This is a genomic window from Catenovulum agarivorans DS-2 (assembly GCF_000568405.1).
In the GTDB taxonomy this organism is placed as follows: Bacteria; Pseudomonadota; Gammaproteobacteria; order Enterobacterales; family Alteromonadaceae; genus Catenovulum; species Catenovulum agarivorans_A.
Window position 1 is genome coordinate 1 of sequence record NZ_ARZY01000022.1, and the last position, 86,225, is coordinate 86,225.

The window sequence follows — 86,225 nt, forward strand, 5'->3', positions numbered from 1 at the left end:
CAATACGATCAAGAGCAAAAATTCAATCGCCACGAGTACATAACCAACAAAGCACAATGTTTAACCAGAACAAGTGTAAGGGATATAATTTAGAGCAAAACCTCTTTTTCATGGAAGAAAAAGCGGAGCGTACGCGGATGTATTCACAGCGTTTTTTGCGAAAATCATACCCTTGGACTTGTTCGACAACTCCCATCGCGATAATCATGTTCTAGTGCTTATCCAACAGCACCAAGCCAAAAATCGATAACAACTCAATAGCTCAGAGTTGAATCACACTAGATTCCAACAATAAAAATTGTTTTTAGGTTAGTTGATATTCAAATAAGATGCTAGCAAACTAATTCACAAATTTGCCAACTAAGTCAAAATAATTTTCCATAACTAAGCTACACTTAAGTAACAATAACATCAAACAACAACTGAAAAACGTAGTTTCTACCGTCACGGAGACAATAGAATGTTTAACAAAGGTCTAAGGACACGGTTCGCCATAGCTCTGGTTGCTTTTGCTCATCTGCCTTCCCCAGTCTACGCAGGTTCGCTAGAACAAGCACAATACATACACAACCGTCTCGCAGGCGTTCCAGCCTCAGCCGAAACTCTGCTGAAAATGCAAAGTTTAATCGAACAAGATGACGTGCAAGGGGCTGCATACTTAGCGGTAGAACACCCAGATTTTTATCGAGTTACACTTAAATTATTTGCATCCCCTTGGACCAATATCGACCAAGACGTATATGAACCATTAAACGACTACAGTGCAACTGTCATCGGCATGGTAAGAGACGATGTCGATTTTCGCCAAGTACTCCAGGCCGACCTAGTATATACGGCAGATACAACTAAAGTTTCCGTGCCCGCTTATCAAGTCAATAACAACAACCACTACCAAACACTTGATGAACAAGCCATTGACCTAAAAGCAAACCTAGTTGCCCGTACCCAGTCAGAATTAACCGACTTACCCAGCGAAGCAACTGCAGGCATATTAACCTCGCGTGCAGCCGCTAAAGCCTATTTTTACTTGGGTACAAACCGAGCTATGTTGCGCTTTACCCTAATGAATCATTTATGTACTGATTTAGAAGCGTTAAAAGACAATACTCGCCCTGCCGACAGAATTCGCCAAGATGTTAGCCGCAGCCCTGGTGGTGACAGCCGCTTATTTTTAAACAACTGCTTAGCTTGTCATTCAGGAATGGATCCACTTGCACAAGCCTTTGCCCGCTACGATTATCAATTTAATAGCGACACAGATCCTGAAGGCGAAAACGGCCAAATAATTTATAGCGACACAGTAGTTAGCAAATACCATATCAACGCCACCACATTCCCATACGGCTACCGCACAGAAAACGACAACTGGGATAATTTTTGGCGCCAAGGCATTAATCAAAAACTTGGCTGGTCACCTGCGCTGTCTGGCTCTGGCCAAGGTGCAAAATCGTTAGGTGAAGAGTTATCAAATAGCCGCGCATTTGCAACTTGCCAAGTAAAAAAAGTATTTAATTCTGTATGCTTGCGTCCACCAGCGACCGAAACAGACAATAGCCAAGTAACTAGCTTAACCGACAGTTTTATTAATAACGGATACAAACTCAAACAAACCTTTGTTGAAGTAGCCGAATATTGTTCCAAGGAGAGTGAATAATGTTGTCTCGGGATTATAAAAATGTGCTCTGCGCGGCCAGCTTAGTCTTGTTGGCCGCTTGTGGTGGCGGAGAAGTAGAAGAAAATCCACCACCAATTAAACAGCCAGACACTACAACCTACCAAGGTCCTGCTCCAATAAATCAAGAAGTGCAAAACTTTAAGATTGCTGTTTGGGATAATATCTCCAGCGAAAACCGCTGCGGTGGTTGCCATACCCCAGAAACGCAGCAGCCTTATTTTGCAAGCCGTGAAGATATCAATCAAGCATTTACCCAAGCAAGTTTATTGGTAGATTTAGCCAAACCAGAAGATTCACGACTGGTCGCCAAAGTATCGAACGGTCACCATTGTTGGTTAAGTTCAGATCAAGCTTGTGGCGAAACTATGACCCAATGGATTAAACTGTGGTCGGACGATAGAGTTGAACAAAACAACCAGCTAGACTTAACCGCACCAGCTGAAAAACTTCCAGGTAGCAGCCTAGCGTTCCCTGACGATGAAACCCTATTTGTTGAACATATTTACCCACTCACCAGCCAATTTTGTTCAAACTGCCATAGTCCAAGCGCACAATTTCCAGTTTCACCATTTTTTGCCAGTAGTGATGAAACTCAAGCGTATCAAGCAGCACAAAAAGTCATTAATTTAGACCAAATAAATCAATCTCGTTTAGTTGTGCGTTTAAGCCAAGAATTCCACAACTGTTGGAGCAACTGTGGTGATAATGCCAATCAAATGCGCAGTGCAATTGAACAATTTGTTGCCGAACTAGACAGCAATGAAATAGATGAAAACCTGTTAGCTTCACGCGCACTTGCTATGACAGACGGTATAGTGTCAGCTGCAGAAGGTCGATACGAATCAGACCTTATCGCCTTATACGAATTTAAAGCAGGTGAAGGTTTGCAAGCTTTTGATACCTCAGGCATTGAACCTGCAGCCAATTTAACCTTTTATGGTCCAGTTGAATGGCTTGGTGGATGGGGCATAAATTTACAAGGCGGCCGCGCGCAAGCAAGCACTGCAGGCAGTAAAAAATTCCACCAGCTTATATCCCTAACTGGTGAGTTTTCAATTGAAACTTGGGTTACCCCAGCGAATGTTGTGCAAGAAGGCCCTGCCCGAATTATTAGCTATTCTGCCAATGATGACGAGCGCAATATTAGCCTTGGGCAAACCCAATACAATTACGATTTTATGTTGCGCCACAGCGAATCAGATAACAATGGCTCACCAGCTTTAAGCACGCCAGACGCTGATGAAATACTGCAAGCAAGCTTGCAGCATGTGGTATTAACTTTTGACCCAATAAACGGGCAAAAAATATACGTTAACAGCCAATTAGTCGCCGATGGCCATGCCGAACAATTGGCTTTAGGCACATTGTCTAACTGGGATTCAAGTTACGCGCTAATGCTAGGTAATGAAGCGACTAATAATCACCCTTGGTTAGGACAAGTGCGATTGTTAGCTGTATATAACCGTGCGCTATCAGAAGAAAACATAACAAAAAATTATGATGCAGGCGTTGGTGAAAAATTTGTCTTGCTGTTTTCAGTCGGCCATTTAATAGATTTAGCCGACAGCTATATTATGTTTGAAGTTAGCCAATTTGATAACTACAGCTACCTGTTTGCTACACCTAAATTAGTAAATTTATCAGGCGCGAGTTTAACAACCGACCTCAACATACAAGGTTTACGTTTAGCCATAAACGGCCGCGACACCTCAGTTGGGCAAAGCTTTATAAACTTAGATGTAAACCTAGCTAGTGGCACTAATTTAACTGAACCTGTGAGCTTATCTGGGCAAGCCAGTTTATTGGCTATCGAAAAAGGATTTACTCAAGATGAGTTTTTCTTAACTTTCGATAAAATTGCTGAGCATACGTATGCCCGCAGCGAACCTGCAATTACTGAAGAACAAGCAAACACAAGTTCAACCGAATATTCAAAAATTGCCCTGCGGAATTTCGCTGAAATCAGTGCAAGCATGAGCCAATTAACTGGCGTAAGTGAAAGCACAAGCTCAGTCGCTAATTTGTACCAAACCATCAAGCGTCAACTGCCCAATATAGAATCAATTGATATTTTTGTTTCCGCGCAACAAATGGCAATCACTCAATTAGGTATAGCTTACTGTGATACTGCATTAAATGATGAACAAATTCGCAGCAATTGGTTTGGCACATTCGATTTTACTCAATCTCCTACTGCAACTTATGCTGACGCAAATAGAACAAACTTTATTGATAATTTATTAAGTAAATTAATGCCACTTGCGAATGCAGACCCGCAACCGCTCGACCAACCAAGCAAAAGCGAAGTGGCGGCGGAAATAAATAATCTAATCGACAGATTAAGCCAATGTGCAACCAATGGCGCAAACGGCAGCAGCACTTGTGCGGCTGACAGAAGTTTAACCATAGCAAAAGCCAGTTGTACCTCTGTGCTTGCTAGTGCAGCGACCTTGCTGCAATAAGCCTGAAGGATAAGGACAAGCAAAATGAAAAAAAGACCCTTTCATGTAGATGCACCCATTTTACATTCTAACCATAGCAAACCCGTTTCGCGCCGCGATTTTATCGCCTCAGGGTTAAAAACCGGTGCACATGTTATTGGTGGTCTATCTGTATTTAGTTTATTTGCCAACCCAACCAAAGCATTTGCGGAGCTGTCAGGCGATTTACAAACCTTGCGTCAATCGTGCGGCATCAATGTGCAAGGCGCAGGTAAAATTCCGTTTATCGCATTTGATTTAGCTGGCGGTGCCAATATTGCAGGCTCAAATGTATTAGTTGGCGGATTGCGCGGCCAGCAAGATTTTTTATCAACCGCAGGTTATAACAAATTAGGATTACCGGGTGATATGCTGCCAGGGCAAAACCTAACCAACACGGATTTAGGTCTAGCTTTTCATTCAGACTCACAATTTTTACGCGGTATTTTAGAACGCTGCAACACCACTACAGTTGAAAATATTAATGGTGCGGTAATCGCAGCGCGCTCAGAAAACGATACCGCGAATAATCCACATAACCCTATGTATGCAATAGCCAAAGCAGGTGCGGATGGCTCATTATTGTCACTGATTGGCTCGCGCAATACAGATTCTGGCGCAAACTCTATGGCACCGCTTGATTTTATCGACCCAAATAAACGGCCAACTAAAGTAGACAGACCGTCAGATGTGACAGGTTTAGTTGATATTGGTGATTTATTTGCCTTACTCGACCAACAAGATGCTGTGGCGGTAATGGAAAGTATTCAGCGCATCAGCGCACAAAAACTCAATAAAGTGTCTACTGGTATTAGCCGAGATGAAGTGATTAAAGATCTAATCAACTGTGGATATGTAAAAAGCGCTGATTTAGCTGACAGATTTGGCGACAGCTCGACCTTAGATCCAGCAGCCGACCCAGATATTGTTGGCACTGCTGGTGTATTTAGTAGTGATGAATTTTTAAATGACAGAGAATTTCAAAAAACCGCCTCTATTATGAAGCTAGTTGTAAATGGTTATGCTGGCGCAGGCACAGTGACTATGGGTGGATTTGATTACCACACAGGCGAGCGAGGTACAGGTGAGCTAAGAGATTTACGCGCAGGCCGATGCATGGGCGCATGTTTAGAATATGCCGCACGTAAAGGCAAACCTTTGATGTTATATGTATACTCTGACGGCTCAGTTGCGAGTAATGGCCGCATAGACGATTCAGAAGAAGGACGCGGCAAAGGCGAATGGACTGGCGATAACTCATCAACTGGCGCGGCATTCTTTTTGGTATACAACCCAACAGGCCGTGCAAATTTAATGGGGTCAAGCATTGAAGATCAGTTAAGGCACCAACAAATTGGTTTTATGCGCCCTGATGCCTCAGTAGAAACCGCATCAAGCCCAGCTGCCAACAATGTAAATTTATTAGTACAAACTGTATTGCTTAATTACATGGCACTGCATGGCGAACAAGCTAATTTTGCTAATGTGGTGACGAATCAAGGTTTAGGCAACGCGGCTATGTTAGATAGATTAACCGTGTTTCAGCCGTTGGATTTTGGTACCGATGTACAAGGCTAAATATTTCACATAACTCTGTTAACTTTTACATAAATTCGGCTATTTTTAATACAGTGTTAGGCTTAGTTACACAACAAGCCTGAAGTTTGGATAACAAGGAATAAAAAATGGCTAAACGAATTCTGCTCGGAACACGAAAAGGTACAGTAATTGTTGAACAGAAAGATGGGCATTGGAGCGCAAAAAATATTGCCCATGCCGGCATTCCAGTCTGTTATGTAGCTTGTGACAAACGCGACGGCACATTGTGGGCATCGCTTGACCACGGCCACTGGGGGCCAAAACTATCCCGCTCGAAAGATGGCGGAGAGACATGGCAAGATGTGCTCAGCCTTAAATACCCAGAAGGCGCCAGATACATAGTGAAATACCTACCCACTGAAGATTTTGACCCAGACGCCCCAGCAAAAGATCCCGAATATAAAGACGCAACCGTATATAAAATATGGAACTTAACTTTTGGAACGGCCGAGCAACCAGGCAGAATATACGCTGGTACAATTCCAGGTGGATTATTTGTAAGTGACGATGCAGGTGAAAGTTGGCAACTAAACCGCTCCCTGTGGAACCATGAAAGCCGCGGCGGTAATTTATTTGACGGCGATGCAACTAGCGAAAATAAGTGGTTTGGCACACCTGCCAGTATAAATTATGGCGTGTTTGAACCTGGTATTCATTCCATTATTATTAATCCACAAAATCCTGACCGCCTATATATGGCAGCGTCCTCTGTCGGCGTAATGCAGTCAACCGATGGTGGGAAATCTTGGACTAGCGCAAACAAAGGTATGTTAATGGATTATTTGCCCAACCCAGAAGCTGAGTGGGGACATGATCCACACTATGTAACCGCCTGCGCTAGCCAACCAGAACACATGTGGCAACAAAACCACTGTGGCGTATTTTACAGCGATAATGGCGCAAAAAATTGGCGCAAAGTTAGTAGTGTAAAAGATGGTGTTCATTTTGGTTTTCCGATAGCCGCTGATAATAAAAATGGTTTATGTGCATGGGTAGTGCCAGCACGCGCTGATTCGGAACGTATGGCGCTAGATGGCGGTTTATTTGTTGCCCGCACCGAAGACGGTGGCCAAACCTGGCAAAAATTTAATCAGGGTTTACCACAACAAAATGCTTACGATATTGTCTACCGCCATGCGTTAGACGCAGCAGACGATATGGTTTGTTTTGCCAGCACCACAGGCAACCTGTATCTGTCTGAAGACAGAGGCGAAACATGGCAATGTTTGGGCAATAACTTCCCGCCGGTTTATTCAGTTAGATTTGCTTAAAGGTAAAGCTAGTGCCAAAGGTAAAAATAACCTCAAATCTGCATAGGTTTTTCCCAATACTCGCAGACGATAACTTAAACCTTGCAGGCCAATCAGTTAGTGAGGTTATTCAAAATATAGAAAAGCTCGCACCGGGTTTTACAAATTACATTATGGACGAGCGCGGAGCTGTGCGCCGCCATGTTGTTATTTGTATCGACGAAGAATTTATAGTCGACCGGAAAAACTTATCAGATAAAATAACCGAAGCAAATACACTTTATGTATTTCAAGCACTGACTGGTGGGTAGGTTTGTTTTTTCTTTTTTCTTTTTGCCCTAGATGAACTTTTTTCTCAGTAGCAGGTAAAATGTCTATTACACCTTCGGGTTGGGGTTATGGTTTTTGCGGCTGGCGATGGTGCTCACTCATTTTCTGTCTAAAGCTAATATTTTTCGACCAATGCTCTGAGGTCTTTAATTGATACATCCGCTTGTTCGCTTTTGCTGTAGACCGTCAAATTGTCTAATTAAACATAACTATAAAAGCTAGGTCAAATAACTAATTCGCTACTAACCCAGTTGAAAAATGCATGTTTAGTTCGTTATCAATGACTATGGCTTCATAACCACTAAATTGTTCTAGTAACTTAAATCCGGCGCTTCTACCGAGTATAAATACAGTAGTTGATAACGCATCCGTCATCATTGCGTCAGGGCCAATCACAGAGACACTGACCAATTTTTTGGCAGATTTCCCTGTTCTGGGGTTGAGTATATGGTGGTACCTTTGGCCATCCTCAATAAAGTAGCGTTCGTAGTCTCCTGAGGTTGAAATTGCTTCATTCGCTAAGGGTAATAAAGCAGCCTGTTTATCAGGCTGCCTTGGGTGTTTAATTGCGACCATCCAATTTTTTCCAAGTTTATCTCCTAACAACCCAGTGTCACCGCCGGCGTTTACCAAAGCATGCTCTACTCCTGCTTGCTCAAGTATTGTTAAACATTTTTGTACCGCAAAACCTTTGGCGATACCGCCTAAATCTATCTTTGTGCCTTGTTTTAAAAAGTGGATAGTCGAGTTTTTTTCATCCAGTGCAATATCTTGATAATTGATAAACTTGCTCGCTTGCGCTAGTTGTAACTCAGTAGGTCTAATGTGCTCACGGTATTGGTATAAGTGTCCTGCGCTAGCAAAGGTAATATCAAAAATGCCGCCGCTTAATTTGGCAATATATTGCGCTTTGTTAATAACACTCAACAAATCAGCGGATACTTTCAGCGGTTTAGCATGGGCTTCTTGATTAACCTGTGACAACTCACTGTTGGATTTATATGGACTCATGCTTTCGTCAATCTGGTGCATTACATCAACCAGCTTAACTAACAAACGCTGAGCTTGTTGCTCAGACATTAGTGCAGGCTGATAAAAGCGAATTTCTGCTGCTGTTCCCATCACGTTAAAATTATGCGCCATCCATTTAGCTTGCAGTGGGCTGGTTAATAAACAATAGATACAGCAAAGAGATATGGTAAAAAACTGGACAAAATTATTCATAAATTATTTGCGCTACCTTGCTACGTAACTGTGGTAAACAGTTGTGCTCAAACCAAGTATTTTTATGCAGCCAAATATTATTCCGCGGACTAGGATGTGGCAAATTAAACAGTTCAACCGCTGGCATTTTTTCTTCCAACACAAGATGCGACATACCGCATTTAACATTTTCTGTGACGCCCAAGTCAGCTTGCTGTAAATAGTATTTTTGTGCGTACTGGCCAACCAATAGTACCAGTTGCAAGTGCTCAAATGTCGGTATAATTGTTTGGTGCCAAGTCGGTGTGCACGTTTTTAACGGCGCTTTATCACCAGAGCCATTTGCCTGTTTGCCCGGGTAACAAAAGGCCATTGGCATAATCGCAAAGTTTTCTGCTTGATAAAATTGCGCATCTGTTACACCTAACCACTCGCGTAAACGCTTGCCACTGGCATCCGCAAATGCTTTGCGCTGTTTATGTGCTTGCAAACCAGGCGCTTGACCTATGATAAGTATTTTTGCCATTGCTGATAATTGCACAATCGGCTTGGGCTCTAACGGCAAATTTGCATGACACAAAGTACATTGACTTACTTGTTGATATACTTTTGCTGTGGAGATGTTTGACTGCAATGCGACTCCCGTAAACGAACAAAGCGGCTGTTTGCCGCTTTGCTGCTAAAACCTGAGTGATATAAGCTCAACTTAACATTAAATCAGTTTTTATTGTATGGTTGTGCAATGCAATGTTACTTTTGCTATGACAAAAAGCTCGATGATTTTTAGGATAACGAACAACTAACTCTGTTGCGTGGTTTATCAGCCCAAGTTGGCCTGATTCATTCAACCTATAATGTCCCTTAGCTAAAACATGCTCTGTTTGCTGCTGGCAAAATACGATTTCTTGAGCACACAGCTCCCTACCGTTAATAAAAACGCCACTGCCACCATTGGAAGCCTTGGCTGCTAATTTGCTGTTTTTAATAAGTCCTTTTTGCGTTTGCCCTAAGGCGGGTCCGTTTGCTATACCCCACAACCCAGATTCTGCATCATACCAATAATGGCCCGACTGTATGTCGTAACCGAGTTTCATTTCTAACTGCTCAATCTGTTGTGCCGACAACACTTTTTGGTTGATCACAATTTCCTTGCTTACACTGTAAAAACTCAATAAACAAAAAAAGATAAAAAATACACGTTTGAAAATAATCATAAGAACCTCTACTACTGGAAAATACTGCATAACGTTGCAGCTGTTGGGAGATTAGGAAAGAGCTTGATTCAAGAAAGGGTTGATTAAATTGTAAGCAACTGCAGGCTAATTACAAGCCTGCGGTAAGTTTGTTTAGTTATATATCAATAACTACTAATTCAAAGCTTTTAGCTAGAGCGTGTTGATCTTTGTGGGATATTTTTGCAGCTATTTGCTCTTTGTTGCGGCATTTTGACTTAGCCCACTAGGCCTACAATGCCACGCCGCGATCAAATAGCTTTGGATTTGAACAAAATTTATACCAAAAAGATCAACACGCTCTAGGTTACTGTAAGCTAAAAACAACTTCTACGCTGGCATTCACATCCGTTGTTCCTGGCTGACTTGCACTATCGCTGCGCATCAACTTCATTTCGGCTGCCGCATAAGGTCGATAGCCACCCTGTTCGATGATTTGCTTAACCTGATCCAGTTCAGCACCTGCGGATTCTGCCAATAATTGTGCTTTCTTACGCGCTTGCTCAACGGCGGCGGCTAAAGCTTGATTATATAAAGCTTGGTGATTAGACACGCCAGCCTGTACATTGCCAACTCGAGTCGCCCCTAAAGCGAGTGCGCTATCAATTAACTGATCAAAAGAATCCCAATTCTCAATTTCAACCGATAAAGTGCGGCTAACTAAAAATCCATCTTGAACTTGTTTGCGAGTTTGTTTTTCATATTCATAAACTGGCTGAATGGACAGATTAAAACTGCTTACTTGGCTTTCTTTAATCCCTAAGTTAAACCAGCGTTTAAGAATTTTGTCAGTGTTTAAATCAACAATGCGTTTAGCTTGGCTGACACTATTGTTTTTTTCTTCAACATAAACTTTTAGTGATAGTTTATCCGGGACGGCAGGTACACTGGCGCTGGCATTTACGCGTACCCAATTTTCAGATTGGGCAGATGTGTGATTTTGCGCATTACAAGCTATTAAAAAAGCAGGTAAAACGAGCATTGAGATCCAGTTAAGTGCACATTTCTTGTAAGTTCTGATAACCATAAATTTATTTATCCTGTAAATAGAGCAAGCAACACAAAAGCTGATTTTGGGAGATGGATTGGGATAATTACCTCAAGCCTTCGACCGTACACATTGACCTGCACGGGACAGATTACTGCTCACGATCTTGTTAATAAGTCCCCATTAAATCATGCAAAGTTCCATATCCCCCAGCTTAAGTTTGTTATCAATTGTAAATCACACGGTTTTATACTAACCGCTAAGCAAAAAACCAATAACACACTAAAATTGCGCTAGTGATCCCAGCAACATCAGCGATCAAACCACAGCTTATTGCATGACGCGTGTATTTAATACCAACACTACCAAAATAAACAGCTAAAACGTAAAAGGTGGTCTCGGTAGAGCCTTGCATAACACTGCTAAGGCGACCCGAAAAAGAATCCGCACCATGCGTATTCATGGTTTCAACCATCATGGCTCGAGCACCGCTGCCGGATAATGGTTTTAACAAACCGGTTGGCAATGCATCAACAAACTGACTATCACCACCAAATAAAACAACCAGCCAGCGAATGGCCGACAAAATACCATCTAACATACCGCTGGCTCTAACTGCAGCTATCGCCACCAACATCGCGACCAAATAAGGAATAATCTGCACTGCCACAGTAAAACCTTCTTTAGCACCTTCAACAAAATAATCAAACGCGGCCAACTTTTTTACACCAGCAACTGCTAATACCAAACAGATAAAAGCCAAAAGTAAAAAATTAGCCCAAAAAGACGAAATATCAGCTAATTGAGTTGCGGACATTGTAAGTAGGTAGCTGACAGCCGCAGCAGCTAGTGCAAAACCACCAGCAAATATCAACAATGGCTTAAGTTTAAACAGCGGCAACTTTTGTACGGTCGCAACAGCAAGTATACCAGCGAGTGTCGAAGCTAAGGTTGCCAATAAAATAGGTATAAACACATCCGTTGCCATCGCGGCACCAGCTTGTGCCCGATACATAAAGACTGTAACTGGAAAAATGGTCACTGATGATGTATTCAACACCAAAAACATAATTTGTGCATCACTCGCTGTGTCTTTATGCGGGTTATGTTGCTGCAAACTCTCCATTGCTTTTAGTCCCAGTGGTGTGGCGGCATTATCTAACCCCATCATATTGGCAGCTAGATTCATAGAAACATGCCCTTGTGCAGGGCTATTGGCCGGAATGCTCGGCATTAAAACTCTAAATACCGGCGACATTAAACGCGCGAGCTTTGTTATTAACCCTGCTTTTTCGGCAATTTTGCTTATCCCTAACCAAAAAGCTAGCAACCCAATTAACCCTAAGGCGATATCAACACTCAGTTTCGCCATATCAAAAATCGCTTCAATTATGCGTTGAAAAATCGCTATGTCCTGACCAAATACAGTACCAACGCATGCATAGATAAAAGCAGATAAAATAAATGCCAGCCAAATTCTATTTAACAATCATGACTCCTTGTTAGGATCAAAAGACAAATTGCGCTATATTTAAGCCACAACAGACTAACCGAAAGCTTCTAGTGAACAAAGCGCTATTACCCGAACACTTTATCAATTTTATTACCCCATGTTTACCCAGCCACCTGAATTTACAAGATTTTATTGACTATTGTGCCAAACCGCTGCGCAAGAGCATTCGCGTAAACACACTAAAAGTTTCAACCGAAGATTTCGTTGAAAAAGCGACTCAGCAAGGTTGGCGACTAACCCCTATCCCTTGGTGTAAAGACGGATTTTGGTTACAAAGACCTGATGAACAAGAACAGCAAATACAACTTGGCAATACACTTTCGCACCTAACCGGTGAGTTTTATATTCAAGAAGCGAGCTCAATGCTGCCACCCGTTGCGTTGTTGTATAAACAAACAGACACATTAGATTTAGCTTGTTTAGATGTCGCTGCCGCGCCTGGTTCAAAAACAACTCAGTTAGCCGCGTTAATGAATAATCAGGGGGTGATAGTCGCTAATGAATTTTCATCTAGCCGGGTCAAAGTTTTATCTGCCAATATACAGCGCTGCTCGGTCACTAATACAGCACTCACTCATATGGATGGAAGAATGTTTATCCACCTTAAAGAGCAGTTTGGTGCCATTCTATTAGATGCGCCCTGTTCAGGCGAAGGTACGGTGCGCAAAGATGTTGATTCAATGAAAAACTGGACCGAACAAAGCGTACACGATATTGCCTCTGTACAGCGCGATTTGATCGATGCTGCATTTCACGCATTAAAACCCAACGGCGTAATGATTTATTCAACTTGCACATTAAACCAAATTGAAAATCAGCAAGTTTGTTTGTGGTTAAAAGAAAAGTATGGAGACGCTGTTGAATTTGAAAGTTTAGCCGATTTATTTGCAGGCGCTGAAAACAGCACCACAACTGAAGGCTTTTTACATGTGTGGCCACAAATCTACGATTCAGAAGGATTTTTTGTTGCACGTATCCGCAAAAAAGCTTCGGTTGACCACCAACTTGAGAATCCATTTACTAAACTGGGTCAGTTTCCATTTAAACCGTTAAGTAAAAAAAATAGCCAACAACTACAAAGTTTTTTAGCTTCACAGTTTGGCATGAATGACTTTCCACTGGCAGCTTGTAGCCAGCGCGAAACGAAAAAAGCGCTAGAGGTCTGGTACTTTCCGCCAAAACTAGAAGCACTTAAAGGTAAAGTAAAATTTGCTCGCGTTGGGATTAAGCTAGCGGAACTCGCTAAACATGGTTTTAAGCTAGAGCACAATTTAGCCATAAACTTTGCCCAATTAGCTAAACAACAAACTCAGGAGCTTAGCGCTCATCAATGCCAAGCCTATTGGCAAGGTAAAGATATCGATGGCGACTTCAACAAGCTTAATAAAGGTGAAGTGATTGTTTGTTACCAAGGGCAAGCGCTCGGTTTTGCCAAAAAACTGCCCGACAGACTAAAAAACCAATTACCTCGAGAATTAGTCAGAGACAACTTAGACTTTAGCGACCAATATAACCAGTAGTTATAAAAATATCCTGTTTAAAGTTAAATGTTCCTTCATTTGGCTAATTCTTGTCTACACTTATTAATACTAAGCTTAAGTGCCATTGCAGTGCGCACTGAGTTAGTTAGCGCAAAAAGGCTCAATCCCTTTGAGCCCTTCCCCTGTACCCGGACAGCCGTTTGTCCGGGCTTTTTTATGTTCGATATTTGGCTTTCAAACGCACGTATAGAGTCCTCTCAACTTTAGCGACAAGTTTGTGCTGCTTATCAAACACCTGCAAATTGAAAACAGGCAGATGCTTTTCACCAAACTGAGTTCGGTCGAGAATCAAATCGATATCTTGTTGCGACAATTCTGCACAAGTATATAAAGTGGATTGCCCAGGCGATATAAAATCAATATATGCCGATTTATCCCACACATGGTACTTTTCACCTAAATTAGCCATTAACATTAAGCTATATATAGGGTCTGTCATACTAAAGATACTGCCACCATATTGAGTCCTGTTTGCGTTTAAGTTTAATTTGCGATATTTCAACTCGACTCTAGTTCTACGGTAATCAGCAGATAATTCAGTTATCTTAATACCTGAATATCTAAACGGAGGCCATATATTCATACCTCGCCTAATTAAGTTAGGAAATTTAAACAACTTTTGCATCATATTTTCCACTAATAAATGTTATAGTGAGGCGTTTTTCGTATCTGGTGGCTTTTTTATTTTAATTTTAACCACTGGCTTATATAATCTACACAAACTTAATAAATATTCATCATTATGTCGGATCAAAACACAGAGCTCAAAAAAGCAGGTTTAAAAGTTACTCTGCCTAGAATTAAGATATTAGAGATTTTGCAACAACCAGAAAACCAACATATTAGCGCAGAAGATTTATACAAACTATTGTTAGATATGGGCGAAGAGATCGGGTTGGCGACTGTGTACAGAGTATTAAACCAATTTGACGACGCTGGTATTGTAAATCGACACCATTTTGAAGGCGGCAAGTCTGTTTTTGAATTGAGTCAGAAAAAACATCATGATCACTTGGTTTGTTTAAAGTGCGGTAAAGTTGTCGAATTTATTGATGACACAATTGAAGATCGCCAAGAAAAAGTCGCTGAAGAGCAAGGTATGCGCCTGACCAACCACAGTTTGTATTTGTATGGATACTGTGTCGACGAAGAGAAATGTGGCAACGAATAAGTAGCGACTTATTTACTGCCAAATATAAAAAAGCCACACTTTGAGTGTGGCTTTTTTAATGCTAGGAAACAAACTTATTTTAAGCCAAGTCTAGCTAATTCTTTCTCAGCTACCACTGCTGGTACAGGAATGTAACCGTCTTTTTCAACTATGTACTGACCTGTTTTTGATAGTACCATCTTCAAAAATTCTGCAGTTAATGGATCTAAAGGTTTGTTTGGGTGCTTGTTGATATAAACATACAAGAAACGTGCTAATGGATATTTACCTCTAACTGCGTTTTCCATTGTTGCTTCAACATATTGAGTACCACTTTTTGATAAAGGCACAGCTTTAACACCAGACGTGCGATAACCAATACCCGAATAACCAATTGCATTTAACGAAGAAGAGACAGACTGTACGACAGAAGCTGAACCAGGTTGCTCATTCACGTTATTTTTAAAATCACCTTTACACAAGCCAACCTTTTTGAAATATCCATAAGTACCTGATACAGAGTTACGGCCAAATAATTGCACGTCTTTACGAGCCCATTCACCCGTTAAACCAAGGTCGCCCCAGCGTTGAATATCTCTTTCCGCACCACACTTCAAAGTTGAAGAAAAAATTGCGTCAACTTGCTGAATTGATAAACCTTGAATTGGATTATCTTTATTAACAAAAACCGCTAATGCGTCAATGGCTACACGCACAGCTGTTGGTTTGTAACCAAAACGTTCTTCAAAAGACTCAATCTCTTTTGATTTCATTTTGCGGCTCATTGGGCCAAATTGCGCTGTGCCTTCAGTTAAAGCTGGTGGCGCAGTTGATGAACCTGCAGCTTGAACCTGAATTGTTACGTTTGGATATACACGCTTGTATTCTTCTGCCCAAAAGGTCATCATATTTGCTAGAGTGTCTGAACCGACAGAAGAAATTTTACCCGATACACCACTGGTTTTTTGATATTCAGGTAAGTCTTTATCTATTGCAGAAACATTTGCGCTTAGCAAAACGCCAGCTGCCAAACCAATTACCTGAGAGATACGTTTTAACATCATATTCAGCTCCAAAAGCTTATTTCTTGATTACTTTATTTCAATGCCGACAAGGTTATTACACATTTATGTCAATAATATTACAAAGGTGACATTTGCGCTTTTTATAATTTTTTATTGCTTTAAAGTTATTTTTGGCAAAAAAAAGCCCTCAACCAAATACGTGAGGGCTTAAGAAGTTAAACTGTTTTATCGATTAGAATTTGTGTTCAATACCAACAGCTAATGTATTTTTATCACCACCCTTTTCTTCAGAGGTGTACCAAGTAAATAGTTTTGTAGCACTACCTAATTTGTAGTCAACGCCAACTGATACTGTGTCTAGGGTCTGATCATTGGTTTTATCATCAAACGTTTGATATTGCAGTTTGTAAGTGAGTTTCCCTGCAAAATATGCACCATTCACCATAACGCCTGTATCTGCTTTACCTGTACCATCAGCACTCTCTTCACGCTGGACAAGCGCGCCGAGTTTAAACGCACCAAACTTTTGGTTATAAACAGCGCGAATAACGTCGTGATTATCCACATCACTGTCTAACGCTATTGCCGCGTATAAATTCGATTTTTTCAGCTTAGCATCACCATACATAACCGATGCAGAAACACCAGCGCTGTCAGCTTCTGCGGTATCATTTTCATCATGGGTAATGTAAGTCGCACCGAAAGCAAACCCCGAGAAACTTGGGGAAATATAAGTTACAGAATCACTCTCGCGGTTGTCACCTTCGAATAACCTTTTAATATCTGCGTTATAGTCATTAAACAGGTCCACCTTGCCTTGAGCTAACTTTAATGCAGTGTCCATTCGCCCCAATCTGACTTGACCAAATTCACCTTTCAAGCCAACAAATTGATTACGAGCGGTAACGTTCTTTTCCTTAGACTCATCAGCAAAATCAACACCAAATTCCGCTTGGTAAATAGCAGTCAATCCATTATCTAATTCAACTTCACCTTTTACACCAAAGCGTGAGGAGTTACTTTTTAAGTCCGTTGCAGTTTCAACAGCATCTACATACTGCAAGCTCAAGTTAGCCTTGCCATAAACTTTCAATGGCTCAGCGGCAAACGCGCTTGCAGATAGACCCAAAGCAGACAAAACAAAAATGCCCTTAGATAGTGTTTTCATGGAATGTTCCTGTATTAACATCTCAGCTTTTAAAGCCTAGATACAACTGGCAAAATATCAAGCTGAGATCAGAGTAAAATTAAAGCTTCATTAAAGTGATGAGTCTATTGTATGAATGTTTTATTACATTTTTATTTCAATGAAATATTTTTGCAGTAAAAGTGAAATATAAGAATAATCAGAGGGAGTTGAGGCAAGTCTTGCGCAGGTGCGAAACAAACTATTTCGCACCTATTGTAGTCATGCAAGTTTTATTTTTTGGCAGCGAGAATAGCTTCAATACGCTCTGTTGGCGCATGTCGTACATCTTTACCTTTAATTAAATAAATTACATGTTCACTAATATTTTGACATCGATCACCAATACGCTCCAACGAACGTGTTGCCCACATGACATCCATGATTTTTGGAATTGAACGAGGGTCTTCCATCATATAGGTCATTAACTGACGAGTGATACCTTCATAAGCTTTATCAATTTTTTTATCAAGCTTATAAACATCGTAAGCAGCTTCGCTATCCATTCTAGCTAACGCATCGAGAACAGCTTTAAACATTTGCAATACTTGCTGTCCCATATGGTCTAAATCAACCAAAAATTGACGTTCGGTCTTATTGAAATGTTCTTGTGCAGCACGCACCATTCGGCAAGTTTCATCACCAATACGTTCTAGATCAGCAATAATTTTTGCAATAGCTAAAATAATTCTTAAGTCTATTGCAGCAGGCTGCCGCTTAGCGATGACTCGGGCACATTCTTCATCAATTAATACTTCATAAGCATTAATTTTTTCGTCTTCTTTAATAATTTTTTGCGCCAACTTTGAGTCAAACTGGCCTATCGCTTCAAGCGCTTGAGCAATTTGCTGTTCTACAATGCCACCCATGTCTAAAACATGGCTCAACATACCTTCCAATTCTTTGCTAAACTGGCCAGATATATGTTTATCTATTTTTAAATCCATACTAACTCCTTAAGCTTTAAAATAAGTATAGACACGAGTTAACCGTATCGACCAGTAATATAATCTTCGGTTTTCTTTTTCTCAGGTGCAGTAAACAGCTGGTTTGTATCTGTGTATTCGACTAACTCACCCATAAACATAAACGCCGCATAGTTAGACACACGCGCAGCCTGCTGCATGTTATGTGTAACGATAACAACAGTATAAGTTTCTTTTAGATCGTTTATTAGCTCTTCTATAGTTAAAGTAGAAATCGGGTCAAGCGCTGACGTTGGCTCATCCAATAACAAGACCTTTGGCTCAATCGCAATAGCGCGGGCGATGACTAAACGTTGTTGCTGACCACCTGACAAACCAAACGCACTATCATGCAATCGGTCTTTAACTTCATCCCATAAAGCGGCTTTGCGCAATGAGGTTTCAACCACTTCATCTAAGCGACGTTTATCATTGATACCCTGAATACGTAAACCATATACGACATTTTCATAAATTGACTTTGGAAATGGATTTGGGCGCTGGAACACCATGCCCACATTTTGCCGCAAGCTTGCTACGTCAACATCTTTATCGTAAATATTTTTGCCTTCTAGTAAAATTTCACCCTCGACACGGCAAATATCAACTAAGTCATTCATACGGTTGATACAACGTAACAAAGTTGACTTACCACAACCCGATGGGCCAATAAACGCAGTAACCTTTCCTTTAGGTATCTTCATATCAATATTGTACAAAGCTTGTTTATCGCCGTAGAACAAACTTAAGTCATTCATTTGTAGTGCAGTTTGCTCTGCAGTTAAGTCAGCAGGTGCGACTACATTTTTTATTTTGGCTATATCTGGAGATACTGAAATCATCTTGTAAACCTTAAATCTTAATGTTCTAACGACTTATACTTTTCACGTAAATGGTTACGAATACCAATTGCGGTAATATTCAATGCCACAATAACTGTAACCAATAGGAATGCTGTTGCATAAACTAACGGTCTAGCAGCTTCTACATTTGGACTTTGGAAACCCACATCATAAATATGGAAACCAAGGTGCATAAATTTTCTATCAACATGTACAAATGGAAAGTTTCCATCTATTGGTAGTGTTGGTGCCATCTTAACAACACCAACCAACATAAGTGGTGCAACTTCACCAGCAGCGCGAGCGACTGCTAAAATCAAACCAGTCATGATAGCTGGGCTTGCCATTGGAAGAATAATTCGCCACAAAGTCTCAGCTTTGGTCGCGCCCAAGGCCAAACTCCCTTGGCGTAACGAGCTTGGAATGCGCGACATACCTTCCTCAGTGGAGACAATCACAACAGGTAAAGTTAATATTGCTAAGGTCAATGCCGACCAAATCACCCCTGGCGTACCAAAGGTTGGATTAGGCAAAGCCTCTGGGTAGAATAGTTCATCTATGCTGCCACCCAACATATATACGAAGAAACCTAAACCAAATACACCATAAACAATTGACGGCACACCTGCTAAGTTAATTACTGCGATGCGAATAACCTTGGTCACTGTATTTTTAGCGGCATACTCATGTAAATAAATAGCGGCAACCACACCGAATGGCGTCACAATAACAGCCATTAGCATAACCATAAACACAGTACCAAATATTGCAGGGAAAACACCACCTTCGGTATTAGCTTCACGCGGATCATCTGAAACGAATTTGCCCAACTGAATGAAAAAACGACCTAATTTATCCAAGGTGCTCATATCATTTGGGAAATGCACATCTATTACTTCAGCAATACGTAAAGTGACCATTTCCCCACGCATATCTCTCACGACAACTTCGTCACGATCTAATGCTCGTCTTAGTTGAAACAGCTCTTTTTCAAATTCTTTATAAGCAGCTTTTAATTCCTCTCGCTCTTGGTCAAATTCGGCGATGCGTTCTTCAGTCAGCTTGTTTTCAAGCTCAAGCGCACGCTGCTCCAAACGCATTTTTTCAAGGCGATAATTTATTGAACCAATTTCACCATTTTGTAAATCAACAGCTTTTTCGGAAATATCAACCGCCCGATTAATCAGCTCTTCGAGTCGCTGCGAGTCAACAATTTCGCCATCTTGAATCACCTGTTCTACATAACCGTAAAAATTACCGTTGCGGCTGCGCTCAAACACACCTATACCAGCAGGCTTTTCAGTTTTATCTATGTCGGTTTGTAACAACCAACGGAAGTCCAACTCTACAAATTCTCGGTTACCTGTTTTAACCAATATGCGCTCAACCATTTCTTCTTGGTGATCGCCAAGATCAATGCCCATATTACGCAATCGCTTAGCTGGTACTTGTTCGCGATCGTAAATTTCACCAATAATAGTTTGAGTTTTACCTTCTTGAGTTACATCAAACTCATACACATCAGCTGGCCAAAAGAAACCTAAACCTCTAGCCGCTATCATGACTAACAAGCCAATAACAGAAATCAAGCTGATACTTACTGCTCCGGCAGTCATCCAGATCCACGGAGAACCCGATTTAAACCAATCTTTCATGAACAATATTCCCGCCGTTATAATGAACTATATTTATCACGCAAACGCTGACGCACAAACTCAGCAATGGTGTTAAATACAAATGTGAAAATAAACAATACAAACGCTGCTAAGAATAGAATGCGATAGTGAGTACTCCCCACTTCAGATTCTGGCATCTCAACCGCAATATTTGCAGATAATGTCCGCATACCTTGGAAAACTGACCAGTCCATAATCGGTGTGTTACCTGTGGCCATCAGTACGATCATAGTTTCGCCAACTGCACGACCTAACCCCATCATCACTGCAGAGAATATCCCTGGGCTAGCAGTTAACAAGACCACACGCACCAAAGTTTGCCATTGGCTTGCGCCTAAAGCTAAAGAGCCGTGCGACAAGTGTTTTGGCACGGAAAAGACCGCATCTTCAGCGATAGAGAAAATAGTTGGAATAACCGCAAAGCCCATCGCAATCCCGACAACTAGCGAGTTACGTTGGTCAAACGATATACCTAAACTATCCGTAATGAATAAACGGACGTCGCCATCAAAAAATACATCATTAAACCAAGGACTTAATTCAATTAGAACATACGCCATAATTAAAATAACTGGAATCAACAACAGTGAGTCCATACCTGTTGGCAGTCGGTTGAGTATTTTTCGCGGTAAACTGTGCCACATAAATGCAAAGGCAATAATCGCAACTGGCATCAATATAATTAGAATAGCAATAGCTGCTAAATGCTCTTCGATAATCGGCGCTAACCATAAACCTGCTAAAAAACCGAGTATTACCGTAGGCAAAGCTTCCATAATCTCAACGGTCGGTTTAACTACGGTTCTAATTTTGGCGGGCATAAAGTATGCGGTATAAATGGCCGCGGCAAGTGCAATAGGCACAGAAAAAAGCATTGCATAAAAAGCGGCTTTAATGGTACCAAAAGTAATAGGTACTAAAGAGAATTTAGACTCAAAATCGTCAGAAGCAGAGGTTGATTGCCAAATATAATCTGGCTCACTATACCCCTCATACCAAGTTTCCTGCCAAAGCGCAGACCAAGTAACTTCTGGATGCTCGTTTTCTACATCAAATAAGTGAATACCTTGAGAAGTTAACGAAATATATGCGTTAGCTCTTGGAGAAATTGCTAAGTCTAAAATCGCTTGATCCAATAACTGTTCAGCATAGAGATGTGCTTCACTTGTCGTATAGAATACATCTAACGCGCCTGATTGACTGGTTGCAACAAAACTTCTTCGGAAGAATTCTGGGTACAAGCCATTAATATCTTTGTTATCACTCTTAAAAGCACGAATTTTAGTAAACTCTCGACCCTGCTCTGTATTAACTTCAAACCACTGCGCGATGTTTCCTTGATTGTCGGCTATGACAATTGAACTTGCACCCGCTAATAAAGTTGATGCAGTTACTTGAGTACCGTATTCAACTACTCTATTTTGCGAAACTAATTTCACCTTGTTTGCGTTTCGAACATCAAACACGTACATATAGCCATTTTGCAAAACAAACGCACGTGACAAATCAGCAGTAAGATGCAATTGATCAACTGCGCCTGTGATATTTGGCAGTTCAACATTTGATTGAGACCACTCAATCTCATCTGTCATAAAGTTAATTTCACCTAGCAAACGAGAGTAATAGACAGCTTGTTGGGTCTGAGATTGATAAACAACCCCTGCGCCATCGTTTTCAGGTGTCGTGGCAAACGCAAATTTATCAATTGGAGCATCACTGTCAATTGATAAGCCCGCCTTGCCAAACGGAAAATCAATTCTTGGCTCTATTGTGCGACGATTATTAGCGAAGCCAATTTTAAAACTCGGCTTGATAATCACCACCGAATTATTAGCGAATGCATAAGCAAACTGCTTAACGTGCGGCATTGCTTTAGCAAACGCGGTAATTTCACTATCATTGTTGATTTCAAACTGCTTAATCAACTTTGTTTTATCAGCACCATGCAATTGGTAATACTCCAAAGCTGGTTCACTGGTTAAACGATAAGCGGTTTCTACATGATCATCTGTACCTAAAGCAAGCGTTTTATGCTCATCATCAAGTGCGATGGTTAAAGTTGGTTCGATAGAGACATCTTCGAATATAGGTTGTACAACATACAACAAATAGAAAAAGATCATCAAAAGTGCGACTAACACCATGATACCGCCGGTAGCGACACCATACTTGGCAAAGCGATCTTTAAACTTTCTTATCGCATGCTGTTTGTTTGGTAAAGTGTTTGACTGATACATTGAAAGCCTTAGCCTAATTGAATTGCGCGCAGTATATGATATTTTTATGACAGTTATGTTACACAGGTCGTAATATTACAAAACTGTCATTTATGCAATTTTCGCGTACAAAAAAGGCTTCCGAAGAAGCCTTTTACAGTTCGAAATTCTCAGCGAATTATAGAAGGATACTGGTTAGAATCAAGTAAGCGATTATCGCTAAACCAGCACCGGCAGGAAGGGTAACAACCCAAGAAACAACAATATTTCTAACAGTCCCTAAATTCAATGCAGCAATACCACGTGCAAAACCAACACCTAATACAGCGCCAACTAATGTCTGCGTAGTTGAAATAGGTAAACCTGTGCCCGAAGCGATAACAACGGTAGTCGCCGCTGCTAATTCTGCAGCAAAACCACGGCTAGGTGTTAAGTGAGTGATACCCTTACCTATGGTTGCCATAACTCGATGACCAAACAAAGCTAAACCAGCAACAATACCAACTGCACCTAAAGGCAATATCCACCATGCTAGCGCTGCTTTAGCACCTATCACACCATCATTGTCTACCACACTAACAACAGCAGCTAACGGACCAATGGCGTTAGCGACATCATTTGAACCATGTGCAAAAGCCATACAACACGCTGTCACAATCATCAAAATTGCAAATATTTTTTCTACATTGTTGAACTGCATTTCTTTGTCTGCTTGCTCATCAATTTTTAAACGAGCAATAAAGAAACTCCCGATAAACGCAACGATTATTCCAACCAATGCCGCATACATATAAGCTTCGGTTGTGCTTAAGCTAATTGAAGCATCTTTAAAAACGTGTTTTAACCCTTTTTTAATGGTAACAAGAGCTAAAACAAAACCGCCTAATGCCATATAAACTGGCACATATCTTTTGGCGTTTTTAATCGGGTTATCTGTGTCAAATATAAACCGCTGCGCGCTCATAAAGATAATATACGCTAGCACACCAGATAGGAGCGGCGTGACCACCCAACTACCAACAATACCACCTACTTTTGCCCAGTTAATTGCTTCGGTACCTGCTGCGATCACTGCAAAACCGATAATAGCCCCAACAATCGAGTGCGTTGTTGATACCGGCCAGCCCATGTATGAAGCTACAGCTAACCAAGTACCTGCTGCAATCAATGACGAAATCATACCAATTACAAACAATTCTGGAACTTGCATAAAGGGTTCTGAATCGATTATCCCCTTACGAATAGTAGAAGTTACTTCGCCACCGGCAAGATACGCACCAGCAAACTCAAAAATCATCGCAATGATAATTGCTTGTTTAATTGTTAAAGCTTTCGATCCAACTGAAGTGCCCATTGCATTTGCAACGTCGTTGGCGCCAATCCCCCACGCCATAAAAAAGCCGACAACGGCCGCAAAAATAACCAGCATTACGCCGTAAGTAGTTAAAATATCCATTGGATTTCCTGGTATTTATCTGAGTAATTTATTTAGCTAAAAGAAGTTCTAATCGACCACCAACAGACTCAGCACGGTCTGCCAAATCGCCTACCCACTCGATTACGTCATACAAGAATATTGCATCAATCGGATTCATTTCTGATTCAGCTGTTCTGACAGATTGACGCAAACCAACTTGTAGTTTGTCAGTATCTTCTTCGATTTCTGCTACTTTAGAGATGATTTTTTCGACTAAATCGACTTCACGACCTCTAAATCCAGTTTCGAGCAACTCGTCCAATTCGTTAATTGCCTTTGCAGCCAAATCGACAGCGTCGATGCAGCGATTAAGGTAGACCATAAAATCGGTCTGTAACTTTCGCGGAATTGCTAGCTCTCGTCCTATCACTCGGCCGGCGATATCTTTGGCCTTGTTAGCAATCTTGTCCTGCTGAACTAACAGCTCTAACAAGTCAGCACGATCAACTGGTAAGAATAGCCCCTTAGGCAACTGAGTACGCAAATCACGCTTAATTGCGTCGGCTTGCTTCTCAGACTTAGAAATTTCATCACGAACCTGCTGAGCAGTTGTCCAATCTGAATTAAACACAGCTTCAAAGAATACTGGAAGCTTGTCGGCTGTTGCTTTTACAACATCGATATGTGTTTCAAGCGCTTTAAATGGCGACTTACCGAATACACCTAAAAAAGAATTTCCTGACATAAATAAACCTATTAATTTACTTTGCTGGCGCGCGGATTCTACACTAAATCACAGCTATGTGACCAAGTTTCCATAAATTTTCTCGACATAAATCATAACCGTGCATCTAGTAAGCCATCTGTATGTCATTATTGCTCGCAAGCGTCTTCATTATGTTTGATGCTTGCAGCTGAGTACTTTGGCTGACTTTATTGGTTTTTTCTCGGGTCTGCTCTATCTGCAATTGAACTTGAGCAATCGCTTTTTCAAACGCATCAATATGCTGTAGCTGGTCGCTTGCGTTGTGGACACTCTGCAGGGCTGCACTGGCAGATTCTTGCGCTTGTGCTCTAACCACTTGGGCATTTTCGTAAAGATCTATCGCGGTCTGTTTTTGGTCACTCGACAAACTGTCTATTTGTTTAACCACATCGACCAGTTCATCAGATGATGAACGCAGCAGTTCTAATATAGAAGAAATATCAGATAAAGATTCTTGCGTGCGCTGAGACAGATTGCGAACTTCATCCGCAACCACGGCAAACCCTCGGCCATGCTCACCAGCTCTTGCGGCTTCAATTGCGGCATTTAACGCCAATAAATTAGTTTGCTCAGCAACACTGCCGATGGTGTCGACAATCGTGCTCGCTTTGTCTACCGAGTTCAGTAACAACTCAACAGACTTGTAACTTGTTTGTGTTGCACTAAAAATTTTCTCGGCGCTGTCGGTCACCAAATTAATTTTCTTGTTACTGTCGGCGATAAAGGTCTCAGTTTGTTGTGCATTTTTTTGCACTGTCTCAGCACCGGTATAAACTTCTTGAGCTAAGTCAACTAGTTCTTTCATTATGTGTAATTGACCTTGCATCTTGCCGTGAACTTCACCCGTTTTCGATTCAATATCTTTGCTCTCATGTACTAGGCCATCAAGCGTATTGGAGATTTGCGACAAGGTCTGGTTTTTGTTTTCGTTTTCTTGTTCAATTTGATCTATCAATTGATTAAAACATTGAGCCACTTGGTCTATTTCAGTGTTGCTTTTCGAAACAATCAAACGCTCAACTTCACCAGTGGTAACCAAACGACGAAAACTCTTGCGTAATTTGCGCACTGGTTTAACTATCCAAGCATATTGAAATACCATCAGTACAATCGCCACCAGCATTAGCACAATGGCAGCGCTGTACAATACAGTTTTGGTTTGGCTGTCGACTTGGTGTTGATGATCGAGCAACGCCGATTCTAAACGCAGGTAATCTGCCTCAAAATTTTCAACCTGGCGACGCAAGTCTTGGTATGAGTTTTCAACAAGTCTTAATGAGTTTTGCGTATTGGCAACTTCTTTTGGGTAGCGGTTGATCAGGTTTCGAATTGAAGCAATCACTTCATCACCGACTTCATCGTCCGCCACTTCAAGGCCTAATGAAAATTCGTACTCTTCCTCTTCTGATTCTGGATAAATCTCAAAGCGAGGCAATTGATTGAGCTGCTCAGCAACAGACTTAATTTCTTCAACTTTGCTGTATAGTAAATTTGCATCTGAGCCGCCGTCAGCGCCAAATGTGCGCTCTCGACGATAAGATAATTCGGCAACAAGATTTGCCAATTCAATTGACAACGGATAATACTGGTTTGCAAGTTCGCCGCGTGTTGAAGCACCTTCATTGATATACTCAGCTAAACTTTGGCTATCTGACTGTAAGCTTTTTTCCGCAAACTGCAGCAGCGCTTCACTATTGGCCCCAAGCTTACCTGCGGCCCGAACATCTTCTTCAATAAACTGAACCAACTGTTCGATTTGACCAACCAAAGCATTATAAGAAGGATTGCTGCTGTTGCGCAGTGTTGTACCGATTGCTTGCAACGTTTCTTTCGAGGCACTCAACTCTAAAGAGTCGCTGGTCATTAAATAACGATTGACTTGATTCTTGAATATTTGAGTAAGCTGATTCTTAGTCTTTTGGTATTCAGCTAGGTCCTGTTTAACCTGTTGTTGTTGAACATTAGACCAAATTAAAAGAGAAATAAGCCCTAACCCAATTAATATCAGTACAACAGAGGAAAGAATAGAAAAACGCGAAATGTTCATTGCAACTTAAATATGTCAATATCTTTGAGCGTCAAGCTAACAGCTTTTGATGACATTTTTGTTACAGCTGTCATATTTGTTGTTTTTCCGCACGCCCTCATTCAATATGTAACGAAAACCACCAGCAAGGGTAAACAAGTCTTGGGGTCGGTTGATCTTTGTAAGATCTGTACCCTATACTGACAATTAACCAGCAAGCAACTGATATAGCGATTATTTTTATGCAAAACCAACTTATTATTTCGATTATTTCCGCTGACAAGCCAGGCATCATTGAATTGCTATCTAAAACCATAAGAGCAAACCATGGTAACTGGTTGGGCAGTAATTTTTGCCGTTTATCAGGCCAATTCGCAGGTATTGTTGAAATAGGTGTTGTACATGAACATCAACAAAACCTAATTGCAGCAATCAAAAACTTAACGCAACACAATATCCAATTGCACATTGCCGAAGGCACCAAAGATAAAGAGCAACAATGTAAGTTAGCCACATTAACCGTTGTTGGCAACGACAAGGCTGGCATAATAAATCAAATTTCAACTCGGCTTGCTGAACATCAAGTTAATTTACTTAACTTAAAATCAAGTTGTGAAAGCGCCCCTAATTGGGGAAGCTTGCTATTTAAAGCTGAAGCCACTTTGGAGCTACCTACCAATATCGATATTGACGACATTCAAGAGGCGCTTGAAGACATAGCTAACGACCTAGTGGTTGAGATTAACCTTGAATAATCTATGAATTAAATATGACAACTGTAATATTAATGTCATAGATAAATTATCTAATGACTTTAGATCAGTATAATAAAGAACTCTAATTTCATGGCAAAAGACAAATTATTTGTTGAAAAAGAACTCAGCTGGCTTTCTTTTAACGAGCGAGTTCTTCAAGAAGCTGCAGACAAAACCGTTCCTGTTGTTGAACGCGTGCGCTTTTTAGGTATATTTTCCAATAATCAGGATGAGTTTTTTAGAGTGCGCGTAGCAGATGTTCGACGCAGATCTTTGCTTGAAAAAGAACACAATGATGAACGCGCCACTAAATTACTCGCGAACATTCAAGAAAAGGTTATTGCACTTCAAACTAAATTTGACGCTATATACAAAGAAGTTGTACGTGAACTAGCTCGACATAAAATATATTTTGTTGACCATACTAATTTATCCAAGTTTCACGATGAGTGGTTAACCAATTTTTTTCAACAGCAAGTCATTAAACATGTTAGGCCGCTTATACCGTCTAAAACACGTAAATTGATCGATTTAATCGAAGACAACACAACTTACTTTGCAGTACAAATGATTAAAGGCGACTCAGTCGAGTATGCTGTTGTTGAAGTACCAACAAATGAAGTCTCACGCTTTATTTTGCTGCCGCCAGAAAAAAGTAAAGTCAAAAAAGAAGTCATTCTGCTAGACGACGTCATGCTGCACAATTTGTCAGCCATTTTCAGAGGTTTTTTCGAATTTGACGAAATCAATGCCTATAGCTTCAAAATGACCCGAGATGCCGAGTATTACGTCGAAGATGAAATCGATCAAAGCTTGGTTGAGCAAATGTCAGAAAGTTTAAAACAGCGCTTCACAGCCGATCCTACTCGCGTTGTTTACGACCGAGACATGCCAAGTGCAATGCTGAAGTTTTTAAAGAAACATCTACAAATATCTGATACCAACGAAGCGCTGCTACCTGGTGGTAAATACAGAAACTTTAAAGACTTTATTGGCTTTCCAAATTTTGGCAGAAAATACCTAGAAAACCCCAAACTACCTGCGCTGTTTAATGCACAGTTTTCCTCCTTTGATAGCGCATTTGAAGCGATCCGCCATCAAGATATATTGTTATATTATCCGTACCATACATTTGATCACTTTACTGAGTTGGTCAGACAAGCTGCGTTTGACCCAGCCGTTACCAGTATTCGTTTAAACATTTATCGAGTAGCAAAAAATTCCCGCATCATCCACTCGTTAATTGACGCGGTAAAAAATGGTAAAAACGTTCACGTTGTGGTGGAGCTGAAAGCACGTTTTGACGAAGAAAATAACATCGAGTGGTCGCGAGTAATGACGGACGCTGGCATTCGCGTTTCTTTTGGCATTCCAACCTTAAAAATTCACTCTAAACTGTGTCTCATTCATCGCAAAGAAGGCGATGTCATCAATAGATATGCGCACTTAGGCACAGGTAATTTCCACGAAAAAACCGCCAAAATATACACTGATTTTAGTTTATTTACCTGTCATCCAGAAATTACCCGCGAAGTTGAAAACGTATTTGATTTCATAGAGTACAGCTACAAGCGCTACAAGTTTTACCATTTACTGGTGTCGCCAATTAATACACGTCTGTCTATTACACAAATGATAGACCAAGAAATTCAAAACGCCCGCTCTGGCCAACCAAGCGGTATCGCAGTTAAAGTAAACAACTTGGTGGATGAGCCTATAATCCAAAAACTTTACGAAGCAAGTCAGGCTGGTGTAAAAATCCGCTTAATAATTCGTGGCATGTGTAGCTTGGTGCCCGGTATAAAAGGTGTCAGTGAAAACATTAAAATTATCAGCATTGTCGATCGATTTTTAGAGCACCCAAGGGTAATGGTGTTTGAAAATGGTGGTGACAAAAAAGTATATATTTCATCTGCTGACTGGATGACTCGCAACATTGAGCATAGAATTGAAGTAACTTGTCCAATTTACGACGAAAAGTTAAAACAAAGAATCGTTGACATTTTTGAATTACAATTCAAAGATACAACTAAAGCACGTGTTATCGATGCAGAGCAGAAAAACGACTACGTCCCGCGTGGTAACCGTAAAAAACTACGCTCACAAGTTGAAACATATAATTATATTAAAAAGTTAGAGGAAAACTATATTCCCTAACCTATTTAGAAGGTCTATTTATGAATCAAGCCTCAACAAATGAACGTGAAGTAATAGCCGCGTTAGATATAGGCTCAAACAGTTTTCATTTGATTGTGGCTCGCATTGTCGATGGCTCTTTACAAACCCTGCACAAAGTTAAACAGAGAGTTAGACTCGCGCAGGGATTGTCTGCCGATGGTACCCTGAACCAAGCGGCAATTGATCGAGCCAAAGACACCCTCAAACAAATGGCGCAAACGCTGCAAGATGTTCCTGAATCAAACGTGCGAGTAGTTGCCACCTATACCCTGCGTAAAGCCAAAAACGTCCAAGATTTTCTTAACCAAGTCGAAAGTGTTTTTCCCTACCCGATTGAAATCATTCCAGGCAAAGAAGAAGCGCGTTTAATCTACCAAGGTATCGCACATACTGTCGCTGGAGATGACAATAGACTTGTGGTTGATATTGGTGGTGGTAGTACCGAATTTATTATAGGCCACCATTTTACACCGCTTAAACTCAACTCCAGATCTATGGGGTGTGTGAGTTTTACCGAACAATACTTTCCGCAAGGTAAAATTACCGAACGTCACTTTCAAAAAGCAATACTGGCAGCAGAGCAAGAGCTTGAGCATATTGCCGATGAATACAAAGCTGTAGGTTGGAAGCAAGCACATGGCACTTCAGGTACCATCAAGGCGATAAGAGAAGCCATCATCCAAAATGGCTGGAGTGACGGTGATATTCACGCAAAACACTTAGAAAAACTAAAACAAACACTGATTACATTTGAAAATATTAACAACATTAATATTCCAGGCGTGAGCGAGCACCGCCGACCCGTTTTAGCAGGCGGTCTAGCAGTGTTAATTGCCGCATTTGACAGTTTAAATATCCGTAGTATGCGTTACGAAGATGCAGCACTGCGCGAAGGTGTACTGTACGAAATGGAAGATAGATTTCAACACGAAGATATCAGAGAACGTACAGTGGAAAGCCTTAGTCAAAGATATGCAATAGACACACAGCAAGCGGCACGAGTGCATACTTCGGCAAATTATATATTTGAACAAGTTGCCAATGAGTGGCAGCTCAACAAAAAGGATTTTCAACAACTATTAGGTTGGGCTGCGCAATTGCACGAAGTTGGATTACACATTCATTCAACCGGTTACCATAAACACAGTGCATACATTCTAGAACATACTGATATGCCAGGGTTTAATGTTGAGCAACAACAGGCAGTCGCGACCCTAGTCCGTTACCATAGAAAAAAATTAAAACCGACTGAATTAACAAACTTTAATTACTACAAAACGCAGAAAATCTTACGCTTGGTCCGTATTTTACGTATTGCAACTATGCTTAATTTACGTCGTATTGAAGGGTATTTGCCTAAATATAAAGTCGCTGTGACCAACGAAGCTTTATCGATTGATTTTCCAAAAGCATTTTTACAACAACACCCTCTACTAGAAGCTGATTTGATGACAGAAGCAACCATGCAAACAGATGCTGGTTTCGAGTTTACATTTAGCTAGGCGGGTATTTACGCAATCTGCTGAGATTTTCGAGCTCGTCGTTGGCGGGCAACGACTAATTCTGACGGGAAGCTAAACGAAAAACAGCTTCCTTCATCCACCTTGCTCTGAATTTCAAGTTGGCTATTGTGATGGGCCAATACATGTTTGACAATTGATAAACCTAAACCAGATCCACCTGTAGTACGCGAGCGAGCTTTATCAACTCGGTAGAAACGCTCAGTCAATCGTGATAAATGTTGTGGTTCAATACCGTCACCATCGTCAGTCACACTGAATACAGCACAACCACTACGTTTAAACCATTTAACGTCTATAATACCACCCGCGGGTGTGTAACGAATGGCATTTTTAACTAAATTGGTAAAGGCACTGCGCAGTTCATCCTCTATCCCATGCATCAGTAAATCATGATCGATGTCAAACCGAATAGTATGATTCACTTGTACATTCAACTGTTCAGCTTCTTTTTCAATAACCAACATTATCGCTGGTACATCAACAATGTGATCGTAAATATTTTCTTGATTTGCTTCAATGCGAGACAATACCAATAGCTGATTGACTAAACTGAACATACGTTCACACTGCTCAGACATCATCCCAACGGCTTTAGTGTTGGGCACAGCTTGGGCCATATCAGGATCTTGCATCATTTCTAAATATCCCTGCAACACGGTCAATGGCGTGCGCAGTTCATGCGAAACATTAGCAATAAAGTCTTTGCGCATTTGATTTAAACGCTGAGTTTGTGTGACATCTCGACCCAAAATTAGAACCTGCCCCAATGCATAAGGCACCATTCTAATTTCGATAATGCTATCGCGTTCAACAGGTGACGGGATCAAAATATAATCGCCCGTCGACTCCTTGTCTTTGGCGTGTTGGCCGAAATGCTCAATAAAAGCGGGATAACGAATAAGGTTGGTTATCAGCAGGCCTGAATCTTCAGGCCATTTAAGCCCAAACACAAACAATGCAAGCTTGTTACACCAGATTATTTGCCCAGTATCTTCAACCACAACAGCAGCATCTGGTAGGGCTTCGGCACCGTCCCTAAAGCGTTTTAACACCTGACCCAACTCTTTTCGGCGTTGGCGGTTTTTTCTTTGTAGTCGATATATCCCATCAAATATTTCAGACCATAAGCCATTACTTGACGGTGGGTATAGATTCTTCTTTGAGGTCAACCAATCATTGAGTCGGTTTAGATTGTAGGTATACCAAACCAGCAAAGAAAGTAATAAAAGAACAACACATACCGCGATTTCATCAATTAGATATCCTATCAAAACAGCAACCGACAACAGCAAGATAAATCGACTAATAGCTCTAATGTATTGTTCTTGGATCATATATTAAACTTTTGCTGAGAATCGGTAGCCCGCACCACGTACGGTTTGGATCATTTTGTCATGTCCATGCAACGAAATCGCTTTACGCAAACGACGAATGTGTACGTCAACGGTGCGATCTTCTACATAAACGTTGGTCCCCCAAACGTGATCAAGCAATTGCTCTCGACTGTATACACGCTCTGGGTGTGACATGAAAAAATGCAGCAATTTAAACTCAGTTGGCCCCATATCTAGGCCTTCTTCATTTGCAGTCACTCTGTGCGATACAGGATCGAGCTTAAGCCCTTGAACCTGAATCATTTCTTCAACACTCGTTGGTGCTGAGCGACGCATTACAGCTTTAATCCGCGCTAATAATTCTTTTGGTGAAAAAGGCTTAGTCATATAGTCGTCGGCGCCAACTTCTAAACCACGAATTTTATCTTCTTCTTCACCACGCGCTGTTAGCATAATAATTGGAATTTGGCGAGTGTATTCATTTTGTTTCAGCTGTTTAGCTAATTGAATACCACTACCACCTGGTAACATCCAATCTAAAAGGATTAAGTCTGGGTAAGGCTCAACAATTTTTTCAATCGCTTCGCCAAAAGTTTCTGCTTCTAAGGTGTAATAACCTTTTTGCTCTAAAGCAAATACCAACATATCGCGAATTGGCATTTCGTCTTCAACAACAAGTATACGGCTTGACATATTTTTGGTTCTCATCTTACTGTCCACTGTAATTGATTATCTTGCTTTAATTTGACATTTTTATGAACGTCATGCCAAATATAAGACAAATTTGCAATATTTTTGTCACCCAGAAACTTTAAAGCCATTCCAACCCCTAGAATTACATGACTTTTTAATCGATTAAGCAAAAACACGATTATTACACCAAAACTCATACCGTCACATACTTGTAATAATAGGCTATTTTTTCCCTTTGTAGTACTTCATCATGCGACGACGGTTTCGAACTTGGCTTAGTGTTAATTTATTTCTTCGACCCGCATATGGATTACCACCTTCTCTAAATTCGATTCGAATTGGCGTCCCCATCATATCTAACGCTTTGCGGTAATAGTTCATTAAATAACGTTTGTATGAATCTGGTAGGTCATCTACTTGATTACCATGGATTACGATAATCGGCGGGTTATGTCCACCTGCGTGAGCATATTTTAGTTTAACGCGGCGACCTTTTACTAATGGCGGCTGATGGTCATCTTGCGCAGCTTCCATAATACGTGTCAACAATGCTGTAGATAATTTGCGTGTCGCTGATTCAAATGCTTCTGTTACAGATTCAAATAAATGGCCAACACCCGTACCGTGTAAAGCAGAAATAAAATGTAAACGGGCAAAATCTAAAAAGCCTAAACGACGATCAATTTCAGACTTAATGCGGTCTTTAACATCTGTATCTAGACCGTCCCATTTATTAACAGCTAACACAATTGAACGACCTGCATTCAGGGTAAAGCCTAATAAACTTAGATCTTGGTCACTCAAGCCTTCACGTGCATCAATTACAATTAACACAACATGCGCATCTTCGATTGCTTTTAGTGTTTTAATAACCGAGAATTTTTCAACTGTTTCATTGACCTTTTTACGACGACGCACACCAGCTGTATCTATTAATACATATTCTTGGCCATCGCGTTCCATAGGGATATAAATACTGTCACGCGTTGTCCCGGGCATGTCATAAACTATTACCCTGTCTTCGCCTAAAATACGATTGGTTAGGGTTGATTTACCCACATTCGGTTTACCAACAATAGCTAACTTAATTTTGTCGGCATATTCATCTGGCGCTTGTTCTTCAGCTTCCGCTTCTTGTGCTCTTTCTTTTGCTAATAAAGCTTCGTAGTCAAGGTCATCTGTATCATCAACTTCTGCTTCTTGCTCAACGACTGCATCAGGAAATTCAGCTAAAATGGGTTCGAAGGTTAAATCTAACAATGCACTAACACCACGCCCATGCGCAGCAGCTATTTGATACACAGGCCCTAGTGCTAAACTGTAAAATTCCGCAGTTGCAGAATCAGCGTCAATGCCGTCAGTTTTATTCGCAACTAAATAAACTGGTTTAGTCAATCGGCGTAAATGGTCCGCCAGTAATTGGTCAGCAGCACATACACCATCACGAGCATCAACCAAAAACATGACAATATCAGCTTCTTCTATTGCCTGCATAGACTGTTGAGCCATTTCAGCATCTATGCCTTGCTCGTCGCCAGTAATACCGCCAGTGTCAATTACGATAAATTGATAACGACCATACGCAGCTTGGCCATATTGCCTATCTCGAGTTAAACCTGGAAAGTTCGCCACTAACGCATCGCGACTACGTGTAAAACGGTTGAATAAGGTTGATTTACCAACATTCGGTCTGCCCACAAGAGCTACCACTGGCATCATAATTTTGTACTCCACTTAAGTGCGTTAACGACGGCTGCTAGCATAAAGGGGACTGACTAAACCCTAACTCGGCGCTAGCGGGCGCGGATTATAACACAGCTTTCTTAAAGCTTAATGCTTTATGTTAATACGACTAACTTGTAACTAATGGAAAAGAATTCAGTAAAAAGCCATCTTGATTCACTTCCAATACACTGCCCTGTGTATACCAGTCGCCCAACACAATGCGCGTGCCTCTGTGCAACCTTCGTGCATTTCTATGGATATTCGGTCTATGGGTATGACCATGTATCATTAAATCCACTTGGTAGGCATCCATCAGTTGACTAACCGCAGTTTGCGTTACATCCAAAATTTGCATATCCATCACTTGCTGCTGTTTATGTTTACTTTGCTCACGCCCTTTAGCAAAAATATTAAAACGCATTTTTAGCGGCAAACATAAGAACACAAATTGCACAAACTTATTACGGACAATTTTTCTAAACTTCTGATAACCTTCATCCTGCGTGCACAAGCTGTCACCATGTAAAATCACCACACGCTGGTTATTCAATTCAATCACACTGGGTTCTTCTAGAAGCATAACGCCCGTTTCCCGCGCAAACCTTTGACCAATCAAAAAATCGCGGTTGCCATGAATAAAGTATATTGGGCAAATATTGTGGCTCGTATTTTTTAATGCAGACTTTATTGGCAAGAGCCACGAAGAGGGGTCATCATCTCCCACCCAATACTCAAAGAAATCACCCAAAATATATAAAGCGGTCGTTTGTTCACTTAATGACTGAATAAAGTCGAGAAACGCTTGGGTAATATCGGGCCGACTTTCACTTAAATGCAAATCAGCAATAAAAAATACAGACATCAAATTAGGCTATGGTTGAGGTTTTCAAGATTGAGGTTGGATTTGCTGTAACAAGCGACAACAAATCCAAATAATTCAGCCAGCAGAAAATTATTCTTCTACTTTAGTCGCTGTAATCACGATATCTTCAACAGGAACATCTTGATGCATACCATGATTACCTGTTTTAACTTCTTTGATTTTGTTAACTACATCCATGCCTTCAACAACTTCACCAAATACACAATAGCCCCACCCGTCCATCGACTCACCGCGGAAATCTAAAAAGGTGTTGTCAGCGACATTGATAAAAAATTGTGCAGTTGCTGAGTGCGGGTCCATCGTACGTGCCATTGCAAGCGTACCCACTTTATTACTGACACCATTGTTCGCTTCATTCTTGATTGGCGCACGTGTTTGTTTTTCAGCCATACCTGCTTCCATACCGCCGCCTTGGATCATAAAACCATTAATCACTCGATGGAAAATAGTATTGTTGTAAAAACCATCTTTAGCGTACTGAAGAAAATTTGCTGCGGTTTCTGGTGCTTTGTCAGTTAAAAGATTAATTTTAATGTCACCAAAATTCGTCGTAAAAGTAATCATAATAAATATCTCAATGTGTTGGGATAAAAGATTATTCTATTGTATACCCAGAAGGCCAAGGTATAAAACAAAAACAAAAGTTTTAACTTTTTCGGCAACAACAGGTAAAATGCCGCCTCAATTTAGATTGTTAACCTCTAAAACGGATAATTAAACGACCTATGATACAGATATATAATACGCTCAGTCGCGAAAAACAAACCTTCACACCAATTACTCCAGGAAAAATTGGTTTATATGTCTGCGGCGTAACTGTATATGATCTGTGCCACATTGGTCATGCCCGAACCTACTTAGCCTTCGACAATATGGTGCGCTATTTTCGCTTCAAGGGTTTTGATGTCAATTATGTGCGCAATATTACCGATGTTGACGATAAAATTATTGCAAGAGCATTAGAGAATGGTGAATCTTGTGCCGACTTAACCGAACGAACAATAGCAGACATGCATCAAGATTTTGATGCACTTAATTTATTGCGCCCTGACGTTGAACCACGCGTTACGGCTCATATGCAAGATGTGATCGCTATGGTCGAAAGGTTAATTGAAAAACAACACGCATATGTTGCCGAAAATGGCGATGTGATGTTTGATGTTGCCAGCTACCCAGATTACGGCAAGCTAAGCAAACAAGACTTAAGCCAATTGCAAGCGGGAGCTCGCGTTGAGTTAGACAATAATAAACGCAACCCACTCGACTTCGTATTATGGAAAATGGCTAAATCAGGCGAGCCAAGTTGGTCGTCACCTTGGGGTGAAGGTCGTCCAGGCTGGCATATTGAATGTTCAGCAATGAACAGCCAAGTATTAGGCGCCCATTTCGACATTCACGGTGGCGGCTCTGACTTAGCGTTTCCACACCATGAAAACGAAATTGCGCAGTCGTGCTGCGCACTTGATACGCCATACGTTAACTACTGGATGCACTCTGGTATGGTTCAAGTTGACCAAGTAAAAATGAGTAAATCATTGGGTAACTTTTTTACTATACGTGATGTGCTAGAAAAATATTCTGGCGAAACCGTTCGTTACTTCTTGGTTTCTGGCCATTATCGCAGCCAATTAAATTATTCAGATGAGAACTTAAATCAAGCGCATGCAGCATTAGAGCGTTTATATACTGCTCTGCGTGGTTTAGATGCACAAGCAACCACCGAACTTGATTTACAAGATGAAAAAGTTGCCGCTTTCTGCCAAGCAATGGACGATGACTTTAATACGCCCGTTGCATTGTCTGTATTGTTTGAATTGGCGAAAGAAATTAACGCGATAAAAAATACAGACACTACAGCCGCCAAAGCCAAAGCTCAAGTGCTGGTTAGCCTTGCCAATTTATTAGGTATTTTGCAGCAATCACCTGAAGATTTCTTCAAAGGCGGTGTAGATGCTCAAGATGATGAAGTTGCTGAAATCGAAGCACTCATCGAACAAAGACTACAAGCCAGGAAAGACAAGAACTGGGCGCTTGCCGATGAAGCGCGTGACAAATTAACCGCGATGGGCATTGTATTGGAAGACGGACCATCAGGAACTCAGTGGCGTCGAAAATAACCAAACTACGGCGCACAGTACATTTGTGCAATTAAATCAAATACTCTGCGCACTCTTAAACTAGTGCGCAGTTCTTGATGGCATACTAACCATACGTCCAATGTCATTATCGGCCCCATATCTGCAAATGCTTTAACCAGCTCAGTTTCCCGTTGAGCTATATCTTCCGGCATAAACATTAGTCCTAGCCCTTGTTTGCATAACTCCAATTGCAAAGGTTGAAATGAACTAACCAAGGCAAAATTTTTTGCACTGAGTGACCAGCCCTGGGCATTAAGAATATCGATAACTGTAGTCGAACTATCAAAGCCGATAATCTGAATATCCGTTAACTGAGCCAACTTATCAAACCGCGCAAACTGCTGGAGATAATCGGCGGTTCCATATAACCAAATAACTTCTTCGGTGAGCTTTTTAACAATTAAATCAGGCTGTTTTGGACAAAAACTTCGAATGGCGATATCAGCTTCACGTTTTTTCAAGTCACTCGACTCATTGGTGACGACAACTTCAATATGTATACCCGGCTCGGCCGTTCGAATTTTTGCAAGTATTTTTGGTAATACATGGGTTGCCGTTAGCTCACTAACTGATAAGGTCACTGTCCCTTCAAGTTGCTGTGACTGCCCGGTTGCTGCCAATGAAAGATTAAAAGCTTGATCGCCCATGGCTCTAGCATGTTGTAACAATTCAACGCCACTAGCAGTGAGAACTAACCGCTGGCCAACACGCTCAAACAGTTTGACCTTAAGTCCTGATTCTAATGCCTGAATTTGCCGACTTAACGTAGGTTGCGTTAAACCCAAAACGTGAGCCGCAGCTGACAGCGAGCCTTCTTCGGCCGTTGCTAAAAACGAGCGTATATGATTCCAGTCAAACTTTATGGCATTCCAATTCATACGTTTTTGTATACCTAACATGCATTTTTAAGCGTATTAATTACATTATTGTATAGGTAAAGTATCCGAAGTAAACAATATAGAGAGACGAATATGACCACATTAGTTGTTGGTGCAAGCGGGGCGACCGGCAGATTAGTCGTAGAAAAATTGTTGGCTGACGGTGAAGCAGTTCGAATTATCGTTCGCTCAACAGAGTATCTACCAAACAAACTAAAAACGCACCCTAAGTTAAGCATCACACAAGCAAGTTTGCTTGATTTAACCGATAAAGAATTACAGTCACAAGTACTGGGTTGCCGAGCAATCGTTTGTTGCCTAGGACACAACATGACTTTAAAAGGTATATACGGTCAGCCACGTAAATTGGTTACAGACGCGGTAGCACGCTTGTGCACAGCAATAGAACGCTGTGACAAAAGCAATCACGACCATACAACAAAATTTATCCTAATGAGCTCATCTGGCGTGCAAAACCCGCAAACAAACGAAAAAGTGCCACTATCTCAAAAAATTGCGGTCAAGCTGATTCGCTGCTTAGTGCCGCCCCATAAAGATAATGAAACGGCTGCTGAGTATTTACAATCAAATTACCCAGACCACCAAGATACAATAGAATGGGTTGCAGTTCGTCCTGATTCACTCACAAATGAAATTAAAGCCAGTGCGTACGATGTATCGCCAACGCCCGTGCGAAATGTTATTTTTGATGCTGGCGCTAGCAGCAGAATTAATGTAGCGTATTTTATCGCGTCATTAGTTAACCAAGCAGACCTTTGGAACCACTGGAAAATGCGCATGCCGGTCATCTATAACCGCTAAATCTATAAATGTGAATGGAGAATTCTTTTGAATAAAATTATCATTTTTGGCAACTCTGGCTCTGGCAAATCAACGCTTGCTAAACGCTTGTCCAATTTACATGGCCTAGCAAATTTAGATTTAGACACAATTGCTTGGTTAGATACAAACCCGCCACAGCGTATGCCATTGGAGCAATCAGTTAAAGTTATCGATGATTTTTTACAGCAAAATACCCATTGGGTTATTGAAGGCTGCTACGCTGATTTACTTGAATATGTAGCGCCGAAAGCCAGCAAGCTGATATTTTTGAATTTACCCGTTAATATGTGTATTGATAATGCTAAAAAGCGCCCGTGGGAGCCACATAAATACCCGAGCAAACAAGCACAAGACCAAAATTTATCCATGCTAATTGATTGGATAAAACAATATCCAACACGTAATGATACATTTTCGCAAAAAGCACACGAAAAACTATATCAAGAGTTTGAAGGCCATAAAGAAATTCTGGCCGAAAATGCTAGGTTGGAATAAGCCTAGGTGAATCCCAACGTGGTTAAACTTCGGTGCTCATAAGTTTGTTGCTGCCTGAAAAACCAAACTTTTCATACAAACCATGTGCGTCGTCTGTCACTAAAAACTGAAATTTAGTGCGCCAGCGAGCATCACAATGGATAATTTCAAACATCCATTTTCCAATGCCTGCTCCACGATGATCTGGATGAATGATTAAATCTGCGATATAAGCGACTGACGCAAAATCTGTGACCACTCTGGCAAATCCAACCTGTACATTTTGATAGAAAAGACCAAAACACACGCTGTTATCAATGGATTGCTTAATTGTGTCTACAGGTCTTTCCTTGGCCCAATAAGACAACCTTAAAAGCGCTACGACTTGATCAAACTGAATGTCAGTTCGGTCATCGCTCAAACGATAATTTCCATTTTTATAATTCATATTTTTCTCATGTAACAATAGATGCTTTGTGCCAAAAGCAGAAACTGGTTTATCAATTTTCAATGTCAGCTAACTGACGACAAGCTAACATTCAAACAACTCAAATTTTGCATCAGTAGTAGGTCTGGTAAGCCAGAGGCACACCTGACAATGTCATTATAAGCCAAAGGCTCACTTGGGTAATCGCCACTGCCCTGTCTGTCTGCACCAAACAACACTGGTACTGCCTGCTGGGGCGTTCAACGCAAAAACTCAGCGATAAAATAAAAACCAAAAGAGACAGCCCACAAGTTCGACGAGAATATAGTAAACGGCAGGGCTGGATTGAACCTGTATTTGACAATATTACCAAAAATAAAGGGATGGATTACTTCACTTTACGCGGAAAAACTAAAGTAAATGCACAGTGGCAAATGTATTGTTGAGTTCACAACATCGAAAAACTTAGAAATAGCCTGCAATGAGGCCAAAAATGCGCCTTTAAGCAAAATAATGCCAATTAGTGGTCATCATTTCATTCTGAACGGATAAACCATCTTAAATATGCGTGAAAAATGAATAAGATAAAAGTGATAAAAATCAGGTAAGAATATGTGTGTTTTACAGCATAAGTAACTCAAAAAATGAGTAATTCTACAGCCTAAACGCCCTGTTAATGGGCTTAGTAAGCTTGGCTAAACTTTGCGACGAAGGAGCGTAAGCCAAGCGTGATACGTCCTTTTAAGCAACTTGTTATATTTCGGGAGGCTTTTTGAACAATATGCCATTATCTTCTAGCTCACCTAGTTTTATAGATTTCCACGTAGCCCAATAAATAACGCCATAACATAGTAACCCTATAGAAATGACTATGAAAGAAACGCCTTTTATAATATTTACTAATTCAAAATCACTCCCGCGAAAAAATGAAGCTATAAAAACAACAACGATCGTAAAACAGGACAAGTACCGCCATGTTTCAAATGAGCTTTTTAGATACAATTCATGGCTTGTTTTAATACTTTTTTTCATATTACTTCAAAGAAATATAACAGCTTATTGATCAGGATTCACAGTATCCAAATTGATTTCGAACCGTAAACCCATCAATAAAAAATAATTAATTTCAGAAACTTAATTTAATTAAAATTTATGTCAACCTCAATATTTTACTGTAGAAAGCAAGACAGTAATTAATCGTAAATCGACTGGCCTATTATGTATTTTCTTAAATTGAATAAAATCACACCCTTAGTGTAATAATTGTATAAACCGTCAGAGCTGTAATTAGAACTCGACATTACAGTGACCAAACTGAAAATCGCATTTGTACTGGATTAGATTATTTATCTATTCACCGCGTAGTTAACCAGCATCAATTTCAGCAAACAACACTTTCAGCCACCTCAAATCTTCTGGCCCTAGCTGGGCAGCTTGGTGCTTTTTGGGGTCGTTTATAATATCTGCGTATAAATGAGCTAATGCAGTTATCGTTAGCTTACGCCAACTGCCACCGTCTTCTTCACTAATAGCCAATGCAGACAAATCAAAATCAAATAAGGGGTCATGCTCTGCTTCATTAGTATTAAGCGCTAAGTTTAGTTCTTGTAATATTGGGTTGTAAATTTTCAGAGTATTGCCCGCTGCAAAATCACGCTGTACATTCGTTTTGGCTTGGTCTATTTGCGATTTTAACTGTGCTTGAGTAAGTTTTTCGCCTATTGGCCTTAGCCCATTTTTATTGAGCAAACCTGAAGCACTCGGTAGTAAAGCTTTGGCAGCTATTGAAGCGCCCAATAAAGGGTTAACTAATGCAGACAATCCACCCACCAACAAAAGCCCATAGGTTAATTTATTGTCTAATTTATCAATATCATTGGCTAATTTTTCTAAACTGCTTACCTGTCCTTGGTGTTGATTTTTCACTGTATCTTCTACTTGGGCTAGCAGTAGATGTTTTAGTTGATGCTCGCTGTGCTCATCAACAAAGTGAAATACGCGTCTTTTAGGCAGGTCGTTAATTTCTGGCACACCGTCAGGTAAACAACGCATTGTATGCAAAGCAATGCCATGTTCAGAAAGTTTATAGGGTACGACAAAATAGTGTTTTTCGTCATACTGACAGTTCGCTGATTTTTCTGCAGAAGCAATAAATGGCATACCATTTACGACCTCGGTTACTACAGATAATTTAGCGCTAATTTCTGAGACTAGCTCGGCGTAGCTTTGAGCTGTTTGCGTTTGAATAGCATTAATTTTTTGCTTGATAAAATCTTTCATGATTGACCAACCGAAACAATTAAGCGCCTGCAATAAGATACATACAAGCGCTTAATCAATTTAATTTATAGCGCGTGACCATCCACTATTTGTGTAACATTAGCTTGGCCATTTTCAACACGAGTTAAGATTTTTCTAGCAGCTTGGATGTACTTCTCTGGTACTTCCTTAGTTGCAGCTTTATCAATGGTGATTGTTTTCATGGTTTTCCATTCGGCAATTCGAGGATCGTTTGAATCAGCTACACCTAAGCTAATTGGGCCAAAACCAGACATATTAAATTTCAAGAAATACGACTTGCCTGCTTTTAATTCACCTTTGGCAACGCCCCATGAACCTTGTACATAAACCATAAATGTGTGTACCCCAGGCTCTGCTTCGTATTGGAGCAGTTCACCTGCACCTAAAGTGCCAATAAATTGGTCACCGTCCCATACTTCTACTTTTGCACCATCGCCCATAAATACCGCACGGCGAACAATATTAACCATTGCTGTATCGGGTTTAGCGTTATCTTGAAACTGCACTTGTTTCATTGCACCTAAACCAGCACAACCACTCATCATAATGGCAGCAAACAAAACTGCCACAACTTTTATGTGTTTAATCATCTAACTTTCCTTACTAAATTATTATTAATATATCCTGTCACTTTATTATTGTGTGACCACCAACTTTTGCCAAAACTGTCTACTTTGTGTGTATATGCTTACGGTCAAAAGTTGGATAAAGGTATTCTGTTCGATGGCAAAAATCAAACATAATCACGCTCGAAACACTCTCTAGAAGGTAAGTGGTTGTCCAGAGTTCTGGTTAAATAGCAAGGGCTACTTACTGCCCTTGCTGAGATGATTGGCTATAAAAACATCGCTATATTTTGTCGTTATTTATAGATAAAGCTTGATGCATCACCTCCGTTTGGTAGTTGCATATCGCCTCTATACAAAATATTCGCCCTTTTGGTTTCACTTGCGCCCAAAGCTAAGCCGTCTTGCACTATGTTGGCTTGGCTATAGTCAACACCAAAGAACCCTTCTACTGCTGATTCATCCCCTATTTCTGTAGCAGAGAGTTGCGACAAAGCCAATACGGGTGCAACTGGGAATATGTAGTACCAACGTTCACCAGATTTATCTGTCGTTTTTGCAATATCGTTACGCGATATCTGTGTAATGCTCTTATTGGTTTGCGCCGCTAAATACTCACGGTTGGACAAACTCAATAAATAAGTTGAGAGGTTGCCCACTTCTGCAACCGGTTGGTCGAATATGGTTTGGCGTAAAATTATATCGCCTTTAATCGACACATTATTGATGCGCCCTCGGGTTAAATCTCGACATTCGCGCCCTTTACAGTCGTATGACCCTTTACCGATTAACAGTGCACTGCCACTATCAATTGCTTCAACATTTTCGACACTAATATCTTTCATTATTTTACTGTGGGTTTTCAGCCAAACTGCAGTAAAGCCTTTTGTCAGTTTAATGTTAGATATTTTAATTTTATTGGCTGATGAATAATAAGGTCCAGAACGGTTTACTTTATCATTGGTTGTACCATTGCCAGCTTCTATGCGCACACCAACACCGTGAACGGCTTCAATATTGTCTATTTCCACCCAGTCGCCACCATATACCTGAACCGCACCATAACCAGTATGCACATTAATGGCTTTGATGTTTTTAATACTGCCTTTGATTGGTGTGCGACCATAGGTTGGATTGCGCTGTATAGCAAACATATCTGGGACTATATTGCCATCGTCGTCAATAAAATCACCATTGCTGTTGGTTGCTAGTGGAATATTTATTGGATTCATTGGGTTGTTTGCGCCGCCTTGATTGTCGTATCTATCTTGTAAAAACACAGGCTTTGAACCAAAACGCCAGGCGAATGCACCGTCTTTATTATCGTGGTCGGCTGCCAATTGCACTGATACGTTTTCTGTATAGTTGTCTTGAATCACCACGTTAGAAACAGCAAAGTTGCGCGCATAACCAATTGCAAAAGAAACAGCTCGGGTTAGGTTGACTAAACCACCACCGTTGCCACCAGTCATATTGCCATATTCAATTGGGTTATTGGTGGTTGCATCAATGGTGAAACTGCGGCTTGGGTCGGTTGAGGTTATTTCAACATTTTCCACGCGCTCGTCCAACAAATTGCCTGGGCCATTACTGCGGCCAATACTAAACAATATGTTTCTATTCACATTGCTGGTTTCTTTGTTGCCGCGCATTTCCAAAACAACTTCTGGCTCTATTTCAATGCGCACATTGGCGGGTACTGGAATATGTGCAAGGCTAAATCTGTTATTCGCTGTGCCTGTAGTTGCATCTGTGTTTTGTGCAACTCGCAGTATTACTACACCACCATTTTCTTCTTTACGTGCGCGGTTTAATGCACCGCTCACTCTTGCACTGTCGTCGGTATCGGCAGTAAAAGTGTGCTCTGCATATACAATTTCTGGTTCGTCATCAAATACCTTATTTTCAAAAAAACCAACTTCTTCACCTTGATAGGCTGAAAAATCTGTATCCATTGGCCGCTCATCAGCGGGCGGTGTTGGTGTTGGTGTTGGTGTTGGTGTTGGTGTTGGTGTTGGTGTTGGTGTTGGTGTTGGTGTTGGTGTTGGTGTTGGTGTTGGTGTTGGTGTTGGTGTTGGTGTTGGTGTTGGTGTTGGTGTTGGTGTTGGTGTTGGTGTTGGTGTTGGTGTTGGTGTTGGTGTTGGTGTTGGTGTTGGTGTTGGTGTTGGTGTTGGTGTTGGTGTTGGTGTTGGTGTTGGTGTTGGTGTTGGTGTTGGTGTTGGTGTTGGTGTTGGTGTTGGTGTTGGTGTTGGTGTTGGTGTTGGTGTTGGTGTTGGTGTTGGTGTTGGTGTTGGTGTTGGTGTTGGTGTTGGTGTTGGTGTTTCAACACCAGTATTGTCGTCGGCATTTGTTGTGTCAACATCGCTACCACATGCCGTTAATAACGTAGCTGCAACTAAATAAGCTAAATATTTTTTAGACATAAATTACTTCTTAATTTTTAAATCGAAGGAAGAGCGATTGTTACAACAACCGCTCTTTAAGCTGAATGAAGTGACTTACCAGCGACTATCTGGGCAAGCTTGCATACCGTAGTAATTACACACTCGAGATGTGGCGGTATCACCATTAACGAAATCTAGTTTAGGTGTTGCAAAATCAACCATATTTAAATTGTAAATATTGATATTGAAGTTGTAATCAACACCCAATTTATTTTCATCAAGCACACCACCAATTGACGGACCAATATAAATTTGCCCTTGTCGTGACCATTGCTCGTTTGTTGGTAAACAAACATTGGCACAGGTTTGGTTAGTGGTTGTGAAATAATCTAACTGATCTTGTTTTAAGTGCGCATCAATACCATTAATGGCTGTTACGTTGTACACGTGCGATTCAGCAAACCAACCTGGTTTTAAACCGTATCTTCGGTGCGCTTCATCTAAACAGGCTTTAGTTGGGGTAATACGTGATGCCCATTGGTTGTTGCCACGCGCGTATGGTTGCTGAGCACAACCTTCACCTATTTCTGCATTAACAGCATCTCTCCAACTTTGGCGTGTATGCGTTTCACCAGCAGGACTAAACAATTCGACAAAGCCGCCGTCTACACGTACAGCAAAACCACAACCATTAGACACAACACCATTAACCTGAACCGAACCATTTTGTTGGAAATGTGGCCCAAACATCACAGGAGATAAACAATCTGTACCGCGAATATCTTCTGCAAATATGTTGCGAATCCCCCCTTTGCCATAGTCTTTCATGGTCAGGTTATCGGTTTCCATACGTAAGGTGATACCACCTTCACTATGTAAGTTGCGGAATAAGATATTGTCTGCACCGTACATTTGTACTAAACCATAACCAAACAATGAATTGCTCTGGTCAATGTTTTCGATAATGCCGTTCACAGGCCAGAAAATATCATTATCGCGTTCAACAATCCCGACTAGGAAAGATGCAAAAATGGTTTTGTTATCTTCAATTTTGAAGTTAGAGAACTTAAAGTTTTCAATATCACCCATTTTGAATACCGCAGTTCTTTCGTTTGGTGCATCGCGTAAATCAACTGTAAAACCATTGCCTAAACCAACTAAGCTGAAGTTTTCTGCTTTGCTTTGGTTGCCCATTTCAAACATCCACACGTTATAGCCACCACCTGGTGTAATGTGGAATACTGCACCTTCGTCAACTTCTAAATGTACGTTTGAACGCATATGCAAACTTCTAAAGTAGTAATGGCCAGCAGGCATATACAGTTTACCACCGTTTTGCTCGGCACTGATTTGGTCTAATGCTAACTGCATAGACGCAGTATCATCTTCAGTATCCGTGTTATTAACCGCAAAGTCAGTTACGGCATTTTTCTCAACACCATATTGAGTTGGAGGAATATAAAAATCAGTATCCACTACAGGTAAAGGTGTTGGACGAGGGTTACTTGTGTAAGTGCCGCTACCATCATGTAAACCATAGTCGTGCTCTGGCTCTTCGTTAACAATAGCGCCGCTGCGTGCAAGTGCGTTATCACCAGTTAATACATAATCGTCAATAATAACTTTGTCGCCTACTTCCAAACCACCAAAGAAGAACGAAGGTAATACATCTACTATGTCGCTGCCATTGGTTAAAATCCAACTATCAGGAATCGAGAATGATTGAGCGTTAGTATTAGCGTCAACAAAAGTCACCTCGACCCAATTTTCAAAATCAGCCGAATTAATACTTGCTGTATAGTCTGCGGTTACCGCTTTAGCAGCTTCAACTTTACCAAATTTACCGCCATCCAATGTGACGTTCCAAGGCAATAAATGATGTTTAATCGTTACCGGCTCGGTACCAAGATTACCCTCACCCTTTTCAACTTTTATTAGCAAGGTCACAGATTGAATTTCAGTTTCAATTTTACCGCCGCCAAATGCTTGGCTCCATGGGTTGGCATTGCCCCATTTGTGCCATAACAATGACTGGTTATCTATGTTGGTTGCAGCATTGCTGTCTGTATAAGAAATTGCATTGCTGTTTTGATACCCACTGCCTTCTTCAAGACCAATGGTGCCGAAACCTGCTAAAACAAAACCCCAACCGCCATTTTGTGCAACGGTTGCATCATTAAAATCATATTCGATGGTGAAGTCAGTTGGAATAGGCAGTGGTTCGCCTACTTCGGTTAACACTTCATAATCGTCAAGGTAGATTTTGTCACCAACTTCAGTGTTGCCGAATTTAAATTCAGGGTAGATATTTAAATCGCCATTGTTATAACCAAACCAAGTTGAAGGAATAATAAACTGATTTGACTCTTGGTCTTGTAATTCTAGATTAATCTCAACCCAACCGGTTGAACCCGCTGGCACTACACCTACATATTTAGGCGCTGCAGCAACGGCCGCAGGATAGTTATTGCGCTTATTACCACTGACTAAACCATAAGGTAATAAGTAGTGAATAACTTCAATGTCTTTTTCTGTTGTGAGCTCTGTTTTAACCCAAACTTTGACACTTTTAATAATATGTCCATGATTAGCAAACCTCGCGGTGAATTCGCTGTCACGCCATTTTTGTAAATAAATACCGTTTTGTTCTGGATTAACATTAACGCTGGTATCTGTATATGAAAGTGCTGCACCACTGCGGCCTAACCCATCTTCAAATGCCATAGCTCCACGATCAATTACGCTATAAATCCAACCTTGACTACCTTGGTTTTCTGCCACTTCATTGCTGTCAAAACTGTAGTTAAACACCAATTGGTCGCCTAGATTATATTCAGGTTCTTCAACCCCGCTGTTGTTGCCACTTCCGCCAGTGTCGTCGCCAGTATTTCCATCAGAGCCACCGCCTGTACCAGTGTCATCTTCTACTGGCTCACAGCACGCATTTTCTAGTGGCGCGCCAATTTTATAGTTATCAACATATACTTTGTCGCCTATCTCTAAACCATCAAATAAAAATTGTGGATATACCTGAATGTCAGATTCACCATCGTAGTGAACCCAAGTTTCAGGAATGGTGAATTGTTTTAAGCCTGTTTTAGTATCAACAAACTCAACTTGTACCCAAGTATTATTGGCTGATGCTGGAATAACCATTTCATATTGCGGGCCTAAGTCGATACCCGCATTTATAGTTGGGCCTTTTTTGTCGTCAATTACAGGAAAAGGCACTAGGTTGTGGCGCACAGTTACATTGCCTGCCACCGCTTTTTCAACTTTAACCCACAGTGAAACAGACTCTAAGGTTTCGCCATATGCTGTCGCTAGTGCATCAGTCCATGGGTTAATATTTTTTTTATTGGTACGGTTATTAAATCGAATACCATTTTGTGTAATGTTGGTATTAGTGCTGGTATCCGTGTATGAAAATGCAGCACTACCATCAGCGCCAGCAGTGTCTTCAAATGCCATCACACCACGATTTCTGGTGGGGTAAACCCAACCTTCCCAGTTGTTATTTTCTGTTTGAATATCTTCGATAGAATTAAAATCGTAACCAAAGCTAAACACTTCGGGTTCAGCTAATACGTATTGTTGTAATTCTGCGTTATAAGAAAATGCGGCACGTTTCATTGCGAAGTTGATTTGCAATGAATCGGTTATCTTGTTTAGGTTGAAATAAGGTTGATTACTGGCGGTTAAGCCGTCTGCGTCTAATACATTGTGGCTTGAATCAGTTACAACTATACGCAACTGCTCTGACAATTCGGTATTTTCAGGTACTGATACAGTATTAAAAGTATAATAACCAACCCGGCGTTTAGTATATCGAGCACTTTGTTCAATAGTTGCTGAGTCTACCGTTACCCAAGAACCATCCTCTTGAGCATAAGCATAATTTACCGAACCGCAAGCAAGTGTTAGCGCAGCAAATTTTGCTAATTTAGGGATTAAATTGGATATACCCATTTATCCTCTCCAAATTTTAATAAGTTGTGTTTTCAACAATGTGGCGATTGTTAAATGTGTTTGATTAGAAAATGCGCTGTGGCATGCGCACCGTCAACCTGTTAGGCAGCGCTCAATTTTTTACGTACGCTTAAACCTGCAAGTCCCAATGCAAAAATGGCAAAAGTTGTTGGTTCGGGTACAGGTACACTGCTAATAGAAATGTTAGAAACGGTAAGACTGTCGCCTAAGCTAAAATCACCATCTAGCACTCCAAAATAAAGTGCAATTTCAGAACCTGCGTAGGCGCTAATATCAGTACTTAACCCGTCGATGGTAAAGTCGTGTAATAAGTCAAAGTTTTGATCAACCAAAGACACTTGAAAAAGGTCGTCTAGTGGCTCTGTTAGAAAAGTTGAGTATTCCAATGACAATACTGCAGAGTTTGCTGCAACTTCAAATTGCTGGAAAAGATAAATACCATAGTATTCGTTATCTTGGTCAGCAGATGTTGTTAAAGTAACGCTATTGCCCGCTGTTGCAAAATTAGCTGTATAGTCACCAACATTAACGTTATATTCTTCAAAAGTGCTGTCTGTCGCATATTCATAAATGAATACGTCACCTTCCCAGCCATTCAGATCATTACTGAAATCTGCATTGATTAAGCCAGCAAACGCGGTTGAACTAAGTGCCATACCAGCCATGAACACGACCGATTTAAAGTAGGTTGTAAATTTCTGTTGTAGTTTCATCTTGTAGTGCCTCAATTATTAGAAACAAAGTTTAAGTTGGTGCGTTTATCCCTAACGAATCCAACTAAAAACATATATAATCTACTATATTGTTTAACTTGTGTAAACATCATACGTTTTAATTATTAACGATTATTTTACTTTTAACACTTAAGGTTAATAAATCGAAGCGGCCGCAACAGAAGTTGCATTCTAGTATTGGCTGGGGTTAAATTCGCGCTTTAGAATACTTGCAGGCATTTAAACCATGGTGTGTAACTTTGTTTTATTAAACCCGAGAAACCGTGAAAATTTAGCCACGGTTATGCGCAGTGGACAAAATTTTGCAGTGTCTTCAGTTATTGTAATTGGTGGATTTATTGCGGATAAATATAAAGGCAACATTCATAAATTTACCCACCAAATGGACACGCAAGATGGTATGTCTAATTTAACGGTGTTGTATTTCGAAACTCTTGCAGACTTTTTAAAACACTTGCCTGCTAAAACCACTTTAGTGGTGGTTGAAATGGAAAAAGATGCCAAATATCTAGAAACTTACCAACACCCAGAAAACGCCACATATATTTTTGGCCCTGAGCTTAAAGGTTTTAGCCAAGCTGAACTTAGCACAATAAAACACCACTTTGCTGAGCTAAACAAGGATATACCGGCAGAGCATTTGGCCGGCAATAAACACACAGCCCATTTAGATTTTGTAAAAATTGCTATGGATAATTCGTTAAACGTCGGTGTGTGTAGCTCGATAGTCATGTATGACAGGCATGCAAAAACTTTCAAATCTATATAGCTAAATTAGTTTCAGCTGATTAGGTCAATTTATACTTGTCTAGCGATAGGGTATAATCCAGCACATGAATGCCCACCAGACTAAACAGATGAACTTAGAACAAATTTTACAGGCCTTGGCAAGTACAGAAAACGACTCATTGCCATTAGATGGCATCAAACAAGCAAAGGCGCATTGGTCTGTCGTCTGTCCTGAGATCCTCAATACAATTGATAAATTTATTGCAGATCCTGCTCAGTTAACCCCACAACAACAAAGCACGTTATTTTATGGTACGTTTTTGCTGGCTGAAATGAAGCATAGTCAAGCGTTTGATAAGATTCTTGAGTTATTCTCCTGCCAAGACACTTTTTTAACCCCTATTGAAAGTGTTTTTGGCGATACACTGACAGAATTGATCCCAAGCGTATTTTATATCTTAGCCGACGGAAACCCCGAAATACTCTCTGACTACATTTTAGATAGTCACTCGGCTATGTATGGCAAAGGTTCGGCAATTGAGGTGGTATTTGCCCAGTATGAAGCAGGTGCTGTTTCAAGAGCTCAATTGTTTGAATATGTCTCTTACTGGAAAAGCACCTTTTTAACAAACCTGAGCTTAAGTAATCGTTATTTGCTTAGCGTTCTGGCAACATCATGTATTGATTACCAACTGGATGAATTTAAAAACGAGTTTATTGCCCTTTGCAGCAAAGATGTGTTTGATGAAGATCGCGCACCTAAAGACGAAATTAAAGCATGGGATCATGCCAAAGGTATCAAACAAATAGAATCCGGCTTAATTTATACAGAGTTTAACTTAGCTGAGGTTTTTGCGACTTGGCAAACAGCTGATAATGTTGCTGGCGACGGCCATCAGCAACAGCAGCACCAACAGCAAATGGATGACGAAATAAATCAGCTTATGGCGCAAGCAACAGATCAGTTGCGCAGCAATACTTTATTTGGTGAAGAATACATTTTGCAAAACAGTGTACCTGTTAGCAGCTTAACCGCCAAGGTTGGCCGTAATGATCCTTGCCCTTGTGGTAGCGGCAAAAAATATAAAAAATGTTGTTTGCATTAAAATTGTTAATTGAAGAAAGGCCAGCGCTTACGCAACTGGCCTTTTGGTAAACAAGCAGGTTCAACGAGTCAACAAACTCTCGCCTAATTCGCCCTGTCTATTGCGAAAGTTTCGTGAAATCTTGGCATTGATTTTTCACGCCAATCAAAACCTTCTTTGTGAATATGGAACCATTTCGGCTTAGCATGCTGCCAGCTCCATATTTCACCATCTTCAACTAACTCACGTAATAAGATGGGATATTGTGCAGCCAAGTCAGTGGTTTCTGCAGGGTCGTTATGTACATCAAACAACTTCCATTGGCCATTTCCGTACAATTGCGCTTTAAAGTTGTCACGACGAATAGATACATCGCTGTAACCGTATCTATGGCGCATCGCAAACAAGCTTTTACCTGGTCGCGCACTTTCACCTTTAGTAAAGGCAGGCCACAAGTTAACGCCGTCCACTTTCTTTTCTGCTGGAATTGCTGCGTTGGCTAAATGAGCAAACGTTGGGTAGAAATCTAGTGCAGAAATAACATGATGATAAGTATCACCACCTTTAATTTGCTGAGGCCAGTGGAAAAACATAGGTGTTCTAAATCCACCTTCTAATGTATCACCTTTACTACCTTTTAGCGGGTGGTTATTGGCACCAGCTTTGGTTTTACCACCATTGTCACTGAAAAATACAATTAAGGTATTTTCATATTGGCCTGTTTGTTTTAACGTTTCAACAATTTGCCCAACACCACGGTCTACAGCGTACACCATACCTGCATAGATTTTACGTTTTTTGTTTTTAATATGAGGAAACTGAGCCATATCTTCTTCGGTTGCTTCTAACGGTGTATGCGGCGCGTTATAAGCTAGATATAAGAAGAATGGTTTATCAACTTTACTCGATTCAGTAATAAAACGTGACGCCTTATCTGACAAGTCATCTGTTAAGTATTTAGTTACCTCGACTTCTTTACCATTATGCTCCAAAGGGCGTAAATACTGAAAAATCGTATTGTCGCGACCTTGAGCTCGCAGGTTGTTATACGTTTTGACAAACTTTTCTGGAAAGTAAGAATGGCCGCCATTTAAGAAACCATAAAAATCGTCAAACCCACGATTGTTTGGATGATACTCAGGCGCTTCACCTAAATGCCATTTACCAACTAAACCAGTTCGATAACCCGCAGATTGCAACACGCTACTCATATAGGTTTCTTCAACTGGAATACCTAAACCAGCGGAATCTTTATTGGTTGGTAAATTAAATTGCGAACCAAACATATGTGGATAACGACCTGTCATTAACCCTGCTCGGCTAGGCCCACAGAATGGATGTGCCGTATAAGCAGAAGTCATTACCGTGCCGCCTGCTGCCAATTGGTCTAAATTAGGCGTTTTAATATCTGGTGAACCGTTAAAACCAACATCGGCATAACCCATATCGTCGGTTAAGATCACCAATATATTGGGTCTTTCATCTACGCGTTTCGCAGTTTTAGCAGTTGTTTCAGCACAACTGCTAAGTGTTGCCGCCATAACAGTTAAAGCTATGGCACTTTTAATCATTTGTGTAACTTTGTGGCTTAAAGTTTTCATAGTTAATTTCCATGCGGGATTTGCACACCCCGCCAAAACCTAATCGTTAACCAATACAGAAACACGTTTAAGGGTTAAATATTCCTGCAAGCTATATCGAGAACAATCTTTACCCACACCACTTTGTTTCAAACCGCCGTGTGGTAATTGCACAGAATAATGCGCTTCATTAATACACACACTACCCGCTTCAATTTGCTGTGCAGCCTGCATACCACGTTGTAAATTAGTGGTATAAACATAAGCAGACAAGCCATATTCATTATCATTTGCCAATGCGATAATGTCGTCGCTGTCATCAAACGGAATAACCGCCATTACTGGGCCAAAGATTTCATCAGCAACAATCTTCATATCTAAATTAACGTTAGACAAAATTGTCGGTTGTAAATAATAACCGGCTTGCTCCGGCTTCTTGCCACCAGTTTCTAATTGAGCACCGTTGGCAACGGCGTCTTCAATTAATCCGATAACACGCTCACGTTCTTTCGGGCTCATCATAGGGCCCATAGTATGACCTTCAGCATAACCCGGTGCTAATTTGATACCACCTGCGATATCTTTCGCTTTGGCTAAGAAAGATTCATATACTGATTTATGCACAAATACACGGTTTGGTGATACACACACCTGCCCTGTATTAGCAAATTTTAAGTTAGTAATGTCAGTAGCTGCTTTTTCAACATCTGCATCGTCATAAACAATCACTGGTGCGTTGCCACCCAACTCCACAGAGAAATGTTTAACATTAGTACAAGCGGTGCGCATTGCGCCAACACCTGCGCGGGTTGAACCTATCATGGTGAATAATTTAGTTTTGTCTGATGTTAATAATGGATCAGTAATGTCATAGTTATTACTGCTTATTACGTTTAAAACACCCGCTGGTACACCCGCTTCAATCGCTAATTCAGCAACTTTTAAAGATGCTAACGGTGTTACTTGAGATGGCTTAATAATCGCAGCACAACCAGCAGCTAATGATGGGCCAATTTTGTAACCCACGTTTAATAACGGGAAGTTCCATGCCAAATAACCCACAACAACACCTAAAGGTTGGCGAGAAATAAAGTGGTGGAAACGTCCATCAGGATCATTAATTACCGGTTGGTCTAAACGCTTGGCTTCTTCAATGAAAAATTTTAAGCAAGTGGTTAACATACCAAAGTCGTATTCTGCATTGTCGGCAGGTTTACCTGTCTCAGCGATTAAAATATCGATAATTTCTTTTTTATTCGCTTCTAAAACATCTACATACTTTAAGATGATTGCTTCACGCTTAGCCAAAGACATTTTCGACCAAGATTGAAACGCTGTGTCTGCAGATTCTAAAGCAAGCTCAATGTGCTTAGGTTCAGCATCTGGAACATGAGCGATGACTTCTTCAGTTGCAGGGTTAACTACAGGAAAAGTCGTTTCGGCGCCAACAAGCTCGCCATTAATTAACATTTTAAATTCAGTCGTCATTACTTAGTTTCCGTTTGTTTAACAGTAAATTTCTTCAACGCGTCGCGATTAATTTCGACACCTAAACCAGCTGCAGTTGGTACATTTGCTTTACCTTGCTCTACCTTAACCATGACATCGTACATTTCATCGCGTAATGGATTTTCAGTGCGATCATATTCTAATAATAGCTTTTTAGGTTCGGCTCTGCCTGGCTCGTGATAGGCACTGGCCAAAAAGTGTGTTGCAGCAGCTAGGTTTAGCTGGGTGCCCCAAACGTGTGGGATAACATTTACACCATTAGCAGAGGCCATAGCACGAATTTTTAGTGCTTCAGATGGGCCACCACAATAAGCCAAATCAGGTTGCAATAAATGCACTGAGTTAGATTGAATTAAGCCGTTGTAAGCAAAACGAGTTTGCACGCACTCACCTGTTGCCAAACAAATATCCAACTTGTCGTGCAAGTTTTTGAATAAGTGCAAATGCTCTGGGGCCAACGGCTCTTCAAACCAATCGTATTTATATTCTTCCAAAACTCGACCAACTCTAATCGCCTCTGGTAAATCAAACGCATGGTTTGAATCAGCCATCAAAGCAGTTTCAGGCAATGCTTCGCGTAAAGCTTTGATAAACCGCTCATCAAATGGCACGTTTTTGCCCACTTTAATTTTCATGGCTTCAAAACCTTGATTGGCGTAACCAACACCTTCCTCAACTAAAGATTCAAGCAATTGTTCTTCTGGTAAATCAGTGTAGTACATACCTGTTGCATAACACGGAACTTGGTCTCGGTTGCGTCCACCCATCAACTCTGAAACACTTAAACCCAAAGCTTTACCTTTTAAGTCCCATAGTGCCATGTCAATACCAGACATAGCCGACATCATTACGCCAGAGCGAGCAAAATCTAGTGATGAGCGCCACATGTGCTGCCAAATCGCATCTGTAGATAACGCATGCATCTTCAAAATACGCGGTGCATAAAACTTCTCGACAGCCCCTTGGATTACATCAGCCGGGCCATAACACTCACCCCAACCAGTTACACCACATTCGGTTACGACCTCAATAAGCAACACATTGCGTTGGTCATAAAACCATTGTGAAAATCCAAATGGTGTATCTAATTGGCATCTTACATGATGGGTTCTTACACATGCTATTCTCATACTAATATCACTTATTGTTACATACTACGTTAAGACCAAAAGATAAAAACAGGCGGCATCGGGCCGCCTTTGCGTTTTTACTTCAAAATATCACGAAAATGAATGCGGAACTTCTCTAAAGACGGGTCTTCAGTCCTAGCTAATTCTGCATCTAACATTTTCACGTGCTCAGCAATTTGAGCTTTGTGTTTTTCACTTTTTATTAAGTTAGTCATTTCATACGGGTCGTTTTTAAGGTCGTAGAATTCATCTACCGATTCACCCGGATTCCAGACAAATTTAAATTCAGGCGTACGCAACGCTTTAATCCCATACCAAGCGCCGTTATACCACTCATAAGCGTATAGTGCTGTATCAGGTTGACCTGCTTCCGCTACGTCACCTTTTTCCATCAGTGGTAACAAACTATGACCGTCTACGTCACCGTCATTGGGTAAACTCAATAATTCACCTAAAGTCGGCGCGACATCGATCAAAGAGACTTGGCGCGTGACAATTTTAGGCTCAGTGCCAGGCGCTTTGATTAACAATGGAATTCGCATCAATTCATCATACGCATATGGCATTTTGTCAAATAAACCATGCTCACCAAGCATGCTCCCTTGGTCGCCGACCAACACTATGGTTAAATCTTCGTATAAACCGTTTTCTTTAGCTGATTGAATAAGTTCACCCACTACGCGGTCAACCATAGCAATCGCGCCGTAATAAAATGAATGCGCTTTACGCCAATCCATTTCTGTCATGTGAGAAACATCGTGCCATGGCCATAAAACTCGGTTTTGCCCCAACGGTTTACCTTCGTTTGATGCCATAAAGTTAGGTGGCAACTTAATTTTATTCGGATCAAACATGCTCGCATACGGTTCAGGTACACGATACGGTGGATGAGGCTGGTGGAAACTTGCTACACCAAAAAATGGTTTACCGCTGTTTTTAGCTTGTTTCATCATTTCTTCAGCTTGATGAACTAAGTGAGCTGTATGCGAAGTTTCGTAAGTGCCAGGTAAGGTTTGGTAATATGAGGTCTTTTCACCATTTTTACCTAATTTACCTTCTTTATAGGCTAAAATATCGCTTTCAGTTGAATAAGGTACCCAAGTACGTTGAAATCTTTTTGCGTGATGCTCGTGATCATCGCTAATATAATCTGCACCACGTAACGCCACACCTTGATGGCCTAAATGCCATTTACCAACAAAACCAGTATAAAAACCAGCATCTTTCGCACGGCGAATCAGACCACCTTCGTTTGGGTTAAGCTCAAATAAACGTGTACGATAAATATCTAAGTTGTCGTCTAAACCCGTTTTGTGACCCCAGCGACCAGTAAAAAATGCCGCGCGTGACGGCGAACACAAACCCGTGGTCGTCATTGCATTATCAAAACGAACTGACTGTGCTGCTAAATTATCAATGTTCGGCGTATTAACAGGACCATTTCGGTACGAGAAGGTATCAAAACGCATATCATCAAACATGATGATCAACACATTCGACTGCTTTTTGTCTGAGTTAACTTGAGCTTGTTTGTTACTCACAGACGATGTATCCGTAAGGCTACATGCTGTAAGTGCGAGCGCCCCAGCTAATGCAGCAAAAAACTTTTTAATTTTTCTGTTGTGATTTAATAACATTGTTTACCTCAAAAAAAACAGGCACCATCCTTGGCTTCCGTCAAACAACAACTAGTGGATATGAGCCGCAGGTGATTGCCACAAAATGGGTAAAAATACCGACATTTCATTATGTTCATCACCTCTGTTAGCCCATGCGAAATAAGGGACAAATCGTGTATCAACCGATTTAAATTCTGGTTGGGTAAGGGCACGATACATACCTTGCTTTTTGTCAGTACGAATAAACACTTGCGTATTGATGGTGTTCACTCCGCCTAAAAAACTCGTTACTTTTTCAACTTTTAGATCAGCATTGGTTGGTAAATACACATCTAATATGTCTGTATCTTTTGGGAGATCGACACTTTCCAACGCATACACAATTGGACCGCGCTTTATCGCAGCATGGTTGCGGACTTCCTCAATGCGAGGATGCCCTTCAATGAGTTGAGTTTGCATAGGCAAGCTAATTTCAATTAGATCACCTTTTTTCCAACTTCTATTTAATACCGCATACTGCCCAGCAAGCACTTGACTAGCGACAGGTTTGCCATTCACTAAGATAGAAGGTTGCTGTGCCCAACTTGGAATGCGAATGCGCATATCAAACGGTTCAGCTTTTGCTTCATCCACTTTTATTAGAATGTCACCTTGCCAAGGGTAATCGGTTGATTGAATAAGTTTTAGTGCGCTACCGTCTAACAATTTAGTATTGAGTTTATTGCCACCAAACAAGTTAACCACTACGCCATTTTCTGACAGGCTGTATGCCCATGTAGATAAATAAGCGAGTATTTTGGCTAAATTTGGTGGACAACAAAAACTGCTAAAGTACCTTTTACGCACAGGCGTTTCATTTAAAAGATTATCGTAATCCAGCACGCCGTTTACCTTGCGTAAGGGGTTGGTGTAAAAGAATTTAGTACCATCTAAACTAACGGCAGACAACATACTGTTGTATAAAACCAGTTCGGCGTTATCAATAAATTTTGAATCGCCCAAAATACTCATCAATTTGTAGTTGAATAACGCATTGGCAATGTTTGCACATGTTTCTGCGTAACCACGCGCATTTGGCATCATGTAGTCGTAGATGAAACCTTCGTGTATAAAGTCGAAGTTTTCCGCAGCACCTTTGTCAATTTGGCCAATTCCGCCATGAACGAACATCTTGCGATTATTCGCGCTGTCCCAAATTCGCGTCAGCGCCTCAATTAAACTTTTGTCACCTGTTTCAGCATATATATCTGCCGCACCTGCCCATAAATACATACCTAAGACGGCATGCCCTACCGCATCATGTTCTTCACGCAAAGGTGTACGCTCTTGTACCATGTCTCCTTGATGTATATGGAGCACAGTTGGATCATAGTCTCCAAACCAATCTTTCTTTTCCGGCGCTCTTAGCTCAACAAAATGGATTGCTAACTCAAGATATTTTTGTTGTTTGCTTTGGCGATACAATTCGACCAAAGCCATTATGTGAGATGGATTAAAGCCAAAGCGAGCCAGTTTTTTCGGCGTAGGCATAAAAGTCTTGTACAAGTAATCGGCATTTTTAACCGCAATATTGTAAAAATTACTTTTTCCAGTAATACGCTTATGTAAAACACCAGCAGATATTAAGTGACCACTGTTATATAACTCATGATCATTTCGGCGAGTCCAAGGGGCTTTCCCTTTGTTTTGAATAAAACTAGACAAATAGCCATTCGGTTGTTGCGCTTTGCCAATAACTTGAATGATTTCATCTAATTCAGTAAGAATTTCTGGGTCTTTGTTAATCGCATAAAGATATAAATTCGCTTCCATCCATTTGTAAAAGTCGCCATCTTGCCAAGCTGTGCCTTTATGTTCTCCATCTATTAAACCAGCAGCAATTTTTAAGTCAGCATACGCATGACTAATATCACTTTTTAACGTTTCCCCCATTGATGGCACAACAGCAGTTTCAGCCAAGTGAAATTTGTCAGCCCAAAAACCCTCGGTCCAAACACTATCGCCAACCTTAATCGGATGGAATTGATTAAAAGGACTAATATGGGAATGGGCATGCGCGCGCGCAGTCAAGATGACCGAAAAAGTCACTAAAACCATGAATGTTTTTGTAAACCAACGTATTGTCACTTCACTGATGCCCATATAAAAGTTTCAAGCCCTACCAAACTAATAGTTTAGCTCAAACAAATTTACCAATTATAAGATACATATAAACATATGATGTTTATATAGTCAATAAAAAGCACCATATGAAATTAAATTGTTGTTAACAAAGATACATGTATATCAACACAATCCATACATAGCGCTAGGCTCTGAAGGTTACACCTTGGTTATTGCTAGGCGCTTAAACATGATTAACGCACTACCAGCTAACAATGCCGAAATCATGGTGCCACCCGCAAGAATCATACGCATATCTAAAATAGATGCTGCGCTTTGATTGGCACCCATTTCTGCATTAAAACCAATAAAATTGAGCGATAAACCAGAGGTCAACATGGCTAAACTAATACAAAGCTGCATAACCATATTGTGGATTGAGACATAGACACCATTATGATTGCCATGTTGGGCGTTTTGCTCAGCCGCTACATCTGCAATCAAAGAATGAAGTAAAATTGCCATAGAAGCCCACGCAAAACAGCCTAACGCAGCGTCTATTACTAGTAAGTATTGTCCCCCTGGCACAAATATAAACCACTTGCTCAAGCCACCAATAAATGTAATTAAGTAAACGAGTAAAAAACAATTCACGCGGCCAAATTTGGCATTTGTTTTCAATATGATAGGTACTGCGATCAAGCCACACAATGCGTAAGCAGTCGAAAGCACACCTTTCCAGTTAGCACCAGAAACTAAATCACCTCCCTGCATATAATAAACAATCAGGTAGTAGTCCATGCTTGCCGAATAGACTACGCCGAAAAACTGTGCGAATGTCACTACCAATAAGAGATTAAACGCTCGGTTAGACAAAACGTGACGGATATTGCTTAATAATTTTGTCGATTGAATTTGCTTAGGTTTAGCTGTGTGGTTAGTTTTATGTTGATACATCAATGCGGGCAAGACACCTGCAATGGCGATTGCAACAATTGCAATCAACCATCCGACCCATTTTACCCCAACATATAAGCTGCTAAATATCGACAGTTGGGCGAGCGGGAACGCCCATTGGTGGAATAGCGAACAGACTTTACTAATAACTGAATTAAGTGCAAACAAACTCACACGTTCACAGCTGTCTTCCGTCGCTTCATAAACTAAGCAAGTATACGGAATAAGAAAAAACTCAGCCGCGATACAAAACGCCGTATATACCACCGCGAAATAGAGAAGCTGCATATTCGTTTGCCAGTCGACTGGCACTTGCCATATGCAACCATAAAAAACAGCGGAAATTAACGCGCCAAGCAATATAAATATTTTACGATTACCAAACTTTTGCAGGTATATATCACTTAGCTGCCCTACCCAAGGGCCAATCATTGACGCTAGGATAAGTGGCACCATCATAGCTGCAGCCAATAAGAAAGGATCGACCGCTAAACTCATTTGATAGTAGGGGATTGCCAATATGCCGACACCTTGGCGCATAAAAAATGCGCTAAAAGTGCCGGACGAAATGGCAAATTTGCTTTTGATCGATAATGAATTTTTTGTCAAGTGTGTTTAGCCACGTTTGTCGGTTACAATTTTAAATTGTAACCTAAATTCAACACAACATAACAAATCACCTTTAAAAAGATAATACAAATAAAAAAGTAACAGATCTAATCCACTTTACGATATGAACGGATCCAATCTACTTCCATATCATTCGGATAACCTTCGCCCGTCGCTTCGCTGCGAACTGGACAACGATTAAACCCTTCATATTCACCAGTACAGTCATAAGTTACATGTGGCGAACGCAACCCAAGTGATAAGGTAACCCGCATTGGTAAATGCCAATACTTGTTTGGTTTTTGAAATACCTGTTTGCCATCTAAAAACCAAGTTATGGTTTCTGGGGTAATCTCTGCAGCGTAAATATGAAAGTCTTCTCTTGGATCAAAATCAACTAATAGTTTATTTTGTGCCAAATCAGAAAAATCATTGTGTGGTCGAACTTGAATTTGCTCACCATTTTCACCACGTACCACAGCATGCAAATTCATATCCATTACTTTTTCATCATCCCATTTTGCCGTACCTGTAATACTGCTCCACTCTCGTTGCTGTAGTTCAACTATGTCTACTTCAGAATAAAATGGCTGTTCTGCTTCAGTCGGCTTCATGCCTGCCGCATCTCTATCAGCTGCATTGCTATACAACCAAAATGCTGGGCTTGCCCCTGGAAAAGTTGGATTACCCTTGATACGGGCTTCAAAATAACCATAAGTAATGGTTTCGCGTGCGCGGACTATGCCTGATTTATAAAACATATCGTTTGATATTAGTTCGCTCGTACCATTACGCGTGCCCCAACGGGTATCAGTATGAGGCTCATATCGCATGGTTAGATGCAAATGACCTTCCGCGTCTATCGATGTATTATCAGGCTCCCATGACCACGGGCCCCAATCATTAATATCGTTGTCCCATTTATTTAAATTAATCGTGGCATCATTAAACTCATCCGATAAATTCTCAACCAGCTGCCATTGTGATTTATCGACATTCTCTCTTGTCGGGAATAAATCCTCACCCGCTTGTGGAGTATCAATTTCAGGTTCTTGTTCCTGTTCCTGCTCTTGTTCCTGTTCTTGCTCTTGTTCTTGCTCTTGCTCTTGCTCTTGCTCTTGCTCTTGCTCAGACGATGATAAATTTGGCGAATCTGACGAGCCACCACAGCTGATTAATACACTAGCTAAAGCACAAAGGATTAAATTGTATTGAAATTTCATTAGCACTCCTATTGGGTGTTAATTATGTTTTAACAAGGGGAAAAAATGGCATAAATTGGGCCACCCAAGATTAGGGTGGCTCTGCTATGAAAGGGGTTATTCGGTTACTTCAACAATTGCATAATCGTCTAATAACAATACGTCACCAGGCTGCAAGCCTTCGATGTCAAAGAATGGGAATACATGGTCGCGAATAGTCCAATTTGCAGGCACTGTCCATGCCGCTTGCAAGTCAGAGAATTTAAACTCTACAAGCTGCCAGTCTGTTGTCGCTTTTAACTCAGCTGACACTATACCTTGAGCTTCAAAACGCTTGTCAAAACCTGGGCCTGAAGGGCCATCTTGGTATGACCAAGGCAATAATCTATGGGTCAACTTAGCGCCTGAATTAACATCGCCAGTTGCATCAGCTGGCTTCACTTTAGCCCAAACATAAAACTTAAACTTTTTACCAATTGCGCTACCAGCGTTTGCAAGTAACTCTGTGTGGTAGTTTCTTAAGTTATTCCAGACTTGGCGAACAATGGTCGTTTTGTTGCTTGGGTCGGCTTCGCCACCGTCGACAACCGTCATTTTAACAGCACCACCACCATCTAAACCTTCACCTGGCGCTTGAGTATTTGGCCCCCATGGATAGTCACCCATATTAAAATCAGATGCCCAACCGTCAGGATGCGCAGAAGCTGTTGGTTCACACCATAAGTTTTCAACTAACTCAATTTCAATGCTTTTGCTTTCAACATCATCAATACTAGTTGAGCCTGTGTAACCACTTGCAACATTAACACTAACAACTGCTGTGTTACCGACTGTATTTACATTGGTATCAGGGGTCGTAAATGCAGCTATGCCATTAAATCCAAAAGTACCAGTTTCATTTAACTTGGCTACCGTATCATCAGTACTTGACCAAGTGTAGCTGTAGTCACCTTGCAACGAGCCTTCAAATAAGTCTGGTTCAACTTCTACCGCCGCATGAATACAGGTTGGAGACAGTTTTTTACCTGTTGGGGCACCAGAGCTGTGCAAATCACCATTAGAAATGCTCAAGGTAAATCCTGGTGTTACATTAAACTCAGCTTGCGCACTAAATTCCGGCTTTTCAACACTGGTGACCTTAATTTGAGTTTCGCCCTTGTCAATACCTTTTACTGTGCCAGCGTTTTCATCTAACACTTGCGCAATTGTTGAATCTAAACTTTCAAACTTTAAACCAGTATTACAAGCGTATGTTGGAATAGTAGAGGCTTTTGGTACAACAACCCCATCAACAGGGGTTTCTGCTGCAAAAATTTCTACCCCAACAACCTCATCATACTCAGCTGATATTGTTAAGTTAATAGTGCGAATTTCAGGCTCTCCTGTTACCACACCATTTTCATCTAATGGCCAGTTGTAACCGTTATCAACTACATATTGGATTTGGTATGTAACAGATTGCGGAAAGTCTCGCTTGCCATTCGCTCCCTCAATAACCTCATCGTTGTCATCATAACCTGACATAACATCTGTGGTATCACAGTCACGCAATACATCTTTAAAAGCATCAGTATCAACAAATAAAGTAAAACCATCTTCACTTAAACTAAATGGTGAATCTTCAATATTGTTTTCAAAGTTATCGTTACTGGTTTGTGGTGTACGAAAATCTTCATCATAACTGAAGTTAAACTCTCGAATGTAAATGGTCGATTTTTCAGGGTCAATTGGTTGACCATCCACCATAGCGCCAGCGAGTAAATCTATTTCAAACACACCACTATTTTCGTTTGTGCTTTCACTAGTCACCGCACTATCGAAAGTAACAGGGTGGCCGCCACTAAAATTAAAGTCAAAACCTTTATCTTTTTCACCGCAACCAGCTAAAACAGTTGTTATTGTAGCCGCTACGATACTTGTTTTTAGTAAGTTCATTGTCATCTTACTTCTCCAAAATTCTGTAACATTTGGCCAGTACATAACTGGCCAATCTAAATCGTTCTACACTCTGCTTAGAAAGTTGCACGAATACCGACACGGAACTGACGGCCAGTTTTAAACTGAGCACTTGTTCTGTTGGTAGTAATGCTGCTATCTTCCATCGCGTTACCTTCGTCTAGTACAATTCGTTCTTCCCCTTCAGGTGTTGTATTAGACGCCGTATAGAAGACTCGGCGAGTATCATCTGTTAGGTTAGTTGCTTGGAAAGTTAAGCTAACTTGTTCAGTTAGCTTAAAGCTTGAACTGAAGTCCAATCTGTTTGTTGCCTCTTGCCAAGTCGCACCACCAATCATGCCTTGGTCAACCAATTGCACGCTGTTGTATCTGTTGGCAAGACGAAGCGAAATGCCGTCTTTTTCCCAAAATACAGTGGTATTAGCAGAATGCTTTGGCGTGTACGGCAATGGTAATGGCTTTAAGAATTGACCAGTTGTGCCAATTTCTTCAGCATCACGCTCAGACACTTGATATGTATAATTGACGCTTAAACCTAAACCTGACCAAATACCCGGTAAAAAGTCGTAGTTCTGCGTATATCCCAATTCGACACCGCGCATTTCCGAGCCATCACCATTTTTATACACTTCAATTTGTGCGGTATCACAGCCTAAATTATATGGAAACGCTTGGTAGGCAACTTGTCGCTTCGGCATACAGTTTTTAACATCCCCTTCAACCATAGTGCCTGGATCACGCGCTGTGTTGTAGTCCATCAGCAAATCAGCATTGTCTAAATTGTATTCAGTTCGTACGTCTTTATAATGCATTGGTGTCAATACTGTTTCTTCGAAGTAGCGCATGTCTTTGTAGAATACCGCCGCAGACAACATGCTAGATTCGTTAAAGTACCACTCGTAAGAAATATCTAAGTTATTTGACTCCAAAGGTTTTAGATTGATATTACCAGACTGACCATAGGTGTTGTCCCAAGGGTCTTCTGTGATTTCTAAACGAGGGTTTAATGAATCGAATTGTGGGCGAGCCATGGTTTTTGAAACAGCAAAGCGTAAAACAGTTTCTTCGTCAATTGCATAGTTAAGGTTTAAGCTAGGCAACAACAAACTAATGGTATTAGAGCCAGCGACTGGTGCGACACGACGCGTAGTATTGTCTTGATCACCATTCGGCCCTGACCATGCTGTTGAACGGTCTATATACTGTGCCATAAAGGCAGCTGTATTAAAGTTACGGTTGGATGTTGCGTTGCTGTTTACCGTCGAGCCATCGTGTAAATACACTTCATTGGGCAAACCACCATTAGTTATAAGTTGACCTGTTGCATAGTCATATTGAACTAAACGGTTAACCGAATAGTCTGGGTTGCCATTGGCGTCTTTAAATAACCATTCGCCAGTCAAGTCGGTATCAGAGGTTGGATAGGTGTTTGCGTTACCTGTGACATAAGCATGGGTAATTGCCCAGTCCCAACAATCTTTGAATTTAGTGTCGAAGTCAGGATCCCCCGATACGAAACCAGGTACAGTCGGGAATCGATCATCAACAGCAAAGTTTGGTTCTGGACACGGTTGTGAACCTTCAATATCTGCAAGTTTTCGATTAACAATTAAGTCGTATGCATCAATAAGATGCGGGTTACGATAATAGGTTATGCCACCCACGCCTTGAGCTCTATTTTCATCTCTAACGTAACGTAAACCAATATTACCTTTTAACTGACCATCTAATAATTCAAAGTTCAACTTACCGTATAAAACTTGTGTATCCGTTTGGATATTTCGGGTGCCGAGTGGGCTTGCACTAATACCAATTGAGCTTGGGTCTTTACTGGTAAATGCTGTAATGGCTTTGTAAGCATCTAACATTGGCCAGCCAGCAAAAAACTGGTTGCTGCGAGCATCAACAACGTCTGCTAAAAAGTCATCATACGGGAAAGCTTCGCCTGACATCATGTCTGCAATACTAATAGACTGCATACCTGTACTTGAATAATCCGCACCTGGATCGGTCGCATCTATAATGGATTGACCACTGTCGATAAATTCACTTTGGGTAAATACGTCTTTTTCACGCTCAGAGTATTTCACACCGAATTCTAAAGAAGTTAGATAGTCGCCGTCCAAATACCAATCAAAATCTAAAAATAGTGATTTGTTAGTATCGGTTAAGTGATTGTCGCGGAAGGTAAAGCCACTTAAGTGATTTGCGTTAACATCATGCGGATTAAAACGGCTTGAGGCGAACTTCCAGCTACCATCAAATGGGTCTTGTATCGCCATTTTGGTACCTGTATAAAAACTACATTGCTCAGTACTACCTTCGGTACAGTCGTAGCCAACAGGCTCGATTAAATCAGCATCCATGTTATTGACAATTGGGCCACCCGTGGTACCCCAAGTTGTTGCACTTAAACCAAGTGAACCCTCAGTTTCATCGGTCGTTCGTGAATAACCTGCCGTTAACTCCATCTCAAGATTATCAGTAATAGACTGCTCAATTCGAAGAGAGACAACATTAGTTTCTAATTCACGTTCACCTTGGTTACGATTGATAAAACCAGCTGCGCGGCGAAGTGATTTTTCTAACGTCATTGTCTCTTCGTCTACAACATTCCACTCGGTAGTTGGATCGTTTGGATTCAACGTATCTTCTGGCGCGAAGTTAATGCGCAAGGTATGGTTGTCTGTTGTAACGGTTTGTGTGGTATGCGAGATATCTAACTGGATATCGGTTCGATCAGTTGGACGAATTTGCACACCTGATGATAAAGTAAAACGCTCGCGTTTGTCGGTATTTAAACGAAAATCGGTAAAGTTACGTGCCAGCACGTGCATTTCTTCGCCATCTGCCAGTGTGATTGGCTGACCCGTTTGTAAAGACGTTGCGGTACGACCAGATGCTGCATTTGCATCCATAATCGGCAATGCATTTTCATTCCACTCTGTTTCAATACGATCTTGACGATTTTTCTGAGTGTCTTGCGAAACGGTAAATACCACACCTAAAGTATCGTTTAAAAATTTGTCGGCATAACTACCAACTAATCTTTCCGTCCACTCGCCTGAAAATTCATTATAACGACCTTCGATAGTGGTTGATAAACGTCGTTTATTCAAATTGAGGGGCTTAATCGTACGCAACACAACAGTTGCACCCAAAGACCCTTCGTCTTGGTCTGCAGCTGAAGTTTTCATGACATCAATTGATGACAGGATATCAGATGAAAATGAGCTTAAGTCAACACTGTTATCTGCGCTGGCATCATCAGCACCGCCGCTAAAGCCACCAGTCAAAGCAACGCCATTCATTGAAACTTGGTTTAACGCCGCACCTGCACCACGAACTGAAATTCGAGTGCCCTCGCCATCTTCTTCTTGAACGGTTACACCAGTCACGCGAGAAAGTGCATCACCAATGTTTTGGTCGGTTGACTTACCAACATCTTCAGCGTGAATTGAATCGCTGACCCCACTGTTAAAACGTTTAGCATTTAGTGCGCGTTGAATACTGCCTCTAAAGCCTGTTATCTCGATTGTTTCTATTTCTTCGTCTGCGGTTTTGTTTTGAGAATTTTCTTCTGCAGCATAAAGAGGTGTAGATGCAAAATTAGCCATAATGGCCACTGCAACCGCTTTATATTTAAAATGGTTGTTCATGTGGTACTCCACTGAGTTATTGATTTGTGCTTGTCACCCATGCGTTGCGTCAAAAGTGGAAATATAAACAAGGTTCTATGAGTGTTATATCCGTCACCCATAGAACCTTGGAGGCCACAAAGTTGAAACACAACTTAAGTTAACAACAAAACGATTGCGCCCTTACGCAAGCGCTTGCGTTAACTCACGGTAAATATACAAAACATTTACATCACATACAACACATTTATTTAAACATACTACGTTTAAATAAATAAAACAAAAGATTTAAAATCATAACCAATTGTATTGTAAGGGTTTTAATTGATATTGAGAGGTTAAAAATTGACTAATATTTTTTATTGTCAAATAACAAAACACAAGCGCTTGCGCAAATTGTTGCAAATTTGTGTGGGTGCGATAGCATGAAGTCCGCTATAATAGCCTCAATAAAACAAAATTAGAGAGCTATCATGCCAACTTTGCAAGATGTTGCTAAACATGCGCAAGTTTCGACCTCAACCGTTTCTCGAGTATTAAGCGGCAAAGGCAAGTTTACTACTGAGGTGCAAACGCGTGTACAAAACGCCATAAAGCTACTGGACTATCAACCAAACAGCAATGCGCAAGCACTCGCTTCCAATCGAGTCAGTTTAGTCGGTTTTATCACTCCAAGTATATCTGCTCCATTTTATGGGCAAATTGCTTCAGGTGGTGAAATAGCCGCTCGTGCGCACAAATACCGCACCTTAATTGCCAATTCTTTTAGAAACACCGACGAAGAACTTGAAGCAATTCGTTCTTTTCAAGCGCAAGGTTGTAAAAACATTATCCTGCATAGCATGTCATTCACAGACGAGCAGCTTATAGAATTAGCCAATAAAATTGACGGTCTGGTTATCTTAGGGCGTTTTGTTGAACAAATCGCCAATCGCTGTGTTTGGTTAGACAATGTAAAAGGCGGTCAAATGGCTGCCGAGTACCTAATTGCCAACGGTCATGAAGACATAGCAATATTGTCGTATGCCCAAACTCAATGTGATCCCTCCCAAAGAATAAATGGCGCTCGAATTGCTTTTGCCAATGCAGGACTGAATTTGCCACAAGACTCGATTATTTTTAATCAGGGTCAAATTGCAGACGGGAGCTGGTCGGTTAATAAGCTTTTGGACAGCGGCAAACACTTTAGCGCAATTTTGGCTTACAACGATTTAATTGCGGTAGGCGCGTGTAAAGAGTTAATAAAAAGGGGTTACAAGGTGCCAGAGGATGTATCGGTAATCGGATTTGATAATCTGTTTTTTGCGGAGATTTGCACACCAGAGCTTACAACCGTTAATTACCCTATAAAAGAAATGGCCAGTTACGCGGTTGAACTATCAATAAAACTAACCGAGCAACCAGATGCATATGTTGAGCGCACTCATTTATTTATGCCAAGCATTGTCGAGCGCAGCTCAGTTAAGAGATTATCCAAATAAGTTAGGCAAAATTACCCGTTAGTTCATTGCGCACAATTTCAGCACCTTGACTTAACGCGTTCAGTTTGCCGCGTGCAATCTCTCTTGATAATGGCGCCATGCCGCAGTTGGTGCAAGGATAGAGTTTGTCTGCATCAACGAACTCTAGCGCCTGTCTTAATGTGTTTGCCACTTGCTCGGGAGTTTCTATTTGCTTGCTCGCAACGTCGATTGCCCCAACCATGACTTTTTTCCCACGAATTAACTCAATTAGCTCCATAGGCACGTGCGAATTTTGACATTCAAGTGAAACGATATCGATATTGGATTTTTGCAGTTTAGGAAAAATCTCTTCATACTGACGCCATTCAGAGCCTAACGTTTTTTTCCAATCTGTATTGGCTTTAATGCCATAACCGTAACAAATATGTACAGCAGTTTGGCAGTTTAGACCTTCAATTGCTTTTTCTAAACATGCAATGCCCCAGTCATTTACTTCGTTAAAAAACACATTAAATGCAGGCTCGTCAAACTGAATAATATCCACTCCGGCTTCGACCAGTTCTTTAGCTTCTTGATTGAGAATTTTGGCAAACTCCCACGCTAGTTTTTCGCGGCTTTGATAGTGCTTGTCATACAAGGTGTCAACCATTGTCATCGGGCCTGGCAGTGCCCACTTTATTGGTTGTTTGGTTTGTTGGCGTAAAAACTTGGCGTCATTAACAAAAACCGCCCTATCCCGGCTAACTGCACCAACCACACTTGGCACACTGGCTTGGTAGCGGTCTCTAATTTTCACGGTTTGCCGTTGACTAAAATCAACACCCGTTAGGTGCTCAATAAAAGTGGTTACAAAATGCTGACGGGTTTGTTCACCATCACTCACAATATCAATACCAGCTTGCTGCTGTTCATGCAAAGATACTCGCAATGCGTCCTGCTTGCCCGCCTGTAATTCTTGGTTGGATAATTTCCATTCAGACCATAGTTTTTCTGGTTCAGCCAACCAACTCGGTTTAGGTAAACTGCCCGCAGTGGCTGTTGGTAAAAGCTTCGTTAATTTGTTCATAATAACTCTAGTAATATCAGTAAAAAATTTTGTCTGTTTAGGTCAGGCTACAATGCATAATTTGCCGACCAACTATCTAACAACCTTCGGTAAGGCTTAATAAAATGTTCTTCAGCAAATTTCCCCTGCTCTATAGCCAAGCGACTGCGTTCCTCGCGGTCATACACAATCTGAGTTAACGAATGATCTTGGTTATTTAAATTTGGTTGATAGCACTGACCAGCAACAGCATTGGCATTGTAAATTTCTGGGCGGTAAATCTTTTGAAAGGTTTCCATAGTGCTAATTGTGCCTATCAACTCTAGATTGGTGTAATCCGTTAATAAATCGCCTAAGAAGTAAAAAGCCAAGGGGGCAACACTATTGGGCGGCATAAAATAGCGCACCTGTAAGCCCATTTTCTTGAAATAGAGCTCGGTTAACGACGATTCATTTGGCTGATATTCAACCCCTAACACTGGATGCTGATTTTCAGTTCTATGGTAAATTTTATTGTCTGACACGCTTAAGCAGATAACCGGTGGTTTTGAAAAATTTTCCTTGTACGACGCAGACTGAATAAATGATTGAAACATTTTCCCATGCAGCTCACCAAAATTATCTGGCACACTAAATTGTTGCTGTTGCTTATTGTGCTCCATTAGCACAACGCTAAAGTCATAATCACGTACATAAGAAGAAAAGTTGTTACCGACTATACCTTGTGTACGCTTGCCAGTTTTGTGGTCAACAATATTGGTTTTTAACACCTCTATCGTCGGAAAAGTTTGCCCATTGCCGACTACATCAATATCCACATGAATAATTTCAAGTTCTACCGAGTAGCGATCTGCCGTTGGGTTGTCCCACGACGCCAGTGCATTAAAGCGGTTATTGATCATGCGCAGAGCATTACGTAAATTTTGTTGTCGACTAGCACCACGAGCTAGGTTGGCAAAATTAGTGGTTATGCGCGTATTATCGGACGGTTGATAATGCTCATCAAAACAAACACGCTTAATAATGTAAGTAAAATCTTTTTTCTTCATCAGCTGTCATCCAAAATTCGAGTGAAAGTAAAATCACAAGTAGCCATTTAATCTGTGGTGCAATTTATACCCCGACTTTTAGATGAATAAAATCTAGTATATTTCACGGTTAAGTTGAATTTATTTCATGATAGAGCAATTAAAAAAGGTTAAGCTAGCGTCAGTTTTTGAATGTAATGGTTAAGGTAATTAAATGAATGAACTGCTGTTGTTGTTTTTGTATTGTGCAATATTAGGCGCAGGTGTTGGTTTTTTAGCTGGATTATTAGGTATAGGTGGCGGGTTGGTTATTGTACCAATTCTAAGCAGTATATTATTGTATTTTAATAGCGTTCCACCCCACCAGGTGATCGTAACCGCGGTTGCAACTTCGTTGGCTTCAATTTTATTTACCTCAACTTCTTCGGCAATTGCTCACCATAAAAATGGCAATGTGCCTTGGCAACTGGCACCTTGGATAATGACAGGTGTAGCGCTTGGTTCGCTCATTAGTGGTTTTATCGCCGCCGTGTTACCTGAAAAATGGGTACGTATGGTGTTTTTTGTCAGTGTAATATTAATTGCGTTAAAAATGATATTCAGTGGCAACAATACCAATCAACCAACCCGTACCATGCCAAATAAAGGATTGTTAACCGTATTTACCAGCCTAACCGGTGGTTTATCAGCTATGATTGGCATTGGTGGAGGGGCCTTGTTGGTGCCGTTGTTAAACTTTTTCGCAATTGATATGAAAAAAGCCATTGGCTGCGCTTCTGCTTGTGGCATTGTTATCGCGCTATTTGGATCTATTGGTTATATTAGTTCTGGCAGCGCCCATTTTTCGATACAAGATGGCTTTGCGGGTTTCGTGTATTTACCTGCATTGTTTGGCATTGTCTGCACCTCATGGTTTACCGCGCCGTATGGTGCAAAAGCAACACACTACTTACCCGTTACAACCATTAAAAAAATATTTGCCCTGTTATTGTTGGTAATGGCTGCGAATATGTTGAGGTAATGGTCGGAAGAACGGACTCGATAGCCGAATACGGCACCGAGTCTGGTTAGCTAGTTTAAATTGGCTTAACGGCCAATAACAACACTTGTTCAGAGTCAACCGATATCTCTGCGCCTAAAGTGTTACTGGTCATTAAATCTGTTACTTGCATTTTTTGCCCGTTCGCAAGTTTAAGTTTAATGTTAGCAGTGTTATGTCCAACATTAATTATATTGAGCAAATAACCACCATCTGCTTGAGCTTGCACGCGCCACATGGTTGTTTTAAATGGCTGACCATTGTCTTCAATTAGTTGAATAGCAGGCATTCGACTTGACGAAACTTGTGCAAGTGCAGCTTGCTTAATCGCTTGAATATTTGATGTATTCAATACAATCAATTTACCCTTGCTAGCTTGCAGTTTTTGCCCGCGTGGCTGGCCATATTCGTTTAAAGCCAAACTTCGATGTGAATCTAACACAAGCGTTCCACCTTGGTCTAAGTACGATTGCAGCGCAGAAAACTCAGCATCCGTCACATGCGAATTGTTGTACACCACTATGGTATCCCAACTACTATTATCCTGTTTTTCAATAATATTTTTGGTAGCAAAGCCCAATGGGAACCCTTCAAAGAACAAAGATTCATAAAGCTTGTAGCCTTTGGTCATATAGTCTTTGGTATTAATTGCCGTAGTTTCTGAGTAAAACAAACGGATCGGTCTGTTTTGTTCGCGCAACGTGATAATTTCATCTGAGAAGGAGTTTAAGTCATACATGACTTGGGTAACTTCATTGGTTACGTGCGGCTGCATGTTATTTGAGCCTGCATATGCACCACCTAAACCTGGATCAAAAAAGTCTAGTTCACCTTCTAATCTATCTTCTGGTGAACCATCTGGGTCACGTGCCCAAAACCAGCCCATGTTGGCATCCATACCCAACAATGTTGCTAACCAATAAACCGCACGTACATAACTGGTACGCGTATCTAGATCACGCCATTGGCCCGAAGATAAAAAGTGTGATTCTGAATTTACGTTAATTTTGTCAGGTGCCACCGACTCTAAAAAGTCGTGGAACATTGACACACTTCCCCAATCAAAACGATATTTCTCTAACCACTCAGATGATTTGTTTGGACGAATATTTTTGCTACCAAATGATTTTGCATCATGACCGACCATGGTGGTTAATTCACTTAATGCTTCAGTATCTATGCCTCCAGAACGTTCGTTATACATAAACATGCGTGGCATTATTTTAATATGTGTGTCAGCATCTGGGTTTACTGCATGCAACTCATCTTGCATAAACTTAAACCATTCTGTACTGCGGTCCATATTGTAACGCGACCAATCAAACCAAATAGGTTGACCTTGCAATGCAGGATCGATAGGGATTTCAATTTGCACTTGATCAAAGCTGCTAAATTGAGTTTGCCAATTCGCATTTAACGCTGAGATATTATTCTGGTACTTGTTTTCCAACCAACTGCGGAATTTATTTAGCGTATAAGATGATATTTCATTCATCTCTTGATATTTTTGCGTCCAATGGCCTTTTTCTGCAAACCAGTGTGGCTCATTTGCCAACACAAAACCAAGCTCAATCACTTTTTTATCTTTAGTTAGTCGACCCGTTTCTCGCAAAATTTTCCCCCAAACGTCGCGAGCAAGTGGATTGTCGATGTCAAAACCAGTAAAGAGAGAACGGCCTTTGCGTACCTCAGGTTCTTGTGCTTCTACCCATTCAGGAATACCCATCAACCAATGAACCAAAAAACCAATATTGGTATCAGGAATACCGGTTAATTCTTTCATCAGCTCTTGATCAAAAGTGCCGTCTTCTTTAAGCAAAAATGAATTAATTGCTCGGTCATGATCAACTGGATATAAGTTTTCGCCGCCATGGTACAAGGCACCTAAATGATCGTTATATATATCGGTATTTGTAAGGGGTTGACCAACAGTTTTAGAAAAGTAGTCGTATGGAAATACCGCCTTTCCGTCTGGATTAACAAACATATTGTCTGAGGCTTTGGCATTTTGCCAATCTACTTTACGTACAGGGCGACGTTTTATTTCTCCACGCAATTCCTGACCTAAAACCTCAATACCTTTATCTAAAATTTGAATAACTTTTCTACGTTCAAAATCGGGCAGTTCTAGCGCCAACCTTTCTTTGTCTGCAGCATAATAACGCTCATAGCTATAGAGCTTTTCGACTGCTTGTGGGTTGGCTTCATCCCAGTTGGCAAATTTTAAAAACTGTTCAGCAAACCAAACTATCGTTTCTTCACGGGCAACATCAATGCCTTGGCTGCGTGCTGTATCCATCATCTGGTTAAGTGTGGCTAATTTTTTTCGAGCTTGCTTTTCAAGTTCGCTCATCGCTGTTATTTCTATAGCTGATTTGCCAGATAACTGTTGTTGCGGTGGTGCTTGAGTGGAACAAGCGCTGACCAATATGGCTAAAGGCGCGAATACTGCACCTGTTATATAATTATTCATGTGTATTGCCTTGAGTGCTTAAGTTGAGGACTGTGCACTGCGTATTGCAGCGCACAGCTGGAGTTAGAGGTTTAGTTAGATTGAAGTTAACCGCAGTAACATGACTCCTTTAGAATCGATATTAAAGTTTGTTGGCTGAGCGTTTTCAGTAAACATATCTACAACTTTAATTTTATCTGCGCCTTTTAAGCCTAAGGTAACCTTAGCTTGGTGTTTACCAATATTCAGCAAGCTGACTAAGTAGCTACCATCCGCTTGTTTCACCGCTTGCCAACGGATACCTTTGTGATCAGTTCCGTTGTCTTCAATCAAAGTAATGTCAGGCAAACCACTTTGAGCGTTTTCTAGTGCTAACGCACGAATGTCGGCTAAGCTTTGCTGACCATCCAACACAACCAATTTACCTTTACTCGCATTTAGTTTAGTTTTATGAGCTTGGCCATATTCGTTTTTACTTAAGCTTTGTGGGCCATCAACAATAACTGTACCGCCCTGGTCAAGATAACTTTGCAATGCAGCTAGCTCGTTAACTGTCACAAACTCAGTTTTGTAAACAACTATGTTATCCCAAGAATCATTGTCCTGCTTTTCAATGATTTTTTGCGTTGCGAATCCCATTGGGAAACCGTCAAAGAATAATTTCTCATACATATTAAACTGCTGCGACATATGAAACTTTTTGTTAATCGCAGATGTTTCAGAGTAGAACAAACGAATTGGTCTGCGCTGTTTACGCAATTGGATAATTTCTTCTGAAAAACTGTTTAGGTCGTACATTACCTGAGTAAAGGCATTTGCAATGTGCGGTTGCTGATTAACTGAACCTGCAAACGATCCCGCTAGCGCAGGGTCAAAGAAGTTCAACTCGCCTTCAAGTCTATCTTCAAATGAACCATCCGGGTCGCGTGCCCAGAACCATGCCATATTCGCATCCATACCTTGCAAGGTTGCCAACCAATAAACATTGTCGACATACTCAACTGAGGTATCTAAATCACGCCACCATGAAGCGGATAAGAAATGAGACTCAGAGTTAATGTGGATCTTGTTTGGTGATACTGATTCCATAAAGTCATATGAAATGGCAAGCTCTTCCCACATATAAGCGTAGTGTTCTTCCCATTTTTGTGGTTGCTTAAGATGTAAAAAGCGTTTCTCGGCTGCTTTTGCATCGTTACCTATCATAGAGGTAAGCTCAGTTAAGGCTTCTACATCTATACCATGTGAGCGACTGTTTTCGCTAAACATGTTCGGCATAATTTTAATATGAGTGTCTGCATCTGGATTACCTTTCCTAAGTTCACCCTGCAAGTGAGTAAACCAGCTGATACTTCTGTCCATATGATATCGATTCCAGTCATACCAAATAGGCGTGCCTTGAGTGTTTTTGTCTATTGGAATGGTAATCTCTACCGTGTTGAACGATTCGAAATTGCTTTGCCAATTTGCATTAAGCGCTTTGATGTCACCACTATATTTATTCGCCAACCACTCACGGAAATTATTTAAGGTGTATGACGAGATATCATTCATTTCTTGGAACCTATAGCTCCAATGGTCGGATTCAGAGAACCAGTGTGGCTCATTCGCTAAAATATAGCCTAGCTGAGTTACCTTTTTCCCTTGAGTTAACGCACCAGTGTCTTTAGCGATTTTACCCCAAGTGTCGCGTACTAACGGATTATCTATATCATAACCGGTAAACAACGAACGGCCTTTACGAACTTCAGGCTCGCGCTTTTCAATCCACTCTGGAATACCCATGTTCCAGTATATTAAAAAGCCGACATTACTATTATCAATTTGTGTAACTTCTTTTAGTAATTCTTGATCATAAGTACCGTCTTCTTTTAATAAGAAAGAGTTAATTGCGCGGTCATGATCAACTGGATATAGGTTTTCACCACCATGATAAATTGCCCCAAGGTGGTCATTGTAAATATCTTTATTGGTTAATGGCTGACCAACTGTTTTAGAAAAATAATCGTATAAAAAGATTGGTTTACCATTGCTTTTAAGCATATTGTCGGCAACTTCAATATTTTGCCAATCTACTTTATTGACCGGGCGGCGTTTAATTTCGCCCTTCATCACTGCAGTTAATTCAGCGATGCCTGCGTCTAAAATTTCATTTACTTTTTGACGTTCGAAGTCAGGCAAATCTTTCGCCAACTGCTCAGCTTGATCTGTATATGGCCCATAGTAAGAAAAAGCTTTGGCAACCGCTTCTTCATTTGCTTCATCCCAATCAGCAAATTTCAAAAATTCTTTGGCAAACCAAACCACTGTTTCTTCACGAGTAACATCTATGCCTTGGCTTTGTGCTTGTTTCATTTTGCTTTCAAGTTCAGCAATTTTTTGCTGTGCCTGTTGAACCAACACATTTTGATGCGCACTTGCTTGAACAGGTGCTGCTGTTTCGCTGCTATTTTGTCCAGCGTTATCACCGCAAGCCATTAGGCCTAGCGGCAATATACCTGCTAATACTGCATGGGATATTTTGTTTAACATTTACCTTCTCCGAAAAGTTGTAGCGATTCACACTCTAACTACATATACATTCATATTATGTTTAAGTTTGAGAATCAAATCAACCTTAGATGTGACAAAATTGTAACTATTATAGTTTAACCGTACGGTTTATCGAATTGACCGATTCAGTTAAGTGTTCGCCGTTCGACCAAGTCACTTGCACCTTCACTGTTTCATTACAATTTGCCAAACCAAAATGCACTACTGGGTTAAAGCTTTGCGAATAAGCAGCTGATGTTGCGCCCACGCGTTGCATTTGGCTATTTTCACACGCTTGTACCTTTACAACCGCCCCTAATGCACTAACGTTAGATTTAATTGAGCTAGGTACTTTAACTTGAATATAGTTGCTGTCCGCCTGCTGATTATCAAATAAATGCCACTTGCCGCGCTCATGACCAATAAGCAAATCAACTTGTCCATCTAAGTTGTAGTCAACAGGTTCAATACCTAAACCAATCGCACCGTATTCTTTTGTAACCACTCCATGGGCTTGTTTTTTAGCAAAACTTTGTCCTTGTTGATTTAAGTAAATTAATGCTGAGTTTTCATCAACTAAATTTCCACGCTGTATAATTGCAATATCCTGATAACCATCGTTGTTGAAATCAGCTACTGCGCTAGAAGTTGTATGGCTGTGGTGTGATAAACCAACTTTATTGGTTACATTTACAAATTTACCATTGCGATTCTCCAATAGTAGATCTGGCATTTTACTCACTTCTGTTTGCTCAGAAAAACCGCTCACACCGGTAATAACACCTGTCATTGGCGACCACATATTTCCGGCTAATTGCCACTGTCCATTACCGATATAGCCGATATACGTGCCTTTTTCGGTCAACTTATCTGGAAAACCGAGCGCATCACTATTAACAAGGCGGATATCCCGACCTGAGTGTGTTTCTCCAGGGAATTCATATTTGTACGCTGATTCACCTATGAGTAAATCTTTAGTTGGCCATTGGCTTTGTAAGTTTTCAAAGTGAATGACATCACCGGCATAAAATGGTGGGAATTTGTGCGCACCGCGTTTCCAATAGAAACCAAGCGCCTGTTTTTGAGGATTATAAAATGTATCGCCAGCTTTAAATTCTTCACCACGCGTGATTAGTAGATCAAAGTCACCGTCGTTATCATAATCAATCTCACTGACACTGGTTGTGTGCCTAACGGTCGTAGGCAACACAGTCTTAGTTACATCTTCATAATTAAAAGCGCCATTGGCTTGATATGCTTTAAGTGGGCCAGTTCCATATATCAATAAATCGGGCAAACCATCATTATTAAAGTCAGTTACCAAAGTTTTTTGTCCATCCCCGTGGATAGCAGGCAAACGGGCTTTTTCAACCAGTTGGCCATCTTGGCTATTTAGATACAAATAATTTTCGCTTTTACCTTTCATTTCTCTGGAGGGAAACGCAAAGTTAATTAAATCAAGCCAGCCGTCTTGATTTAAATCAACCCACTTAACCGTGCGTCCACGCATCATAGCCAGTGGTGTTGCAAACTCACCAAATTGGCTAATGCTGCGCTTTTTATCAAAACTGACAACCTTACTGTTCCGAGCATTGCTACCCGAACCACCACCACGCGAAATCACTAGATCGATAGAGCCATTTTTATCAAAATCCGCGGCTGTTAAACCATGGACATCGCCCATAATCAAATCATATGGTTTGGCAAATTTTCCTTGGTTATTCCATAATATTTTGACGCTAAAACCATGATCGTTCAGTAAAAGATCTGGGTAGCCATTTTGGTCTAAATCGGCAACCGTTGCGACATCCCATTTGCGCAAGTTTTTGTTACTGTATTTGAAAGCGTTATCGGCTGGCGTAAATATTGTTGTTGATGCGGGTTGAGCAATGACTTCATTTGTGCCCTGACATCCAACTAAAGCTAACAGTACAGCAGAGGTTAAACTTGTTGGTTTTAAAATTTTTTTGACTTGCTTGTTCATAATAGTGACTTGTTACTCTACTGATTAATATGTTGAGGCTTTTGCCATACGCGCACATATTCGATTTCATAATCGACAACACCATCGTGTTTTTCACCTTCTGGGCTGTTTTTCTCCAAATCTTCTAAACTGTCTGGAATGCCATGCCAAGGGAATGTTTCTTGGTCTAGCCATAAACTAATAGGTTTAGTTGCAACGTAACCATTGTAGTCAGCTGGTACTTCACGATTCTCTCGTGCCCATTCGGTTACCTCTTCAGCTGTTACTTGGCTAAATAGTTTTCCATCAACATAATATTTAATGCCTGATTCGTCCCATTCAAAACCATATACGTGGAAGTCGTCAGCAACTCTAAAACCAAGGTCTTTTTTCTCAGTGTAAGTCGGTTTACCCCGAACAGCTGGGCTCCAATCTCGCACTGACCACCACAACTGACGATCTAAATGGTCTTTGTCTCCCTCGCGTCCATCACCAAATAATTCAAAAAAGTCGATTTCTAGTTTCTCGCCAATTGACCAAAATGCACTTGATATTTCAGCATCTGCCGCCTTCGCTTTAATTTCAACATAGCCATAGGTAAAGAAACGCCGACCAATTAAACAGGCTGTTGTAATATTTTCGTAAGGCACAGCTTCACCGAAAACAGGTTTGTGTATTTCAGTCTCAAATGGGAAATCTGGCTCCCAACGGGTTTCTAATATTAATTTTCCATCTTCCAGTCGATAATTTCGGCCAGAGAACTGCGAAGGTGCGCGGCCTTTCCATACTTTTTTGTTTGGTTTGTCTGGATGTTTGTATACGGGTTTACCATTTTCGAATTTACCCACAACATACCATCTGTCTTCATCTAAGGTGCTAGAATCAAATTCATCACTGACTTGAGTATTTAGAATCCAGCCGGCTCGATTCTGCTGATCGCTAAAAGGCATAACCTGCCGGTTGTTGTCTGTTTGTACAGGTGCATTCATCGCGCCGCATGCACTTAATCCTAACCCCAAACCAATCGATACTACACAAGCCTTTAAATTAAAGTTTTTCAAAATTTGCATCATAACCACACCAATTAATAACATCTAAACAAACATACTATGTTTAGGGTATATTTCAACAAAAGTTGCGATATTTGCAAAAAATTTACAAAGAGGTGCCTTTACAAACAAAAAGATTACATATGATGTTTACTTTGAAGTGACTTTATAATAAATTTTATCTTAATCGTTTTAACAAAGCGATTACACAAGTTGCCACACGGAACACAAAACCAATTAATAATAATAGGAATAACAATATGCGACACAATTCATTTCGTTTATTGCCACTGAGTATCGCGGTAGCCGCTTCCTTACAGGCTCAAACAGCTTTAGCGGAGCAAACAGAAAATCCAGAAGTCATTCAAGTAAAAGGGATTAGAAGTAGTTTAACTGAATCGATGGACATCAAAAAAAATGCAGCATCGATTCAAGACAGCATAGTTGCCGAAGACATAGGTAAATTCCCAGACCAAAATGTTGCTGAATCTCTCCAGCGTTTAACAGGCGTGATGATTTCGCGTAACAATGGTGAGGGGGCACAAATTTCAGTCCGCGGTATGGGACCGAAATTTAATGCAGTCAAAGTAAATAACCGTACAATTGCGACTACTGAACGAGGTCGAGAATTTGATTTTCAGTCTGTGCCCTCTGAACTTATTGCTGGCGCAGATGTAATAAAAGCAGCAAGAGCGAATATTGCCGAAGGCAGTTTAGGTGCTTATGTTAATATTAATACTGCTCGCCCACTCAAATCACCCGGCTATAATGCGGTAGGTTCCATTCAAGCTACTTATAATGATTTAGCAGACGATTATGGCCATAAAATATCGGGGATTGTCAGCAATACATTTGCAAATGACAGCTTAGGTGTGGTTGTAGGTGTATCTCGTCAAGAAACAACTAATCGAATTGATGCTGCGGGTACAACTCACTGGGGTTCATTTCAAGCAGACAACGACGCATGGGTGAAAGCACCTGTTCTAGACAACCAAGGTAATACTGTCGATTCTGGCACAATTTGGTTTCCAGGGCGTGCTACTTATACTTTAGACACCGAAGAGCGTACGCGTACCAGCGCCAATGCAACCATGCAATGGGCTGCGACCGACGACCTCATCCACACTGTAGACTTCTTATACACTGAATTGAGTCGACAAGCCAAAAGTAATGGTATTCAAGTGCCTTTCCAAGGTTCAGGTTGGGAAGATGTAGTCGTTAGCCAAAATTATACTGTTTTAGAAGGCACTCGTTACCAAAAACCAATTGATATATTAATGCAAGAACGGGGGCAAGACTCAGAAACCTTCGCCTTTGGTTATAATGCTGAGATGTATGTCGACCAATGGAAATTCAACGCTGATTTAGCCTACTCAAAATCTGAAGCGACACCAACAGCAAATACCTTGGTCGCGCATGCGGTAAACCCCAATTATGATGATAGCTTGGCGATTGATGATCCAAATTATATAGATGGTCAAATCAAAGGAGTAACAGCGCAGGATTATATCAGTTTCGATAATCGCGGCGATATCATGACCATTGATTCAACCATTGAATATGATAATCCAAATGCGATTCGTACTCACTGGAATGATATTCAACACAGTCAGCTCGAAGATGAAGTGTTGGAAGCCAAATTCGACGCGACCTATGAATACGACGGCGATAATATCCGCAGCATAGATGTTGGTCTTGCCTACACCGACAGAGAAAAATCTAAAGGTACCTATAAAATCAACCATGGCTGTTTTAATACAGATTTATGGCAAGCACCAACTGCACAAAATGAAGACGAGCAATACATAATCGACAATACACAATATCCTTTCAATACATGTGGTCAACGCTTTAAACTAGATTCTGATTTATTTGCGGTTAATAACACCGACTACTTATCGGAAGAATCTGGCGACTTCCCTCGAAACTTTGTATTGTTAAAAGATTTTGATGCTTACAAACAAGCAATTGGTGAGATTCGTCAAGAGCCAAATTGGACGGACGAAACACTTCGCCCAGCTGAATCAGTTGCTAATACAGAAGAAACATTAGCGTTGTACACTCAAGTTAATTTTGAAGGTGAAACGAGCTTATTTAGGTGGTCTGGTAACGCTGGTTTACGTTATGTAGAAACGGAGACTTCATCAACCGGTCATCGTCGTACTAGAGGTAATATCAACGAGGTATATGAACAAAACGAAGGGGTTATTTTAGAGATTGATTATACTGCACCTGAAGCAACGACAGTTTCAAAGAGCTACAATCATCTATTACCTAGCATTAACTTTAATGCTGATTTTGAAAATGGCCTATTTGTTAAATTGGCAGCAGCTAAAGTAATCACTCGACCAGCACTAGAAGACACTGGTGTTAATAGCACCTACCCCGCTAGAATTCGAGCTGACCAATACAATACTAAAAGTGGTAACCCATACTTAGACCCATACGAAGCAACTCAATATGATCTAGCATTTGAATACTATGCTGACAATGGTGACTCGTATTCTGCAAGCTTATTCTATAAAGATATCAGTACCTTTATTTCGCAAAAAACCGTTAAAAAAGATACAGGTTACACAATTGCGCTAGAAGACTGGGGTACCTTTTACGAGTATTCGGAGGAACAAACTAATCGTTCTGGTGGCAAGGTCAGTGGTATAGAATTAGCTGCGCTGCATTATTTCGATTATTTACCTGGTTGGTTAGACGGTTTTGGTATTCAAGCCAACTACACCTACACGAATTCGGAAGATAAAGAAGCGCAAGCAGATGAGCTATCACGCGAGAACGTATTACCAGGCGGTAGTGGTTTAGAAGGTTTTTCAAAAACTGCGTATAACTTGATTGCATTTTACGACAAAGATGCGTTTCAAGCTCGATTAGCATACAACTGGCGCGACGATTACTTAAAACACCGTTCTGGTCCGGTAATTGGCAGCAATGGTTTACCACAACATGTTGAAGCCTATGGTCAGTTTGATTTTAGTACCTCGTACGATATTTCAGACCAACTTACACTAAGCGCAGAAGTAATCAACTTAACCAATGAAAACATTTTGGAATACGCCGATGTGCGCGAACGTATGACGCTACTACAATACTCAGGTAGACGTTTCCAAGTGGGCTTAACGGCTAAGTTTTAAACTTATTCAACAATAACATTCAAACTAACAGGCCATTGTGATAATGCAATGGCCTGTATAAATATCAAATTCAATATTTTCCATTGAGCAAAGCATAAAAATCAGGCAATATCTTGCGCTTACTTACACAAATTTGCTTTATTTGCGCTAAAAGGAAAATCAATGAAACCAAGCATCAAACCTGCTAATCCTAACTTTTCTTCAGGCCCATGTACTAAACGTCCGGGCTACAGCTTAGCAGCGCTCGACACCTCTAGTTTAGGCCGTTCGCATCGCAGTAAACTAGGCAAAAACAAACTTAAATTAGCCATTGATGAAACGGCACGTTTGCTTGAATTACCTGAAGGGTATCGAGTAGGTATAGTGCCTGGTTCTGATACTGGCGCTATGGAAATGGCCATGTGGTCTTTATTGGGCGAGCGCCCTGTTGATGTGTTCTCTTGGGAATCTTTTGGCTCTGGTTGGGCTGGTGATATTGCCAAACAATTAAAACTAGAAAATGCCCGCTCATTCACTGCCCCTTATGGTCAATTACCTGACTTTAGTCAAGCCAAAGCTGATCATGACATTGTGTTTACTTGGAATGGCACAACATCGGGCGTAAAAGTGAATAATGCCGATTGGATCAGTGATAACCGCACAGGTTTAACTATTTGTGATGCGACCAGCGCTGTATTTGCAATGCCGATGCCTTGGGAAAAAATTGACGTTGCCACTTTCAGCTGGCAGAAAGTTTTAGGCGGTGAAGGTGCACACGGCGTGATTATTTTAAGCCCACGTGCAGTTGAAAGATTAGAAAGTTATACACCACCTTGGCCTATGCCGAAAATTTTCTTGTTGGCAAAAGGCGGCAAGTTAATTGAGGGTATTTTCCAAGGCGCGACCATTAATACGCCTTCTATGCTATGCGTTGAAGACTACTTAGATGCGCTTAAATGGGTTGATGACATGGGTGGTTTATCTGCAGCTATTGCCAAGAGTGAAGCCAACTTAAAAGTCTTCAGTGACTTTGTTGCAGAAAATGATTGGATAGACTTTTTAGCTGAGTCGGCAGACATTTGCTCAAACACCAGTGTATGTTTCCAGTTAAAAGCAACTGAAGATCAAGTAAAAGCCATTGTTAAGTTATTAGATGAAGAAGGTGTGGCTTTTGATATTGGTGCTTACCGTGATGCGCCTGCTGGTTTACGTGTATGGTGTGGTGCAACGGTTGAGCAGTCGGATATTGAGGCGTTATTGCCTTGGTTGACGTGGGCGTATCAGACAGCTACAGCAGCTTAATCAATCCCTTCATCTTTCACATTGTAAGGGTGTTGGCTGCATAATTTTGCCCCAATCACTTAGCGCACTAAGCTCATGGGGTCAAAATTACTTGCCGCCTACTTACAATGTGAAATCTATTGGGATTAATAAATTTTGAAGTAACTAAGTTGGAATCAAAATAAAACACGCATAAGTCCGTATATGGACACCTTCACATGTGCAACC

The 86,225-nt window shown here is 40.8% G+C and carries 61 protein-coding genes and 1 pseudogene; 20 read left to right on the top strand and 42 right to left on the bottom strand.

Translation table 11 applies throughout. The features are described from left to right. Window positions 1-460: 460 nt before the first annotated feature. From DS2_RS11835 to DS2_RS11855, 5 genes are all read left to right on the top strand, one after another. Window positions 461-1,654, top strand: coding sequence for a hypothetical protein (locus DS2_RS11835; RefSeq protein ID WP_035015021.1), 1,194 nt, complete (start codon window positions 461-463; stop codon window positions 1,652-1,654). Then, entirely contained in the window at window positions 1,654-4,137 is a 2,484-nt protein-coding gene (locus DS2_RS11840; RefSeq protein WP_035015022.1) for a LamG domain-containing protein, read from the top strand. The genes DS2_RS11835 and DS2_RS11840 overlap by 1 nt, the downstream gene beginning before the upstream one ends. 24 nt (window positions 4,138-4,161) lie before the next feature. Next, window positions 4,162-5,733: a hypothetical protein gene (locus DS2_RS11845; protein WP_035015023.1), complete on the top strand. Its 1,572-nt coding sequence runs from the start codon at window positions 4,162-4,164 to the stop codon at window positions 5,731-5,733. A gap of 107 nt (window positions 5,734-5,840) precedes the next feature. Further along, window positions 5,841-7,025 (top strand): WD40/YVTN/BNR-like repeat-containing protein, encoded by a 1,185-nt coding sequence (locus DS2_RS11850; RefSeq protein ID WP_035015024.1) that lies wholly within the window; start codon window positions 5,841-5,843, stop codon window positions 7,023-7,025. Window positions 7,026-7,036: 11 nt separating this feature from the next. Beyond that, a complete protein-coding gene (locus tag DS2_RS11855; protein ID WP_035015025.1) occupies window positions 7,037-7,315 on the top strand; it encodes a hypothetical protein in 279 nt (92 codons plus the stop codon). A gap of 250 nt (window positions 7,316-7,565) precedes the next feature. Here the strand turns inward: DS2_RS11855 and DS2_RS11860 are convergent, their stop codons facing one another. The 5 genes from DS2_RS11860 to DS2_RS11880 form a co-directional block, all read right to left on the bottom strand. Beyond that, a complete protein-coding gene (locus DS2_RS11860) occupies window positions 7,566-8,558 on the bottom strand; it encodes an FAD:protein FMN transferase (protein WP_035015026.1) in 993 nt (330 codons plus the stop codon). Continuing rightward, a complete protein-coding gene (locus tag DS2_RS11865; protein ID WP_051479831.1) occupies window positions 8,551-9,171 on the bottom strand; it encodes a uracil-DNA glycosylase family protein in 621 nt (206 codons plus the stop codon). The genes DS2_RS11860 and DS2_RS11865 overlap by 8 nt, the downstream gene beginning before the upstream one ends. Window positions 9,172-9,238: 67 nt before the next feature. Next, window positions 9,239-9,679 (bottom strand): hypothetical protein, encoded by a 441-nt coding sequence (locus DS2_RS11870; protein ID WP_152537598.1) that lies wholly within the window; start codon window positions 9,677-9,679, stop codon window positions 9,239-9,241. Between the two features lie 397 nt (window positions 9,680-10,076). Continuing rightward, complete coding sequence (locus DS2_RS11875; RefSeq protein WP_081754261.1) at window positions 10,077-10,796, bottom strand: SIMPL domain-containing protein; 720 nt, start codon at window positions 10,794-10,796, stop codon at window positions 10,077-10,079. A 220-nt stretch (window positions 10,797-11,016) separates the two neighbouring features. Further along, window positions 11,017-12,246: a nucleoside recognition domain-containing protein gene (locus DS2_RS11880; protein ID WP_035015029.1), complete on the bottom strand. Its 1,230-nt coding sequence runs from the start codon at window positions 12,244-12,246 to the stop codon at window positions 11,017-11,019. Window positions 12,247-12,320: 74 nt separating this feature from the next. On the opposite strand from DS2_RS11880, the gene rsmF reads away from it, so the two are divergent. After that, window positions 12,321-13,790 carry a 16S rRNA (cytosine(1407)-C(5))-methyltransferase RsmF gene (gene rsmF / locus DS2_RS11885; RefSeq protein WP_035015030.1) on the top strand — a complete coding sequence of 490 codons (1,470 nt, stop codon included), beginning with the start codon at window positions 12,321-12,323 and terminating at the stop codon, window positions 13,788-13,790. A gap of 175 nt (window positions 13,791-13,965) precedes the next feature. Here rsmF and DS2_RS11890 read toward each other — a convergent pair whose 3' ends face one another. Next, a complete protein-coding gene (locus DS2_RS11890) occupies window positions 13,966-14,394 on the bottom strand; it encodes a DUF4442 domain-containing protein (RefSeq protein WP_235188592.1) in 429 nt (142 codons plus the stop codon). 159 nt (window positions 14,395-14,553) lie between these two features. Here DS2_RS11890 and fur point away from each other — a divergent pair, with 159 nt between their 5' ends. Further along, window positions 14,554-14,982 carry a ferric iron uptake transcriptional regulator gene (fur, locus tag DS2_RS11895; protein ID WP_035015032.1) on the top strand — a complete coding sequence of 143 codons (429 nt, stop codon included), beginning with the start codon at window positions 14,554-14,556 and terminating at the stop codon, window positions 14,980-14,982. 74 nt (window positions 14,983-15,056) lie between these two features. Here fur and DS2_RS11900 read toward each other — a convergent pair whose 3' ends face one another. The 9 genes from DS2_RS11900 to DS2_RS11940 all read right to left on the bottom strand — a co-directional run bounded on the left by DS2_RS11900 (window position 15,057) and on the right by DS2_RS11940 (window position 27,101). After that, the gene (locus DS2_RS11900) at window positions 15,057-16,025 is read right to left on the bottom strand and encodes a PstS family phosphate ABC transporter substrate-binding protein (protein WP_035015033.1); all 969 of its coding nucleotides are present in this window, start codon (window positions 16,023-16,025) and stop codon (window positions 15,057-15,059) included. 193 nt (window positions 16,026-16,218) lie between these two features. Beyond that, window positions 16,219-17,154 carry a porin gene (locus DS2_RS11905; RefSeq protein ID WP_035015034.1) on the bottom strand — a complete coding sequence of 312 codons (936 nt, stop codon included), beginning with the start codon at window positions 17,152-17,154 and terminating at the stop codon, window positions 16,219-16,221. A gap of 251 nt (window positions 17,155-17,405) precedes the next feature. Next, a complete protein-coding gene (phoU, locus tag DS2_RS11910; RefSeq protein ID WP_035015035.1) occupies window positions 17,406-18,119 on the bottom strand; it encodes a phosphate signaling complex protein PhoU in 714 nt (237 codons plus the stop codon). Between the two features lie 38 nt (window positions 18,120-18,157). Further along, complete coding sequence (gene pstB / locus DS2_RS11915) at window positions 18,158-18,979, bottom strand: phosphate ABC transporter ATP-binding protein PstB (RefSeq protein ID WP_035015036.1); 822 nt, start codon at window positions 18,977-18,979, stop codon at window positions 18,158-18,160. 17 nt (window positions 18,980-18,996) lie between these two features. Further along, window positions 18,997-20,634: a phosphate ABC transporter permease PstA gene (gene pstA, locus DS2_RS11920; RefSeq protein ID WP_035015037.1), complete on the bottom strand. Its 1,638-nt coding sequence runs from the start codon at window positions 20,632-20,634 to the stop codon at window positions 18,997-18,999. A gap of 17 nt (window positions 20,635-20,651) precedes the next feature. Then, window positions 20,652-22,799: an ABC transporter permease subunit gene (locus DS2_RS11925; protein WP_235188596.1), complete on the bottom strand. Its 2,148-nt coding sequence runs from the start codon at window positions 22,797-22,799 to the stop codon at window positions 20,652-20,654. 250 nt (window positions 22,800-23,049) lie between these two features. Further along, a complete protein-coding gene (locus DS2_RS11930) occupies window positions 23,050-24,327 on the bottom strand; it encodes an inorganic phosphate transporter (protein ID WP_035015039.1) in 1,278 nt (425 codons plus the stop codon). A gap of 28 nt (window positions 24,328-24,355) precedes the next feature. Then, a complete protein-coding gene (locus DS2_RS11935; protein WP_035015040.1) occupies window positions 24,356-25,033 on the bottom strand; it encodes a TIGR00153 family protein in 678 nt (225 codons plus the stop codon). Between the two features lie 106 nt (window positions 25,034-25,139). Then, window positions 25,140-27,101 carry a methyl-accepting chemotaxis protein gene (locus DS2_RS11940; RefSeq protein WP_035015041.1) on the bottom strand — a complete coding sequence of 654 codons (1,962 nt, stop codon included), beginning with the start codon at window positions 27,099-27,101 and terminating at the stop codon, window positions 25,140-25,142. A gap of 221 nt (window positions 27,102-27,322) precedes the next feature. Between DS2_RS11940 and DS2_RS11945 the strand changes: the two genes are divergently transcribed. The 3 genes from DS2_RS11945 to ppx all read left to right on the top strand — a co-directional run bounded on the left by DS2_RS11945 (window position 27,323) and on the right by ppx (window position 31,515). Then, window positions 27,323-27,835 carry a glycine cleavage system protein R gene (locus DS2_RS11945; protein ID WP_035015042.1) on the top strand — a complete coding sequence of 171 codons (513 nt, stop codon included), beginning with the start codon at window positions 27,323-27,325 and terminating at the stop codon, window positions 27,833-27,835. Window positions 27,836-27,925: 90 nt separating this feature from the next. Beyond that, on the top strand, window positions 27,926-29,992 hold the full coding sequence (gene ppk1, locus DS2_RS11950; RefSeq protein ID WP_035015043.1) for a polyphosphate kinase 1: 2,067 nt from the start codon (window positions 27,926-27,928) through the stop codon (window positions 29,990-29,992). A 20-nt stretch (window positions 29,993-30,012) separates the two neighbouring features. Next, window positions 30,013-31,515 (top strand): exopolyphosphatase, encoded by a 1,503-nt coding sequence (gene ppx, locus DS2_RS11955; RefSeq protein ID WP_035015045.1) that lies wholly within the window; start codon window positions 30,013-30,015, stop codon window positions 31,513-31,515. 8 nt (window positions 31,516-31,523) lie between these two features. Here ppx and phoR read toward each other — a convergent pair whose 3' ends face one another. From phoR to DS2_RS11980, 5 genes are all read right to left on the bottom strand, one after another. Further along, the gene (gene phoR, locus DS2_RS11960) at window positions 31,524-32,870 is read right to left on the bottom strand and encodes a phosphate regulon sensor histidine kinase PhoR (RefSeq protein WP_035015046.1); all 1,347 of its coding nucleotides are present in this window, start codon (window positions 32,868-32,870) and stop codon (window positions 31,524-31,526) included. A 3-nt stretch (window positions 32,871-32,873) separates the two neighbouring features. Continuing rightward, window positions 32,874-33,563, bottom strand: a complete 690-nt coding sequence (phoB, locus tag DS2_RS11965; RefSeq protein ID WP_035015079.1) for a phosphate regulon transcriptional regulator PhoB — start codon at window positions 33,561-33,563, stop codon at window positions 32,874-32,876. Between the two features lie 222 nt (window positions 33,564-33,785). Then, complete coding sequence (gene der, locus DS2_RS11970) at window positions 33,786-35,282, bottom strand: ribosome biogenesis GTPase Der (protein WP_035015047.1); 1,497 nt, start codon at window positions 35,280-35,282, stop codon at window positions 33,786-33,788. Between the two features lie 133 nt (window positions 35,283-35,415). Then, entirely contained in the window at window positions 35,416-36,150 is a 735-nt protein-coding gene (locus tag DS2_RS11975) for a UDP-2,3-diacylglucosamine diphosphatase (RefSeq protein WP_035015048.1), read from the bottom strand. 90 nt (window positions 36,151-36,240) lie between these two features. Beyond that, window positions 36,241-36,735: a peptidylprolyl isomerase gene (locus DS2_RS11980; protein WP_035015049.1), complete on the bottom strand. Its 495-nt coding sequence runs from the start codon at window positions 36,733-36,735 to the stop codon at window positions 36,241-36,243. Between the two features lie 161 nt (window positions 36,736-36,896). Here DS2_RS11980 and cysS point away from each other — a divergent pair, with 161 nt between their 5' ends. Further along, window positions 36,897-38,288, top strand: a complete 1,392-nt coding sequence (gene cysS, locus DS2_RS11985; RefSeq protein WP_035015050.1) for a cysteine--tRNA ligase — start codon at window positions 36,897-36,899, stop codon at window positions 38,286-38,288. Between the two features lie 5 nt (window positions 38,289-38,293). On the opposite strand, the gene DS2_RS11990 is transcribed toward cysS, so the two are convergent. Then, window positions 38,294-39,187 carry a LysR family transcriptional regulator gene (locus DS2_RS11990; RefSeq protein WP_035015051.1) on the bottom strand — a complete coding sequence of 298 codons (894 nt, stop codon included), beginning with the start codon at window positions 39,185-39,187 and terminating at the stop codon, window positions 38,294-38,296. A 93-nt stretch (window positions 39,188-39,280) separates the two neighbouring features. Between DS2_RS11990 and DS2_RS11995 the strand changes: the two genes are divergently transcribed. After that, window positions 39,281-40,009, top strand: coding sequence for an NAD(P)-binding oxidoreductase (locus DS2_RS11995; protein WP_035015052.1), 729 nt, complete (start codon window positions 39,281-39,283; stop codon window positions 40,007-40,009). A 27-nt stretch (window positions 40,010-40,036) separates the two neighbouring features. Beyond that, window positions 40,037-40,525 (top strand): AAA family ATPase, encoded by a 489-nt coding sequence (locus DS2_RS12000; RefSeq protein ID WP_035015053.1) that lies wholly within the window; start codon window positions 40,037-40,039, stop codon window positions 40,523-40,525. A gap of 22 nt (window positions 40,526-40,547) precedes the next feature. Here DS2_RS12000 and DS2_RS12005 read toward each other — a convergent pair whose 3' ends face one another. Then, window positions 40,548-41,015, bottom strand: a complete 468-nt coding sequence (locus tag DS2_RS12005) for a GNAT family N-acetyltransferase (RefSeq protein WP_235188593.1) — start codon at window positions 41,013-41,015, stop codon at window positions 40,548-40,550. Window positions 41,016-41,191: 176 nt separating this feature from the next. On the opposite strand from DS2_RS12005, the pseudogene DS2_RS20295 reads away from it, so the two are divergent. Continuing rightward, window positions 41,192-41,377: pseudogene (locus DS2_RS20295) on the top strand (transposase); the annotation flags it as partial. Window positions 41,378-42,296: 919 nt separating this feature from the next. Here the strand turns inward: DS2_RS20295 and DS2_RS20860 are convergent. The 5 genes from DS2_RS20860 to DS2_RS12040 form a co-directional block, all read right to left on the bottom strand. Next, window positions 42,297-43,211 (bottom strand): hypothetical protein, encoded by a 915-nt coding sequence (locus DS2_RS20860; protein ID WP_235188594.1) that lies wholly within the window; start codon window positions 43,209-43,211, stop codon window positions 42,297-42,299. 65 nt (window positions 43,212-43,276) lie between these two features. Further along, the gene (locus tag DS2_RS12020; RefSeq protein ID WP_035015055.1) at window positions 43,277-43,822 is read right to left on the bottom strand and encodes a hypothetical protein; all 546 of its coding nucleotides are present in this window, start codon (window positions 43,820-43,822) and stop codon (window positions 43,277-43,279) included. Window positions 43,823-44,094: 272 nt separating this feature from the next. Continuing rightward, window positions 44,095-46,221 carry a hypothetical protein gene (locus DS2_RS20725; protein ID WP_200870142.1) on the bottom strand — a complete coding sequence of 709 codons (2,127 nt, stop codon included), beginning with the start codon at window positions 46,219-46,221 and terminating at the stop codon, window positions 44,095-44,097. A 75-nt stretch (window positions 46,222-46,296) separates the two neighbouring features. After that, window positions 46,297-50,151 carry a glycosyl hydrolase family 28-related protein gene (locus DS2_RS19940; protein WP_051479833.1) on the bottom strand — a complete coding sequence of 1,285 codons (3,855 nt, stop codon included), beginning with the start codon at window positions 50,149-50,151 and terminating at the stop codon, window positions 46,297-46,299. A gap of 101 nt (window positions 50,152-50,252) precedes the next feature. Then, the gene (locus DS2_RS12040) at window positions 50,253-50,885 is read right to left on the bottom strand and encodes a PEP-CTERM sorting domain-containing protein (protein WP_035015059.1); all 633 of its coding nucleotides are present in this window, start codon (window positions 50,883-50,885) and stop codon (window positions 50,253-50,255) included. 247 nt (window positions 50,886-51,132) lie between these two features. Between DS2_RS12040 and DS2_RS12045 the strand changes: the two genes are divergently transcribed. Next, window positions 51,133-51,675: a TrmH family RNA methyltransferase gene (locus DS2_RS12045; protein WP_035015060.1), complete on the top strand. Its 543-nt coding sequence runs from the start codon at window positions 51,133-51,135 to the stop codon at window positions 51,673-51,675. A 64-nt stretch (window positions 51,676-51,739) separates the two neighbouring features. Beyond that, window positions 51,740-52,741 (top strand): DUF1186 domain-containing protein, encoded by a 1,002-nt coding sequence (locus tag DS2_RS12050; protein ID WP_235188595.1) that lies wholly within the window; start codon window positions 51,740-51,742, stop codon window positions 52,739-52,741. Window positions 52,742-52,824: 83 nt separating this feature from the next. Here the strand turns inward: DS2_RS12050 and DS2_RS12055 are convergent, their stop codons facing one another. The 9 genes from DS2_RS12055 to DS2_RS12095 all read right to left on the bottom strand — a co-directional run bounded on the left by DS2_RS12055 (window position 52,825) and on the right by DS2_RS12095 (window position 69,044). Continuing rightward, window positions 52,825-54,321 (bottom strand): sulfatase-like hydrolase/transferase, encoded by a 1,497-nt coding sequence (locus DS2_RS12055; RefSeq protein ID WP_200870143.1) that lies wholly within the window; start codon window positions 54,319-54,321, stop codon window positions 52,825-52,827. Window positions 54,322-54,360: 39 nt separating this feature from the next. Continuing rightward, window positions 54,361-55,788 carry an aldehyde dehydrogenase family protein gene (locus tag DS2_RS12060; RefSeq protein ID WP_035015061.1) on the bottom strand — a complete coding sequence of 476 codons (1,428 nt, stop codon included), beginning with the start codon at window positions 55,786-55,788 and terminating at the stop codon, window positions 54,361-54,363. Beyond that, window positions 55,788-56,939, bottom strand: coding sequence for a mandelate racemase/muconate lactonizing enzyme family protein (locus tag DS2_RS12065; RefSeq protein WP_035015062.1), 1,152 nt, complete (start codon window positions 56,937-56,939; stop codon window positions 55,788-55,790). The genes DS2_RS12060 and DS2_RS12065 overlap by 1 nt, the downstream gene beginning before the upstream one ends. Window positions 56,940-57,016: 77 nt before the next feature. Further along, window positions 57,017-58,576, bottom strand: a complete 1,560-nt coding sequence (locus tag DS2_RS12070; protein WP_035015064.1) for a sulfatase-like hydrolase/transferase — start codon at window positions 58,574-58,576, stop codon at window positions 57,017-57,019. A 51-nt stretch (window positions 58,577-58,627) separates the two neighbouring features. After that, on the bottom strand, window positions 58,628-60,655 hold the full coding sequence (locus DS2_RS12075) for a glycoside hydrolase family 127 protein (protein WP_035015085.1): 2,028 nt from the start codon (window positions 60,653-60,655) through the stop codon (window positions 58,628-58,630). Between the two features lie 225 nt (window positions 60,656-60,880). Continuing rightward, on the bottom strand, window positions 60,881-62,227 hold the full coding sequence (locus DS2_RS12080) for an MFS transporter (RefSeq protein ID WP_051479834.1): 1,347 nt from the start codon (window positions 62,225-62,227) through the stop codon (window positions 60,881-60,883). A 107-nt stretch (window positions 62,228-62,334) separates the two neighbouring features. Further along, on the bottom strand, window positions 62,335-63,450 hold the full coding sequence (locus DS2_RS12085) for a family 16 glycosylhydrolase (protein ID WP_051479835.1): 1,116 nt from the start codon (window positions 63,448-63,450) through the stop codon (window positions 62,335-62,337). Window positions 63,451-63,546: 96 nt separating this feature from the next. Next, the gene (locus DS2_RS12090) at window positions 63,547-65,370 is read right to left on the bottom strand and encodes a hypothetical protein (RefSeq protein ID WP_035015065.1); all 1,824 of its coding nucleotides are present in this window, start codon (window positions 65,368-65,370) and stop codon (window positions 63,547-63,549) included. A 71-nt stretch (window positions 65,371-65,441) separates the two neighbouring features. Then, entirely contained in the window at window positions 65,442-69,044 is a 3,603-nt protein-coding gene (locus tag DS2_RS12095; protein WP_035015066.1) for a TonB-dependent receptor, read from the bottom strand. Window positions 69,045-69,496: 452 nt separating this feature from the next. Between DS2_RS12095 and DS2_RS12100 the strand changes: the two genes are divergently transcribed. Continuing rightward, window positions 69,497-70,504 (top strand): LacI family DNA-binding transcriptional regulator, encoded by a 1,008-nt coding sequence (locus DS2_RS12100; protein ID WP_035015067.1) that lies wholly within the window; start codon window positions 69,497-69,499, stop codon window positions 70,502-70,504. A gap of 1 nt (window position 70,505) precedes the next feature. On the opposite strand, the gene DS2_RS12105 is transcribed toward DS2_RS12100, so the two are convergent. Next, window positions 70,506-71,552, bottom strand: coding sequence for a methionine synthase (locus DS2_RS12105; protein WP_035015068.1), 1,047 nt, complete (start codon window positions 71,550-71,552; stop codon window positions 70,506-70,508). A gap of 47 nt (window positions 71,553-71,599) precedes the next feature. Continuing rightward, window positions 71,600-72,580, bottom strand: a complete 981-nt coding sequence (locus DS2_RS12110) for a DUF1852 domain-containing protein (RefSeq protein ID WP_035015069.1) — start codon at window positions 72,578-72,580, stop codon at window positions 71,600-71,602. A 193-nt stretch (window positions 72,581-72,773) separates the two neighbouring features. On the opposite strand from DS2_RS12110, the gene DS2_RS12115 reads away from it, so the two are divergent. Then, the gene (locus DS2_RS12115) at window positions 72,774-73,580 is read left to right on the top strand and encodes a sulfite exporter TauE/SafE family protein (protein ID WP_035015071.1); all 807 of its coding nucleotides are present in this window, start codon (window positions 72,774-72,776) and stop codon (window positions 73,578-73,580) included. 55 nt (window positions 73,581-73,635) lie between these two features. Here DS2_RS12115 and DS2_RS12120 read toward each other — a convergent pair whose 3' ends face one another. The 4 genes from DS2_RS12120 to DS2_RS12135 all read right to left on the bottom strand — a co-directional run bounded on the left by DS2_RS12120 (window position 73,636) and on the right by DS2_RS12135 (window position 81,618). Continuing rightward, window positions 73,636-76,071, bottom strand: a complete 2,436-nt coding sequence (locus tag DS2_RS12120; RefSeq protein ID WP_035015072.1) for an alpha-amylase family protein — start codon at window positions 76,069-76,071, stop codon at window positions 73,636-73,638. A 75-nt stretch (window positions 76,072-76,146) separates the two neighbouring features. After that, entirely contained in the window at window positions 76,147-78,582 is a 2,436-nt protein-coding gene (locus tag DS2_RS12125) for an alpha-amylase family protein (RefSeq protein ID WP_035015073.1), read from the bottom strand. A gap of 109 nt (window positions 78,583-78,691) precedes the next feature. Beyond that, complete coding sequence (locus DS2_RS12130; RefSeq protein WP_035015074.1) at window positions 78,692-80,566, bottom strand: CRTAC1 family protein; 1,875 nt, start codon at window positions 80,564-80,566, stop codon at window positions 78,692-78,694. Window positions 80,567-80,583: 17 nt separating this feature from the next. After that, on the bottom strand, window positions 80,584-81,618 hold the full coding sequence (locus DS2_RS12135; RefSeq protein ID WP_051479837.1) for a family 16 glycosylhydrolase: 1,035 nt from the start codon (window positions 81,616-81,618) through the stop codon (window positions 80,584-80,586). A gap of 236 nt (window positions 81,619-81,854) precedes the next feature. Here DS2_RS12135 and DS2_RS12140 point away from each other — a divergent pair, with 236 nt between their 5' ends. Both DS2_RS12140 and DS2_RS12145 read left to right on the top strand, forming a co-directional pair. Next, window positions 81,855-84,737: a TonB-dependent receptor gene (locus DS2_RS12140; RefSeq protein WP_035015075.1), complete on the top strand. Its 2,883-nt coding sequence runs from the start codon at window positions 81,855-81,857 to the stop codon at window positions 84,735-84,737. Window positions 84,738-84,899: 162 nt separating this feature from the next. Beyond that, on the top strand, window positions 84,900-86,018 hold the full coding sequence (locus tag DS2_RS12145; RefSeq protein ID WP_035015076.1) for a phosphoserine transaminase: 1,119 nt from the start codon (window positions 84,900-84,902) through the stop codon (window positions 86,016-86,018). The last annotated feature ends 207 nt before the right edge of the window (window positions 86,019-86,225 follow it).

What these genes read in the sequence shown, in the direction of transcription:
- DS2_RS12135 (WP_051479837.1), bottom strand. Translation starts at nt 81,618, where the DNA reads ATGATGCAAATTTTGAAAAACTTTAATTTAAAGGCTTGTGTAGTATCG.
- DS2_RS11845 (WP_035015023.1), top strand. Translation starts at nt 4,162, where the DNA reads ATGAAAAAAAGACCCTTTCATGTAGATGCACCCATTTTACATTCTAAC.
- ppx (WP_035015045.1), top strand. Translation starts at nt 30,013, where the DNA reads ATGAATCAAGCCTCAACAAATGAACGTGAAGTAATAGCCGCGTTAGAT.
- DS2_RS12045 (WP_035015060.1), top strand. Translation starts at nt 51,133, where the DNA reads ATGGTGTGTAACTTTGTTTTATTAAACCCGAGAAACCGTGAAAATTTA.
- DS2_RS12145 (WP_035015076.1), top strand. Translation starts at nt 84,900, where the DNA reads ATGAAACCAAGCATCAAACCTGCTAATCCTAACTTTTCTTCAGGCCCA.
- ppk1 (WP_035015043.1), top strand. Translation starts at nt 27,926, where the DNA reads ATGGCAAAAGACAAATTATTTGTTGAAAAAGAACTCAGCTGGCTTTCT.
- DS2_RS12095 (WP_035015066.1), bottom strand. Translation starts at nt 69,044, where the DNA reads ATGAACAACCATTTTAAATATAAAGCGGTTGCAGTGGCCATTATGGCT.
- DS2_RS11840 (WP_035015022.1), top strand. Translation starts at nt 1,654, where the DNA reads ATGTTGTCTCGGGATTATAAAAATGTGCTCTGCGCGGCCAGCTTAGTC.
- DS2_RS12090 (WP_035015065.1), bottom strand. Translation starts at nt 65,370, where the DNA reads ATGACAATGAACTTACTAAAAACAAGTATCGTAGCGGCTACAATAACA.
- DS2_RS12050 (WP_235188595.1), top strand. Translation starts at nt 51,740, where the DNA reads ATGAATGCCCACCAGACTAAACAGATGAACTTAGAACAAATTTTACAG.
- DS2_RS12070 (WP_035015064.1), bottom strand. Translation starts at nt 58,576, where the DNA reads ATGTTATTAAATCACAACAGAAAAATTAAAAAGTTTTTTGCTGCATTA.
- DS2_RS11990 (WP_035015051.1), bottom strand. Translation starts at nt 39,187, where the DNA reads ATGAATTGGAATGCCATAAAGTTTGACTGGAATCATATACGCTCGTTT.
- DS2_RS11850 (WP_035015024.1), top strand. Translation starts at nt 5,841, where the DNA reads ATGGCTAAACGAATTCTGCTCGGAACACGAAAAGGTACAGTAATTGTT.
- DS2_RS11860 (WP_035015026.1), bottom strand. Translation starts at nt 8,558, where the DNA reads ATGAATAATTTTGTCCAGTTTTTTACCATATCTCTTTGCTGTATCTAT.
- cysS (WP_035015050.1), top strand. Translation starts at nt 36,897, where the DNA reads ATGATACAGATATATAATACGCTCAGTCGCGAAAAACAAACCTTCACA.
- DS2_RS12140 (WP_035015075.1), top strand. Translation starts at nt 81,855, where the DNA reads ATGCGACACAATTCATTTCGTTTATTGCCACTGAGTATCGCGGTAGCC.
- DS2_RS12060 (WP_035015061.1), bottom strand. Translation starts at nt 55,788, where the DNA reads ATGACGACTGAATTTAAAATGTTAATTAATGGCGAGCTTGTTGGCGCC.
- DS2_RS12110 (WP_035015069.1), bottom strand. Translation starts at nt 72,580, where the DNA reads ATGAAGAAAAAAGATTTTACTTACATTATTAAGCGTGTTTGTTTTGAT.
- DS2_RS12115 (WP_035015071.1), top strand. Translation starts at nt 72,774, where the DNA reads ATGAATGAACTGCTGTTGTTGTTTTTGTATTGTGCAATATTAGGCGCA.
- fur (WP_035015032.1), top strand. Translation starts at nt 14,554, where the DNA reads ATGTCGGATCAAAACACAGAGCTCAAAAAAGCAGGTTTAAAAGTTACT.
- pstA (WP_035015037.1), bottom strand. Translation starts at nt 20,634, where the DNA reads ATGAAAGATTGGTTTAAATCGGGTTCTCCGTGGATCTGGATGACTGCC.
- DS2_RS11900 (WP_035015033.1), bottom strand. Translation starts at nt 16,025, where the DNA reads ATGATGTTAAAACGTATCTCTCAGGTAATTGGTTTGGCAGCTGGCGTT.
- DS2_RS11835 (WP_035015021.1), top strand. Translation starts at nt 461, where the DNA reads ATGTTTAACAAAGGTCTAAGGACACGGTTCGCCATAGCTCTGGTTGCT.
- DS2_RS12105 (WP_035015068.1), bottom strand. Translation starts at nt 71,552, where the DNA reads ATGAACAAATTAACGAAGCTTTTACCAACAGCCACTGCGGGCAGTTTA.
- phoB (WP_035015079.1), bottom strand. Translation starts at nt 33,563, where the DNA reads ATGTCAAGCCGTATACTTGTTGTTGAAGACGAAATGCCAATTCGCGAT.
- DS2_RS11890 (WP_235188592.1), bottom strand. Translation starts at nt 14,394, where the DNA reads ATGAATATATGGCCTCCGTTTAGATATTCAGGTATTAAGATAACTGAA.
- phoU (WP_035015035.1), bottom strand. Translation starts at nt 18,119, where the DNA reads ATGGATTTAAAAATAGATAAACATATATCTGGCCAGTTTAGCAAAGAA.
- pstB (WP_035015036.1), bottom strand. Translation starts at nt 18,979, where the DNA reads ATGATTTCAGTATCTCCAGATATAGCCAAAATAAAAAATGTAGTCGCA.
- DS2_RS19940 (WP_051479833.1), bottom strand. Translation starts at nt 50,151, where the DNA reads ATGGGTATATCCAATTTAATCCCTAAATTAGCAAAATTTGCTGCGCTA.
- DS2_RS11935 (WP_035015040.1), bottom strand. Translation starts at nt 25,033, where the DNA reads ATGTCAGGAAATTCTTTTTTAGGTGTATTCGGTAAGTCGCCATTTAAA.
- DS2_RS20725 (WP_200870142.1), bottom strand. Translation starts at nt 46,221, where the DNA reads ATGTCTAAAAAATATTTAGCTTATTTAGTTGCAGCTACGTTATTAACG.
- DS2_RS11975 (WP_035015048.1), bottom strand. Translation starts at nt 36,150, where the DNA reads ATGTCTGTATTTTTTATTGCTGATTTGCATTTAAGTGAAAGTCGGCCC.
- DS2_RS12100 (WP_035015067.1), top strand. Translation starts at nt 69,497, where the DNA reads ATGCCAACTTTGCAAGATGTTGCTAAACATGCGCAAGTTTCGACCTCA.
- DS2_RS12040 (WP_035015059.1), bottom strand. Translation starts at nt 50,885, where the DNA reads ATGAAACTACAACAGAAATTTACAACCTACTTTAAATCGGTCGTGTTC.
- DS2_RS11930 (WP_035015039.1), bottom strand. Translation starts at nt 24,327, where the DNA reads ATGGATATTTTAACTACTTACGGCGTAATGCTGGTTATTTTTGCGGCC.
- DS2_RS11875 (WP_081754261.1), bottom strand. Translation starts at nt 10,796, where the DNA reads ATGGTTATCAGAACTTACAAGAAATGTGCACTTAACTGGATCTCAATG.
- DS2_RS11995 (WP_035015052.1), top strand. Translation starts at nt 39,281, where the DNA reads ATGACCACATTAGTTGTTGGTGCAAGCGGGGCGACCGGCAGATTAGTC.
- DS2_RS12085 (WP_051479835.1), bottom strand. Translation starts at nt 63,450, where the DNA reads ATGAAATTTCAATACAATTTAATCCTTTGTGCTTTAGCTAGTGTATTA.
- DS2_RS11945 (WP_035015042.1), top strand. Translation starts at nt 27,323, where the DNA reads ATGCAAAACCAACTTATTATTTCGATTATTTCCGCTGACAAGCCAGGC.
- DS2_RS11940 (WP_035015041.1), bottom strand. Translation starts at nt 27,101, where the DNA reads ATGAACATTTCGCGTTTTTCTATTCTTTCCTCTGTTGTACTGATATTA.
- phoR (WP_035015046.1), bottom strand. Translation starts at nt 32,870, where the DNA reads ATGATCCAAGAACAATACATTAGAGCTATTAGTCGATTTATCTTGCTG.
- DS2_RS11980 (WP_035015049.1), bottom strand. Translation starts at nt 36,735, where the DNA reads ATGATTACTTTTACGACGAATTTTGGTGACATTAAAATTAATCTTTTA.
- DS2_RS12020 (WP_035015055.1), bottom strand. Translation starts at nt 43,822, where the DNA reads ATGATTAAACACATAAAAGTTGTGGCAGTTTTGTTTGCTGCCATTATG.
- der (WP_035015047.1), bottom strand. Translation starts at nt 35,282, where the DNA reads ATGATGCCAGTGGTAGCTCTTGTGGGCAGACCGAATGTTGGTAAATCA.
- DS2_RS20860 (WP_235188594.1), bottom strand. Translation starts at nt 43,211, where the DNA reads ATGAAAGATTTTATCAAGCAAAAAATTAATGCTATTCAAACGCAAACA.
- DS2_RS12125 (WP_035015073.1), bottom strand. Translation starts at nt 78,582, where the DNA reads ATGTTAAACAAAATATCCCATGCAGTATTAGCAGGTATATTGCCGCTA.
- DS2_RS11925 (WP_235188596.1), bottom strand. Translation starts at nt 22,799, where the DNA reads ATGGTGTTAGTCGCACTTTTGATGATCTTTTTCTATTTGTTGTATGTT.
- DS2_RS12130 (WP_035015074.1), bottom strand. Translation starts at nt 80,566, where the DNA reads ATGAACAAGCAAGTCAAAAAAATTTTAAAACCAACAAGTTTAACCTCT.
- DS2_RS12120 (WP_035015072.1), bottom strand. Translation starts at nt 76,071, where the DNA reads ATGAATAATTATATAACAGGTGCAGTATTCGCGCCTTTAGCCATATTG.
- DS2_RS12065 (WP_035015062.1), bottom strand. Translation starts at nt 56,939, where the DNA reads ATGAGAATAGCATGTGTAAGAACCCATCATGTAAGATGCCAATTAGAT.
- DS2_RS11905 (WP_035015034.1), bottom strand. Translation starts at nt 17,154, where the DNA reads ATGAAAACACTATCTAAGGGCATTTTTGTTTTGTCTGCTTTGGGTCTA.
- DS2_RS12075 (WP_035015085.1), bottom strand. Translation starts at nt 60,655, where the DNA reads ATGGTTTTAGTGACTTTTTCGGTCATCTTGACTGCGCGCGCGCATGCC.
- DS2_RS12055 (WP_200870143.1), bottom strand. Translation starts at nt 54,321, where the DNA reads ATGAAAACTTTAAGCCACAAAGTTACACAAATGATTAAAAGTGCCATA.